This is a genomic window from Devosia sp. MC1541 (assembly GCF_012847305.1).
Classification (GTDB): Bacteria; Pseudomonadota; Alphaproteobacteria; order Rhizobiales; family Devosiaceae; genus Devosia.
On the sequence record NZ_JABBDZ010000001.1, the window covers coordinates 287,092 to 402,434 of the forward strand.

The following is a 115,343-nucleotide window of genomic DNA, read 5'->3' on the forward strand; positions in this document are numbered from 1 at the left end:
TGTATGGGACCAGCTGGGGACATGCTGAGCCCGTGAACTTGGCCGCGTCTGCGTTCAGCATGCCGGGCACCACTCTGGACCTTCCTGGTTGTGGCCTAAGTATTCTGACCGAGGCGACAGCAAAGGTTGAGCCGCAGGTTTTGGGGCCGGACAAGTCGCGCTATTTGGTTGAGTGGCTTGTCACCAATTCTGAATGGTCGCAAGCCTTTCCCAATAGTCTTTATGGGCTCGTCCAATTCCGGATCACCTGCACGCGGATGACGCGCTGGCTTGACGATGCCGCGACCTATAACCGGATTCAGGCAAATGCTGCCCATGATCGGGCGCTGGCTGCCGAAGGCAGTGGCATGCATGAGGGCGAAGATCATTTCACCGCCGCCGAGGCCATGCCTTATGGTGCGCTGAGCCATGCCCATCAAATCGCTTGGGAGCACACCTCGCCCTCCCATTACGGCACGAGCCGACATCATCACGTCGATGTCTATGGGAGTCACGGCAAGATGCGCATCCATGTTTTGGCGCACTTTGTTGGATTCGACCTCTCCGACAATCCCGAATTGGCGGCGGCAGGAACAAAGCTTACCGCAGCGGATGGGTCAGAAGTGATTGCCGGTTCCCCCGTACTCCCTCTCAAAAACGGGGGGCACGTGGTTTCCAGTACCGCAGAGCAGAACATGGCCTATCTCAAATACGTGCTCGGCTCCACGCGGGCACTAAAGGTCCAAACAGAAAGCGGCCTACCCAGTTAAGGACAGGCCGCTCGCAAAGGTCAGCTTGGCTTAGGCCTAGTCGGACGTCTGGCGGATAAAGCCGAACGCGACCAAGGTGATCACCGCTGCGATGATCATGTAGTAACCAACCGTGTGCAGGCCATAGGTATTGGCCAGGTGCGTCGCGATGTAAGGCGCGAAGGACGCACCAAAGATGCCACCAAGGTTGAAGGTCAGCGATGCGCCGGTGTAGCGAACCGAAGTTGGGAACGGTGCTGCCAGTGCGGTGCCGAGCGGACCGTAGGTCATGCCCATAAGCGCAAAGCCTACGCAGAGGAATGCAAGTACGCCCCAGACATTGCCCGAGCCGAACATTGGCGCGAGAACCAGACCGAAGACTGCAATACCAATTGCAACGCCGATCATCACCTTGCGCATGCCGAACTTGTCAGCAAGCACGGCCGAAACCGGAATGAACAGGCCAAAGAACACCACGCCGACCATCTGCAGGAGCAGGAAGTCTTCGCGGGCATAGCCGAGGTTCGCAGTACCGTAGCTCAGCGAGAACACGGTCATGATGTAGAACAGCACGAAGGTCGCCAGCGCTGCCATAGTGCCGAGCACAAGGCTCATCTTATGCTTCTTGAAGACGTCGAAGAACGGCACTTCAACGCGTTCAGCCTTTTCGATCGCCTTCGCGAATTCTGGCGTTTCGGTGATCTTGAGACGGATCATCAGACCAACGATAACGAGAACCGACGAGAGCAGGAACGGCACGCGCCAGCCCCAGTCCATGAAGGCGTCGTTGCCCAGAACCTTATCGAGAACGATGAAGATCATCGTCGCGAGGAAGAAGCCAACCGGCGCGCCCAACTGTGGGAACATGCCGTACCAGGCCTTCTTGTCTTCCGGAGCGTTTTCGGTGGCGAGCAGAACAGCGCCGCCCCATTCACCGCCAAGACCCAGACCCTGACCCAGACGGCACAGAGCAAGGAACAGCGCGGCCCATACACCCACCTGATCATAGGTCGGCAGCAGGCCGATAACGACAGTGGAAATGCCCATCAGCAGCAGCGCCGCAACCAGCGTTGCCTTACGGCCGATACGGTCACCATAGTGGCCGAAGAACGCAGCGCCCACAGGACGCGCAATGAACGCAATCGCGAAGGTCGCCAGCGAGCTCAGAAGCGCAGTGGTGTCGTCCCCTGCTGGGAAGAACAGATGCGGGAAAACGATAACCGCAGCTGTTGCGTAGATGTAGAAGTCGAAAAATTCGATCGTGGTGCCGATCATGCTGGCTGCAAGAACGCGCGTGGGCGAGTTCTTCTGCGGCGCTGCATTCGGCGAGGCACTAACGGAGGTCATCTGAAATCCAGATTGCTATCGAAACGGAACGAGGTCGAAAGCACCTTCCCCCGATAAGCGCGCCCGAACCCTCGGTTACGGCCGGAGTACCGCAGAGTACGCCCCAGAGCAACTGCGACAGTTTTACACTTTTAGTTCAACGATTTAGCAAAGTTCATTCGTCACGTTTGTGCGCGTCTATCTGTCTGTCAGATAGCAATTTCTTTGCCTCTTCCAACTCGCGCTCGGCCTTGGTGCGCCCAAATTTTAAGCGGTTCGCCTCGGCGGTCGTCTCTTTTTCGACTTTCGCCTTAGCCTTGCGCGCCTTTGAGAGCGATAGAATCTCAGCCATGGAAAGTCTCCAAAATACATTAGGGAGCGAAACAGGGTGGACCAAAACTATGCCACAACCCGCCGCACTTTGCAGCCTCCACGCGCTGTCCGCACCGTGGAGGCGCCGCATTGAGTTTTAAAGCGAGGCGGTATCGAGCCGATACCCCTGCCCCACAGCCCGCCCAAACGCGGCTTTGGCAATATCGGTTAGCCTAAATCCCTGATCCCAACGGTCGCCTAGCTCACGGAGCGTTCCATCGGCGCCCAAATTGGGGAACGCATACTCGATGTGCAGCGGTCCGTCCGGCGTGTCGACCGTTTCGGGCAGGATTTCAGGCGCAAACGGAATAGCGGCACCCGCCGCCTCTGTTTCCAAGAATCCCGCAAAGCAATACTGCCACATCCAGCCAAAGCGGGTGACATGCGGCTCGTCGCGCAGCCCCACACCAATCGGCACTTGGATGCAGCCACTTGATCCGATCCGCCCATGCACAAAGCGCACGCGCCGAAAGATTGGCTTCATGATCTCGAGCTTTTCCGGGATCGAGCCATATTGCATCTCAAGCCCAGTGTAATAATGCGAGAGATCCGCGTTGATCGTCATTTCGGGGAATTTTTCGACCCATCCAAGGGTGCGGAAAATATCCTGTGTAATCGTCGCGCGATGGGTTTCAATGTGCGCAGCGTGCTTGAGCTTCTGGCTGGCGCTCAGAATATCCTCGATCAGCGCATAGGCTTGTTCATTCGTTTCAAAGCCAGTACCGACATGCAACGTCGTCTGCTCGTGCCCAGCATCCACTTGGCGCTGCAGCACCTCCAACGCCTCGCCAGGCGCTGCCACACGGCTCGATCCATAGGTAATCAATCCAGCTTTGCCATAGGCAGGATCATCGCTCCCCTGCACGCCTGTGTACCCCGCCCCCAGCAGCACTTGCGCGATCTCGGCGGCACTCCCCTTCGGCCCCGCAGACCAGTCTGGAAGCTTGGTAATGGTGCCGAGGTTGAGAGCCTGAATAAAGCGCGGGTGGGTCATGACGCGTCCAATAAGAATTGCACGACGAGTTTAGGCCTCGAAACGTTGCGAGAAAAGCCACAAGTCACTGGATCAAAACAAAAACGCCGGACTTCGTGAGAAGCCCGACGTTTAAAATTTGGAGTGTGCGTTTCGTCTTAAACGAGACGGCTCTGGTCCATTGCCGCAGCGATAAAGCTGGTGAACAGCGGATGCGGCTCAAATGGCTTGGACTTGAGTTCTGGGTGGAACTGCACGCCGATGAACCACGGGTGATCCGTGCGCTCAACGATTTCCGGTAGCGTGCCATCTGGCGATACGCCGGAGAACAGCAGGCCGTTCTTTTCCAGAAGCTTGCGGTAGTCCATGTTCACTTCGTAGCGGTGACGATGGCGCTCGGTAATGCGAGTGGTGCCATAAATGTCCGCAACGCGCGAGCCACGAACCAACTGAGCTGGGTAAGCGCCGAGACGCAGTGTGCCGCCGAGATCGCCATTTTCCTCGCGGGTGGCTTTCTCATTGCCCTGGACCCATTCCGTCATCATGCCGACGACAGGTTCCTTGGTCGGACCGAATTCGGTCGACGAAGCGTTCTTGATGCCAGCGGTGTTCCGCGCAGCTTCAACGCAAGCCATTTGCATCCCAAAGCAGATACCGAAGTACGGAACATCCTTGGTGCGCGCAAAGCGTGCAGCTTCAATCTTGCCAGCCGCGCCACGTTCGCCGAAACCGCCCGGCACCATAATGCCGTGAACATGCTCGAGATATGGCGATGGATCATCACGCTCGAAGACTTCCGAGTCGATCCACTGCAGGTTGACCTTCACCTTGTTGGCGATACCGCCATGGATCAGGGCTTCCGAGAGCGACTTATAGGCATCCTTGAGGCCGGTGTACTTGCCAACGATGGCAATGTTCACTTCACCTTCTGGATTGTGGAAGCGCTTGGAGACTTCGTTCCAGGCCGTTAGATCAGGTTCTGGCGCATCGGAGATGCCCAGAGCGGCCAGCACTTCGCGGTCGAGACCTTCGTTGTGATAGGCCATTGGAACGTCGTAGATCGAGGCGACATCGAGGCCCTGAATAACGGCGCTTTCACGCACGTTACAGAACAGCGACAGCTTCTTCTTTTCGCCTTCTGGGATCGGACGATCGCAACGGACCAGCAGAACGTCTGGCGCAATACCAATCGAGCGCAGTTCCTTGACGGAGTGCTGCGTCGGCTTGGTCTTGAGTTCACCTGCGGACGGAATGTACGGCATCAGGGTCAGATGCAGATAGCAGGTGTGACCGCGCGGCAAATCATTGCCGAGCTGACGGATCGCTTCAAAGAAGGGCAAGCCTTCAATGTCACCGACAGTGCCACCGATTTCGACCAGAACGAAGTCGAAGTCTTCGTTGCCTTCGAGAACGAAATTCTTGATCGAGTCCGTAACGTGCGGGATCACCTGAACAGTCGCGCCCAGGAACTCGCCCCGGCGTTCTTTGCTCAGCAGGTCCGAATAAATTCGACCTGACGTGATGTTGTCACGCTTATTGGCCGCGCGGCCAGTGAAGCGTTCGTAGTGACCGAGATCGAGATCGGTCTCCGCGCCGTCGTCGGTGACAAACACTTCGCCGTGTTGTGTCGGCGACATCGTGCCGGGATCAATGTTGAGATAGGGGTCAAGCTTACGCAAGCGGACCTTATATCCGCGTGCTTGCAGAACAGCACCGAGTGCTGCTGAAGCGAGACCTTTGCCAAGGGAGGAAACCACGCCTCCGGTGATAAAAACGTACCGAGCCATGGGCGATCACCATAAGCATAATATTGACGATTCGCAGAGCACGTTTTCGTGCACTACACAAAAGAAACAAGGGGATGTTTCCATCCCCTTGTTCAAACTAGCCTTTCGGCAGATCAGTTACCTGTTGCAGGTGCTGCCGGAGCTTCAGCCGGAGCCACTGGGACCGGTAGGTCTGTGGCCGACTGCGCCGGAGCCGCAGGAACAGGAAGATCACCTTGCAGAGCATTCAATGCGTCAAGAACGGTCGAAGGCTGGGAGCCATCGGAGTTGGTGACAGCATTATCGAGAATGCTTGAGGTGCCGCGATCCAGCTCTGCCAGAATGGTCAGGCCGATTGCAGAAACAAAAAACAGGGTTGCCAGAATAGCGGTCGTGCGGGTCAGCAGGTTTGCCGATCCGCGCGCGGATACGAGACCCCCACCGGAGTTGCTACCGCCAATACCAAGGGCACCGCCCTCTGAGCGCTGGATCAAGATAACGACGATCAGCGCCAGCACGATCAGCAGATAGGCGACTAGCAGGACGTTGGCCATTGAACTTCTGTCTTCGCGTCATTCTGAGCATGCCAAGGCACTGCTCAGGTTGAAAAGGATGTCGGGCTCTTACACCCGTCGAACGGCAAATGCCAGCCGGTCCGTGAATTTTCAACGGAACCGAGTGGCGCTTCGCCTGATCTATACCGCCGAGATAATAGTATAGAAGTCTTTTGCCAAGAGGCTTGCGCCCCCGACGAGCCCACCATTGACATTTTCAATGGCCAAAATCTCGCGAGCGTTCTGCGGTTTCAGCGATCCACCGTAAAGAATCTGGATCGTCGCGCCGGTCTCACCAAAGCGATCAACCAGCTGCGCACGGATAGCGTCGTGAATTTCTGCGATGTCAGCCGAGTTCGGAGTGCGACCCGTTCCAATCGCCCAGATTGGCTCATAAGCCACCACAACACTGTGCTGCCCGGCCGCATCCGGCAGTGACGCTGCCAACTGTGCAGCGACAACGCTCACGGCTTGCCCAGCATCGCGCTGTGCTTCGCTTTCACCAACACATACGATCGGCTTCAAACCTGCACCAATTGCAGCTTCTGCCTTGGCGCGGACCATGTCATCGCTTTCGCCGTGGTCGGCACGGCGCTCAGAATGGCCCACGATCACATATTGGGCACCAGCGTCAGCCAACATCGAAACTGAAATATCGCCCGTGTGCGCGCCAGCATTTGCCGTGTGACAATCCTGTCCACCGGCCAAAATGCCACTAGAAGCGCCCTGCTCCGCCACTGCATGCAACAAAGTTGCGGGCGGGCAAATGCATACCAAAGCGCGTGGAGCCTCGCCTGTTGTCAATAATTGTGCGAGTTCACTAATCTCTGAGAGGGACTGCTTGAGCCCGTTCATCTTCCAATTTCCCGCGATCAACGGTGTAATGGTGGTCAATTGAAGTGCTCCTACCTCTTGCGCCGACGAGGGGTTTGCCATAACCCCGCAAGTCGGATTGTCTCTACTCATCTGCCCTTACACGTTTGGTAAGGGACTGGGCAAGGAACTGGAACGTACGAAATGCTCGATGGTTTGCGCGGTTTTGCAAAATCTTGGCCTGGTAAGATCATGGGCGCGTTTTTGCTCGTGGGCGTCGCAGGTTTCGGGATCAACAATGTTATCCTCGATCTTGGTAGCAATACCGTAGGCCGAGTGGGCGATGAAGAGATCAGCGGCAAAGACTTTTTCCGCACTTATCAGCAGCAGCTGAACCAGCTGACACCGACCATGGGCACTATGCCGACGACCAGTCAGGCAAGCGCAATGGGCGTACCTTCTTCGGTGCTGATGCGTCTGGCAAACGAAGCTGCGATTGATTCTCTTTCTAACAGCTTTGGTCTGGGCGTCACTGAAGCCAAGCTCGCGCAGCTTCTGCGTGAAGATCCATCCTTCTTCGGCACCTTGGGCAATTTTGATCCGCAGGTTTTCCGCGCCGTGTTGCAAAACTCTGGCATGACGGAAGCCGAATATTTTGACTCCGCGACGAGCATGGCGCAGCGCGAGCAACTAACCCAGGCTATGTTTGTCCACACCAAACTGCCGAGTGTGGCCGCTGACCTCATCAACAGCTACGCCAACACCACCCGCGCTATCGACTACTTTGCGCTCACCGATGCAAATATCGAAACGCCAGCTGAGCCGACCGAGGAAGAGCTGAAGGCTTATCTCGCCGAGCATCAGAACGAATACCGCACCATCGAAACCCGTAAGGTTCGTTTGTTCGACCTGTCGATTCCGGCGCTCGCCGCGACGATCGACGTGCCGGAAGCTGACATTGCGGCCGAGTACGAAGCGACCAGCGCGAACCTGACGACCCCAGAGCAGCGGACTATTCAGCAGCTGGTTCTCAACACTCCTGAACTGCAGACCGCCTTTGCAGAGGGCCTTGCCAGCGGCGCGACGTTTGAAGACCTCGTTGCCCAGGCGGGTGTAACCCCAACCACTCTCGGCACCCTGCCACGCAGCGCCATCAACGACGCTCGCCTTGGCGACGCGGCTTTCGCTCTCAACGCGGGTGAGTTTGCGATCATCCCAGGCATTGGTGGCGAACGCGCCGTCTTCGCATCAGAAATCATTGCTGAAGCCCGCCCAACGCTGGAAGAAGCAAGCGAGCAGATCAAGACCCGCCTGGCTCAGGCCAAGGCCCGTACCGAAGTCAACGAAATCCTCGATCAGGTTGAAGAACTGCGTGCAGCCTTCCAGCCACTCGACCAAATTGCCGAACGCTTCAACCTGCCGGTTTATGAAGTTGATCTCACCGCATCGGGTGCTGAGCTCTCCGTCTTGCCGAACCTTGCAAACGACGACCGCAACCGCGTTTCGCAGGCGATCTTTGCCGCTCAGATGGACAAGCTGACCCCAGCTATCCCGGTCACTGGCAACGCCCACGTTTGGTTCGACCTGCTCAACATCGCACCGGTCCGCGACGAAACGTTTGAGGAAGTGCGCGAAGAAATCACTGCAGCCATCACGCAGGAACGCGTTGAAGCGGCAATGACTGCGCTTGGCGAAGACATCGTCGCGCGTCTCGACGCCGGCGAAACACTCTCCGACATCGCGATGAGCCTTTCGACCTTCCCGCAGATCAGCTCCCCCTTCACGCGCTTTGGCTCGGAAGATGGCACGATTGATCAGGTCACAGCCGCTGCCGTCTTCGCTGGCGGCGCTGAGCACCGCGGTACGGTCATCAATCAGAACGGCGAATTCATCGTCTTCGAAGTGATGGACAGGTCCACACCAGCAGAACCTCTGCAGGCGGAAATCGTTGATAATCTCAACGCTGAAGTCCAGAACGATCTCTTCGGTGACTTTATCAGCGCCGTACGTGATGACGCTGGCGTTCGTGTGAACGAACAGGCGATGACCAACATCATCACCCAGAACTTCGGCCAGTAACGGTTCCTTTCAACTCTCGGAAACTACAAAATGACGCCCGACTTTGATCAGACATTCAGCGCCCAATACGACGCAGGAAAGTCTGGCATCGTCTGGCGTCGCATCGTGGCAGACCTTGAGACGCCGATCGGCACCTATCTGAAGCTGGCAGCCGACCGCACCCACACCTTCCTTTTGGAAAGTGTTCAGGACGGCACCAAGCGTGGTCGGTATTCGATCATCGGTCTTCAGCCAGATCTGCTGCTCAAGGTCGAAAACGGCACCGCCTCGATCAATCGCTCCGCCCAAACCGATCCCGACGCCTTCGTGCCTGTCGACGCGCTTCCGCTCGATGCTCTGCGTGATCTCGTGGCCGAAAGCGCCATCGACATGCCGAGCCAGTTGCCGCCCCAATCGGCAGGCGTCTTCGGCTATTTGGGCTATGAAATGGTGCGCTATATGGAGCGCCTGCCCAATAGCAATCCCGATGAGCTCGGCACCCCTGAAGCCGTGCTGATGCGCCCATCCCTGCTGGCGATTTTCGACACGCTCAAGGATGAACTTTACCTCACCGCACCCGTCTATGTGAAAGACGGCGTCTCGGCGGCGCAGGCGCTTGCAGCGGCCGAAGATCGTATCGATGATGCAATAGCGCGCCTGTCACGCGCTCTCCCCGCCACGCCCGCCGTCGCTGACCTTGAGTCGATTGAGGTCACCAGCAACACCACCGAGGAAGAATTCTTCGGCATGGTCGCCAAGGCCAAGGACTACATCACGGCTGGCGATATTTTCCAGGTCGTCCTCAGCCAGCGATTCTCGGCTGAGTTCACCCTGCCCCCGACCGCGCTCTATCGGGCGCTGCGCCGAACCAATCCAAGCCCCTATATGTATTTCCTCGATTTCGGTGGTTTTGCAGTCGCTGGCTCCAGCCCCGAAATTCTGGTGCGCGTGCAGGATGGCGAAGTCACCATTCGTCCAATCGCAGGCACGCGTAAGCGTGGCGCGACGCCGATCCGCGATCAGGAATTGGCGGAAGAACTGCTCTCCGATCCAAAGGAATTGTCCGAGCACCTCATGCTGCTCGATCTGGGCCGCAACGACGTTGGTCGTGTCGCCAAGCCGGGCACGGTAAAAGTCACGGACAAGTTCTTCCTCGAATATTATTCCCACGTCATGCACATCGTTTCCAACGTTGTGGGTGAACTCGACCCCGTCAACGACTTCGTTGATGCGCTCTCTGCTGGCTTCCCGGCTGGCACGGTATCTGGCGCGCCAAAGGTCCGTGCGATGGAAATCATCGACGAGCTGGAACAGTCCCGTCGTGGCATTTACGGCGGTTGCGTCGGCTACTTCGGCGCCGATGGCACAATGGACACCTGTATCGTCCTGCGCACCGGCATCGTGAAGGACGGCAAGCTTTACGTTCAGTCTGGCGCGGGCATTGTTGCCGACAGCAAGCCCGAACTTGAACAACTAGAATGCCAGAATAAGGCAAGAGCCCTTTTCAGCGCTGCTGAAGAAGCGCTACGATATGCAGGCGAACCGAGAGTGGGCCAATAATGCTGGCTCATTCCGTGGTTGTAGACGCAAGAGATAGGTCTGACATGGATTTTCGATGGCGAGGCTGGTGCTGAAACAGGGCGTTTCGCTTTGGCGAGAGAGCCCGGTGTTTTCGTTTTCAGACACCCTCAGGACTTGAGTGCAATGACCAAGACCCTCGTTATCGATAACTACGACAGCTTCACCTACAACCTCGTCCACTATCTCGCCGAGCTCGGCGCTGACATCACCGTCAAGCGCAACGACAAGATCACGCTCGATGAGATCGCCGAAATGACCCCCGAGGCCATCGTGCTCTCGCCCGGCCCCTGCACACCCACCGAAGCCGGCGTCTGCCTCGACGTTATCGAGCGCTTCAAGGGTGAAATCCCCATGCTCGGCGTCTGCCTCGGCCATCAGGCCATTGGCCAGGCTCTCGGCGGCGATGTTGTCCGCGCCCCAACCCTGTTCCATGGCAAGACTAGCAAGATCAATCACACCGGCAAGGGGCTTTTCCGTGGCCTCAATGCTGGGTTTGACGCCACGCGCTATCACTCGCTCATCGTCAAGGCCGACACGCTGCCTGATGAGCTTGAAGTCACCGCCACCACCGATGATGGCCTGATCATGGGCATGCAGCACAAGTCACTGCCCATTCACGGCGTGCAGTTCCACCCGGAAAGCATCGCCAGCGAAAATGGCCACGCCATGCTGCAAAACTTCCTGAACCTTGCCCGTGATTTCAACGCCCGAAAGGCTGCGTGATGGATATCAAGCAAGCTCTCGGCAAAATCGCTTCCGGTAAGGATCTCACCGGCGAAGAAATGCGCTCAGTGATGCGCATCATCATGTCCGGCGAAGCGACAGCCGCCCAGACTGGCGCATTCCTCATGGGCATGCGCATCAAGGGCGAGACCTCTGGCGAAATCGCCGCTGCGGTCTCGATCCTTCGCGAAAAGATGATCCCAGTCGAAGCCCCTGAAGACGCCGTCGACATTGTCGGCACAGGCGGCGATGGTCACGGCACCCTCAATATCTCGACAGCTTCCGCCATCGTCACTGCTGCGCTCGGCGTTCCTGTCGCCAAGCATGGCAATCGCGCGTTGTCGTCCAAATCCGGCTCCTCGCAAGCGCTTGAAGCCCTCGGAATCAAGCTCGATCTGGCACCTGCCGAAATTACCCGCTGCATCACCGAAGCCGGGATCGGCTTCATGTTTGCGCCCAATCACCATCAATCGATGAAACACGTTGGCCCGGCCCGCACTGAACTCGGTGTTCGCACCATGTTCAACCTTTTGGGCCCACAGTCGAACCCAGCCAATGTGCGCCGTTACGTTCTCGGCGTCTTCGCTGAAGAATGGGTCGAGCCGGTCGCGCAAGCCCTTCTCGCCAATCGCGCCACCAAGGCATGGGTCGTTTATGGCTCGGATGGGCTGGACGAACTCACCATCACCGGCAAGAGTTTTGTAGGCCAAATTGCCAATGGCGACCTGCGCAGCTTTGAGGTCTATCCTGAGCAAGCGGGGCTCAAGCAGTATCCGCTGGAGGAGATTCTGGGAGGAACTCCTGAAGAGAACGCTCAGGCCATCCACGCTTTGCTGGACGGTGCACCCGGCGCATATCGTGACATCGTCCTCCTCAACGTCGCTGCGGCGATGATTGTGGCCGACAAGGCCGAAGACCTAGAACAAGGCGCTGCAATGGCCGCACATGCCATCGACAGCGGGAACGCAAAACAAACCCTCGCCCGCCTCGTGGCGGTATCGAACGGACGAGCGTGATGACTGATATTCTCAAGCAGATCGAGCATTATAAGCGCCAGGAAATTGAAGCCGCCAAAGCGGCTCGTCCTTGGAACGAGGTCGTGGCCCAAGCGCACGATCAGCCCAAGCCTCGCGGCTTCCTCAATGCGCTCAAAGCCAAGCGTCGCGCCGGCGAATACGGCCTGATCGCAGAAGTCAAAAAGGCGAGCCCCTCCAAGGGCCTCATTCGCCCCGACTTCAACCCAGCGCAACACGCCCGGGATTACGAAGCCGCTGGCGCGGCCTGTTTGTCCGTCCTCACCGACGGCCCGAGCTTTCAAGGCAAGCCAGAGTTTTTGATTGAAGCGCGCGGCGCTACAAATCTGCCGGCCCTGCGCAAAGACTTCCTCTTTGAAACCTATCAGGTCGCCGAAGCCCGCGCTTGGGGCGCGGACTGCATTCTCATCATTCTCGCGGCGGTTGGCGACGACACGGCGCGCTATCTTCTCGATAGCGCCAATGAGTGGGGCATGGACGCGCTGATCGAAGTGCATGACCAGCTCGAACTCGACCGCGCTCTGGCGCTGGACGGCAAGTTCATCGGCGTCAACAACCGCAATCTGCGCACTTTCGAGACGACCCTCGATACCACCGTCAAACTCGCCACCGGCGTCCCCGATGATGTGCTCCTCGTCAGCGAGAGCGGCATCGTCAATCACGAGCACATCAAAATGCTCGACCAGACTTGTGGCGTTACCACCTTCCTCGTGGGCGAGAGCCTTATGCGTCAGTCCGACGTCGTCGCTGCAACCCGCACCCTTCTTACCGGCAGCGCAGCTTGATGACCAAGGGCCTTACCCACCTGAATGCCAAGGGCGAGGCCCACATCGTCGACATTGGTGACAAAGCGGTTACACGCCGCCGTGCCGTCGCACAGGCGCGGCTCAATGGCGAAGCCAGCACCATCACGACCATACTCGGTGGCGGCCTTAAAAAGGGCGACGCCCTCGCCGTTGCGCGCGTGGCTGGCATCATGGCCGCGAAAAAGACCGCCGACGTCATCCCTCTCTGTCACCCGATCCCGCTAACCAAGGTTAGCGTCGAGATCGAGGGCGATAGCGACACCTCTATTCTCATCCGCGTCACCGCCGAGACCACGGGCCAGACCGGCGTCGAAATGGAAGCTTTGGTCGCCGCGTCGACCACAGCATTGACCCTTTACGACATGGCAAAGGGTATCGACCGCGCTATGGTCATCTCAGACCTCTGCTTGGTGGAAAAATCCGGCGGCAAATCCGGCGATTATCAGCGCACACCATGAGCCTTCTCCCTGTCGACGACGCCCTAACCGCTATTTTGGCCCGCGTTCCTGCGGTCCAATCGGAAACAGTCGCCTTACAGGACGCTCTTGGTCGTGTGCTCGCGGGCCCAGTTATGGCCCTGCATGACCAGCCTCCTTTTGACGCCAGCGCCATGGACGGCTACGCCATGCGTGCTGCGGATGTTACCGAAACCGCCTTGTTGCGCGTCATCGGCATGTCGCAAGCGGGCGCGGGGTTTTCGGGTACAGTTGGCGCGGGCGAAGCCGTGCGCATTTTCACCGGCGCGCCCGTTCCACCCGGCGCCGATACAGTCATCATGCAGGAAGAAGCAGTGCGCGAAGGGGATTTCGTCCGCTTCACCGCCCCTGCCCGCTTTGGCCACAGCGTTCGCCCCAAGGGGAACGATTTTCACACCGGACAAGTGTTGCTGGAAGCCGGAACCCAGCTGACGCCCATGCAGATCGCAGTCGCGGCCGCCGCCAATTGCGCCACGCTCACCCTCGCCCAACGACCCAAGATCGCTCTGGTCGCCACCGGCGACGAACTCGTTCTTCCCGGCAATCCACTCGGCCCTGATCAGATCGTCGCGTCGAACTCGTTTGGCCTGAGCGCTCTGCTCACGCCTTACGCCTCGAGCGTCGACGATTTCGGCATCATCCCGGATGATGACGATGTGTTGCGTAACCGTCTTGCTGTTGTTTTTGCCAGTGAACCCGACATTGTCATCACCACCGGTGGTGCCTCGGTCGGCGAACACGACCTCGTTCAAGGCGCGCTCAAAGACCTCGGTGTCGAACTGGATTTCTGGCGCATCAACATGCGTCCCGGCAAGCCGCTGATGTTCGGTACACGCGGCAGAACACTCGTCTTCGGCCTTCCGGGCAATCCGGTTTCGGCCATGGTCACCGCGCTCGTGTTCATCGTGCCAGCGCTTCGTCATTGGCTTGGACAGGCTCAGGCCGAAGCCAGGACGTTACCATTGGCGGCACCAACGCCACCGAACACAGCCCGCCGCCATTTTATGCGCGCCAAGCTCATCCACACCGCTATGGGTCCGAAATTGTTACCAATTTCCCAGACCGACAGCGGCCATACATCGGCGCTCTCTCAAGCCGATATGCTGATCATTCAGCCCGAGCACGACCCTGGCCAAGCGGAAGGCGCGCTGGTCCGCGCCCTGCCGATTTAAGAGATACGCTGGCTCGCCGCTGCGGGCTTTTTCCGTCCCGTGTGCCAACGAATTTTGATCCCCTTGGAGAGCAACTTTAGCGCCTCCACATAGATCCCACCCGTAACTTTGAGCGTCATCAATGGGTGCGAAAAGAATAGCGACTTCAGAACTTTATCGGAGAAATCCTGCCGTGTTCCGGTGAAAGCCGCGTAAAGCAGTGGTTCCCGATTTTGCGTCTCGTTGATGGCCACCATCACCCGCTCGCCCGGCAAAACCAGACGGAAATTATAGACGCAATCCATATCGATGAAGGGCGAAACGTAAAAACCCTTCTCGGCGCTCTGTTCGATATCGTTAGCGCCCAACACATAGGTGTGCCGCTCTTTAAATGTATTATGGACCTCATAAATGGTGGCTATCGGCGCGCCATTTTCATCGTCGCAATACCAGACGGTCAGCGGATTAAACACGTAACCCAAAATGCGCGGATAGCATAGAACGCGAATCCGGCTCGGCTTGGCAAACCCTGCCTCCGTCAGCCGCCCTTCTGCCCAGTCCCGAAGACTGCCACCATCTCCATGGTCCGCATCGAGAAACGAGAACAGAGCCCGCCGATTATGCCCAAAGTGCTTGAGCGTATTGAGCAATGGCAGCTCGTCGAGATCGATGAGCAGAGAGAAAACACGGTATTTCAGCGCGTGTTTCTTGGGGCGATGGCGCTGATGCACCACCTCCCCAACATAGATCGCCGAATTGACGATTTGCGTCATGCCACCAGAGCTTCCGCCGGTGCCAGCGTAATCCGGCCAGACTGGTTCTTGACCGACCAAGGCCGTGGCAGCGACCCCATGGCTTCCGCCGCCGCAAGGCCCGACTGTAAACCATCTTCATGGAAGCCACGGCCGAAATGCGCGCCTGCGTAGAACGTGTTCTGCAGGCCCTGAATGCGCCAGAGGTTTTCCTGCGCGTGAATAGCAGCGGAATCGAACAAGGGATGGGTGTAATCGAAACGGGCGATTTCCCCCTGCGCTTCGCGCGCCGGATTGAGGGTCACAAAAATATCGTCACCCTTGAAATTCTGCAGCGCGTTCATCCAATAGGTAACGCAAAGGCTTTCGGTGTGGCCGTCATTTTCGCCGACATAATTCCAGCAGCACCAGATATTACGGCGGCGCGGCATAAAGCTTTTGTCCTTATGGACGACAGCCAAATTGTGGGTGTAGCGGAACGCACCGAGCAAAGCCTGCTCACTACCATCTGGCGCATCGAGCATTGCGAGAGCCTGATCCGCATGGCTGGCGATCAAAATCTTATCGAAACGATCAGAGTGCCCAGACCCGTCAATAACGGTCACCCCACGCCCGTCACGAACCACCTTGGCGACTGGCGTATTGAGCCGGATTTCGCCAGCAAATTCACGTGCAAGAGTTTGCACGTAATTACGGCTCCCGCCTGTCACCGTGCGCCAATCGGGGCGCTGCAACAACGTCAGCAGGCCGTGGCTTTCAAAGAAACGCACGAAGGCCAGCAGCGGGTAAGAGCGTATGTCTTCAGCGCTGGAGGACCAGATCGCCGCCGCCATCGGCAACAGGTGACCGTCAACGAACGAGTCCGAATAGTTTTGGCGTCGCAGATATTCGTCCACGGTCAGTCCGCGAATTTCACTGCGCGAGAGATCGCGCGGCGCTTCGCGATAGAAACGCAGAATATCGCGGAACAATTGCCAGAAGCGCTTGCGGAACATGTTCCGGCGCTGACCCAACATGCCATTGAGCCCCTCGCCGCAATATTCAAACTCGCCATTATCCAGCGAAGCCGCAAACGACATAACCGTCCGCTCACTAGCAACGCCAAGGTGATCGAACATGGCTTCGAGATTGGGGTAATTCTTGTTGTTATAGACGATGAACCCTGTGTCCACCGGCCCGGTGCCTGGCACGTCAATGGTGTTGGAGTGCCCACCCAAACGGTCTGCCGCTTCATACAAGACGACGTCGTTGGTTTTGCTCAGGAGCCAGGCGGCCGACAATCCGGAGATACCACTCCCCACAACAGCGATCCTTTGACGGAGCGGTTGAGCGCCAGAGAACGGTGCAGGTTCGTGATACATATATAGAGGTCCCTTGAAGTGTCATCAGCACTACGCAGATACAACGCGATTGGATCATCAAAGGTGACGCAGAGCTTTCTCGCTGCCGCCATTTTTTCCTGAGCGGCGAGTGATCCAAGTTTTATGTGATGCCGTAATTGAGGCATGACACTTGCGATTTACCCCGATACGGGACCGTGCGAGAGTGCTGCTTTTCCACCTAGCCGTAACAACATGTTACGCGCTGCAAATGGGCGTGGCCGCGTGACGAGTAATATCCCGAAAACGAGCGATGCGACAGAGAACGAGCTGGTTACCAGTTGCCTGGTAGCGGTCGCCGAAAGCCGCGACGTGGCGGCCTTACGTAAGATATTCACTCTCTATTCGCCTCGCATTCGTGCCTATCTCATCAAGCATACGCGGGACGTCCAGGCGGCCGAGGATTTGGTGCAAGAGGTCATGCTCGCCATATGGCGCAAAGCCGAGCAGTTTGACCCCATGCGCGGGTCCGCTGCTGCATGGATTTTCGCCATCGCGCGCAACACCTATATCGACGCCTGGCGCCGCCAGAAGCGTCCTGAATTCGACCTGAATGACCCTGCCCTCATGGCCGACCCGGAACCGGAGCCGACGGACATCTTAGTTCAGAGGCAACGACAAGACGCAGTTCAAAAGGCCATGCAAACTCTACCACAGGAACAGATCGACCTGATCAAGCTCTCGTTTTTCGAAGAAGCGTCGCACAGCACCATTGCCAAGCAATTGAGCTTGCCGATCGGCACCGTAAAATCCCGCATTCGCCTCGCCTTCGGGCGCCTTCGCACGGCATTGGAGGACCTGAAATGAGCCTTCATCACCACACAAGCGAAGCGCTACTGCTCGATTACGCATCCGGCAATCTGGCCGAGGGTTGGTCATTGGCAATCGCCACACACTTGGCCATGTGCCCAGAGTGCCGCCAGCGCCTCGACATCATCGAAGCCACTGCTGGCGCGCTTTTGGCCGAGATCGCGCCCGTCGCCGGTCCTGCTGACGCATGGGAAAGCTTTGCCGAACGCTTGGAAGTCGAACCCGCACCACGAGCTGCCAAACCGGTACGTGACGAACAGGTTACTGTTGGCGAAATCCCGCAGCCTCTCCGCGACTATGTTGGGCGTTTCGATCAGATCAAGTGGAAGCGCGTCGGCAATGCGCATCAGGTCATTTTGCCCATCAATGATGGGGAAACCATGGTTCGCCTGCTCCGCATCCCTGCGGGCAAGCCTGTCCCTGAACACAGCCATGGCGGGCGCGAGCTTACACTCGTTCTCCAGGGCAGTTTTCACGATGAAGTGGATCGTTTCGGCCCCGGCGATCTTGAAGAAGCAGACGGCTCCCTCACGCACCAGCCCATCGCTGGCACGGACATGGACTGTATCTGCCTAGCGGTTACTGACGCACCGCTCAAATTTAGCTCGCGACTGGTTCGCTTTATGCAACCGTACCTCGGCATCTAAGGAGTGCAAAATGGCTGGTTTCTCTATCGGCACGCTGTTAGCGGCCTATTTCGGCGCGGCTGCGTTATTCTTCGCGGTTGATTTTATCTGGCTCGGCTTCCTCGCTATCGGTTTTTACCGTAGCGAGATCGGCCACCTCCTGCTCGACAAGCCGAACATGACCGCAGCAGTGGTGTTCTATCTCTTCTATGTGATCGGGATTGTCGGCTTCGCCATTTTGCCGGCCCTCAACGCCAATTCTTGGGTTTGGGCTTTGGTCGCAGGCGTTGCGCTGGGTCTGATTGCCTATGGCACATACGACTTCACCAATCTGGCGACACTGAAAGATTGGTCTTGGAAGGTAACCGTTGTCGACCTGATTTGGGGCGGCGCAATCACTGGTGGCGCCGCCGTTGCAGGTTACTTCGCCGCGCGGCTCACTGTTTGAGCCGCTTAGTCAAGGCAAACGAAATGGGTTTTGGCAGCCATGCCAGAACCCGCAAAGGCCAGATCAGCCGACGCGGGAAAGCGATCTCAAAGTGCTTACCCTTGAGCCCCTTCAAGATCCGCTGTGCCGCAGCTTCGGGCTCCAAAATAAACGGCATCTCAAAGTTATTCTGATCGGTCAGACGGGTCCGAACAAAGCCCGGCGTAATCAACCGCACATCGACATTGGGCTCCAGCTCAACGCGCAGGCTCTGCGCCAGATTGACGATCCCAGCCTTCGTCGCTGAATAGACCTGCCCATTGGGCAATCCAAAAATTGCTGCAGCCGAACCAAAGAGCGCCAACTGCCCGCCGGGCTTGAGGTTCTTCGCGCCAACACGCGCAACATTGTAGGTTCCGGTCAGATTGGCGACGATAATGTCTTCAGCTTTTTTCTGGTCGGCTGCCAGCACTGGACCAGGATCATAGATCGCCGCCGTGGTGATGATGCAGTCGAATGGGCCATGTGCCCTAGCCGCGTCTTCAAGCGATTGCGGATCAACCACATCGGCAACCGCAAAACTATGCCGCGGCCCGAGAATAGCGACCACTTTCTCTAGCGCCTCGGCATTGCGCCCACTGATGGTAACCTCGGCCCCATCGTCGGCATAGGCCTGCGCAAGCGCTGCACCGATCCCGCTACTGCCACCAATAATCCAAACTTTTTGGATGTTCGCCATCGCGTAATATCTCCTGTGTCAGAGACACTACGCAGCTGGCTCAAGGATGGATGCTTAGGCGGCCAATATTATCGGCGGTCTTAGCGCTACAACCTCACAATCGCGCCCCGTCAGTGTCAAAAGCCAATGCGGCCCCAGCCTCTATGCCAACATCTATGTGCGCACCATTGGTAATCCGTGCGTGACCCTTTTGTTGAATGGTCAGCTTCGTCTCTCCGTCACTGCCGACGGCATAAACATAGGAAACGCCGCCGAGCTGCTCGACCACCTGCGCAGTTGCCGTCAGGCGTTCGCTACTCTCCTCGACCGCGCAGAAATGCTCGGGCCGTATGCCAATTGTTACCTTTTGCCCAAGCACTGCTTTTCCTGTAAATATGCCGGTACTCGCGGAATATCTCCGATAAGCTCCCAATTTTGGGACAAGGAGGTGGTCATGAACAAGGATCAGCGCGAGATCGCGCGCAAGCTTCGCATTATTCAACATGCGGACCAGGCTGGTGATGTTTCCAAGACCTGTCGTTATTTTGGTATTGGCCGCAGCAGCTTCGAACGCTGGCAAGCAGCCTACCGAAAGCATGGTGGTTCAGGTTTGGTAAACCGCCCCCGCTTCCGAAATGGCACGCCAATCGGACGCCGATCGAGATCAAGGAGAAGGTGCTTCATCTTCGAAGCCAGTACCACCTAGGTCCCATTCGGATCGTCTGGTATCTGGCGCGCTACGATGGCATCAAAATTTCAGTCGCAACGGTCTCACGGATACTCAAGCGCAACGGCGTAAACCGCCTTCCACGAGGTACCCGTTTACGGAAGGTACACACCAAGTGGTACAACAAGCAGGTACCTGGTCACCATATCCAGATGGACGTCAAGTTCCTGACATTTAAAGGAGAAAAGGGAGAGAAATTCCGCCGCTTCCAATTTGCCGCCATCGATGACGCAACCCGCGTACGGGCGCTCAAGATCTATGAAAAGCACACCCAGGCCAACGCAATCGACTTTGCCGACCACATCATCAAGACTTTCCCATTGCGCATCCGCGAGATCAGAACCGACAATGGTCATGAAATCCAGGCGAAGTTCCACTGGCATGTCGAGGACCACGGCATTCGCCACGCCTATATCAAGCGCGGCACGCCGCAGCTGAATGGCAAAGTCGAGCGTTCGCATCGATGCGATCAGCAGGAGTTCTACCAACTGCTCGACTACAAGGGCGACGTCGACCTAGAAGCCAAACTAGATGAATGGGAGCGCTTTTATAACTTCGCCAGGCCACATGGCGCGTTCAATAGCAAGACACCTTACGAACCGCTTCGCGAAAAGCTATAATCCCACCCAGAGCTGACCCGACAGTACCTGCACCTTACAATCATGTTGAACTCAGAGGCCAAATACACTTGGCCCTTGGGCATCATGCAGTATCAGGGACAATACGGAACCGACTGGCCACGCGTTCTGGCCTATCTATCCCTCTCTATTCTGCCCGCCATCATCTTCTTCCTCGCGGCCCAACGCTACGTTATCTCAGGGCTCACAGGCGGAGCCGTTAAGGGCTAATGCAAACGAAAAGGCCGGCCTCAAAATTGAGACCGGCCTTTTCAATTCAACAAGTGCGTCCGCTTAGATCTGCGGCACAACCTTGCTCGCATCAATCTGGCTTGGACGGCCAGCGATGTTGAGCTTGGCGATACGCGGTTCGGTGCGGGAAATCACCTTACCGCCCTTGATTACAGCCAGACGCGTTGCCTTGAGGCGGATCGCTTCAATGCTGTCTGAGGCCTGCAGCAGGACCATGTCGGCCTTGCAGCCTACTTCAACGCCATAGCCTTCCAGATGCATGATCTTTGCCGGAGCGGTGGTGATCGCCTCAAAGCACTGACGCATCGCGGCGCGGCTGGTCATCTGCGCCACGTGCAGCCCCATATCCGCGACTTCGAGCATGTCTGCATGGTTGAGCGAATACCACGGGTCCATCACGCAGTCCTGGCCAAAGGCGCTGTTGATGCCGTAGCTCAGGAGTTCGGGGAACCGGGTCATGCCGCGACGCTTTGGATAGCTGTCGTGACGGCCCTGAATAACGATGTTGATGCGTGGGTTCGCCGTCGCCGAAACACCCGCTTCAGCCATCATCGGCAGCAGCTTGGACACATAGTAATTGTCCATGGAGTGCATCGAGGTCAGGTGCGAAGCATTCACACGACCGTTGAGGCCCAAACGCTGGGTTTCATAAGTCAGCGCTTCGATGTGGCGCGAGTTTGGATCGTCGGTCTCGTCGCAGTGGATGTCGACGAGAAGCCCGCGCTTTTCAGCGATTTCGCACAGCGCCTTCATGCTCTTAGCACCGTCTTCCATGGTGCGTTCGAAGTGCGGAATACCGCCCACGATCTCAACACCCATGTCGAGCGCGCGGTTCAGCAGCTCCACAGCGCCCGGATAGCGATAATAGCCGTCCTGCGGGAAGGCGACGAGCTGCAGATCAATATAGGGCGCGACAAGGCGCTTCACTTCCAACAGCGCTTCCACGCCCAAGAGGCGATCATCGCAAATATCAACGTGCGTACGGATCGCCAGCAGACCCTGCGAAACCGCAAGATCGCAATAGGCCAGCGCGCGCTCAATAACGGCTTCCTGCGTAAGAAGCGGCTTAAGCTCGCCCCAGATCTTGATCCCGTCGAGCAGCAGCCCGCTTTCGTTCATGCGCGGCAGGCCGAGCGATAGCGTCGCATCCATATGGAAGTGAACGTCGACGAATGGCGGCGCCACCAGCTGATTGCCGGCGTCGATAATTTCGCCCGCTTCACCACCGAGGTTCTTCTCAATGGCAGTGATGCGGCCGTCCTTCACGCCAATGTCCACGCCCGTGCGGCCATCAGGAAGGTTGGCATTGATAATCTTGAGATCGAACATAAGGGTACTCGCAGGAAATTAGTGACGCTGGCCTTTGAACCATGGCTGCAACAGCGCGCGCGGATAGTCCGCACGTCGCGCAACCAGAACCAAGGCTACGATGGACAGCAAATAGGGCAGCATCAGGAACACCTGCCCGGGAACAACTTGGCCGATTTCGGCCTGCAGACGGATTTGGAAGGCGTCGAAAGCACCGAACAGCAGCGCCCCGAGCAAAGCCTTGCCCGGCTGCCAGGAGGCGAACACCACGAGCGCGATACAGATCCAGCCACGGCCGTTGACCATGCCAAAGAAGAAGGCGTCGAAGGCCGACATGGTGAGGAACGCCCCACCCAGCGCCATCAGCGCCGAGCCAGCAACAACCGCACCAATGCGCAGCGCTTGCACCGAAAGCCCCTGCGCTTCAACCGAAGCCGGGTTGTCGCCCACAGCGCGGATCGCCAGCCCAAGCGGGGTGCGATAGAGCACGAAGGCCACAAGGATCACGAAGGCAATCGCCAGCATGGTCAGAGAAGTCTGCTGGAACAGCGCCGGGCCGATGAATGGCAGGTCCGAAAGCACCGGAATATCAAGCGGCTGGAACGGGGTAATACGCGGTGGCGAGGTCACATTCGGCAGCGCCGTGCGATAGGTGAAGTAGGATAGGCTGGTCGCCAAAAGCGTAATGCCAATGCCCGACACGTGCTGCGATAGGCCGAGCACAACGGTCAGCCCAGCATGCAGCAGGCCGAAGATCGCACCAACCAGCATGGCAACGATAACGCCGCCCCACAGCCCTGCTCCGAGGAACACGGCGAGCCAACCGGCCATGGCGCCAGCAACGAAAATGCCCTCAATCCCGAGATTGAGCACCCCTGCCCGCTCACAGATCAGCGCGCCCAAGACGCCAAAGATCAGCGGCGTGGCGATACGGATTGCTGCAGCCCAGAAATTGGCCGAACCGATGATTTCGAATACGACGTCCATTCTTACGCCTCCGCACCAGACTTGGCTTTGCGTTCAAAGCGAACGCGGAAGCGCAGGAAGAATGTACCGACCAGCACACAGAGCAGCGACAGCGCCACAACGAGGTCAGCGAGATAGTTCGAAATGCCGGTCGCACGGCTCATCGAGTCCGCACCCACAAAGACCGAGGCCACGAACAGCGCCGCAAACACGGTGCCAATCGGCGAAAGCCCCGCAAGCATGGCCACGACAATCCCCGAATAGCCAAAGCCCGGCGAGAGATCAGCCGAGAGATAGCCCTTTACGCCTGCAACCTCGGACACACCGGCAAGACCGGCGAGACCACCCGAAATTAGCGCCACTTTCAGCATGGTCGCATTGACCGGGATGCCTGCGAACTTAGCCGCATCGCGGTTCTCGCCCACGGCCTTGATCTCGAAGCCGAGCACGGTCTTGCGCACGAGAATCCAAAGAACAATGGCCGCGCCAATACCGACGATCAGCCCCCAGTGCATCCGCAGACGGGGAATGAGCTTGGAGAATTTTGCTTCCGCGTCGAGCGGGATGGATTGCGGCCAGCCCATCGCCAGAGGGTCTTTCAACGGCCCTTCGATCAGCATCTGCACAAAGAGAATAACGACGAAGTTCAGCAGTAGCGTAATTACCACCTCATCAGCGCCAAAGCGCTGCTTGAGCATGGTTGGCACCACCATCATCATGCCGCCGCAGATAAAGCCCGCGATCATCACCGTTGGGATCATCAACGCTGGCGGCATCTGCAGCAAGCCGCTCCCAACGAGCACCGCCGCGAGCGCGCCTATATAGAGCTGGCCTTCCGCGCCGATATTCCAAAGCTTCGCCCGGAACGCGACTGCGCAGGCGAGCCCGGTCAGGATAAGCGGCGTCGCCCGGTTCAGCGTTTCGGAAAACGCGAACATCGAGCCAAACGCGCCCTGCACCATCAGGCCATAGGCCGTAATCGGGTTTTGCCCCGCAGCCAGAACAGGAATAGCCACCAGCAAGAGCGCGGCAATGCCGGAGCCAAGCGAAACCAGCAGTTTGAGCGCGACAGAAGCGTCAGCGCGGTTTTCAAGACGCAAACTCATGCTGCCTGCCCTGCCATCAACAAACCAATCGTACCGCGGTCGAGCTTTTCGCTAGGGCCAGCGTCGCTGACCTCCCCGGCGTGAACCACAAGGAAGCGATCCGCCAGCGCGAACAATTCGTCCAGGTCTTCCGAAATCACCATCACGGCGGCGCCACGGTCACGCGCTGCAATAATGCGGCGATGGACTTCCGATTGCGCGCCAACGTCGAGGCCGCGTGTGGGCTGGTTCGCCAGAATAACGCGCGGCAAACGCTCCAAAACGCGCGCCAAAATCAGCTTCTGCACATTGCCGCCAGAGAGCAGCCGCGCTTCGGCGTCCGGCCCCGGGCAACGCACGTCATAGGCCGCAATCGCTTCCGTCGCGTGCTCCTGCATGGCTTTACGATTGAGCAGGCCATAGCGCGAGTACGGCGCGCTGCGCACTTCCTCAATGGCAATATTGTCGGCAACACTCATCGTGCCAACAACGCCGTCATGCTGGCGGTCTTCCGGCATACGCGCCACACCAGCCTGAACCAGCGCACGCGGGTCCGCCTTGGTCAGCGCTTCGCCGTAAAGACGCACTTCGCCAGCATCCGGAACAGCAAGCCCCGAGATCAGTGCCGCAATGCCCGATTGGCCATTGCCCGACACACCGGCCAGACCGATGATTTCGCCAGCCTTGAGTTCAAAGCTGACATTGCGCAGCGATTGACGGGTCGAGCCCTGCTTGAGCGACACATTGGCAAAGCTCATCAGCGGCTCGCGCGGCGTTGCGGGCGTGCGCTTCACTTCAGCCACAGCCTTGCCCACCATCAAATCGGCAATATCGCGCCGATCAGAATTTGCAGTGACGAGCTCACCCGCCTTGCGGCCGCCCCGCAGAACCAGAATACGGCTCGATACGGAGAGCACTTCTCCCAGCTTGTGAGAGATAAAAATAACGCCCAGCCCATTCGCAGCCAAGCGGCGCAGAACGGTGAAGAGCCCTTCGGACTCTTGTGGGGTCAGAACCGCGGTGGGTTCATCCAGAATAAGCACGCGGACATTGCGATAGAGCGCCTTCAAGATTTCAACGCGCTGCTTTTCGCCTACGGTGAGGCTGGCGACAGGACGGTCGAGGTCCACATCAAGCCCACTCTCCGCAATAATGGCTTCCACCTTCTTGCGCGCCGTAGATTTGCCGCCAAGCGCAAACATGCCCTCGGTGCCAAGACGAATATTGTCGAGCCCGCCGAGGTTTTCCGCCAGCGTAAAATGCTGGTGGACCATGCCAATACCGGCTTTCAACGCCGCGCCAGGCGAACCGGCAGGCAAAATTTGAAGGCCAGCCTCGCTCGCAACACGAACCACACCCTCATCCTGCACATAGTGCCCGAAGAGAATGTTCATCAATGTCGTCTTGCCGGCGCCATTTTCCCCCAGAAGGGCTAGGATTTCGCCCCGCTTGAGACTGAGATTAATCCCGTCATTCGCGGTGAGTTTGCCAAAGCGCTTGGTGATACCCTCAAGTGAGAGCACCACATCCCCCTGTTGGTCGGTCATTGCCGCCCCCAAAAAATAGAATAGGCCGGGCGTGGGAAAACCCACACCCGGCCAGAAAAAGGATTACATGCTGGAGCTTGGTTCAGCGTCGTTGATGTCGACCTTGAAAGTACCAGCAAGGATTTCAGCTTCCTTGGCCTTAGCGGCAGCTACTGCTTCCGCACCAGCAAGCGCTTCATCATAAACTGCGCTCGAACCACCGTGCTCGAGGAAGGCATAAATGCCGTAATCCGAAGCGGTGAAACTGCCAGCCTTAATGTCGGCAATTGCTTTGTTGATCATTGGCTCGCCGTGCCACAGCGCCGACGCCAGAATGGTGCCTGGGTAATCCGCTGCGGTGTCGATCACGTTGCCGATGGCCAGAACGCCGCGTTCCTTGGCAGCGTCAGACACGCCAAAACGCTCTGCGTAAAGAATGTCAGCGCCCGCATCGATCATAGCGAATGCCGATTCCTTGGCCTTCGGAGGATCGTACCAGGAGTTGATGAAGCTCACCGAGAACTTCACCTCTGGGTTGACCGAGAGTGCGCCCTGCATGAAGGCATTCATCAGACGGTTCACTTCTGGAATAGCGTAACCACCGATCATGCCGATCTTATTGGTTTCGGTCTTCATGCCCGCAACCATGCCGGTCAAATAGCTTGGTTCTTGGATGAAGTTGTCGAAGGTGGCGAAGTTTGGCTCAACTGGCTGGAGCGAGGACCCCATCAGGTACATCACTTCTGGGTATTCTTCCGCAACGGCACGCGCTGGCTGTTCAACGCCGAAGGCTTCACCGATCACCAGCTTAGCGCCCTGCTCCGAATATTCGCGCATGACGCGTTCATAGTCGGTGTTCGACACGTTTTCCGAATACACATATTCGATCTCGCCGCGTTCCTGCGCTGCGATCAGCGCGAGATGGAGGCGCGATGCCCACTGCTGCTCAACCGGAACGGTCCACACAGCTGCAATCTTGGTCACATCCTGCGCCAATACCGACCCGGTCAGCGACAGAGCTGCGACGCCGAGTGCGGCCGCCGAAAGAAAGGCGCGTCGACCGAATTTCGTTAGAGCGGTCATTTTAACCCCCAATGAGTGTGCAAAAAACGAACAAAAATCTCTCCTGCCTATCTAGCGAGCGAACACGCTTGGTTGGCAAGTTGAAAATTAAGGTTTTTTAAATCTGTTCCGTCTTGCTGACGAGTCGCATTTGCTCCTCAACGCCGCACTGTGCCTGTGACGCGTTTACGCATGTTTGGGGCTCGGGCTTGGATCGGCCAAAATCACACATCTATGCATGCGCATATTACAGCCGTTTGGCAGTTCTGACAGGAACATGGCAACACTTGCAGAACATTTGAGGAACACATATAGTCGTTCCGTCTATGTTCCGATTCTGGGTCTGGGGCCGATGCTGACGAAAAAACAACACGAATTGCTGATGTTCATCCATGAGCGGATGAAGGAGAGCGGTATTCCTCCGTCATTCGACGAGATGAAGGATGCGCTTGATCTGGCGTCCAAATCCGGCATTCATCGTCTCATCACTGCCCTCGAAGAGCGCGGCTTTATCCGCCGCCTTCCCAATCGCGCCCGTGCGCTCGAAGTGGTGAAGCTACCGGATTCGATGAACCCGACCTTGGGCGGCCGCAAGGCAAAGTTCGAGCCCAGCGTCATTGAAGGCACTCTCGGCAAGGTCGCCGCGCCCCCAGCGCGTGCACTTCCATCCGCCGCTGACGATTATGCGCGCCCCATCTCCATTCCGGTTATGGGCCGCATTGCAGCAGGCACGCCCATTGAGGCAATCCAGACCCACTCGCACACCATCGCTGTACCGCCAGAAATGCTCGGCTCAGGCGAACACTACGCATTGGAAGTGCGCGGGGATTCGATGATCGACGCAGGCATTTTTGATGGCGACACGGTCCTCATCAAAAAGCAGGATACGGCTTCAAACGGCGAAATCATCGTGGCCCTTGTCGACGATGAGGAAGCAACCCTGAAGCGTCTGCGCCGCAAGGGCGATACGGTCGCTCTGGAAGCGGCAAACCCGGCCTATGAAACCCGTATCTTCCCGCCCGATCGGGTCCGGGTTCAAGGCCGTCTGGTCGGCCTGATGCGGAAGTACTGAATTGGCGGAGGGGCAAGTTGAAAAACTCTGCCCCTTTGTTCTGCGCAGCGTTGGTTCTTGTAACACGCCTCCACGATACTCCCCGCGCCCCGGAGTGGCGTATATTCTTCCAACGCCCGCTCGCCGACCTTCGACATCACAGGCGCTGAGCCAGTACACGCGCAAAGCCGAGCATTGCGCTCACGGCTAAGCCCGAGCGCCGCCTCCATTTTCATATATCCCCGCTCTAAAGAACGCGCCCCTTCGCGCCCTAAAAGGCCATGTCCGCGCCAAAGCTGACGCCCATAAGTGCCAGCCAAAAGCCACAGATAGGCCAATCGCGGCCACGCTGGCTGGACGCATAAAAAGGCCCGCTTTCGCGGGCCCTTTCTCACGCATATCGCGCTTAGTGATTGTCGCGTGGCAGACCTTCGGTCTGGGCAATGCGCTGGTACTTGTCGGCACCACGCAGAATGGCGCCGTCGCCCAATTGGCCGACCAGGCCGCGTTGGATTTCCTGCCAAGGGGTCTGATGCTTGGGGAATTTATATCCGCCCTCTGCATTCAGATCCAAACGGCGAGCAGCGATTTCCTCGTCCGAGATGAGGATGTCAGCTTCCCCCTTATTGAGGTCGATCCGCACCCGGTCGCCCGTCCGCAGGATCGCGAGGTTGCCACCAGCCGCCGCTTCAGGCGACGCGTTGAGGATCGAAGGCGAACCCGACGTGCCCGACTGACGACCATCACCGATACAAGCAAGGGACGAAATGCCCTTCTTAATCAGATAGCTAGGCGGACGCATGTTCACGACTTCCGCAGCGCCTGGATAGCCGATTGGCCCCGCACCGCGCATGAACAGCAGCGTGTGTTCATCGATAGCGAGCGAGGGATCGTCGATCCGGTGGTGATAGTCTTCAGGACCATCAAACACCACCGCCTTGCCCTCAAACATGCCCGGATGCTGCGGATCCGAGAGATAGCGCTCGCGGAACTCGGGGCTGATCACCGAAGTCTTCATAATGGCGTTGTCGAAGAGGTTCCCGCGCAACACGAGGAAGCCCGCTTCCGCCTTCATCGGATTGTCGAAATGACGGATGACCTTGTCGTCTTCAATCGGACGATTTCGGCAGTTTTCGCCAATCGATTTGCCGTTCACGGTTGGGGCGTTCTCGTGGATAAGCTTTTGTTTCATCAGCTCATTCACCACCGCAGGCACACCGCCCGCGTGGTAATAGTCCTCACCGAGATATTCACCCGCTGGCTGCAAGTTCACCAAGAGCGGCACCTTGTGCCCATGCTCCTGCCACTCGTCGATATTGAGGTCGACACCAATATGCTTGGCAATCGCATTGATATGGATTGGCGCATTGGTCGAGCCGCCGATGGCCGAATTGACCACGATAGCGTTGAGGAAGTTTTCCTTGGTCAGAATGTCCGATGGCTTGAGGTCTTCACGAACCATCTCTACCGCACGCTTGCCAGTGCGATAGGCCATTTCCTGACGGTCACGATAAGGCGCTGGAATCGCTGCTGAACCCGGCAACTGCATTCCGAGAGCTTCAGCCAGCGAGTTCATCGTTGTCGCTGTTCCCATGGTGTTGCAATAGCCAGTCGACGGGGCCGAAGACGCAACCAGTTCAATGAACTTTGGATAGTCGATCTCGCCAGCGGCGAGCAGCTGGCGGGCCTTCCAGACGATGGTGCCAGAACCCGTGCGTTCGCCCTTATGCCAGCCGTTCAACATCGGGCCAACCGAGAGAGCAATCGCCGGAATATTGACCGTCGCCGCGCCCATCAGCATGGCGGGTGTGGTCTTGTCGCAACCAATGGTCAGCACCACGCCGTCCAGCGGATAGCCGTAGAGAACTTCCACGAGGCCCAAATAGGCCAGGTTACGGTCAAGACCTGCCGTCGGGCGCTTACCGGTTTCCTGAATCGGGTGAACCGGAAACTCAATGGCGATACCGCCTGCTTCGCGAATACCTTCGCGCAGACGTTCAGCCAGAACGATATGGTGACGGTTACAAGGGCTTAGGTCGGAGCCGGTCTGCGCGATGCCGATGATCGGCTTGTCGGACTGCAGCTCTTCGCGCGACACACCATAGTTCATGTAGCGCTCAAGATAGAGCGCGGTCATGTCTGGATTGTCGGGATTATCGAACCACGCACGCGAGCGCAGCTTCCGGCCGCCATTGCCGCTGTTATCTACCGTCATAGATCAATTCCTTGGTTCTCCGCCCTGCGGAGCACTGGGGTCTGTTTGCTCCTGTTCTAGCACGGCAATTCTGGAATGGAACGGGGCCGTAGCTTAAAATCATACAAATGACTCTAAACACCGTGAGAATCTGATTTTCGGCGCATTCCACCTTACTCAGCGCGCGGTGCAATCGGGCAGTTGCGGTTAAGCCATACAAGAACGGGCTAGTCAGTGTCGGTCTCCGGCTTTACGTTCGCGCCGCAGACTTGGAGGGACTACGAAGTGATGCAATCAGGAGCATGGGTCGCTGTTGACTGGGGCACCTCAAATTTAAGGGCTTGGGCGCTGGACGGCGATGGTTCCGTAATCGGAACAGCAAGCTCGGACAAAGGCATGGGCAAGTTGACCCCCGATGCTTTCCCTAGCGCACTAACAGAAACAATCGGCCAGTTAGGCTTGGCGACATCGCCAGACGAAGTGTTGATCTGTGGCATGGCAGGCGCCCGCCAGGGCTGGCTCGAAGCGCCTTACCTTGAAGCCCCTACCGACCTTAAAGACTTAGCCGCGGGTGCGGTCCATCCCGAAATGGCTGGCGGCTTGCGCGTCTCCATTTTGCCCGGCGTATGCCAGCGCCACGGTAGCGATGACGTCATGCGCGGCGAGGAGACTCAGCTCCTTGGGCTCGCGGCAATCTCTCCCGACTATTCCGGTCTCGTCTGCATGCCCGGCACCCACTCCAAGTGGGCCAAGCTCTCCGGCACCAAGATCGAGAGCTTCTCGACGGCCATGACCGGCGAGATGTTTGATCTACTCAAGACCCATTCCGTGCTTCGCCATTCCCTACAGGGCGACCTCACCACTGCGGATCGCGATGACGGGTTTGTCTATGGCGCCAGCAAGGGCCTCGAACACCCCGAGAATTTGATCGGGCAGCTGTTCGCCGCTCGCGCCAGCGCTCTTCTCTCCGGTCGGAGCTCGGCATGGTGCGCAGGCTATCTCTCGGGCCTCCTCATTGGCTCTGAGATCGCCGCCAACCGTTCCAAGATCGGTTACGACCCCGTCCCCCTCATCGGCTCACACACTCTGTGCGCGCTTTATGCCCGCGTGCTGGGCATGACCGGCGCTTCGAGCCGTATCGTAAATGTTACAGACGTCATGCTCGCAGGCCTTAAGGCCGCGCGCACCGGCATCGCAGGAGTATAAGTATGAACCACCGTCACATCATCGCCATCCTGCGTGGCCTCAAGAACGACGAAGCTGTTGCCGTCTGCACCGCGCTCGTGGATGCTGGCATTACCCTGATTGAAGTTCCGCTCAATTCGCCCAACGCACTCGAAAGCATTCGCCGTGCGGCAGAGGCGCTTTCAGACCGTGCGGACATTGGCGCAGGCACGGTGCTTTCCGTTGAAGACGTCCGTAACGTCAAGGCTGCCGGTGGCGTCTTCATCGTCTCGCCTGACACCAATCCGGAGGTGATCAAGGAAACCCTAGCCCAAGGCATGGCCTCCTATCCCGGCGTCTTCTCACCCACCGATGCGTTCACCGCCATTCGCAATGGTGCGACAGGCCTAAAATTCTTCCCGGCAGAAGTTCTGGGCTCCAAAGGCATCAAGGCTGTTAAGGCCGTCCTGCCGCCTGCCGTTCCAACCTATGCTGTGGGCGGCGCCAACCCGGATAACTTCCACGAGTTCTTCGCTGTCGGTTGCACTGGCTTTGGCCTTGGCACCTACATCTTTAAGCCCGGCATGAGTGTCGCCGAGGTTTCGGAACGCGCCAAACTAGCCGTGGCCTCCTATGACAAAGGAGCTAAGGCGTGAGCGATACCGCACAGTTACTGTTAGATAGCCAATGCGCCCTTGGTGAAGGGCCATTCTGGCACCCACACCGCGAAAAACTCTTCTGGTTTGATATCAATAATCAAACCCTCTTTGCCGTCGACGAAAATGGCAAGGATCAGGAAAGCTGGGCATTTGACGAGATCGTCACCGCCGCTGCAATCATCTCGGCGGATGAACTCGCCTTGGCGACGGAAACGGGGCTAAAGCGTTTCAATCTCGTCACCGGTGAGAGCCGCCTCATCGTCGCTATTGAAGCCGATAAGCCGGGTAACCGCTCCAATGACTGTCGCCTCCATCCATCAGGCGGCTATTGGATCGGCACCATGGTCAAGGATGAAGGCCCAGCCGAAGGCGCGCTCTATCACTTCCGTAAGGGGAAGCTGACGCAAATCCGTTCTGCGGCCGCCATTCCCAATGCTGCTTGCTTCACCGCCGACGGAAAGCGCGCCTACTGGACCGACACACCAACCCAGAAAATCCTCACCGTCGCGACAGACCCGGAAACAGGCCTGCCTGTCGGCGAATGGGAAGCTTTCGCTGACGTCTCGAACGACCGCGGCTATCCCGATGGCGCTGTTGTCGACAGCGAAGGATATCTCTGGAACGCCCGCTGGGGCGGCAACTGTGTCATCCGTTATGCCCCAGACGGCACAATAGACCGCATTATTGAAGTGCCCGTCAGTCAGGTCACCTGCCCCGCATTTGGCGGCAAGGACTTGAAGCGCCTCTTCATCACGACCGCCAATAAGACGTTGTCGGAAGACCAACTGGCCGCAGAAAAAGTTGCCGGTGGCCTCTTCTACATCGACCTCGACGTGGCGGGACTACCGGAACCAACTATAGAGCTCTGAGGACGAGATGTACCCTGCATTGGGCGTTTGCTACTATCCCGAACATTGGCCAGAAGATTGGTGGGACGCAGACGCCCGCCGCATGGCCGAAGTCGGGATCAAAATCGTGCGGATCGGCGAATTCGCCTGGTCACGCCTTGAGCCTACGCCCGGCAATTTACAGTTCGATTGGCTTATTCGGTCGATGGACGTACTGCACAAACATGGCCTTAAGGTCATTGTCGGCACACCCACGGCGACCCCGCCGCGCTGGATGGCGGACAAACACCCAGATATGTTCGCAGTGGATGCGCAGGGACGGCGGCGTGGCTTCGGCTCCCGCCGCCATTACGATTTCTCTCACCTTGGCTATCGTGAAGAGGCTGCACGGATCACAAGGATCGTCGCTGAACGCGTTGGCGATCACCCTGCCCTCATTGGCTGGCAGACCGACAATGAATATGGCTGCCACGGCACGACCTATTCCTATTCACCTGCTGCTGAAGCTGGTTTCCGCCTCTGGCTTGAAAAGAAATACGGCACGATCGACGCGCTTAATCAGGCGTGGGGCAATGTCTTCTGGTCGATGGAATACAATCGCTTCGATCAGATCGAGCTGCCTAATCTTTTGGTCTGCGAAGCCACACCGGGCCATGAGCTAGATTTCCGCCGCTATGCCTCCGATCAGGTCGCGGCTTTCAATGCTGTCCAATTCGACATTCTCAAGGCCCAGCGCCCAGACCTGCCGGTCATCCATAATTTCATGAGCCGTTATGCCGAGTTCGACCACTATGATGTGGCCGAAACACTCGATATCGCCTCGTGGGACAGCTATCCCATCGGTCACCTTGCGATGTCCGATGAGAGTGCGGAAACCAAGCGCCAGTACCTGCGCCAAGGCGATCCGGACAATGCTGCCTTCCACCATGATCTCTACCGCACGGTCGGGCATGGCCGCTGGTGGATCATGGAGCAGCAACCTGGCCCGGTGAACTGGGCTTTTGCTAATCCCGACCCTTTGCCTGGCATGGCACGTCTTTGGGCGTGGGAAGCCTTTGCACACGGCGCAGAAGTGGTTTCTTACTTCCGTTGGCGGCAGGCCCCCATGGCCCAAGAGCAGATGCACGCGGGCCTGCTCCGTCCCGATAGCGAACCAGCCCCGGCCTATCACGAGGCGACACAGGTCGCTCAAGAGTTACGCGACATCGGCTTGGATGGCCTCGCCAATAAGGGCCGCGTCGCGCTGGTCTATGATTACCAGAGCGAATGGGCATGGGAGATCATGCCGCAAGCGCAAGGGTTTAAGCACGGCAATCACGTGCGCGAACTCTATTCGGCTTTCCGCAAACACGGCCTCGACGTTGATGTCCTTTCACCCAAAACCACGAGTTTTGAGGGTTATGACATCGTCGCTCTGCCAGCCCTGTTCGCTTGGACCGACGCGCTACGCACCGCTGTAGAAAGCTTTGAGGGGCATCTCCTCATCGGGCCACGCACGGGCTCTAAGGATCAGAACTACATCACGCCCAAGCGTCTCGGGCCCGACTTGCCGCAAAACCTTCTCGACGTGAAAGTTGCGCGGGTCGACAGCCTGCCGCGTGGCGTCTCGGTTACCGTTCGCGGTGGCGGCGAGACACAGCTTTGGCGGGAAAAAACCGAAGGCGGTGCCGAGGTCATTATCGAGGACGTTGAAGGCGTTCCGGTTCTCCTCTCGCAGGGCAAGATCTTCTACCAGACCGCGAGCGGCGACCGCGCTTTGGTCCAGCGCATTGCCGATTACCTGATCGCCGAGGCCGATGTGCCGGTGCTGAATATTCCTGCGGGCGTGCGCTGCCGAACCCGTGGAAAGTTCCGCATCTACGTCAACTACGGCACCACGACCCAAACACTTATCCCCGCACCAGATGAGAGCGGTTATGCTTTGGGCGGACCAGAAATCGAAAGCGCTGGTGTTACCGTTGCAAGGCTCTCCACGGGCGGTTGAGATTTGTGAGCGCAGGCCGAAGATCAAAACGGCCTGCCTCATCATTCCAAACCAAACTGTGTACGCCACCTCGGGCTAACTGATCCGCGTCGATGATCTGGCCTGCGCTAGTGCAGAATACGGGCGCTCTAAGGCGGGTTATGACGAGATCATGCCGCCCGCAGTCTTCGGCAAAGGCGGCGGCGTTCTTTATTGTCGCGACGCTATAGCCGTTCTGATCGGAAACACACGCAAGGTCGTCGCATCTTGTGGTGCTGTGCTGCGCGCTGATTTCCGTCTGAAAATGCTGCTCCCAGACTTCCACGGCAAAACTCCCAGCGCGTCCCGTAACGAGCCCATATCCGTCACCATCCCGGATTGCGACGGCCTGGGTGGTGTCGGCGATTAGAATATCCGGCCGTGGTACCCAGCCATAAAAAAGCACCAGAGGCACGAGGACAATAGGGCCCAAAAATCGCCATCGCGTTTGCAGAAAAGCAAACCACGCCAATGCGATAACACTAGCGACCAAGGTCCATTCTGCAAGCAATGGGTTACCAGTAAACCCTTCACTCCAGCCAGCGACCAGTTCTGCCACATCGACCATCCGGTCGATGCCCCAGCCCATAATTTGAAAAGGCGCAGCATCAAGGCCGAGCGGAATGGCCAAGGCCGACACCACGCCAAACGGCATAATGATCAGGCTAACAAACGGCAAAGCCAAGACATTGCCCACCACGCCCAATGGAGCTGTTTGCTGAAAATGATAGGCCGAGAAAAGCATCGTCGCGCCCCCGGCGATGAAGCTCGTCCAAGCGGTCGCCGAGACAAGGCTCACTACCCGGCTGAACCGCCCACTGGACTTGGGGATTTTGCCAAGCGGCATTTCATAAACGCCGATCAATGCCACGACAGCGGCGAATGACAGCTGAAAGCTCGGGCGGAAAATGCTCGCTGGATCAATGACTAAAATGGCAAGAGCGGCAATCGCAACGTTACGCATCGTCAAGGCCTGTCGCCCCGCCAACACCGCCCCAAAGACCAGCGCCAGCATCAATGTGGAGCGAAATGCCGGGACATTTTCGATGCCACCCGCGAGCGCCAGATAAGCAAAGGCGGACAGCAAGCCGACAACCGCCGCAATCTTTTTTACCGGCAAGCCGACCGCGAGGGGAATAGACGCAAGAAGCAGGCGCACAAGGAAATAGATCCCTCCCGCGACGATGGAGAGATGGAGGCCCGAAATCGAATAGATATGGGCAAGCCCCGATGCAGCCATAACCTCCCGTGTTTCATCATCAATATCGCTCTGGTCCCCCACGACCATGGCCTTGCCAATCGCTGCGGTTGCGTCATCAAGGTGCATGTCTATCCGATCCGCAATGGCTGTGCGGAGCGCCAGTACGCGCCGATCCAGCGCGAAACCGTCGCCGCTCCATACCAGCTGAAACTGGCTCGTTACATTTCCATATGCACCTACGCCGTTGAAATACGAATGGAATTGACCATCGAATGCCCCCGGCAACACGGGGCCCGGAATAGGCGCAAAGCGCATTGCGGCGCGAATGATGTCGCCGGGCTCCACCTGCACATCCACCGGCAAGATCAACCGCGCCCGGCGGATCGGCACCGCCCGCGCCTCTGCATCCGGGGTGATGGCTGAAATGATGACCCGCGCCCGCCCGCCGTCACTACCGAGCACCTCATCAACGCGCGCCTCATAGGTCCCGTAGAAAGGCGTGCGCAGCATATCTGTACCAAAGAGGGCTCCATGCAGCGGCAGGAGGCAAAACCCGGCCCACAGGGCTGATAGCTGCACCATAAGCCGGATACCCTCAATGGGCGCGCGCCAGCTTGCCCAGACGAGACCGAGAGCGCAAACAACCGCTCCGGTCGCCAGAACCAGCCAATGCGGTTCCCCCAACAGCAGGGTATAGGCAATCATCCCCGCGATGAGCGAAAATGGCAGCAGCACGAAACCGCGCCTTTGCTCAAAGGCCGCGCCAAATTCCGCGACAAGTCTCTGATACGCAGTCGCTAAAGGGTGAGCGATCATTTGGCGCAGGAAAACCTGACCGAAAACACCGGAAAGTCCGGCATTTATCGGCCTAAACCGAGACCAAATCGGTACTCGTTCGCTCCCCACGCGCGCCCTCGCCCTTGCGCTGCCCCAAGGCTATGGTACACACGCCGCACACTTCCTCAAAATTCCTTGGAACCATGTCTCAGGTCGTAACCCGTTTCGCCCCATCCCCCACCGGTTACCTGCACATTGGTGGTGCTCGTACCGCCCTGTTTAGCTGGGCTTTCGCAAAGCACTCCGGCGGCAAGATGCTGCTGCGTATCGAGGACACCGACCGCGAGCGTTCCACCGAAGCTGCAGTTGTCGCGCTCATCGATGGCCTGACTTGGCTGGGCCTCGACTGGGAAGGTGAACCGATCAGCCAGTTTGAACGCGCACCGCGCCACGCGGAAGTCGCTCACGAGCTGGTCAAGATGGGCCACGCTTACTATTGCTACTGCTCGCCAGAAGAACTCGACAAGATGCGCGAAGACGCGCGCGCTGCCGGTAAGCCTCCGCGCTACAATGGCTATTGGCGCGACCGCGATGTGAGCGAAGCGCCGGAAGGCGTAAAGCCAGTCGTGCGCATCAAGGCTCCGCTGTCTGGCGAAATCGTCGTCAAGGACCATGTCCAGGGCGATGTCGTCTTCAAGACCGAAAACCTCGACGATTTCATCATCCTGCGTTCGGACGGCACCCCGACCTATATGCATGCCGTGGTTGTCGACGACCATGACATGGGCGTCACCCACATTATCCGTGGCGACGACCACCTCACCAATGCCGCCCGCCAAATCATCATTTACAACGCCATGGGTTGGACTGTGCCGGAAATGGCGCATATTCCGCTGATCCACGGTCCTGACGGCGCTAAGCTCTCCAAGCGTCACGGTGCACTCGGCGCTGAACAATACCGCCAGATGGGCTACCTGCCCGCAGCCATGCGCAACTATCTCTCGCGCCTAGGCTGGAGCCACGGCGACGAAGAAATCTTCTCGACCGAGCAGATGGTTGAGTGGTTCAGCCTAGAAGCCCTCAACAAGGGCGCGGCACGGTTTGACTTCGATAAGCTGGCGAACATCAACGGCATCTATATTCGTGCTGCTGAGCCTGCGTATCTCTACGAGGTCATGGTCGCGACCGCGCTTGAAACCGGCCGCACCGAAGACCACGCCGGTCTGGTTGCCAACCACAATTCGGTGCTCGCCGCGCTGCCAGAACTGCAGCCACGTGCGAAAACTGTCCTCGAGCTCATCGACCTGGCGCAGTTCATTTACGCGACCCGCCCGATCACGCCTGACTCGGCCGCTGCAGCATTGCTGACCCCTGAAAATCGCGAGATGCTCAAAAGCGTTGCTGATACGTTAGGGGGCCTTGCCGATTGGTCAGTGCCAGAGATCGATGCGGTCATGCGCAAACTGGCCGAAGAGAAGGGTCTCAAGCTCGGCAAGCTTGCTCAGCCACTGCGTGCTGCACTCACCGGACGCACCGTTTCTCCGGGGATTTTCGAGGTAATGGTGCTGATCGGCCGCGAAGAAAGCATGGCTCGACTCGGCGACGTAACCGTCAACTAAAACCTTTAAATATCGGCGCGGTTCACCCGCGCCGATACCGCACCAGCGCATACCTATCGGTTGCCTCTCAGGCCTAGAACCTGATACCTCTACCCTCGAAAACGGCGCGGTCAGGCGCCGGTGCCGGCACGATGCACCAGCTTTGCTTTTGTGCCTGCGATGAATCGAGGAGTGCTCTATGACCGACAAAGTCGCCAAACTCGTCATCGGAGATGAAACCCATGAGTTCCCGATCCTGAGCGGGTCGGTCGGACCAGATGTGGTTGATATCCGTTCACTCTATGCCAAGACCGGTCTGTTCACATACGACCCCGGTTTCACCTCGACAGCCGCCTGCGATAGCGCCATCACCTATATCGATGGTGACAAAGGCGAGCTTCTCTATCGCGGTTACCCAATCGAACAACTGGCCGAGCACTCCAGCTTTCTCGAAGTTTCCTACCTCCTCCTCTATGGCGAACTGCCAACCGCAGCTCAGCTGAAAGACTTCGACGAGGTCGTTACCCGCCACACAATGGTGCATGAGCAGATGCACTATTTCTATCGCGGCTTCCGTCGCGACGCTCATCCTATGGCCATCATGACCGGTGTCGTGGGCGCTATGGCGGCGTTCTACCACGACTCCACCGACATCAATGACCCACAGCAGCGCGAGATCGCCTCGATCCGTATGATCGCGAAGATCCCAACGCTCGCAGCTATGGCGTATAAATATTCGGTCGGTCAGCCCTTCGTCTATCCACGTAACGACTTGGATTACGCAGCGAATTTCCTGCACATGTGCTTCTCGGTTCCTGCCGAACAGTACAAGGTCGATCCGAAAATCGCCCGTGCGATGGACCTGATCTTTACCCTGCACGCAGACCACGAACAGAACGCATCGACCTCGACCGTGCGCCTGTCCGGCTCGTCGGACGCGAACCCATTCGCCTGTATCGCTGCCGGTGTTGCTTGCCTCTGGGGACCTGCTCACGGCGGCGCCAACGAAGCATGCCTGAACATGCTCCGCGAAATCGGCACTGTTGATCGCATTCCCGAGTTCATCGCTCGTGCGAAAGACAAGAACGATCCGTTCCGCCTGATGGGCTTTGGTCACCGCGTCTACAAAAACTTCGACCCTCGTGCGAAGGTCATGCAGCAGACAGCGAAGGAAGTTCTGGCCATCCTTGGCGTTGAGAACAATCCAACCCTGCAGGTTGCTCAGGAACTCGAGCGCATTGCGCTGGAAGATCAGTACTTCATCGATCGCAAGCTCTATCCAAATGTCGATTTCTATTCGGGCGTGATCCTCGATGCGATCGGCTTCCCAACCTCGATGTTCACCGTTCTGTTCGCGGTGGCTCGTACCGTTGGCTGGATCAGCCAGTGGAAGGAAATGATCGGCGATCCTCAGAAGAAGATCGGCCGTCCGCGCCAGCTCTACCAAGGCGCGACCGCACGCGATTACGCTCCGATCGAAACCCGGTAATCACAGGTCAGATCATCATAAAATTAGGCCCCGCATTGCGGGGCCTTTTTTCATTCCGGATTATAGTAGCGAAGGATGCGTTCAACGGGATCAACCCGTGCCTCACCCTCTTCTCCATGTTCCATAAGAGTGCGAATGCGTGCAAAGCCAACCAACTGCGCTTGGCTGCTTGCCGGTTCGTCGAGAAGCTGAGTGATCTTCGCGACCAGTGCTGCAGGATCGGCTTCGAGTTGCAGAACCTCGGGCACCAGCGGCTGATCGAGGATCGCGTTGGGGAGTGACGCGTACTTCACCTTATACTTCACCCAACGCTTGGCCTGCCCCTTATCGGCAACATAGGTCGTGACCATGGGAACACCAGAAAGCGCCAGCTCAAGCGTGACGGTACCAGTCACCGCGACAGCCGCCACGGCGCTATCCAGTGCAGCAGCCCGGCGCTCATCTCCTGTGATCACCTCAACGGCAACCGGCCACTGGCTGGTTTCACGCTCTACGCGCGCTTTAAGACGGCTCGGTGTCGGAAGCACAAAACCAGTTACACGCGGATGGTCGGCCAATTGCTTGGCGACCTCGGCCATCAGTGGCAGATGGCGACGCAACTCGCCCTCGCGGCTGCCTGGTAAGAGCATCAGCGGCCCGCTCTGGGGCACTTCTGAACGCTGTTTGAATACGCTTGTCGCCGGGTGACCGATATAATTCGTTTCAGGTCCGCCAGCCGCGCGCATAAACGCTGGTTCGAAAGGCAAGACGGATAGTATCTCGCGAAATTTCGGGCTCAGGGACTTGGCCCGCTCAGGCTTCCAAGCCCAAACGGCGGGAGCCACACAAAGCACCACTGGTATTTCGGGAGCCAGCTTGTGGACCTGCTTGGCAACAATGGCGTTGAAAACTTGAGAGTCGACCAACACCGCAACATCGGGCCGAGCCTTAACAATGGCCCGTGCGACCTGCCGCGACCGCCAGAGTAGTTTGGGCAAGCGTGGTAACACGTCAGCCCAGCCCATGACCGATAGCTCATTCATATCAAAGAATGATTTGAGGCCTAGGGAAGAGAGTGCTTCACCCCCTACCCCGGCAAATTCAAGTGGCACACGCGCCTGCAATCGCGAAACGAGATCTGCAGCAATGCGGTCGCCAGATGGCTCGCCCGCAAGGATAAAGAGACGAAGCGGGCTCGTCATGTTCTCTACTCTTACTCTTCGTCTAGATCACGCGGCTGAATAAGGGGGCGATCTTCAGCGGTAATGAAGTTCACCACATCCTGCACCAGCGGCTTGTCTTTAAACATCTCAGCGGCGTCTTCGACGCGCTCACGAAGCGTCCCCTCTTGCGAGAAGATCATGCGATAGGCAGCTCGCAATGAATGAATTGCATCACGATCAAAGCCGCGACGCTTCAAACCAACGAGGTTCAACCCACCCAGTCGCGCACGATTACCGACAGCCAAGCCATAAGGAATGACGTCAGCATCAATCATGCTCTGCGCGCCGATGAAGGCATGATGCCCAATACGCACGAACTGGCGTACCGCACATATGCCGCCAAAGCCGACGTGATCGCCGACAATCGAATGGCCGGCCAGACCAACGTAATTGGCCAGCACCACATTATTGCCAACCTGGCAATCGTGAGCCACATGCGAACAGGCCATCAGCAAACAGTCATTGCCAATCCGCGTATATAGACCGCCACCTTCCGTTCCCGGGTTGATGGTGACGGACTCACGGATGGTGTTGCGCTCACCGATCTCGAGATAGGACTCTTCGCCGTGGAACTTCAAATCCTGAGGTTGATGCCCAATCGAAGCGAAGGGGAAGATCTTTGTACCGGCACCGATTGTGGTGCGGCCGTCGATGGAGACATGGGACACCAGTTCCACATTGTCGCCCAGTTTGACGTTAGGTCCGACAATGCAATACGGCCCAATACGGACGCCCGCACCGAGCTGAGCGTTTTTATCAACGATTGCTGTCGGATGGATAGTCAAACTGCTCACTCGTCGGCACCAACAATCATGGCAGTGATTTCCGCTTCGGCAATCACCACACCATTGACCTTGGCTTGCGCGCCATAGCGCCCGACGTTGCGACGACGCTGGATCTTAGCGATATGAAACTCAATCGTGTCGCCCGGACCTGCTGGCTTGCGGAACTTGGCCTTATCAACGCCAAGCATCAGAACGACGTTTTTCTTGCCGCCATTGGAATCGTGCTTAATCACGATAGCACCGGCCGTCTGGGCCATGCCTTCGATGATGAGCACACCAGGAAAAATCGGATTACCGGGGAAGTGGCCGGTAAAAATAGGCTCGTTGTAGGTGACGTTCTTCACACCAACAGCACTCTCGTCACCGTCAATTTCGATGATCTTGTCGATCATCAAGAACGGGTAACGGTGTGGGAGGGCTTCCAGAATTTCACCAATGCTCATCGCATCGAGTTCGGTCACGGCGGTAGTTTCAGTCATCCCCGCTTCTCACCCTTTGTTAGTTTGCGCATGATGGCGAGTTCTCGCCAGAAATCTCTAATATCCTGAGCTGGCGCACCAGCTAGCTTCGAATCTGCTGGCCAATCCTTAGTCACCGCAGCGCGGCCATGAACCACGGAGCGAGTACCAATTCTCAGGTGCCCTGAGCTCCCGACCCCACCACCAAGAAGCACGCTGTCTTCAACGATAGTAGACCCAGAGAGCCCGGACATCGCCGCAATCAGACAATTGCGACCAATTTTGCAGTTGTGACCGATCTGCACGAGGTTGTCGACCTTTGTGCCCTCGCCGATCACGGTATCCCCAAGCGCGCCACGATCAATTGTCGAATTCGCACCAATTTCAACGCGATCTTGAATAATGGCGCGACCGAGCTGCGGGATCTTCCGGTTCGTCCGGCCATGATCCAACCAGCCAAAGCCTTCCGTGCCGATCCGCACACCGGGGTGCAGCACAACGCCATTGCCCAGATGCGCGCATTCCAAAGTGACATTGGCGCCAATAACGCAATTGCGCCCGATGGTGACCCCTGCCCCAATGACGGCATTGGCGCCGATAACCGTTCCGCGACCGATTTCAACGCCTTGCCCAACAGCGACATTAGCGCCGAGATAGACGTCAGCCTCAATCAGCGGCTCTGCGAGATCGTCACGCAGACCAGCAATGATCGACCGTGTGTTGGATGGGTAAAGCGCGTCCAGAATGTCTGCAAAAACGTTATGGGTACCCGTGGTCGCAACGACAATCGCTCCCTTAGGAGCGTCATCAACCAGATTTGGGGAAACCAACACAATGCCAGCAGACGACTGGCGTAACTCACTCGCGTAGCTCGGATGAGCCGCAAATGCGATCTCGCCTGGCCCTGCAAGTTCTAGTTCTGAAACGCCCGTTACAAGGTAGTCCGGCCGGCTAAGGTCTGGAACAAGATCCTCACGACCGATGCTAGTAAGCAGCGCGCCCAACTGGACAGGCCCGGCAAAACGGTGGAAACGCGTATCAACCATACTGTCACTCAAAATAAACGAGCCGCGGGCGACCGCGCCGCGGCTCGAAAATATCTGTCACGTTGCTCTGATTAGAGCAAGCTGGAGATCGTAAACTGGAACACCTGAGTACGATCGTCTGTGGCCTTGTTCAACACGTGAGCAACGTCACCACGGAGCGGGCCGAATGGTGAATCCCAGATCAGGGACGCGCCAACCGAAGCCTTCCAAGGCTCATCAACGCTGCCAGCAGCAAGTGCGCCGCCGCCGAGACCTGGAAGATGTTCGCTACCGACATATGCCGCATCAGCGAACACTGCGCCGCTCAGACCGTAGCTCTCTGGCAGACCAGGGATTGGGAACTGAACTTCAGCCGAAATACCAGCATAGTAGGTCATGCCGAGGTATTCGCCATTGTCGAGGCGCGGACCGACACCACGACCCTGGAAACCACGAACAAGCGACGAACCAGCCGAGAAGGCCTCAACCGCATGAACGGCACCACCGTCCATGGAATTGATGATACCGGCCTGAGCGCGCACACTACCGACCACACCAGCATCTGGGATCAGAGGCATGAAGTAGCGACCGCGTGCTTCGGTCTTGAGCAGGTTATGATCCCAGCCAATGTACTGCTGTGTGAAGGTTGCAAGCAGACCTTCACTTGGCTTCTTCTGATCGTTCAGAGAATTCCAAGTCAGCGAGTAGCCAACAAATGCCTTGTTGAAGACCTGACCATCATCCACGAGAGCCGAGTACGGATCCTTCGCGTCAGCGATAACCTTATGCTCACCACCGAAGAATACCGAGCTCGACAGAGCACTGGTAATCGGAACACCGAAGCGAACCTGCCCGCCGGTTGCCTGCGTACCGTAGAAGCTATTCGAGTTTTCGTCGCTAATGCGGTGATACGCATCAATACCAGCCGAAACCCGGGTACCCATGAAACGCGGCTCGGTGAAGGAGAAGTCGAACGTACGGCCCGACTCCGATGCACCGATTGCAGCACGAAGGTACTGACCACGACCAAGGAAGTTGCGCTCGGTCAGCGACAGCTCACCAAGGATACCATCCGAAGTGGAGTAACCTGCGGTTGCGCCATATTCACCAGTCGGACCTTCTTCAACATTAATGTTGAGGATGATCTTATCGGCAGAGGAACCCTGCGCGGTCGAGATATCGACCTTAGTGAAATAGCCAAGATTTTCGAGATTCTGACGACCGCGAACGACCATCGAGCGATTGAACGCATCGCCTTCTGCGAAGTCAAATTCACGGCGAATAACAAAGTCACGCGACTTCACGTTGCCACTGATGTTGATGCGCTCAACATAAATGCGCGCACCCTCATCAACCAGGTAAGTTACGTTAAACGTGCCGGTCGCAACGTCACGATCAAGGCGAGCACGAACGTCAGCAAAGGAATAACCCTGCGCCGTCGCTTCATACGCCATCGTCTCGATGGACTTCTGCAGCGCATCAGCCGAATAGGTCGAACCCTTGCCTGTACGAACCGCACCGCGCAGCGCGTCAGTATTCAGACCACTGATGCTGGTTTCGATACCAACATTACCAATCTTGTAACGCTGACCTTCATTAACAGTGACGTTGATGAAGTACGCATTGCGCGCAGCGTCAAATTCAACAACCGAGTTCACCTGAGCATCTGGGTAACCACGGTTTGCGTAGTAGAGACGAAGGCGTTCACGATCCACGGCAAGCTTACGCTCATCGTAGGAGTCATCACGAACCAACCAGCTCAGCAGACCAGTTTCCTTGGTCAGCATGGCACCCTTAAGGTTGCCAGAACCAATCGCGTTATTACCGGTGAAATTAATCCCAGCAATGCCAGAGCGATTGCCTTCATTAATCTGGAAGATAACACGAACACGACTATCAGCAGTCGCTTCAGTGCGCGCCGTCACGGTAACACCGCGATAGCCCTGCGCATCATAAGCGCGACGGATACTCTCAACGTCGGCAGCAAGACGTGCTTGCGAGAAAATACCAGAACTCGACAGGTCAACCATGTCGACCAGCTTGCTGTCCTGAATTGCACGGTTGCCTTCAAATAGAACCGAGGCAACCAGCTGTTCCTGAGCGTAGGCAGCGACAGCGCCGACAACAGGAACACCAGCAGCGAGGGACGAAGCCCCGAGTATGGCGATCGCGGAAACCGCGCCACGCATCAGCTTGGTGGGGTAGATCATATTGTTTTTGCCTTCTGCGACCGCCCGGGGAATCGCCATGCACAGCGCCTCCCCAAGCAAACTCCATTGAAGTGTTTTACTGTTTTTTGAATTTGGAACAACCCCGTACCACGCAGAACGCAAGTTATTCGTCTCAACCCTTGTATTCACGCAACACACTGCCAGTTAAGGTTAACCCGCAGTTAGCGCAGAATTCCGAAATATGCGAAAAGTGTATCATTAAAGAGCGTAAAGACCATAAGGCCGACAACCAAAGCAAATCCAAAGCGATAGCCGATCTCCTGCACCCTCATACTCAGAGGTTTACCCCTGACCGCTTCAACGGCGTAATAGAGCAAGTGCCCCCCATCAAGCATGGGAACTGGCAGGAGATTGAATATGCCAATGTTGAGGGACAGCAGCGCCATCAGATTGATCAGCGCGACGAATCCCAAGGTCGCTACTTCCCCGGAAACCTTCGCAACTTTGACAGGACCGCCAAGCTGCTCCACGTCTCCGCGGCCAACAAAGAAGTCACCCAGGAACGCCGCAGTGCGCTGAATAATAAAGCGGATTTCCTCAAAGGTCATGCCGATGGCTTCGACTGGACCCGGCTTGTACAGCGCAACTTCCTCTTGAGTAACGTCACGCGTTACCCCGATCCGGCCGATACGCTGATTGTTGCCGAAACGATCTTCAACCGAAACAGCCTCTGGTGTTAGTGCAATAGCACGTTCGCCACCGTTCCGCTCCAAGACAACGCTGACTTCGCGCTCAGGGCTGGTCGCGATGAATCGCTGGAAGTCGTCAAACCCGCGAACTTTGTAACCGTCCACAGAGATGATCATATCGCCCGGCTCAAAACCTGCTTCAGCCGCGACAGAGGCTGGCAACACGTCGCCGATCGTGGGCGGAATAATGTAGCGCCCATAGCTCATGAGCAGCACATAGAGGATGACGAATGTCAGGATGATGTTTGCGACGGGACCAGCGAGAACGATGGAGATCCGCTGCCAAACATTCTTATTCATGAACAAGCGCGGCGCCAGAGCCGGGTCAATATTCTTCATGACCTCAGGATCGGGCGCGCTGGCCTCATTCATGTCACCAAGGAAGCGAACATAACCACCGAGCGGGATCGCTGAAATCTTCCAACGAGTGCCGTGCTTATCATTCCACCCGATAATCTCAGGACCAAAACCGACAGAAAATGCCTGGATAGCCACGCCATTCCAACGCGCGACAAGATAATGCCCCATCTCGTGGATGAAGACGATCGCAGCGATGATCCAAATGGCATTGAGCCATAAAAAGGCGTCGAACATGGTATTCCTTATAGTGGCACTGGCAAACTACCAGTGCAGCAGGCCTTCAGCGACCGAGCCGAAGCCCTGATGGGTGGCACCGATAATCACCACCAAGAACAAGCCGAATGTGAGGCTATCAAGGCGGTCCATCAGACCACCGTGGCCAGGAATGATGTCGCCTGTGTCTTTAATGCGGAACCAGCGCTTTATGCTGCTTTCGGTGAGGTCACCCACCTGCCCCAGTACACTGATAGAAGCAGCGACAATCAAACCAATCCACCACGGCGATGGCGTAAGAACCATCCAGACCGCAAGGCCCGCAATCGTCCCTAGAGCCAAGCCACCCAAAGCACCTGACCAAGTCTTAGACGGCGAAATGGCTGGTGCCAATTTCTCGCCACCGATCTGGCGACCTGTAAAAAACGCCGCTGAGTCCGTCATCCAGACGCAGGTACCCAGAAACACGCCAGCAACGATACCCAGATCGCCGACACCGCGCATTAACAGCGCCGAGATGATGAGCGCGCTGAACAGCACAATGCCGACTATACGCCACAGGATCTCCCCACGCCCCATGGTCAACGCCACACAGCATGCAATCGCCACAGCAGCGAGAGACCAGACAAAGCCGAAGAATGGAAACACCACCCCCGACAGAGCAACAAGCGCCACAATGGCAATGCCCCTAGGGGTGATCGGCTGGCGAGAAACCATAGTCTCCCACTCGCGATAGCAACCGGCGAAGACTGCGCTGACCACCAGCGCAAACCAGATTCCACCCAAATAGAGAGACACAACGGTCAAGGCGATAAGGACCAACGCAGAAACAAGGCGCGGTCCCACATCTGCCCAAGAGCGACGAACAGGCGTGTTTTGGCTCGACGCGGGGCCTTTTGATTTACTCAACTGGCCACAGCTCCAATACCGCCAAAGCGTCGATCTCGCTTGGTATAAATCTCTAGTACTCGGGTAAAACTCTGCTCGTCGAAATCAGGCCAATGTTCGTCCACAAAAACGAACTCAGCATATGCCGACTGCCACAGCAGAAAGTTTGAAAGACGTTGCTCGCCGCTTGTGCGAATGATGACGTCAGGATCCGGAATACCCGCAGTGTAGAGAGCATTGGAGACGTGTTGCTCTGTGATGTCCTCGGGCTTCAACCGGCCGGCAGCGACTTCTGCCGCGAGATGACGTGTCGCCTCAACCAATTCAGCTTTACTGCCATAGTTGAAAGCTACGACAAGTGTCAGCCCGGTATTGGCAGACGTTTTTGCCTCAACATCTTCGATCAAGCGAACCATCGACGCGTCCAGCTGATGGCGCGACCCAATGATCCGGACACGGACGTTGTTCCGGATAAGCTTCTGCAAATCCGACGCAACAAAGCGGCGTAGAAGATTGAATATAAAGGACACTTCTTCGGGAGGGCGCGTCCAGTTCTCCGATGAGAAACTGAAAACGGTGAGGTAATCCACGCCGTGCGTAATGCAGAGCTCGACGCAGTTACGCAGGGACTTCACGCCTTCGACGTGTCCTTCCGTTCGCATCTTTCCGCGCTGCTTAGCCCAGCGTCCGTTGCCGTCCATAATAACGCCAATATGGGCCGGAATTTTCCATCCCGACCCTGAAACAGCGTTGATCTTTGCGGCGGGTTCCCCAGCCATAAGCCCCTCCAGGCTCGGAACCTACAAGCCTTAAACCTGTAGAATTTCCTGTTCTTTTGCTGCTACGACCGTATCGATTTCTGCAACAGCATCGTCAGTGGCCTTCTGAACAAGTTCAGACTGCTTCTTCGAGTCATCTTGGCTCATGTCGCCGTCTTTTTCAGCCTTTTTAAGGGCATCCATACCGTCACGTCGAATATGACGCACAGCAACGCGCGCAGCTTCTGCATAGTTGTGAGCGACCTTAGCGAGTTCCTTACGGCGCTGTTCGTTCAGCTCCGGAAGAGGAACGCGGATCACCTGACCTTCACCCATTGGGTTCAGACCGAGACCGCTATCGCGAATGGCCTTTTCAACGGCGTTAGCCATTGAACGGTCCCACACCTGCACCGAAAGCATACGCGGCTCAGGGACAGTCACGGTCGCCACCTGGGTGAGCGGCATGCGCGAGCCATAGGCTTCAACAACAACTGGCTCCAAGAGGCTGGCGCTTGCGCGACCCGTACGAAGACCGCTCAATTCGTCCTTGAGCGACGCGATCGACTTCTGCATGCGCGTCTTGAGATCGCTGAGGTTATAGGCAGATGCCATGGTCGGTTATCCTTCCAGTCCTATTCTCGAGTGCGCAAATCATAGCGCACATCGACAGATTCTGCTGCTGGCTTATGCAGACTTACCAACGATCGTGGAACGGCCCTTACCTTCCAAGATGCCGGTAAGACCTGCGGCGTCATCCAGCGCATATACGATGATCGGCATGGCGTTGTCACGCGCAAGAGCGAATGCAGACGTGTCCATTACCTTAAGATTCTGAGCAATCACCTCTTCAAAGCTGATTGCGTCGTAACGCGTCGCTGTAGGGTCCTTCATCGGATCAGCGGAATACACGCCATCGACCTTGGTCCCCTTGAGAACAACATCGCATTCCAGCTCGATCGCGCGAAGCGTCGAGGCCGTATCAGTTGTGAAGAAGGGATTACCCGTACCGCCACCCAGCACCACGACAAATCCCTCTTCAAGGGCCTGCTTGGCATCACGGGCGGTGTATGTATCTGCAACCGACGGCATGGTCGCCGCGCTGAATGGCTTAGCCTTGAGGCCCTGCCGCGAGATCGCGTTAGACAGTGCCAGAGCGTTGATCATGGTCCCCAACATGCCCATAGCATCGGCAGTGACGCGGTCAGTGCCATCAGCAGCACCAGACATTCCGCGGAAAATGTTACCGCCACCAACGACGATGGCCACCTGAACACCATCGCGCGCAACCTGCGCGATCTGCTCAGCAACACCATGGAGAAACTTTGGCTCTATGCCGAATGAGTTATCACCCGCTAGCGCCTCGCCCGAAACCTTGAGCAGTATGCGCTTGTAAGCAGAAGACATCGGCGAACCCTTTTTCAAAATTGTAAAACCGGTGTCTGCGAAACACCAGACAGACCCTATGGCAAATCGCCCTCAAAAAGGAAGGCAAAGTTTGCGCAAGGTATTTAACGAGACAATAGACTGGCTCAATCCGACGCTTAGCCGCAGCCGGAGAGCAGCGGGCGGGCCCGAAGGTCCACCCGCCGTAACTATGGCTTACTTTACGCCTGCAGTTGCAGCGACTTCAGCAGCAAAGTCAGTTTCAACCTTTTCAATGCCTTCGCCGAGAGCGAAACGCACGAACTTGGTCAGCTTGATCGGGGCGCCAGCGTCCTTCTCAGCGTTCTTGATTGCGTCTGCAACCTTGGTTTCGCCGTCGATGACGAAAGTCTGGCTCAGCAGCGTGACTTCTTCGAAGTACTTACGCATGCGGCCTTCGACCATCTTTTCAGCGATCTCAGCGGACTTGCCCGATTCCTTGACCTGTTCAAGAATGATCGCGCGCTCACGAGCGACAACTTCCTGATCCAGTTCTTCCGGAGCAATTGCCTGTGGCTGGGCTGCTGCGATGTGCATCGCAAGCTGCTTGCCGAGTGCAGACAGGACTGCCTTGTCACCGGTCGATTCGAGAGCAACCAGAATACCGATCTTGCCAATGCCTGGCTTGACCGCATTGTGGATGTAGCTTTCGACCACGCCATCCGAGACCGAAACGGTCTGGGTGCGGCGCAGGTTCATGTTTTCACCGATCTTAGCGATCGCTTCGGTCAGTTCAGCAGAAACCGAGTGGCCAGCGCCTGGGAATGGCATTTCGCCGAGCTTAGCAACGTCGCCATCGGCGTCGAGTGCAAGCTTAGCAATTGCAGTCACGATGTTCTGGAACTGATCGTTGCGAGCAACGAAGTCGGTTTCAGAGTTCACTTCAACGACAGCAGCCTTCGCGCCAGCAGTCGCAACACCGACGAGACCTTCCGCAGCAACGCGGTCAGCCTTCTTTGCAGCCTTCGCGAGGCCACGGGTGCGCAGCCAATCGATTGCAGCTTCCATGTCGCCGTTGGTTTCAGCGAGTGCCTTCTTGCAGTCCATCATCCCGACGCCAGTCGAGTCGCGGAGCTGCTTGACCATTGCAGCAGTGATTTCCATGGGGTTCACCTCTTGGCGGCCCCTCGCGGAACCGCAATGTGTATCTGGAAGACCCTAAAGGGTCAGCGTGCCTCCCGAAGGAGGCACGCCTTGTGACGATTAGTTAGCAGCTTATTCCGACAGGTCTTCTGCCGGAGCTTCGCTCGAAGCGCCCAGGTCTGCACCCAGTGCGCTGGACGAACGGGCGATGCCGTCGAGAGCTGCACGGGAGATCAGCGAAACATAAAGTTCCAGAGCGCGGCTTGCGTCGTCGTTACCCGGAATAGCGTAATCAACGATATCCGGATCGCAGTTGGTGTCGACGATTGCGACAACCGGAATGCCCAGACGACGAGCTTCCTTAATCGCGTTCTCTTCCTTGTTCGTGTCAATCACGAACAGGAGGTTCGGCAGGTTGCCCATGTCCTTGATGCCGCCCAGGTCGCGCTCAAGACGCTCCTGTTCACGGGACATCATCAGACGTTCCTTCTTGGTGCGGAGCGCCTTGTCAGCATCAGACATCGATTCCAGTTCGCGCAGGCGCGAGATGGAGTTCGAGATCGTCTGCCAGTTGGTCAGAGTACCACCGAGCCAACGCGAGTTGACGAAGTACTGAGCCGACTGCTTTGCAGCGTCTGCAACGAGCGGAGCTGCCTGGCGTTTGGTACCAACGAACAGAACGCGACCGCCATCAGCAACGGTGTCAGACACCAGCTGAAGAGCGCGCTGCAGAGCCGGAACGGTCTGCGACAGGTCGAGAATGTGAATGTCGTTACGTACGCCAAAGATGAAGCGTTCCATCTTCGGGTTCCAGCGATGCTTCTGGTGACCGAAGTGCACGCCAGCTTCGAGCAGCTGACGCATGGAGAATTCTGGGAGTGCCATTGGGCTATCCTTTTACCGGTTGATTCCTCCACAAGACAATTGCGACCGTCTGTTAGGACTGTCACCGGTTGGCTTCCCCCGAAAGAAAAGCCCTGCCTTGTGTGTGTGATCACGCTCGACCTTGGGCCGAACGCGTGCGCCATATAGGCTAGAAGCTGTATTTTGGCAAGCGTCTCACGTCTTGCTTACGACGTGCCGAGACAAGTTTATCTCAATTTCACCCGACTGATTAGGGGAACAGAACATCAGCCGTGGCATTGTTCAAACATAGACCCGTGCGAGATCACGGGGACAAGGGTGAAAACCCCTAAGTGGGGGAGGAGGGGCTATCGGCTCACCTCCCCCGCGTTGTTTTATGCGAAGCGCACATCCGTAATACCAGGCAGAGACTTGATCCCGCCGGCCACTTCAGCCGTCACTTGGTATTTCCCAGGCAGTTCGATCTCGTACTCACGCGCTCCACCATCCCTGATGACAACGAAATTCACAGCGCCGTTCCCGCCCCGCTTCAACTGTGCGGCTGTCGGCCCAAGGGCCTCGCGATCTTCAACAAAGATGGTCAACTGGCGCTCGATACGCTCCGCCATGCCTTCGATAGGCTGCGCAGACACGAGACGAAGACTGACGTTGCCATCGCGCTCATCAGCTCCAACCTGCAGGACCACGGACCTTCCGGGCTGCAAAAGCTCACCGAAGTCCTTGATCTGTTCTGAGAATGCAATGCATTCAAAGGTCCCCGTCTGGTCGGACAGCGACAAAATCATCATCGGCGTACCTTTTTTGGTCCGCCGATCCTGTCGAGACGCCACTGTACCTGCCAAGCGCCCGGCCCCTGCGCCATCTTTTACCGCGCGCTCAAAATCCGCCCACTTCTGTACCCGGAGCTTTTCGAACATGTCTGTGTAGGCATCGAGCGGGTGTGCTGAAAGGTGGAAACCGATGGCAGCACGCTCTTTGTCGGCACGCTCTGTTGAGTTCCAAATTGGAACATTGGTCGGCAGGCGGAACTGCTGATCTTCGGCGCTGTCGAACATCGAAACCTGGCCGCTGTTACGATCGGCATTGAGAGCCTGTGCCGTACCAATGATGGTTTCGACTGCTGCAAAGGCGATCTCGCGGCTTGGCGATATGCCATCAAAGGCACCCGCGCTCACCAGAGTTTCCAACGTGCGCTTATTCAACGCTTTCGGATCTATTCTGCGAGCAAAATCACCTAAGTCTTTGAAAGGCTTATCACCACGAACTTCAACAATATGCTCTGCCATGGCACGACCAACACCCTTCACGGCCGAAAGGCCGTAATGGATGCGATCATTCTTCACCGAAAACAGCACCTCAGATTGGTTCACGCACGGAGAAACGACCTCAATCTTTTTCTTGCCTGCCTCACGGCGGAAGTCAGAAAGCTTATCGGTCTGCGCCATATCGAGGGTCATGGACGCCGCGTAGAACTCGTGCGGAAAGTGTTCTTTCAAATAGGCTGTCTGGTAGGAAACCCAAGCGTAAGCGGCCGCGTGGCTCTTGTTAAAACCATAGTTCGCAAACTTGGCCAGAAGATCGAAGATTTCATCGGCAAGCTTTGCGCTTACGCCTTGCGGACCAGAACCATCCCGGAAGCGGATACGCTGGTTATCCATTTCCGCTTTGATCTTCTTACCCATCGCGCGGCGCAGCATGTCTGCTTCACCCAGAGAGTAGCCGGACAGAAGCTGGGCGATCTGCATCACCTGCTCCTGATAGACGATAATCCCATAGGTTTCGTCGAGCACTTCACTCAATGCCGGATGGGGATACTTCACCTCTTCCTTGCCGTGCTTACGATCAATGAAGCTCGGGATATTATCCATCGGACCCGGACGATAGAGCGCGTTCATAGCGATCAAGTCCTCAATACGGTCGGGCTTGAGGTCCATCAACGCGCGACGCATGCCGGGACTTTCAAACTGGAAAATGCCGTAGGTGTCGCCACGAGAGTAGAGATTGTAGGTTGCAGCGTCATCGATCGGTATCGTGTCGATATCGATGTTAATGCCGCGATTTTTGACCATGTTGACGGCGTAACGGATGGTCGTCAGCGTTTTGAGGCCGAGGAAGTCGAACTTAACTAGGCCCGCGGGCTCCACCCACTTCAAATTATACTGGGTGACCGGCATGACCGAGCGCGGGTCTCGGTAGAGCGGGAGCAACTCTTGGAGTGGACGGTCACCAATCACGATACCGGCCGCGTGGGTCGATGCGTGACGGAACAGGCCCTCGAGTGACTGCGCAATCTCAACCAGTTGGGCGACGGTCTCATCCTCGTCGACCATCTGCTTAAACTGCGGGATTTCCTTGAGCGTGCGCTCCACAGACCAAGGGTCAGCAGGGTTCGCCGGTACGAGCTTACAGATACGGTCAACTTGCCCGTAAGGCATCTGCAATACGCGTCCGACGTCGCGCAACACAGCGCGAGCCTGCAGCGTACCGAAGGTAATGATCTGCGCCACCTGTTCGGCGCCGTATTTGTCTTGAACGTAGTGGATCACCTCTTCACGGCGATCCTGACAGAAGTCAATATCAAAGTCGGGCATCGACACGCGTTCCGGATTAAGGAAGCGCTCGAACAGCAAATTGTAACGCAGGGGATCAAGGTCGGTAATCGTCAGCGCGAACGCGACGAGGGAGCCAGCACCTGAACCACGCCCAGGACCCACCGGGATATCCTGCGCTTTGGACCACTGGATAAAGTCGGCCACGATCAGGAAATAACCCGGAAATTTCATGCGCTCGATAATGGTGAGCTCGAAATCCAACCGGTCGCGATACTCCTGCTCGGTTTTACCTGGCGCAATCCCCGTCGTCTGGAGACGCATGTTTAGCCCTGCTTCGGCCATCTCCCGGAGGACCGCACCTTCAGCCGCTACAACCTCATCTTCAGTTTGATGCGATCCAGCAGCAAATTTAGGCAGAATGGGCCCACGTGTGCGCGGGCGATAGGCCATGCGCTGGGCGATCTCAATCGTGCTATCGAGTGCCTCTGGAAGATCCGAGAACAGCTCGATCATCTCCGCACGAGTCTTGAAATAATATTGGTCGTTCAGCTTGCGCCGTTCGGTTTGCGCGATAACGGAACTACCGGCGATTGCCAGCAGAGCGTCGTGCGCCTCGTATTCTTTGGCAGATTTGAAGAAAGGCTCATTCGTCGCGACGAGCGGAATGCCCTTACGATAGGCGTAATCGATGAGCTTCGGTTCAACAATAGCTTCGCTGGTGCGGCCGTGACGCTGAACTTCGATGTAGAAACGATCGCCAAACAGATCGGCCAGCCGATCGAGGCGGCGCGTTGCATTAGCGTCCTGGCCCATGGCGAATGGCATATCAATGGCGCCCTCTGGGCCACCAGAGAGACAGATCAGGCCAGCAAGACTGTCGGAGTTAAGCCAATCGAGCTGGGCCCGCGCCAGACCAATTTCGCCGTCCATTTCCATATAGGCTTTAGACACAAGTCGAGAGAGATTGGCGAACCCCTCCTCCGATTGCGCCATCAGCACAACGCTGGATTTTCCGGACCACGCCACATGTCCGCGCTCACTTATGCGCTCTTCCGCAGCGGCGAAGTCGATTTGCATTTCCATACCGATCAGCGGCTGGATGCCCTTCTTCGTGGCCTTCTCGGAGAACTCCAAGGCACCGAAAAGATTGCTTGTGTCTGCCAGCCCCAAGGCGGGTTGCTCGTCTTCGACTGCCATCTTGAGAATGTTCTCAAGCTGGATCGCGCCTTCGAGCAGAGAGAAGGCAGAGTGTACGTGAAGGTGAATAAAGCCAGGGCCGCGCATGAGGTTCTCCTGAGTCTGACCTTCAGACAGTCAGCCTCTTTGGTCAAACCACGGTTTACCGACTTCCACAACCGATCACGCGAAATGGGTGAGAATGTCGACCCAAGTCAGGGACGCGACGGTGAAAGCGCCAAGGGTGACAAAGGCAGCGAGGTCTTTAACGAAATCGAGCATTTTTGAACTCCGTGTTTCACTGTTTGTTCTTATATGTTCCATTTATGTTCTAGTCCAGATGGGAACACTGGTGAAACCGGGAACACCGCGAAACTGGTTAGGAAATCGTTAGGAACCGCGTACGGCCGTTAAGATTCGGCGACACGGATTGGCAAAAGAAAAGCCCCGGCAGGAAACCATGCCGGGGCGAGTTTTGCGCAAATGAGTGTCGGGGTTAGACCGTGTGCGGGACGACCAATCCGTTCCGGATGGTGACGATACGATCGGCACGTCGCGCGAGATCATAATTATGCGTTGCGATCAGCGCGGCTGCACCTTCGTTGCGTATGAGGCTTTTGAGGGCTTCAAACACCAGATCGCTGGTCTCAGGGTCTAGGTTGCCGGTCGGCTCATCGGCAAGGATAACGCGAGGACGGTTCGCTGCGGCGCGGGCGATGGCGACACGTTGCTGTTCCCCCCCGGAAAGCTCTGCCGGACGGTGCGACGCACGATGGCCGACATTGAGCAGGCTGAGCAGTTCCATAGCCCGAGTTTCGGCCGCCTTCTGATCCACTCCAGCGATCAACTGTGGCAGAGTTACATTCTCCAAGGCGGTGAATTCTGGCAACAGATGATGGAACTGATAGACATAGCCAACAGTGGTACGGCGCAACTGCGTGCGGGCGCGGTCCCCCATTTGGCTGGTCTTCTCCCCAATGATTTCGACTTCCCCTTCTTGCGGGGATTCGAGAAGACCACAGAGATGCAGCAGGGTCGACTTGCCGGCACCAGAAGGGGCGACCAAGGCGACGAGCTCGCCGCTTTCGACCGTGAGATCGGCAGCGTCGAGTACGCGAACCAAACGCTCCCCTTCGCCGTAGTGACGGTGAACAGCAGAGAGTTTTAGGTGAGGCTTATTCATAGCGCAAAGCCTCCACTGGGTCATACTGGGCCGCACGCCAAGCTGGATAGAGCGTCGCGAGGAAACTCAGGCTCAGCGCCATAACCACGATTACCGTGACTTCTGTGTAATCAACGCGGCTTGGCAGGCTCGAGAGGAAAAACACGTCTGGTGGGAAGAGCGTCACACCGAATGTGTTGGAGATAAACAAGCGAATATTCTCGGCATTCGACGCAATGACCAAGCCCAGCAAAAAGCCAGTGATGGTGCCAATAAAACCAATGGCTGTGCCGGTAATGCAGAAGATGCGCATGATCGAACCCCGTGTTGCGCCCATTGTGCGCAGCACGGCGATATCGGCACCCTTGTCCTTCACCAGCATGATGAGGCTGGAGATGATGTTGAAAGCGGCAACGAGGATGATCATCGAGAGAATGGTGAACATCACCACACGTTCGACCTGCAAGGCAGAGAAGAACGTCTCGTTGCGCTGACGCCAATCAGTGAGGATTAACGGGCGCAGTCCATCGACGGCGGCGATACGGTCGCGCATCACGGCAATGTTGTCGGGGTCGTCGATGAAAATTTCCATAGCTGACACGCGACCAATACGCTCATAGGCAGCGTCGATTTCTTCGTCGCTGGCCAGCGGGTCGAGTGGCTCCTGCCCGGGCTTGAGCACCTCGTCGACCATTTTGAAATAGTCCTGAGCGGGCTCGAGCGGCATGTACATGTAGAGGCTGTCAAACTCGACCATGCCGACATTGTAGACGACATTGACCGTGTAAGAGCGGATCTGCGGCGTGGAGCCAAAGGGCGTCATTGATCCATCGGGATTAATGATCTGCACTTCGTCACCAAGCCCGACGCCCAGCTGTTGGGCCAGGCGATAGCCGATAGCGACTCCGCGGCTATCATCCCATTGGTCAAAACCGCCCTGCTCTGCCGAGTTGTACAGCAGATTGAGCTTTTTGAGGTTGGCTTCGTCCATGCCACGGACCACGACGCCTGAAGAGGCGCCGCGACCACTGGCCAAAACCTGACCCTCTACGAAAGTCACTGCATAGGAAACCCCGTTGACAGCTTCAATCTTGCTCACCGTCTCCTGATAGTCGGTGAACTGGCTTTCGATAGGATGGGCGGTGAAATGCCCATTAAGGCCGAGGATTTTGTCGAGAAGCTCCCCACGAAACCCGTTCATGACGGACATGACGACAATCAATGTCGCCACGCCTATCGCCACCCCCACCATGGTGAGGGAGGCAATAACGGAGATGAAAGCTTCCTTGCGGCGGGCGCGCAAATAGCGCCCAGCAATCATCCATTCGAAACGCGCAAACGGGCGTGTGTGCCGGCTTGTCGCTGCGTCCTCGGCTCTCGTGGTCAAATGTCGGTCATCCGCTGCGGTACAATAAGGCTAACGAGGCGCTCAACAGCTCCTGCGATTGGCAGCGTCTCACGTTCGCCCGACTTACGATGCTTGATCTCAACTTCGCCGGTTTTAAGGCCACGCGGTCCAAGAATGATCTGGTACGGAATGCCGACTAAGTCGGCAGTCGCGAACTTCGAGCCGGCTGGCTGATCGCGATCATCATAGAGCATATCGAGGCCAGCAGCGTTAAGCTCTTCATAAAGCTTGTCGCAAGCGGCGTCGGTGTCAGCGTCACCCTTTTTGAGGTTGATGAGCACAGCTTCAAATGGGGCGACAGAAACCGGCCAGATGATGCCGTTCTCGTCGTGGTTAGCTTCGATTATCGCCGGAACGACGCGGGTCAGGCCGATGCCGTACGAGCCCATGTGCACAGTAACGTCCTTGCCGTCCGGGCCGGTGACATTTGCCTTCATCGGGGCCGAGTATTTTGTGCCGAAATAGAAGATGTGACCAACTTCGATACCACGGGCAGAGACACGCTTGTCTTCCGGCACAGTGGCTTCGTATTCGGCGTGATCAACCATTTCTTCGGTCGCGGCGTAGAGCGAAGTCCAATCGTTGAAGATTGGCTTGAGGTCGCCACGGAAATCCACGTCCTTGCCCGGAATTGGCTTCTGCAGAAGGTCGGCGTGGCAGAAGACCTGGCTTTCGCCAGTTTCTGCCAAAATGATCCATTCGTGCGAGAGATCGCCACCAATTGGGCCGGTGTCGGCGCGCATCGGGATGGCGGTCAGCCCCATGCGAGCATAGGTGCGCAGGTAAGCCACGAACATGCGTTCGTAAGCGGCAACCGCTGCGTCCTTGTCGAGATCGAAGGAATAGGCGTCCTTCATCAGGAACTCGCGGCTACGCATGGTGCCGAAACGCGGGCGCACTTCGTCGCGGAACTTCCACTGGATGTGGTAGAGGTTCAGCGGCAGATCCTTGTATGACTTCACATAGGTACGGAAAATGTCCGTGACCATCTCCTCATTGGTCGGCCCATAGAGGAATTCACGCTCGTGACGGTCTTCGATGCGCAGCATTTCTTTGCCATACGCATCGTAACGACCAGACTCACGCCAGAGGTCGGCCGACTGAATGGTCGGCATCAGCAACTCAACAGCACCCGAGCGGTTCTGTTCTTCTTCGATGATGCGCTGGACCTTCATCAGGACCTTGTAGCCTGCGGGCAGCCAGGAATAGAGTCCAGAAGCCTGCTGACGGATCATGCCTGCACGTAGCATCAAGCGATGCGATACAATTTCGGCTTCCTTCGGCACATCGCGCAGCACCGGAAGGAAATAACGGGAAAGGCGCATAGCTACTCCGAATACGCTGTTCGACTCGTGGTTCTGTTGATGCCCACTCAAACCCCGTTCGTCCATTCGATGCAAGCATGCAAGCTATGCAGATTTTACTTGGCAGGACGAAATTCTATTGTTAGGCTCTGTAACAATAATATTACGGCGGAATAAAACCGCTGGACGTCGACAGCGTCAAGGGAGGAGCGTTGGCCGCCGCTTTTTAGCGTGCCTAAGACCAACGTATTGTCGATTAAACTCTTTCCAACAGGGCCTTTGGCCCTGTTTTTTTGTTTGCAGAACAGTAGGATATCACGCTTAGTTAATGTGACACATCAGTTCGCGGTGTGCTGCTACACCTCATCCAAAGCGTTCTCTCATGATCGACAGCATATATGCTAGGGGACGTTAGCGCGGCGAGCGGCCACGCACCGAAATTCCCTAACAAAAGCTAAATCAGCCAATACCCTATCGCATGGCGAAGTCAGCAGGCGGGATCAATTCCGATGGCAGAGATAAAGAAAATAGCGCGCACCGGAAGCTCCAGTTACGCGCTACAATTTTCTGCTCTGTAATTACGATAACTTTGCGTGGCTCATTCCGGACGTAGTGTGCGAAATCCCCAAGCAGTACACGATTGTGATGCCGAGTGACGAAGTGACGCCTTCAGCGGTTCCAATAGTCGGCAACAATGGTCTGGGTCATCAAGTAGATCAGGCCTGCGGTCACGAAAGCCGCGATTACGGTGGTGAGCAAGCCCTTCTTAATCAGCTGTAGTTTCACCGGCGACCCTGGCTCATGCCCAGGCTCAACCTTGGCGCCCACCTCGTGAAGGCTAGTGGAGCCCATCGGCACGACCGCCACGAAAATGATCCACCATGCCACGAAGTAAATTGCGAGTAAGGAGCCGATTTGCATGGCGAGATATCCGTGTCCGAGAGCAGAAGAAAGGCTTAGTGGGAGATATCATACCCCAAAAGCAGATCGCTGCCCCAGAGCCGGGGCAGCGACATAAAGTTACACGCGGTGTACGAAGATCGAAACGTTTGGCTTACGGCCCCAGAACGCGTTCACTTCCCCGCGTATACCCTTGAACAAGGCCGAGTTCAAAATCTCTGTATCCCGGCGACGCTTTGGAGGCATTGAATTGATAACGCCGTGAACGGTGTCGTGCACGAGTTCGCCAATGGACTCTTCGTCAGTTTCCGGCAGGCCTTCGATGACAATGTCGGGTCCGGAGACAACCTGACCGTTGTTGTTCACGGCCATGCTGACGATGATCATACCACCGAAGGACAAGCGGCGGCGCCCTTTGACACCCGACTCGTCAGGGGTACAGAGCACTAGACCATCGAGGTACAGTTCGCCGACGCGCACTTCTGCAGGCATAGTAAGTGGGTCAGGGAAGAGCCGCACCATATCGCCATTGCGCGCTTCGCAAACATTGGGAATGCCTTCGGCGCGACCCAACTTAGCATGCGCAGCCAAGTGCATAGCTTCACCGTGAACTGGAACGAGCACTTCCGGCTTGACCCAAGAATAGAGCTTCTTGAGTTCGCCACGGCGCGGGTGGCCTGTAACGTGAACAAGCGCGTCATTGGCGGTGATCAGTTCCACGCCCTTATCGATAAGCAGGTTCTGAATGTCGATGACTTCGCGCTCATTGCCCGGAATGGCCCAAGACGAGAAGATCATCCGGTCGCCAGCGTTGAGGTCGATAACCGGGTGATCGCCACGCGCAATGCGAGCAATAGCGGCGCGCGCCTCGCCCTGTGAACCCGTGCAGATGAGAACGCATTTGTCGCGCGGGATCGAGCGATACATGTCCTGATCGTGCAACGTCGGAATGCCTTCCAGCATTCCCAGTTCACGGGCAATACCCATGATGCGGTGGAGCGAACGACCCGAGAGGACAACTTCACGGCCTGCCTTATGGGCCGCGCGCACGATCGAAACCACACGCCCAACGTTTGACGCGAAAGTGGTGACGCACACACGATGGGGAGCGTCGAGAATGAGCTTTTCGAGGTTCTCGCCGATTTCCTGCTCGGAGGGGCTTTCGCCTTCCTTCATCGCATTGGTCGAGTCACAGACGAGCGCCAGCGGCAGTTCGCTGTCGTTGCGGAGTGACTGCAGGCGATCAAAATCGGTCGGTGCAGAGAGCACTGGGGTTGGATCAAGCTTCCAGTCACCAGTATGCAGGGCACGACCAACTGGGGTGGTGATCAGTAGTGCGTTCGACTCTGGAATTGAGTGCGCTACGTTGATCGGCTCAATGGTGAAAGGGCCAACTTGGAACGCTTTGCCCGGGCGCATGATGGAGATGTCGACGTTTTCGACAATGCCATCCCCTGCCCGCTTGGCGGCCAGCATGGCCGCTGTGAATGGTGTTGCATAAACCGGCTTGTCAAAGACGGGCCACAGATCAAGCACCGCGCCGTAGTGATCTTCGTGGCTATGGGTGAGGATTAGAGCCAGAACGTCGTCGGCGTTCTCTTCCAGAAATTCCGGGTTGGCCATAATCAGCTCAATGCCCGGCAACTCCGGACCACCGAAGCTTACGCCACAGTCCACGACGATCCACTTCCGGGAGCGCTCAGGGCCGAAGCCATAAGCAGCCATATTCATACCAATCTCGCCAACGCCACCGAGCGGCACAAATACGAGTTCATCCCGTTGGTTCTTCGCCATGGGTTCTTATTCCTTTATTGAGCGCTGTGACGCCGAACGAACTCTGGCCGTCGGTCGCTTCGCACCTCGTTATGGTCAGCTTCGGGCGCTGGCCGTTGCCCCAAAATGCACATCGCCCGCAGTGATGGTGATCCGCGCGCCGTCGTCGTCGCGCATGATCAATCGACCTGTGGAGTCGATGGTCTCAAATATTCCACGTCGCACTGCGCCGTCTTGTTGGACAGTGATTGGGCCGCCGATTCCAGCAGCAGATTGACGCCATTTTTCCAGAACCGCCGCCGTACCGCGACCATCATCCCAGATTGCAAAGGCCCCTACCCAAGCATCGGATAGAGCCGCAAGCACGTCTTCGGCGCTACGGACATATCCCAAGCCTGCAAGAGACGCTGTAGCGTATGGCACACCTTGGGGTGCCGCGACAACATTTACTCCGCAACCAATGACAACAGCGGTCTGACCGGACGGCGTTTTACACGCCTCCAGAAGAATACCGCAGAGTTTGGAGCCGCCAGCCAACACATCATTTGGCCATTTCAGCGCGACTTGCTCCCCAAAATTTTCGCTATGGCTCTCGGTTTTCACAACACCCTGAGGCAAAATTCCATCCAATGCGCTGGCGATAGCCACGCCGGCGACAAAGCCGAGTGTGGCGATCTGATCTGGTTCAGCATCAGGAATAATGAGCAGGCTAGCGGCAAGGTTGCCGGAGGGATTGAACCATTCTCGCCCACGACGCCCGCGCCCTGCGGATTGATGTAGTGAAGCGAACCAGTGTCCACCAAAATCGCCCGCAGCTGCCGCTGCGAGCGCTTCCGAATTTGTGGACCCGATAGTGTCAAAGCCCGTTAGCCGATAGCCGGCTGAACGGGCCTTTTCGCCCAGATAGAACTGAGCCACCTAGAACAGGCTGCCCGCGGCCGTCTGCGCAGCAGAGGTGAGCGGATTGCCAAGGATGAAGTAGTACGTCACCAGCAGGAAGGCGCTGACACCGAGAATGATGTTGAGTTCATTAGGCACGGCAGCGAACTGGTGCTTGGGCTCATCAAAATACATCGTCTTGACCACACGAAGATAATAGTAGGCGCTGACGGCCGAAGCCAGAACACCGACCACGGCCAAGACGAAGAACCCTGCTTCAACAGCAGCAAGGAAGACATGCCACTTGGCAAAGAACCCTGCGAGCGGCGGGAGGCCGATCAGAGAGAACATGATAATCAGCATTACAGCCGCCACATAGGGACGCGTCTGTGCTGCACCAGCGAGATCTTCGATGCTTTCGACATAGCCCTTATCTGTACGCAGTGACAGAATGCAGGCAAAAAGACCCACAGACATCAACACATAGATCGCCATGTAAATTGCCACACCCTCAACGCCGACCTGCGAACCCGACGAAAGGCCAACCAGGGCAAAGCCAACGTGGCCAATCGAAGAATATGCAATAAGGCGCTTAAGAGACTTCTGGCCGATCGCTGCAAAAGCCGCGAGGACCATCGAGGCGATCGAGAGGAAGATAACGATCTGCTGCCAGTCGGCAGTGATGGGCGAGAATGCGTCGACGACGAGGCGGATCATGAGCGACATTGCTGCCACCTTTGGCGCCATCGCCATGAAGGCGGTAACTGGTGTCGGTGCACCTTCGTAGACGTCGGGGGTCCACATGTGGAATGGCACGGCCGAAATTTTGAAGGCAATGCCTGCCAGCACAAAGACAACGCCAAAGATAAGACCGATGGAACGGCCTTCGATGGCTATGGCGCGGACGATTTCCTGCAGATTGGTATGGCCGGTAAAGCCGTAAATCAGCGACGCGCCGTAGAGCAGCATCCCCGAAGACAGAGCGCCCAAAACGAAATATTTCAGGCCCGCTTCGGACGCACGTGGATCGTCGCGCTTGATCGCTGCCATCACGTAGATGGAAAGTGCCTGCAGCTCGAGACCAATGTAGAGCGACATCAGATCATTGGTTGAAACCATGATCATCATGCCCAGCGTCGCAAGAACCGCCAGAATAGAATATTCGTATTTATGGACACCGTTCTCTTCGGCGTTAGACACGGCCAACACCAGCGCCAAAGCGGACGAGCCAAGCACCAGAACCTTCATGAACCGACCAAAACTGTCGGCCATGAAGAGGCCATTGAAGACGATACCATCGGCGTTCTGGAACGCTGTTAAGAGCGCAGTCCCGGCGAGCAAAGCAATTGCCAGCCAAGAGACCAGTGCGGACCGCTCCTTGTTGACGAACACGCCCAAGAGCAACAGCACCAGCACGCCGACCGAGATGATCATCTCTGGGTAGGCAGGAGCAAGGCTCGCGAAATCGGTAATGTCTGAGTTCACGTCAGTCTCCTAGTGCGATGCTGAGGCGGCCGGAGCCGGTTCAGCGGCACCATCTGCGGGTGCTACATAGTCCAGGGTGACACGCGCATCGGCCTGATCCACGGCCACATCACGGCCAACGGCGGTCGAATACTGCGCCACAAGTTTGTCCACGGCCGCTGCGGTCGTGTCGAGGATTGGTGCAGGATAGAAACCGAACACCAGCGTGAGCACGATCATGGGGTAAAGCATGATCTTTTCGCGCAGGTTGAGGTCCAAGATTCCCTTGAGACTATCCTTCGTCAACGCGCCGAAAATTACCCGGCGATAGAGCCACAGGCCATAGGCGGCCGAGAAGATGACGCCAGTTGCAGCACCGAAAGCAACCCAAGTGTTGACCTGGAACACGCCGACCATGGTGAGGAATTCACCGACGAAACCAGAAGTACCCGGGAGGCCAACATTGGCCATGGTGAAGACCATGAAAGCAAAGGCGTAACGCGGCATGCGTTCGACGAGACCACCATAAGCTGAGATCTCCCGGGTGTGCATGCGATCATAAATGACGCCTACGCAGAGGAAGAGCGCGCCGGAAACAAAGCCGTGCGAAATCATCTGGAACATGGCGCCTTGGATACCCAGAGCGTTGCCAGCAAAGATGCCCATGGTGACAAAGCCCATGTGCGCCACGGAAGAGTAAGCGATCAGTTTCTTAATGTCGGTCTGAACCAATGCGACCAGTGAGGTCAGGATGATTGCAGCAACCGAGAGAATGAAGACAAAATTCGCGAACTGAGCCGAAGCCTCGGGGAACATTGGGAGGGAGAAACGGAGGAAGCCGTAACCGCCAAGTTTCAGAAGGATTGCCGCCAGAATGACAGAACCGGCTGTTGGTGCCTGCACGTGCGCTTCCGGCAACCAACGGTGGAACGGCCACATTGGCATTTTCACAGCCAGGGATGCGAAGAAGGCAATCCAGAGCCAAGGCTGCATTTCCGACGGGAAGCCGTGGTTCAGAAGAACCATGATGTCGGTGGTGCCTGCGTCCCAATACATGGCCATCATAGCCACAAGCATGAAGACCGAGCCTACGAAGGTGTAGAAGAAGAACTTATACGCCGCCTGAATGCGAGCCGAACCGCCCCAGATGCCGATGATCAGGAACATCGGCAGCAGCGTGCCTTCGAAGAAGACGTAGAACATGGCCAGATCGAGGGTCGTGAAGACCCCGATCATCAGCGTTTCCAGCACAAGGAAGACAAGCATGTATTCCTTGACGCGGGTATCTACTTCCCAACTCGCGAGAATGGCGAATGGCATAAGCAGTGCGGTTAGCACGACGAACAGCACCGAGATGCCGTCAACGCCGACGCGATAGCCAATGCTGTCTCCGATCCACGGGGTGTTGACCACGAATTGGAAACCAGCGTTTGACGTATCAAAGCTCTGCCAGAGCGCGAGCGCCCCGACGAGAACCAGAAGAGTTACGGTCAAGGCGATCCAACGGATCGCACTGACCGAGGTCTTTGGCGTGAGCAGGAGCAGGGCTGCGCCAAGTGCCGGCAGCCAAGTCAGTATCGTGAGAATAGAATTGGCAAAGGTCATCAGAGTAGCCCCCCGGCCGTAATGGCCCAGGTCAGCAGCAAGGCAACACCAATCAGCATCGCGAATGCATAGTGATAAAGATAGCCGGACTGGAGCTTAACGACCCAGCTGGTGACATTCTGCACGCGACGACCCAGGCCTTCGGTGAGTTTGCTGTCGATCAGCCAATCGTCAAAGCCCTTCCAGACCGCGTTACCGATCCAAACCGCCGGTCGTACGAAAATGAAGTTGTAGAGCTCGTCGAAGTACCACTTGTTCAAGAGGAACTTGTAAAGCCCTGGGTTGGTCGCAGCCACACGACCCGGCATGTCTGGGCGCTTGATGTACATGTACCAAGCGGCGACGAAGCCGGTGATCATTGCAATGGTTGCGCTCCACTTGACCCAAGTCGGAACATGGTGGGCATCGTCAATAATCTGCTCATCGACATAGATCGAGCCAGCGAAGAAGTGCTGGATATGCTCCACGTCGTGGAAGAACATTCCGTAGAACACAAAGCCAGCCAATACCGCGCCCACGGCAAGAACGTAAAGCGGAACAAGCATAACAGTTGGCGCTTCATGGGCGTTGTCGTAGGCGGAACCATGGTGGCCGTGGTGATCATCATGCGCATGATCGTCGTGGTGCGCATGTGGATTTTCACGCGGCGACCCATGGAAGGTCAGGTGAACGAGGCGCCACGAGTAGAAGCTCGTGAACAGCGCCGCGATGACGAGCATCCAGAAGGCAAAGGACCCGACGTTGCCGCCGAAGGCGTATGCGCTTTCGATGATGGCGTCCTTCGAGAAGAACCCTGCAAAGCCGAAGTTTGTGCCGGGAATGCCGACACCGGTAAGCGCAAGAGTACCAATCATCATCATCCAATAGGTGATGGGGATCTTCTTCCGCAGTCCACCCATGTAGCGCATGTCCTGCTCGTGGTGCATGGCATGAATGACCGCACCAGCCCCTAAGAACAGCAGAGCCTTGAAGAAGGCGTGGGTGAAGAGGTGATAAACACCGGCCGAGTAGGCCCCTACCCCAAGCGCCACAAACATGTAACCGAGCTGCGAACAGGTCGAGTAAGCGATGACGCGCTTGATGTCGTTCTGAACGAGACCAACCGTGGCCGCAAAGAAAGCAGTAATGGCACCGACGACGATGATCACTGTGAGCGCAGTCGGCGAGGTCTCAAACATCGGCGACAAACGCGCGACCATGAACACGCCAGCCGTCACCATGGTTGCCGCGTGGATAAGCGCCGACACAGGAGTCGGACCTTCCATCGCATCAGGCAACCAGGTGTGAAGCAGGAACTGCGCCGACTTGCCCATCGCGCCAACGAAGAGCAACAGGCAGATCACGGTCATGGCGTCGACTTGCCACGACAAGAAGTTGAAAACTGGCAGTCCGGTAGTTCCGAACTCACCGACCGCGTTGAAGGCACCATCAAAATCGATGTGACCGAGCACGAAGAACGAACCGAAAATGCCGAGCGCGAAGCCGAAGTCACCCACACGGTTGACCACGAATGCCTTCATTGCGGCCGCATTTGCGCTTGGCTTAGTGTACCAGAAACCAATGAGCAAATAGGACGCAAGACCAACGCCTTCCCAGCCAAAAAACATCTGCAGGAAGTTGTCGGCTGTCACCAGCATCAACATGGCGAAGGTGAACAATGAGAGATAGGCGAAGAAGCGCGAACGATGCGGATCTTCGTGCATGTAACCAATCGAGTACAGGTGCACGAGGGCCGAAACGGTGTTCACGACGACCAGCATAATGGCCGTGAGCGTGTCGACACGCAGGATCCAACGCAGATCCATGTCACCGACCTGGATCCAACGCATGACCTCAACCTTGACCACAGATGAGTGGCCATCGCTCACAGCGCCTACCAAACCGTCGCCAAAGGCGACCGGAATGAAGACGATCCAACTCAATACGGCCGCGATCAGCAGCAGTGCAGTCGTTAGATATTCACTGACCCTGTGGCCTATCTGTCGACCGAGTAGTCCGGCGATCAGCGCCCCAATGAGGGGAAGAAAAACAATCGCTTGAATGATCATAGCGGGTGCTCTTAGCCCTTCATCAAGTTAGCGTCTTCGACGGCAACGGTGCCGCGATTACGGTAGAAGATGACGATGATTGCCAGACCGATCGCAGACTCGGCTGCGGCAACGGTGAGGATCATCAGCGCAAAAATCTGACCCTGCAGGTCATGCAGATGCGCGCTGAATGCCACCAAATTCAGGTTCACGGCCAAAAGGATCAATTCGACCGACATCAGGATGGTGATGATATTCCGGCGGTTCAGGAAAATCCCGAAAACGCCGAGTGTGAAGAGAATGGCTGCAACGGTCAGGAAATGACCGAGCCCGATACCCAAGCCCATGTTAACCCCCTACAGTCCCTGACCAGTTTTAACTTTGTTGACCTTGAGCGTGTTGCTCGGGTCACGCGCCAGCTGCGCCGCAGTGCTCTGACGCTTGATGCCCGGACGATGGCGCAGTGTCAGTACAATCGCGCCGATCATGGCAACCAACAGCACAGCCGCTGCTCCCATGAACAGGAAGACATAGCGCGTGTAGAGCACCTGCCCGATGGCACGAGTGTTATCGATAGCGTCGTTAATTGGCAGCGCAGAGGTCGTCCCAACAGCAGGAGCGATAAATGCGCTGCCCGCCACTAGGAGAAGCTCGAGCAGCAGAACCACTCCAACAACCACGCCAATAGGCGCGTATTGAAGCATGCCCTGGCGCATCTGCGCGAAATCGACGTCGATCATCATCACAACGAAGAGGAAGAGAACCGCGACAGCGCCCACATAGACAACGATGAGGATCAGCGCGAGGAATTCAGCCCCCGCCAGCATGAACAGCCCTGCGGCGTTCACGAAAGCAAGAATGAGGAACAGCACGGCGTGAACCGGATTGCGGGCAGAAATCACCATGAATGCGGAGGCGATGGTCACCGCCGCAAACAGGTAAAAGAAGAACAATGGAAGTGTCATGCTCTTCCCTCTCAGCGATACGGCGCGTCAGCAGAGATGTTGGCGGCGATTTCGCGCTCCCAACGATCTCCATTGGCCAAGAGCTTCGCTTTGTCAAAGTAGAGCTCTTCACGCGTTTCAGTTGCAAATTCGAAGTTCGGGCCTTCCACGATTGCGTCCACCGGGCAGGCTTCCTGACAGAAGCCGCAGTAGATGCACTTCACCATGTCGATGTCATAGCGAACGGTACGGCGAGTACCGTCGTTCTGGCGTGGACCGGCTTCGATGGTAATTGCCTGTGCCGGGCAAATGGCTTCGCACAGCTTGCAGGCGATGCAGCGTTCTTCCCCATTGGGATAACGGCGCAACGCATGCTCACCGCGGAAACGAGGCGACACAGCACCCTTCTCGAAGGGGTAGTTGATGGTTGGCTTCGGCGAGAAGAAGTAGCGCATGGCCAAGAAGAAGGCCGAGACGAACTCTCTCAGAAGAAGCGTGTTGAGGATCTGCGAGGCGCGCATTAGACGGCTCCCCCGTGCCAGCCCCAGCCGGTGAGCTGAAGTACAAAAGCTACGATAACAACCATGATCAGTGACAGCGGAAGGAACAGTTTCCAACCGATCCGCATCAGCTGGTCATAGCGATAGCGGGGCACAATCGACTTGGCCATGGCGAAGAAGAAGAAGACAAAGGACACTTTGAGGAAGAACCACACCACACCCGGAATCCAGGTGAACGGTGGCAAATCGATCGGTGATGCCCAGCCACCCATGAAGAGGATGGTGGTCATGGCGCACATCAGAAGGATCGAAATGTATTCGCCCAACATGAACAGCAGGTACGGGGTGGAGGAATACTCGGTCATAAAACCGGCAACGAGTTCGGATTCACCTTCGGCCATATCGAATGGCGGCCGGTTGGTTTCTGCTAGAGCCGAGATGTAGAACACTACGAACATCGGGAAGAGCGGGATCCAGAACCAATTCAGGAACGAGAGCCACGGCACGCCTAGAGCATGGGCGATCCCCATCTCGGATTGCGCCTGGACGATGTCGTTGAGGTTGAGCGAGCCCACGCACAGCAGAACGGTGATGATAACGAGGCCGATGGAGACTTCGTAGGACACCATCTGCGCTGCAGAACGAAGTGCACCGAGGAATGGATATTTGGAGTTGGACGCCCAACCACCAATGATCACGCCATAAACACCAAGGGAGGAAATACCGAGTAGGTACAGGATCCCGATGTTGATGTCGGCCATGGCCCACCCGTCAGCGACGGGGACAACGGCCCAACCCGCAAGAGCCAGAGTGGCGGTGATCAGGGGCGCGGCGATGAACAGTACCTTGTCTGCGCCCGCCGGAATAATGGCTTCCTTGAACGCAAACTTGAGCAAGTCCGCAAAGGATTGGAAGAGACCGAAGGGACCAACAACATTGGGACCACGGCGCAGCTGAACGGCAGCCCAGACCTTACGGTCGCCCAAGAGGATAAAGGCCGTGAAGAGCAGCAGACCAACGAGAAGCAGAAGTGCCTTGTAGACGAAACCGATGTGCACACCCCATCCGAGGACAGGGATGCCAAGCAGGTAATCGAGGGCCGAAAGAATAAAGTCCATTGTGCTCCCCTACTCCGCTGCCTGACGCAGGCCAGCAGCCATCGCCGCGCATTCGCCCATGACGGCGGAGGACCGCGCGATCGGATTGCTGAGGTAGAAGTCGGTCTTGATGCTCGAAAGCGGTGCCGACTTGGTCTTAGTGGCCTTGGCGAGCTTGGCGACATCTTTCACCGAGCCCGGAGTGATCTGGTCAATCTTGGCCAGATGCGGGAATTCAGCATAGATCGCCGCGCGCAGCTGGGTCAGCGAATTATACGGCAGAGCCTGCCCGATGGCGCCCGAGAGCGCACGGATAATGGCCCAATCTTCCTTCGCATCGCCGGGCGGGAACACTGCACGGGTGGTGACCTGCACGCGCCCTTCGGTATTCACATAAGTACCAGACTTTTCGGTATAGGTCGCACCCGGCAGAATGACGTCGGCGCGATGGGCCCCCTTGTCACCATGCGAGCCGATGTAGACCACGAATGCCTTACCCATGGCGGAAGTGTCGTATTCGTCTGCACCCAGCAGGAAGAGCACATCGAGTTCGCCCTTGCCTGCCAGAGCGATCTGGTCAGCTGAGCAAACGCCGCCGTCATGCGGCACGAAGCCGATGTCGAGACCACCAACGCGGCTTGCCGCATTGTGCAGAAGCGCAAAGCCATTCCAGCCTTCGGCGACGTTCGCGCCAGTCGCCAACTTGGCGGCTAGTGCGATGACATCGCGACCGATTTGTTTGCCACCTTCAGCGTTCGACACTGCACCTTCGCCAACAATAATAAGCGGACGCTGGGCAGAAGCCAGGGTATTGGCAAACGCACCGTTACCGGATGCGAGGTCGGCCAAGGTCTCAAAACCAGCACCGAGATAGGTGTAATCATAGTTCAGGTCTGGCTGATCACCGATGACGGCGATTGGAAGACCCTTGGCGCGCCAAGTCTTACGAATACGCGAATTCAGAACAGCTGCTTCATGGCGCGGGTTGGCGCCGATGATCAGAATAGCATCGGCCTCTTCGATCCCGGCGATGGTCGGGTTGAAGATATAGGCCGAGCGCGGCATGGACGGATCAATGCCGGACATGGCCGGACGAACGTCGGTCATGCCAGAGCCGATGGAAGCTAGCAGGCCCTTGAGGGCATACATTTCTTCGACCGCTGCGAGATCCCCCGCAATCGCACCGACCTTGTTACCGGCCTTTTTGATCTTGCCAGCAACTGCCGACAGCGCTTCGTCCCAGCTTGTGGGCTGGAGCTTGCCGTTCTTGCGGACATAAGGACGATCAAGCCGTTGGCTCTTGAGGCCATCCCAGATGAAACGGGTCTTGTCCGAAATCCATTCCTCGTTGATCGCTTCGTTGATGCGCGGAAGAATGCGCATCACTTCGCGACCACGAGAGTCGACGCGAATGGCCGAACCGACAGCGTCCATCACGTCGATGGACTCGGTCTTGTTCAGTTCCCAAGGACGCGCATGGAAAGCGTAGGGCTTGGAGGTGAGCGCACCAACAGGACAAAGGTCGATGACATTGCCCTGCATTTCGCTGGTTAGTGCACGTTCCAGATACGGAGTGATTTCTGCGTCTTCGCCACGACCGATGAGGCCGAGTTCAGAAATGCCCGCCACTTCTGTGGTGAAGCGAACGCAGCGCGTGCAGTGAATGCAGCGGTTCATCACTGTGTTGATCAGCGGGCCCATGTACTTGTCTTCGACTGCGCGCTTGTTCTCAAAGAAGCGCGAACCAGAGACACCATAGGCCATGGCCTGATCCTGCAGATCGCACTCGCCGCCCTGATCGCAAATCGGGCAATCTAGCGGGTGGTTGATCAGAAGGAATTCCATCACGCCTTCGCGGGCCTTTTTGACCATCGGCGTGTTGGTGAACATTTCTGGCGGTTCACCATTGGGGCCTGGACGCAAGTCCTTGACCGCCATGGCGCAAGAGGCCTGTGGCTTTGGCGGCCCACCCTTAACTTCGACCAGACACATGCGGCAGTTGCCGGCCACAGACAAACGTTCGTGGAAGCAGAATCGTGGAATTTCCGCGCCTGCTGCCTCAGCGGCTTGCATGAGTGTGAAGTAGTCAGGGACTTCGACGAGAGTACCGTCGACTTTGATCTGAGCCATCGGCTTACTCCGCGGCAATCGACGGCACAGCGCCGTCGCTGGTCGAAGACCAGGTATATTGATCGATGCGCGCTTCGATGACGTCACGGAAATTACGGATCAAGCCCTGAACAGGCCAGGCCGCAGCGTCGCCGAGCGCACAGATTGTGTGCCCTTCGATTTGCTTGGTGACTTCAAACAGCATGTCGATTTCGCGCTTTTGTGCACGGCCTTCAACCATTCGGCCAAGAACGCGCATCATCCAGCCTGTGCCTTCTCGGCATGGCGTGCACTGGCCGCAGCTTTCGTGCTTGAAGAAAGCCGAAATGCGCCAGATGGCTTTCACTACATCGGTCGACTTATCCATGATGATCATGCCGCCGGTTCCGAAGCTCGACTTCTTCTCACGAAGACCGTCGAAGTCCATGATGGTGTCCATCATGTTTTCGGCCCGCACGATCGGACACGAGGCACCGCCCGGGATCACTGCAAGGAAATTATCCCAACCGCCGCGGATGCCGCCGCAGTGCTTTTCGATGATGTCCTTGAAGTTCTCACCCAAGGCTTCTTCAAAGGTACAGGGATTGTTGACGTGCCCCGAAACCATGAAGAGCTTGGTGCCCGTGTTATTGGCGCGGCCGATATTGGCGAACCAAGCGCCGGAACGACGGAGAATTTCCGGCACTACGGCGATGGATTCCACGTTATTGACAGTAGTTGGGTTGCCATAAACGCCCATACCCGCTGGGAATGGCGGCTTGAGGCGTGGCTGCCCCTTCTTGCCCTCTAGGCTTTCCATCAACGCCGTTTCTTCGCCGCAGATGTAAGCACCTGCGCCGTGGTGGACGATGATATCCAAGTCCCAACCGTGGATATTATCCTTGCCGATCAGCTTGGCGTCATAGGCCTCCTGCACAGCATGTTCGAGGTTTTGACGCTCACGGATGAACTCGCCGCGCACATAGATAAACGCGAGGTGCGCATCCATGGCGCGCGCCGCCAACAAACACCCTTCAATCAGGTGGTGCGGATCGTGGCGCAGGATTTCGCGGTCCTTACATGTGCCCGGTTCGGATTCGTCGGCGTTCACCAGAAGATAGTGTGGCCGGCCGTCATTGACCTTTGGCATGAAGGTCCATTTGAGTGCCGTCGGGAAGCCTGCACCACCACGACCGCGTAGGCCAGAGGCCTTCACTTCATTGGTGATCCAGTCACGCCCGGACTCGATAAATTCCTTAGTGCCAACCCAAGCGCCACGTTTCCGCGCGCCTTCCAGACGCCAGTCGTGGCGGCCGTAGAGGTTGGTGAAAATGCGATCCTTGTCAGCGAGCATGATGATCAGCTTTCCGCTTCACTACATAAAACCACCAGGCGGTCATACCGATGACCGCCCCAATCACCGCAGCAACCAGCCCATCGAGCTGAATGCCTGCGACGATCCCGAGACCTGAGACTATAGCTGTCCCCATAATCGCGAATGCCACCAGAAGGAGGATTTCGACCATGGTCAGCTTGCTTAGGTCAACTTTGCCATCAGCCATCAACGGGGATCCTTCCCGAAGACACGCCGATATTCTTCAATCCCGCCCTTGGCCAAAGCCTCAGCCTGACCTTTCCAATTGTCGCGCTGGGCACGGCCGGGGAAGGACAGTGCAGCTTCAACCTTGGCAAAATCCTCGTCGCTGAAAGCGGCAACCTGATCATAACGGGTCACGCCAAGCGCGTTGAGCTTGCTTTCGATGACGGGGCCGACACCGGAGATAAGCTTGAGATCATCCGCAGCGCCCGAGGGAGCCACAAAGAGTGGCATCACGCCGCCCTTCTCAGCATTCGGAGTGACTTCTTTGGGGTTAGCGGAGGCTGCAACCACAGCAGGCTCGTTGTCGCTTCCAACGCCTTTGCCGCCGTCGACCTTGCCTGCTGACGATTCAGCGCCGGTGGCGCCTTCACGCATTGCTGTGTTCGGCTTGCCGTCTGCCCCTGCTGAGACAGCAGCGTCTTTACGGTCCTTTTCGGCCTGAGCGGTCGAAACTTTGGCCTCAACAGGCGCACCCTTGAGCGCAGGTGCCGCCTCAGGCGCGATGTTCTTGGGCTGCGCGGCCGTAGTCGGCGCTTGCGGCGCGGCACCAGCGGCGGGCACGGCTGCTGGAGCGTCTGGAGCCGGAGGCGGTACGAACTTTTCGCGCTTGGCAGTTGGCTCCTCAGTGAGAACAACCAAGCCTGAAGCAGGCGCAGCGTTCAGACGATCGATCTGGGTGCCTGGCTTGATCGTGTCAGCACGACCAGCATGGAAAGCGTCGATGATTTCTTCGAGGCGTTCCGGCGTCAAATCCTCGTAGGTGTCTTGGAAGATCGCAACCATTGGTGCGTTCACACACGCGCCAGCGCATTCCACTTCTTCCCAAGACAGCGTGCCGTCTTCGTTGAGGTGGTGCGGTTCGTGGTGGATCTTGTTCTTACAAACTTCGATCAGTCCTTCTGCGCCGCGCAGCATGCAAGGCGTGGTGCCACAGACCTGAATATGAGCACGTGTGCCCACAGGCTGCAGCTGGAACTGAGTATAGAAGGTGGCGACTTCGAGCACCCGGATATAGGGCATGCCAAGCATTTCAGCGATCTTTTCGATCGTGGCGCGAGTGACCCAGCCATCCTGCTCTTGGGCACGCATCAACAGAGGGATCACAGCTGATTGCTGGCGTCCCGCGGGATAGAGGCCAATGCGCTTTTCAGCCCAGACCTGATTTTCTGCAGTAAAGGCGAAACTTGCCGGCTGTACCGACTCTTCCGCAAGGCGACGCACCGACATCAGCGATCAACCTCTCCGAACACAACGTCGATCGATCCGAGAATTGCCGTAACGTCAGCCAGCATGTGGTGACGGCACAGGTAATCCATGGCGCTTAGATGGGCAAAGCCCGGCGCACGAATGTGACAACGATAGGGTTTGTTGGTGCCATCAGACACCAGATAAACGCCGAACTCGCCCTTTGGCGCTTCGACGGCGGCATAGATTTCACCGGCAGGTACCTTGAACCCTTCGGTGTAGAGCTTGAAGTGATGGATGAGCGCTTCCATCGATTGCTTCATCTCACCGCGCTTAGGCGGAACGACCTTACCATCAGTAGAGGCCACTGGCCCCTTCCCGTCCGGAGCGTTCAGCTTATCAACGCACTGCGCCATAATGCGGGTCGACTGACGCATCTCTTCCATACGGACGAGATAGCGGTCGTAGCAGTCCCCATTCTGGCCAGTTGGGATGTCGAAATCCATTTCGGCATAGGCGTCGTAAGGCTGTGCCTTGCGCAAATCCCAAGCAGCGCCCGAACCACGAACCATGACCCCCGAGAACCCACGCCCCCAAGCTTCTTCGAGCGGGACAACACCGATATCGACGTTACGCTGCTTAAAGATGCGGTTGTTGGTGAGAAGGCGGTCAATGTCTTCGAGTGGCTGAATGAAATCCTTGCAGAATTGGCCGATATCATCGACCAACGCCTGCGGCAGATCCTGATGCACACCACCAGGACGGAAGTAGGCGGCATGCATACGAGCGCCCGATGCGCGCTCATAAAAAATCATCAGCTTTTCGCGCTGTTCAAACCCCCAAACAGGGGGCGTGAGCGCACCAATGTCCATGGCCTGCGTGGTCACGTTCATCAAATGGGCGAGCAAGCGGCCGATTTCGGCAAACAGGACACGAATAAGCTGGCCACGGCGAGGCACTTCGATGCCGAGCATGCGTTCAACTGCCAGCACATAGGCGTGCTCCTGGTTCATCGGCGCCACATAGTCCAGGCGATCGAAATACGGCAGTCCCTGCAGATAGGTCTTGTGCTCGATTAGCTTTTCAGTTCCGCGGTGCAGCAGGCCGATATGGGGATCAACGCGCTCAACGATTTCACCGTCGAGCTCCAAGATCATACGCAGCACACCGTGCGCCGAAGGGTGCACAGGGCCGAAGTTTAGCGTGAAGTTGCGAACGTCTACTTCGCTCATCAGTTCTTCGCCTTTTCGTCGCCGGGCAGCACATAGTCCGTGCCTTCCCATGGTGACAGGTAATCAAACGCACGAAATTCCTGCGCGAGCTTAACCGGCTCATAGACAACGCGACGACGCTCTTCGTCGTAGCGAACTTCTACAAAGCCGGTGAGCGGGAAGTCCTTGCGCAGCGGATTGCCGTCAAAACCGTAGTCGGTGAGGATGCGACGCAAATCGGGGTGATCTGAGAACAAAACGCCGTAGAGGTCATAGACCTCGCGCTCGAACCAGTTTGCCCCGGCGAACACGTCGCAAATCGACGGCACAAGGCTATTCTCGTCCGTCTGCAGCTTGAACCGGATACGCTGATTAAGGTGCGGACTCAGCAAGTGGTAAACCACGTCAAACCGCTGTTCGCGTTCTGGATAGTCCGCGCCGCAGACATCCACAAAAGAGATGAAGCGACATTTTGCGTCATCGCGCAGAAACCGCGCGACATCTACAACGGCATCCTTCGCTATGGAAACCGTCAGATCCCCGAAAGCGACGTCAAAGCCAATCACTGCGTCTCCCAGAGATGCGGCGATATATTCCCCCAGTGCGACTTGCGGGTCCACAACGACGGCAGTGTCCAAAATTTCAGTTTCGTCCATGACCCTGCCCTTATCTTTCGATCGTGCCGTCTCTGCGGATCTTCTTTTGCAAAAGAAGAATGCCGTAGAGCAGCGCTTCAGCAGTGGGCGGGCAGCCTGGAACGTAGACGTCTACGGGCAGAATGCGATCGCAACCGCGAACGACCGAATAGGAATAGTGGTAGTAGCCGCCGCCATTGGCGCAACTGCCCATGGAAATGACGTAGCGCGGCTCGGGCATCTGGTCATAGACCTTGCGCAGAGCGGGCGCCATTTTGTTCGTCAGCGTACCGGCGACGATCAGAACGTCCGACTGGCGCGGCGACGCACGGGGCGCCGTACCGAAGCGCTCCACGTCATAGCGCGGCATGGACATCTGCATCATCTCGACAGCGCAACAAGCCAGACCTGTCTGCATCCACATCAGCGAACCAGTGCGCGCCCAAGTGATCAATTGAGAGACCGTGGTCACAAGGAAGCCCTTGTCGGCCAGCTCGTTGTTCACGCCGACAAAGAACGGATCGTCAGCACCAACTGCCCTGCCCGTCGCCGGGTCCAGAGCACCTGTCGGACGGGGCGTAACCAGCGTGGTATCTGCGTGGCTCAATCCCATTCGAGAGCTCCCTTACTCCATTCGTAAATAAACCCGATGGTCAGCACCGCGAGGAAAACCATCATCGACCAAAAACCGAACCAACCGACATCCCGGAAGGCTACAGCCCAAGGAAAGAGGAAGGCGACTTCGAGGTCAAAAATGATGAACAGAATCGCGACCAGATAAAAACGCACATCAACCTTCATGCGCGCGTCGCTGAACGCCTCGAAGCCAGCTTCGAAAGCCGACACCTTTTCAGGGTCGGGACGTTTAACGGCGATCAAGAATGGCGCAATCAGCAATGCCGCGCCGATAAGGCCCGACAAGGCGATGAAGATAACAATGGGCAAATAATCGCTGAGCAAATCAGTCATGCGAGCAGCCTAAAAACTGTGTTCCGGCCAGGGCGGCCGTTTGGCATGCGGGTAGCATCGCAATTGGGGCGAGTGTACCGACACGCCGGTGATGCGAAACCGATTAGACCTTCCCCCATCCTGTTTCAAGGGAAAGAAAACATGACCACCACAATCATGTAATCGGACTACTGTCGAATACTGGAAATTAGTGCAGTTTCTCTGGCATTAGCCAGTGCAATTTGTCGCATTGACCGGCAAATCTCTCCCAGCCGACTGCATTATATTGCACTAGCCGAGCACCATTCAGCCCCTAAACGGGCAACGACAGGCCGAAATCTCAAGCCGAAGAGAATCGATCACATGTACCAATTTTCTCGCGAGCGTTTTACGCACCGCTCGTTAGTGTAGGGCACCCTAAAAAACAAAACGGCGAACCGCGCGAGCGGTCCGCCGAATTGGGTGCAAGTAAAGCATCGGAGCGCGCGAAGCGCCCCGATACGTTATCTTGGCTTAGAAGTGGTAGAAGGCACCAACGGTTGCCTTGGTCGCACGGAAGAAGTCGTCCGAGCCATTCTTGTCGAATGCGCCCTGACCAACGATTTCACCGCGAACGGTTACTGCGTCGGTTACAGCGAATTCAACGCCAGCGCCGAGCTGGTAGATACCAGCATTGTCAACGCCTTCACGAGCCTGGAAGCCAACGCCACCGATTGCGTATACGAGTGCGTTGTCGGTTACGACAGCACCAACGCGGAGGTTAGCGAAGAATTCACCGGACGAGTACGAGTCGTTCCAGAGCCAGTCACCGGTCACTTCAAGACCAACCAGAACTGGGTCCATTGGAATGAAGTTCACGCCAGCTGCAACGCCGAGAACACCATTGGTGGTGTCGATACGACCTGCGTTACCGTACTGCTGAGTACCAACCCACTGGCCGCCAACGCGAGCACCAGCATAGATACCTTCCCAATCAAAACCCGAAGAGGTTTCGATGATTGGCTGTGGGGTGGTTGGGATGATGAGGTCAGCTGCCTGAGCGCCACCAACCATAAGAGCTGCGGCCGAAACGCCGATAGCCAGAGAACGTACAAACATATCTTGCACTCCCAATAGAGTTAACCGTAGTCGCCCTGTAAATGACTCAGACAGAGGGAAGATACAAGTGCGTCAAAGCGCATTTTAGCCAGTGAGGCTAAGAATCCATGACCAATTGGCCCATGGTGTTGCAAAGAAACTACGGATTCGCTCCAATTTGAGACAAATCCTAGCTTTTGCGTCCATCCACACCCCTTGCAGCCAGATGGCGCAGCACAATAGGGCGGCAGATCACACTAGTGACACATTTCCGCCCTGTTTGCAACATTCGAACGCACGCCGCCGCGCGCATTCATTTAAGATTCGTTATCACTTTGATCAAAAATGCCAATTAGCGCCAAAAGTGATCAGATTCGTGGGCTCCCCACCGGAGATCGGGACACCACGGAGATATTGCGCACCCAAGGAAACCGAGTCCGAAATCGGAATTTCGAGCCCGCCGCCTAATAGGACTTGTTGGTTTGGCTGAGGTCCCAAATCCAGCCCGTACCCGGCTGCTGTGTACACGAGTAGGCTATCAGTCGCGATAACCCCTGCCCTGCCAAGGATCTCACCATAGGCCATAGCGTCATGACCTGTGGTGCCAGGAAGCCCACGGACGGCAACTTCCGCTCCAACTAAGTAAAAGTCGAACTGGGTTTGAATGCCAAGCTGCGCACCCAGCGCTAACGCTCCACCGTCATTATCGAGCACAGGGCCAGCACTGATCCCGGCGTAGAGTCCAGACCAATCAAAGTCGGCTTCATCGTAGATAGGCAAAGAAGCAGAGGTGGATATGGGCACCGCAATAGGCTCAGCAGCACCAGCCAAGCCAGTGTTCGACACCGCGCTCAGTATCAGAATGAGAATTCGAATTTGCGATTTCATCTGGCACCCCCTGCGGTGCGGCCCTTGCTATACCTCTAACTCAGCAGCGATGGCGGAGTTCCAAATCGTCTCCATGCCCTCAAGACAAAAAAAAGTCCCCGGCCTTGTGTGCATGAACCGGGGACTACTGGAGGTCGCAGGGAGGGAGGTGCCTGCAGTCGAAAAACGAAGTGGCGCGCGTTCGGTTCCAATTACTTAGAACGCAATCGGTATCCTCAATCAACGGCGCAAGATTTACACAAGAGCATAATTCCTTATATTTAACATCACTTTAGTAGAATTCAACACTGTGGATAGAGCGATAAAGATACAATTTTAGTCACTGCGTTAGCTTCTCGTTCGCCGACTCGGCCCAAATCAGTCGTCCATGAAAAACGACCGGCGCGACCAAGAACGAGATAGAGTGCGATTGCCAGCGACGCTCGTCTGGGGTGACGGGCTTCTGCGCGCAGCCGGGACGATTATTGAGCAATCATCCGGTGGTGCTCGAGTTCGCCTGGATGAAGAAACTAAGGTCGCCGCTGACTGCTATCTACTCTTCTCGCATCGACTTGAACCGTGTCGCGTGATTTGGCAGGCGCAAGGATCGATTGGCTTGAGCTTCGTGCTGCCTGAATAGCCTCTGCGCTCTCGCCCTCGTTGGAACCGACAACGGCCCCGCCCATTTTTCCATTCAATGGAGGCGAACAATGGCGACTGTCGTACGACTAACTGAGAAACAAATTCAAAGCTTGCTTGAGGATGCTCACGAGATCGAGCAGGAATTCAAAGCGATCTACGTTCAGCTCGAAAACGCGCAAGTGAGCGAAGGCATACTGGTCAGCTACCGAAAGCTGCACAATCGCTATTCCACAGCCATCAAATTCATTCACCGCCAACGTGAACTCGCAGGCAAAACGTAAAACGCTGCCTGTGAACGGAAAACGGTATGCTATTTCCGCACCTGAGCAAGGAATGGTACCCTTGGTAAATGACGGACCGTTTCACGCTCATCAACACTGCAACATTTCGGCAGGACATTAAGAAGAGTTGCTTCATCGCCCTGGCTGCTCCCATTGCATCAGAGGCGGACGCGAAGCAATTTCTAACGGAGAGTGCCGCAACTGATGCGGGGCATAATTGTTGGGCATGGCGCCTCGGCCAAGCCTATCGCTTTAGTGATGACGGCGAACCGAGTGGCACAGCAGGAAAGCCGATACTGCAGGCCATTGACGGTCAGAATTTAGATGGCGTCGTCGTCAACGTGTCGCGATGGTTTGGGGGCGTACTCCTCGGCAGCGGCGGACTAATCAGAGCTTATGGCGGAACCGCCGCCCAATGCTTGCGAAACGCCGAGAAAGCTCAGTTGATCGCAATGAGCACCGTCAAGATTACGGTGCCATTCGAGGACGTAGCACCCCTTCAAGCGCGCATCCCTACGTTTCCCTATGCCAGCATTTCGGCACAAGACTTCACCGCGACAGGTGCGAACCTGACAATTGCTGTGGCTCGTGACGCCGCCGAGGAACTGCGGGCTTACGCCATCAACAGTACCCGCGGCCGCGCCTTAGTCTTTGCGCAGGACGAAAGCTGACCCTTAGAGCAATCCGCTCACGACTTGTCTTGGCAATGCATCAATGCTCCGAGCAGCCCACTGTCGTGCCCTAGTGCAGCAGCACAAATCTCGGTGCGGAACAGCTCCGGCTCAGCGGCAACCTGACTTTTCACCCGATCGAGAAATCCTGGTGCCAAGCCGATGCTTCCGCCGATGGCAACGCGGTCCAACCCCAAAATTGAAGTGAGATCCGTTATCAGTGTGCCGACGCTAGCAGCGGCGAGCGCGATAACGCCTTCATGCTCGCCACTTTCAAAAACCGCTTTCGCATCTGCAAGCCCAGCCGCCGCGGCTAAAGCCTTACCACCGGCAATGCTCTCAACAGTTCCTACACGCCCGGAACCGCAACGCGCTGAGCCATACGGCGATGAGACGAAACCAACGTGGCCGGCAAGGCCGTTAGAGCTTTCGACAAGCTTCCCACCGAGGACAAGGCCGCCGCCAACGCCAGTAGACACTGTGATATAAGCAAAATTGTACGCCCCCTGCCCAGCCCCCAACTTCGCTTCAGCAACTGCCGCCGCCGCCGCATCATTTATTGCGCAGCTTTTGTGGCCAAAGCGCTCGCCGAGCAAGGCGCCCAACGGCGCCGCCGTAATTGCACTGAGAGTTTTGGTATTAACCGCGTGCCAATTGCCTTGGTGATCAACGCGCCCTGCGACAGCGACACCAACAGGCTGACCTTCTGAATGACCGATGCCTCTCAACAGGTCCGCCATCTTATCTATTTGCGCGTGCAGACCCGCAGCGGGATCTGTCATATCCTGCACTTTTACGGCCACGCGACCGTCTTCAATGCGCGCTGCTGCGATCTTAGTGCCGCCCAGATCAACCGCGAACCCGCTTAGGCTCATTTTGCGCTCCGAATGGCGTCAGCGAACCAAGAGGTAACATGTTCGAGACGCGTCAAGGCACTACCAACGGTAACCGCGTCTGCACCAGATTGCATGGCTGCTGCGGCCAAGTCAGGTGAATTAAGGCGGCCTTCAGCCATAACAAATGCACCTAAGGCTTTGAAGTCGCGGATAAGCCGGAAATCCGGTCCATCGTTATTCCCGGCTGTTGCCTCGGTGTAGCCGGACATGGTCGTGCCCAAAATCTGCGCACCACCAGCGAGCGCTAGCTTGCCATCAGCAAGAGTCGAACTGTCTGCCATCGCAATTTTCCCGGCTCCGAGAATAGCAGCCAGCACTGCTTCCTTGCTGTCAGGACGCGCGCGGTCAGTCGCGTCATAGGCTATTATGTCGGCACCGGCTTCTGCCAAAGCGATAGCTTCCGAAACACGCACGGTAATGCGAACAGGGCTGTCTTCGAGATCAGATTTTACAATGGCAATGATCGGGACATTGACCAGCGGGCGGGTCGCCTTGAGATTGTCGACACCTTCAATGCGAAGAGCAACAGCGCCACCGGCGACACAGGCCTGCGCCATGGCCGCAACAATCTCTGGGCGATCCATCGGACCGTCATCTACTGGCTGACACGAGGCCACCAGGCCCCCACGGATGCGGCTCAAAATGTCCACGATCTAGTCCTTTAAACGAGAGTACCGGCGGCAACGGGCGAACGTGTCGCCGCCGGAAACGGTATTCAGATTAACTGATCACGCCGAGATCGCGGGCGATCTTTTCAATCTTGGCAGTAGTTTCCGCATCCAAACCCTTCAGAGGCGCGGTCATCGTTGCCGACGAAATAATGCCGCGTGCGGCCATAACGACCTTGAACGCGCCAACACCGGTAGCGTCACCCGAGCGACCAGCCGGTACAAAAACGACTTCGAAAAGATCGTTGATGAACTTCTGTTCCTTGACGGCAGTGGCGTAGTCGCCAGCCTTAGCAGCGTCCCACAAACGGACGTACGCCGCTGCTTCGTAGTTCGCAGCGCCAGGAACGGCACCATCGGCACCGATAAGAGCCATGGCATCAACAACCATTTCGTGACCGGTGAACAGTACCAATGGCTTACCGGCAGCTTCGTTGTAGGCAAGGAGGCGACGGAACGACACGTCGTCGCCCGAAGAGTCCTTCACGCCAGCAATGACGCCTTCCTTACCGAGCTGAACGAGCAGCTTAGGCGACAGCTTTTTGTGAACGCGCACCGGAATGTCGTAGGCGAACAGTGGAACCGAAATACCCGCCTTGATGATGCGGAAGTGGTCAGCCACTTCAGCTTCATCGTTGATGGTGTACATTGGCGCGGTGGTCACGATGGAGTCTGCGCCGGCTTCAATCATCTTATTGGCGGTGCGAATGACGGTCTGCGGGGAGACTTCCATCGCGCCAGCGATAATCGGAACGCGACCAGCGTTGACCTTGGCGATGTGGCGAACGATCGCGACGCGATCTTCCTCAGACAAATAGCAGACCTGGCCGGTCGAGCCGAGGGCGAATAGGCCGTGCACGCCGGAGGCAATCAGGTACTCGACGAGGTTGGTGAGATCGTCAAAATTGACGGTGCCGTCCGCATTGAGCGGTGTGACGACTGGAGGAACGATGCCGTGATAAACGTGCTTAGACATGAGAGGACCAAGGGTCAGGAGGTTAAGGAGGATCCGACTAAACGTGCAGCAGGCTTGGCGCTGCCGCGAGCAGAGTACGGGTGTAGTTTTGGGACGGAGAGCCGAGCACCTGAGCGCCCGGTCCATATTCGATGACCTTGCCGCGGTTCATCACGGCGATATCGTCCGAGATGTGGCGTACGGTCTGAATGTCGTGGGAAATGAAAACCATCCCCAAATTAAGCTCGCGCTTGAGGTCCTGGAGAAGATTGAGAATCTGCGCCCGAACCGAAACGTCGAGTGCCGACGTCGGCTCATCGGCAACAATCACCTGAGGCTCTAGTGCGAGAGCGCGAGCAATCGCAACACGCTGGCGTTGCCCGCCTGAGAGTTGAGCTGGAATTGCGTCAAGCACGGATTGCGGCAGACCGACCAAAGAAACCAACTCAGAGACGCGACGCTGACGCGAGCTGTCGTCGCCAATGCCGTGGACCTGCAATGGATCAACCAGCGCATCCCTGACAAGCATTCGCGAATTGAGTGCGGTAGCCGGATCTTGGAACACAACCGACACCACCCGACCAATACGCTTGCGCGTCTTCGCGTCGAACTTCTTGACCTCTTCGCCGCCAAAGAAAATCTGACCCGAACTCGGTGCCAGAAGACCAATCAACACTTTCGCAGCGGTCGATTTTCCTGAACCAGATTCGCCCACTACACCCAAGGTGCGGCCGCGATGAACCGCAAGGGAAATAGTATCGAGTGCACGAAGCGAAACCGGCTTCAGAATGGACGACCGGATACGGAAGTCGACGCAGACGTTGCGCAGTTCAATAAGGGCCTCGCCCTTTTCGGATGCATCCGTGCTCATGCGTTTTGCTCCAAAGGTTGAACCAAGGCGTCATCGGGATGAGCTGCATAAAAATGCTGCATGTTTGGTATTTGGCGGAAGACCCGACGCACACCCGCATTGCGCTCAGGGTCAGATGACCGTGGTGCGAAACGATCGCCTTCCGGGAATTCACGCGGAGAAGGTACTGTGCCCTTCACCTGGTGAAGTCGGGAAGCACCCGCTTCGATGCTGAGAACAGCACCAAGCAAGCCACGGGTGTATTCGTGCACCGGCTGAGTCAGAACCTCACGGGTTTTACCCTGCTCAACCATCTGGCCAGCATACATCACCGAAATGCGGTGGGAGATTTCAGCAACCAAGGCCAGATCGTGAGACACGAAGAGCATTGCAAAGCCGAGTTCTTCGCGCAGACGATTGAGCAGTTCAACCACTTGCTTCTGTACGGTCACGTCGCGTGCCGTAGTCGGTTCGTCGGCGATGACCAGACGCGGATTGCGGGTAAGCGCCATGGCGATAAGTACGCGTTGCCGCTGTCCACCCGAAAGCTCATGCGGATACGAATTGAGGATACGCTGTGGCTCAAGTCCAACCATGGTGAGCAGGTCTTCAGCCGTGCGGGTCCCACCACGCGAGGTGAGCTGGGCCATCTGGCTGCGGATCAACATAGCCGGGTTCAGCGACGACAGCGCGTCCTGATAAATCATGGCGATGCCCTTACCGCGCAGAGCATTGCGCTCCTTCTCGGTCATGGTGAGAAGGTTCTTACCTTCAAACAGAATCTCGCCCGTGATTTTCGCCCTCGGATCAAGAAGACCCATAACCGCAAGCGACGTGATGGACTTGCCGCAACCACTTTCGCCAACGAGCGCAACGGTCTCTCCCGGACGAACCGAGAAGGAGATCTCGTCCACGACGTTGACATTGCCGTGTCTTGGGAAGGCTATCGAAAGGTTCTTAACTTCGAGAAGTGGAGCCTTGCTGTCGTCACCCACGAGGCGATCCGTTCGGGCCAACTCAATGCGTCGGAGTTCGGCAAGACGATCCTCGAGTGGGACGACCGCGTCACCCGCTACCGCCTCATTACCCTGGGCCTTTGGCGCAGTGAGCTGATCGATCGCGGCTGCAACTTGGCTCTGGTTGATCGCTGCGCGAGCACGAGGTGCCGCCATGGCGTCCGTCATGCCTTCGGCAAGAATATTGAGCGCCAAAACTGTAATCGTAATCATCATGCCGGGGAAGAAAGTCGACCACCAGCTGCCGGACATGACGAGCTGACGACCGGCGGCCATCACATTACCCCAACTTGGCTCCGGGTCGGGAACACCAGCCTGAATAAAGGAGAGCGAAGCTTCAAACACAATCGCATCGGCAACAAGGATGGTTGCGAAAACCAACACTGGTGCCAAGCAATTTCGAGCGACGTGTTTGATCAGAATGTGCGGTGTGGAGGCGCCCATAACGCGCACCGCAGCAACATAGTCATCGCTATATTGGCCAATGATATTTGCACGAATGACACGGGTCATCTGCGGCACATAGAGGAAGGCAATGGTGAAGACCAAGACTGGCAGGTTCTGGCCAAACACGGTGACGAATACAACTGCCAGAGCAATGCCCGGGAACGACATGACCATGTCGAGGACTCGCATAAGCGTCTCGGAAACGAGCTTACTAGCGGTTGCAGCAATTGCGCCCAAGACAGAGGCGGCAATGAGCGCAACGAAGGTCGCAGCTATACCGATAATCAGAGAATAGCGGGCGCCATAGGCAAGACGAGAGAAGATATCGCGTCCCTGTCGGTCAGTGCCGAACCAGTGCGTTGCGTCCGGCCCGGCTGGGCCACGTGTTAGCCCGGTGGCGAGCGGATCAAACGGCGAGACAAGCGGCGCAAAAACAGCGCCGAAACCAACGAGCGCCAGCACAAAGAGCGCGATCTTGGACGTCAACGGAAGGTTCTTCAGGCCTACCAGGCTTAAACCCGGAACAGAAAGCTTTTTGGTGGTTTCAGTACGGATCACGTCAGATATCCCGGATGCGCGGATTGACCAGCACGTAAAGCAGATCGACCACGACATTGATCACGATGAAGGCGACCGCCACGGTCAGGGTCACGCCCTGCACCAAGTTTGGTTCATTGTTGCTGACACCATTGAGGATCAGCATGCCCATGCCGTTGATGTTAAAGATGATCTCGATGATGACGGCACCGCCCATAAGATAGCCGATGCGGAGCCCCAAAACGGTGATCGGTGTAATAAGCGCGTTGCGCAGAACATTACGACCGACAACGACATGTCGCGGAATGCCAGCCCCGAGAGCTGTGCGGACGTAGTCCTTGTCGAGCTCTTCAACAACGGCAGTGCGGACAACACGTGACAACTGGCCGACAACAGGCACAGCAAGCGCCACAGAAGGCAGCAACATGCGGAGGAACCAACCGCCGAAATTGTCAAACATGTCTGGCAATCGGCCAGATGTCGGAAGGAGCGAAATCAAACCGACTTTGTGCCCAAGCGCTTGGATAAGAAGAACAGCAAGCCAGAAGCTGGGGGTGGACAGCGACGCAATCGAGAAGACACGGATAAGCTGGTCAGGCCAACGATCGCGATAAATCGCAGCGATCACACCGAGCAATAGCGAGAAGAAGACTGCAATTATCAACCCAAGGAAGGTCAGCTGCAGCGTGATTGGAAAGGCGCGAGCAACTTCGTCAATCACTGGCAACTGGCGCGCAGAGTACGTGCCCAGATCACCCTGGATCATGCCGAAAAGGAAATCGATGTAGCGGGACAATAACGGCTCATCGAGCCCATGCTGCAACCGATAGGCAGCGCGCGCCTCCATCGATGCGCCCTCGCCCAGCGCGGTGATCGCTGGATCTACGCCCGAAAAGGACATGACGAAAAAGACGAGGAAGGTGATCCCTAGGATCATGATCGGCAATTGCAGTAAGCGGCGACCGATCAGATTGAGCACGTTTAGCATTCCGCCTTGGCTCTCTTCTGGGTAAGCGTGACGGGGAAGTAGACCCCGGGATAACCCGAGGTCCGTATTTGCGAATGGCGCAATGTGCGCGACTGGCTATTACTTCTTCACGCCAACATCGAGGAAGGACAGACCAGTGGTTGGAACTGGTGCAAAGCCCTCGAGTTCGTCTGGGTTCCAAGCCGTCGGCAGCTGGCGGTGCAGCAGCGGATAGAGCACGACTTCTTCAGAAAGAAGATCCATGGCTTCGTTCCACTTTGCAGTCTGCTCTTCACCGGACAGCTTCTGTGCGTCGGCAAGCAGCTGAGTCAGCTCGGCGTAGCCTTCGCTTTCAGCCCAACGGTAGCGCGTGGTTGGCCAGATGTTGTCGCCAAACCACCACTGCATCAGAATGTCTGGGTCATTGCCGAACACAGATGGATCACCAGGGGCGATCATGACCTGCATTTCGCCAGCATCGACCTTAACGTACTGACCGCCGGACTGACCGATGTCGAGCGTGGTGTTGATACCAACAGCATCAAGGCTTTCCTTGATGATTGGCGCAACATCCTTCACCCAACCATGATCAGTGCTCATCAGCGTGATATCAAGCGAAGGAACACCCGCTTCAGCGAGAAGCGACTTGGCCTTTTCTTGGTTCAGCGAATAGACCGTCGAAGCTTCGTGGAAGTTCGGGTGCGTTTCTGGAAGGAAGCCCTTAGCAGCGGATGCGTTGTCGAGCATGCCAGTGCCAATGACCTTATCCATGTCGATCGCATACATAAACGCCTGACGAACACGAACATCGTTGAACGGCGCCTTCGTGGTGTCAAACATCGCGAAGAGCAGACCGAACGACTGGGCCTTTTCAAGCTCAGCAGTCGCAGCTACCGCGTCAACGTCGATGTAAGGAACGTCTTCCATCGCCTGAATTGTGCCAGACGACAGAGCATTCACACGCGCAGTAGGATCGGCGATGAGGTTCCAAACCATATCGGCTGCAAGCGCAGGACGATTGCCGGTGTAAGCCTCATTACGTTCAAACACAATTTCCGCTTCCGGCACTGCCGAAATCAGCTTGTAAGGACCCGTACCAGTCGGGAGCTTACCGAACGCTTCCGGATCTGCCTCAACCAGTGCCTTCGGAACGATCTTGATCGAACCGATACGCTCGTTGAAAAGCGAGAATGGGTACTTGTTGGTGAACTTTACAGTCGTTGCATCAACGACTTCCACCTTATCGATGAACGCTACGAATGAGCGGAACAGCGAGTTCGAGTTTGGATCCAGCACACGCTGAGCCGAGAAGACAACGTCTTCTGCAGTGACTGGGGTGCCGTCATGAAAAACAGCGCCCTCACGCAGCTTAACGATGTACTCGAGACCATCAGCACTGGTCGGCATTTCTGCAGCCAGGGCAGCGTAAGGCTGACGGGTGACCGGGTCGAGATCAACCAAGCCTTCCATGGTGTGCCAATTGGCAGCCACAGTGACCGCACCCGACGCATTGAGCGGATCGAAAGTGCCAGAGAGACCGTAAGCGATACCGGCCTGAATGGTGGCATCGAGGTCGATATTATCAGTATTTACCTGCGCAAAGCTGGCCGATGCGCCAAACAGCGACATTGAGGCGAAAGCACCTGCAGCAAGGCAGAGAGCGCGGCGAGAAATCCCTTGAGAACGCGAAGTCACTTATTCCCTCCAGTTGACATCAGACGTCTGACGTCTTCTATCCTAATGTATGGCTGCACGCAAGCCTTGTATCCAAGCGAAATACGCGGAATATCGCGGCACGCTACGGCGAAAATACACGCATGGTAGGAAAATGAGCGAACCGACTGACAGCACCAATAGCCCATTGCGGATGCGCCGCTCGACCACTGCCGAACAGATCAAGCACCTGATTATGCAAAGGGGTTTGCGGCCAGGGGATGCCATCCCGACCGAGGCGGAGCTCTGTAACGATCTTGGGGTTTCCCGCTCATCGGTGCGCGAGGCGATTCGCACTTTGGCCACACTCGACATCGTGGAAGTCAGGCATGGTCATGGCACAGTCGTGGGGAATATGAGCCTGACCCCACTTGTCGAGACACTTGTGTTTCGCGGCGCGCTAACACCCGGCGATGATCTTGAGGCGCTGCGTGAAGTGATCGAACTTCGTCGAGTGCTGGACTTGGCATTCACCGACGCTGTGGTGGACGCTCACAAAGGCAAGGCGAACCCGATCATCGAACGGCTCGTCACGAACATGGTTGAGCGCTCCAATAACAATGAACCCTTTTTGAGTGACGACAGGCTCTTCCACTCTGAAATGCTGTCACCGGTTGGCAATCCGTTGGCCGTTCAACTCGTCGCAGCTTTCTGGGACATCCATACGGCCGTCTTGCCGAAACTTGATCTGGCCCTTCCAGACGACATGCGCCAAACAGCGCAAGCGCATAGCGACCTCTATTGGTCGGCACAACGCGGAGACCATGAAGGCTACCGCCATGCCGTGATCGCTCACTATGATCCACTGGTGCGCATGCTGCAGAAGCAGGCGAAGTCGTAGTACCCTGCCCCAGCTGCGCAAGTGAATGCGTCGCTATCCCGAAGAATAGCGACGCCAAGAGATTTCATACTGCCCGGCATCGAAGGCCAAACGAGCTAGCCGAACGCCAGGCAATCAGATTTTAGGACGCCGCACGCAGGCTTCCCGTACCGCCAGACGCTTGGACTGAACGCGTACCCGCCAGTATCGCCGCCTCGAGGCATACCTCCTTCGGCTGGCCATTCAGCCAAGCGTCGATAAACCCGGCATTAAAGGCATCGCCAGCGCCGGTCGTATCGACCACCTCAACCTTTGCACTGCTGCGGGCGATCACCTCACCTTCGCAGGCCAGCATAGCCCCGTCGCCCCCTAGCTTGAGTGCAACAACGGGGAAATGCGATGCCAGCTTAGCCAGTGCCGCGGCCGGATCTGTATCCCCGGTCAGGGCCTGCGCTTCTTCCAGATTTGGCAAAAACAGATCCACATCTTTTGCACGTTCAAAGAACAATGGATCCTTGATAAGCGTGTCATCCCAACTCGGGTCGAGAGACACGGTCAGTCCCTGCGCCTTCGCCAGAGCGACAGCATCCTGCATTTCGTAAAGCGTTGCATATTCGGCAATATGCAAATGCGCTGCCTGATCCCAGGCGATTGCGGTCTCAAAGGTTTCCGGGCGTGCATAGCCCGCACGACGCGAGAGAAAGGCGCGATCACCGCTATTGACGATAACCACAGTCAACTGCGGACCAGCAGTTTCGTGCCGATCAAGGAACTGCAATTCCAGCCCAAGCGTCTCGATCTCACCACCCAAGGTGCGCGAAAGCGGATCCGTGCCAAAGCGTGCCACGACTGCTGAGGGCCGACCATGCGCTGCAACATGAGCAGCCGTGATCAGCGCACCACCACCTGGGGTTAAAGCGAAATCATCAGCGAAGATTTCGCGCCCCAGTTGCGGCATGCCGTCGAGGCCGCGAAACACCATGTCGCAATATATACGGCCGAGGCTGAGAACAGCCCCGGCTTTGTTCGAAGTCGATGTCATGCGCGGCCAATAGCCTTTTCGGTCACGGCATCAAAGAGATAAAGCGAACCGGGCTCAGCCCGTACTGTCACCGACGCCCCCACAGCAGGCACAACGCGGCCTGGTGCCGTACCGATGACGGTTTTGCCATTCAGGCCAATGTGCACCAGAGTTTCCGAACCAAGCGGCTCAACAGCCTCCACCAGGCCGCTGGCGACAAAACCATTGCCGTCGCTTTCACCGACCACAAGATCATGCGGACGGATGCCAACCAGCACCTTGGCGTCATGGCCGGGAAGGGTAAGCCCGGAAATGGCGGCACCGGCGACGCTGAGGTCCGACGCTGTCAGTTGGCCATCGATCATGTTCATTGAAGGGCTACCGATAAAGCGCGCGGTGAACACATCCTGAGGATTCTCATAAAGCTCGGTCGGCGACCCCACCTGCAGAATATGACCATCACGCATAACCACGATCTTGTCGGCCATGGTCATGGCTTCCACCTGATCGTGCGTTACGTAAACAATGGTGGTGCCAAGGCGCTGATGTAGCGCTTTGATTTCCATGCGCATCTGCGAACGCAGCTGCGCGTCAAGGTTCGAGAGCGGCTCGTCGAAAAGGAACGCAACGGGGTCGCGTACCATCGCGCGACCGATAGCGACGCGCTGACGCTGACCGCCAGAGAGAGCTGCAGGACGGCGATCGAGCAGATGGGACAGGCCCAAGAGTTTGCCAGTTTCTTCGATGCGCTGCTGCTTCTCAGCCTTCGAGAGCTTTGAGGTATAAAGCCCAAAACCGATGTTCTGGCCCACCGTCATATGCGGGTAAATCGCATAGTTCTGGAACACCATAGCGATGTTACGCTGCTTTGGTTCGCGCTGGTTCACGACCTCATTACCGATCAGCAGCTTGCCGCCGGAAATGTCTTCCAAGCCTGCGATCATGCGCAGTGTCGTTGATTTGCCGCACCCCGATGGACCGACAAAGACAACGAACTCGCCGTCTTCGATCTTAAGGTCAATACCGTGAACGGCTTGGGTTTTGCCGTAAGCCTTGATCAAGCCCTGAAGTTCGATACTGGCCATCAGACTGCTCCCTTTAATGCGTTGAATCGCTCATTGAGCGTGCGCGCGGCGTCAGCCTGTCGGCGCAAGAATGTTTCGTGTTTTGCAGCAAGTTCTGCTGCTTTGGTTTTGTAGCCAGCAATGGCCGCGTTCAGCGGCTCAGGTGCCGGACCGCCGTAGCGTGTCCGCACAGCGACGAAATATTCAGGCGAGACGATTTCAGCGAAGCTGGCTTCGTTCAGTGCCGTTTCGCGCTGGGTTGCGTACAAGAAGGCCTCCCGGAATGAAGCGTAGCCGTCCTTGGCCAAATCGCCCTTTTGGGCGACAACCGACTTGGCCACTGCCGCCGCAATCTCGTGTCCCTCGCGGAACGACAAGCCCTCGCGCCGAACTAGGCTGTCCGCCAGTTCGGTGATGGTGATGCAGGAGCGCGAGATGTTTTCGCGCACACGATCAGGGTTGATGCGGATTTGTGCAACCAGAGCGGCCAACAGGTCGAGCACGCGATAGGCACTGGCGAAAGCGCCATAGCCCATCGACTGCGTTTCCCCTTCGCTGTCGTTCATATCGGTGAACGGGGTGTTGTGCACCACGGTCAGCATGGCATGAGCGCGACCAACGGTCTGGCTCGAAAGATGACGCAAGTGCTCAATCGGCACCGGATTGCGCTTCTGCGGCATGATCGAGGAGATTTGCACGAGGCTATTTGGCACATAGATCTGCCCGACCTCAAAGCTCGTCCACACTTGGAAGTCTTGAATGACACGACCAAGATGGAGGAACATCAGTTCAATGGCTGAGTAGGTCGAGGTGATGTAATCCACGCCCGCAATGCAGGAATAAGAATTCTGCAAAGGCTCTGAAAAGCCCAAAAGGTCGGCAACGCGGTGACGATCAATCGGGAACCCCGAGGTCGTGATCGCAGCCGCACCCATCGGCGAGTAATCGAGAATGCGGTATGCTTCGAACAGCCGCTCGATGTCACGACCAACAAACTCTACGACTGCAGAAAGGTAGTGACCAAAGGTGGTTGGCTGCGCTGGCTGGCCATGAGTATAGGCGACTATCAGCGTCGCCCTTTCCCGTTCAGCCGCATCAATGAGCGCTGCATGCAGCGCCAGTGCCTTCTCGAGCAACACGTTCAACCGCTCGCGGATACCCAGCTTGAACAAAGTATGATCGATATCGTTGCGCGAACGGGAGGTGTGCAAACGCCCACCAAGGTCCGGGCCAACGCGCTTTTTCAATTCGCGTTCGATCAGGAAGAAGAAGTCTTCTACCTCACCGGTGTAAACAAGGGACGATGGCTCAATTTCGGCATCAATGCTCTCGAGCGCTTTAGCAATGTCGCTTCCCTGCTCTTCGGTGAGAATGCCGGTTTCAACCAGCATCACCAAATGCGCACGGTCGATGGCGCGAAAACCTTCGACGTGGTGATCCTTCGCCCCATCAAAGAGGGGGCGAAGAACGGTTTCTATGTAAACTGGGTCCGGAAAGACCGAGGTGTCGGTGAGACGTGGATCGGTCATGGCCTTAGCCCTTCAGACCGGCCAGCATAACACCGCGAACGATGTAGCGCTGGAGAGCAAGGAAGACGAGCAGCGTCGGAATTGTGCCGATCGCCGCGCCAGTCATAATCAACTCCCACTGGATCGCAGCTTCCGCCGAGAACGAAGAGATACCCACAGGCAGTGTGTAGAGCTCCTTGGAGGTCGTCACGATCAGCGGCCAGAAGAAGGCAGTCCAGTTGCCGAGGAAGGAGAAGATGGCCAGAGCCGAGATGGCAGGAACCACCATCGGCATCGCGATCTTCCACCAGATGGTGAATTCGTTCAGCCCATCAACGCGCGCCGCCTCGAGGAAGTCGTTCGGCACGCCTTCAAAGAACTGCTTCATCAAGAAGGTGCCAAATGCCGTCATCAGGCCTGGGAACATGATGCCCCAATACGAGTTCAACCAACCCAGCTGGCTCGACATCAAATACCACGGGATCACCAACATTTCGGTCGGGATCATCAAGGTCGACAGGATAGCGAGGAAGATGAAGTAGCGGCCACGGAATTGGAATTTCGCCAGCGTGTAGCCGACAAGACTGTCGAAGAAGACGTTCGACGCGGTCACCACGACAGCAATGAAAGTCGAGTTGATGAACCACTGCAGGAAGCGACCATCCTGCAGAACCTTGAGATAATTCTCAAAGGTCGGTGCAGATGGGATCAGCTTCAAGTCATAGACCTGACCCGACGTCTTGAGCGAGGTCGAGAACATGAACAGCAATGGCGTGATCATGATCAGCCCACCGATGAACAGCAGCGTCCATGCAATGTAACGACCGGGACGAATATCGCGGCGGTTGGCCGCCAATTCAGAGGAAACGGTTGTAGCGGTCATTTCTTTTCCCTCAGCACATAGAGCTGGAGCAGAGAGACGATGAGCAGGATGGTGAACAGCACCACTGTCTGCGCAGCGGCATAGCCCATCTGGTAGGACGAGAACGCGGTCTGATAGATCATCAACACAAGTGGCTTAGTCGAGTTCAGCGGGCCACCCGGATCATTGGTGGTCATGTTGTAGACCTGGTCAAAGATGCGGAGGAAACCGATGGACGAAAAGACGACGAGGAACACGGTTGTCGGCTTCAGCAGCGGAATGGTGATCTTGCGCAAAATAGCGCCATCGCCCAAGCCGTCGATGCGCGCGGCCTCATAAAAGGTCGATGGAATAGCGCGCAAACCAGCCATGAAAATGATGATCTGGAAGCCCAATCCTGCCCAAATTGCTGGAATGAGAATTGAAAACAGCGCTTGATCGACCGAACGCAGGAATGGCTGCTGCGGGATCCCAACACTGCTCAGAACGGAGTTAATCACGCCGATTGGAACCGGCTGATAGAACCAACGCCATACCCAACCCATAGCCGCAGCCGTGGTTAGGAAGGGCAGGAAATAGAGCGCACGGATGAAACCATGCATGAAGCGGACGCGGTCGAGGTAGTAGGCGATCAAGAAGGAGATCACCAAACTCAGTGGCGTACCGATGATGAGATAGAGGAAGGTGTTGTTGAACACTTTCCAGAAAGCTGGATCTGCGAACATTTTTTGATAGTTCGCAAAGCCGATAAACTTGGCCGGACGCAAGAGGTCCCAATTGGTCAGCGATAGCCAAAACGCCTGAAACGTTGGATAAAATCGAATGCCTGCGTAGAAGGCGATCGGGATGATGAGAAACACCCAAGCCCAGATCACACGCTTTTGGCCGATAGTCAGTCGGTCCCAAAGCCGTACCGGTCCTGACTGTGGAAGTGCGTTCGTTGACGCCATGTTTGCTCCTTGTGGGGCACCCGGGCGCTAGAGCCACAGATCCACACCGCCTGACGAACCACCCCGATCACAAGGACCGGGATGGAACGAATTTTTGGAGATAATCGCGAGCTCTAAGCCCGGCGATTAGCGGTTGTCGTTGATGATCGCCTGCTCTGCTGCAGCAGCAGCAGCAACGGAGTCGGCTGGCGACTGACCTTCGAGCAGAATACGATTAACCGCATCGATCGCTGTCGTACGCTGACCAGCTTCGTCGTAGAAGCGAGTGGTGTGAGCGTATTCAAGGCCCTTCAAGAACGGCGCGCGGATTGGGTCAGCAAGATTGGCTTCGGTCAGTGCAGCGTCGCGACGCGCTGGCAGTTCGCCAACCGTTTCCAGCCAGACGTTCATCGCCTCTTCCGAGGAAATGTACTGCAGGAACTTCTGCGCAGCTTCGAGCTCTTCACCCTGAGCAGTCGCGCCGATGCCGTTAGCAAAGTAGGACGAGTAGTTCGAACGCATACCGTTTGCATCGGCTGGCAGCTCGACAACACCCCATTCAAATGGGTTGGCGGCGAACGCACCGAGACGGAACGTACCGTCGATGGTCATAGCAGCAAGGCCTGCACGGAATGCTGCCTGACCTTCATCCATGAACCCAACCAGGCCAACCTTCTGCTCGGTCTGGAGGTCCGTATAGAACTTCATCGCGGCTGCACCAGCTTCGTCGTTATAAGCGACGTTGCCTTCTGCATCATATGGGACGCCGCCGAACTGACGAACGAGCACTTCGCGCCACCAATGGTGATCCTGCCCTGCCATATCGAGCGTGATACCAGCGGACGTGATGTTGCCACTACCATCGACCTTTGTGGTGGCCTTAGCGGCAGCGACGAGATCTTCCAGATTGTTTGGAGGCTCGATACCAGCTTCAGCGAAGTGCGCCTTGTTGTAGAACAGTGCAAGCGAACGCACTGCCGTCGGCAGACCATAATAGTCTTCGCCACGCTTCATCGCAGAAACGATTGGGAAAAATTCTGATTCAATCTCGTCGTGCGGGAACACAGCCGGATCAAGTGGCTGAATGAGGCCACCGTTCACGAACTGATCGGTCCAACCGTAGAAGAGCTGCACAACATCCGGACCCTGCCCTGCAACCTTAGCAGCGACAACGCGCGTCTGGTAATCGGCATAAGGGAAGGTTGTCTGCTTGACGGTAATGCCTGGGTTAGCCGCCTCGAAATTCTCGATCAGCTTGTCCATAGCCTGAACACGGCTATCGAACACATACTGCCAGTATTCGATTTCAACGGCCTGGGCGGAGCCGAGTGCCAACATGCTGATGCCAGCGGCGAGGCCGGCCATTTTTGCTTTGAGAAGCATTGGTATATATCCTCCATACGACCGTCGGCCTAAGCGACAGCTCTCCATGTGACCTGAAAGTCCCCTTCCAAGCTTGCCTTCAACGTCCCCCAGAATCCAAGCGATTGTCAATAACATAATCTACTTGAGTTATTGTTTTGACATTCGACTTTTGGTGCTATGAGTTGAGCGCATCCTTCGGAGATCACTCGTGACTAGCCGCAGCAAAAAACCCGTACCGCCTATGGTCGCTATCGGCTCCAACCCAGAACGTAACCGCGCGCACAATCGCCGCGTCGTCCTTGAAGTGATCAGATTACACGGTCATTTGGGCCGCACTGAAATTGCCCGCCACGCCAAAATCACCGCCCAAGCGGTGACCAATATCGTTGAAGAGCTGCTCGCCGAGGGGATGCTGATAGAATTGGGACGGCTTCGCTCTGGGCGTGGTCAGCCCCCGATCCAATTTGCAGTCAATCCCGACGGCCCACTCACCGCAGGCGTCGAAATCGCCGCCGACCATATGGTGTGCGTTCTTCTCGATCTCTCTGGTCGCGTGCGTGCGCAGTCGATCAGTCGACTTGAGGATACCGGCCCGGCGGTCGTGCCAAAACTTGTCGCAGATGAAGTGGCCCGTCTTCAAACCGAACTCTCCGTAACACCGCCCCCCAAACTTTTGGGCATCGGCGTGGTAATGCCCGGACCGTTTGAAATTGAGGGTATGAGTTCTGTCGGTCCGGCGACCCTCCCAGGCTGGACTGGCCACGACCCAAGAAAACTCTTCTCCCAAGCCACTGGTCACGATGTAGTTGTCGAAAACGACGCGACCGCCGCTGTCGTAGGCGAGCGCCTCTATGGCGCCGGTCGCCAGCTTACCAATTTCTGTTACCTCTATTTCGGCGTTGGCCTTGGGCTCGGCGTCATACACGATGGCCGCCCTTTGCGTGGTGCATTTGGCAATGCTGGCGAAATCGGTCACATCGGCCTAGTGCCGCGCAATGGCGCAGGCAAGGCAGGCCCGGCTGGCGCACTCGAGCGGTTCGTATCCGTTTTCGCTCTGCGTGAGCGTTTGGCCATGGCGGGCATCTATGCCAAAACCGTGGAAGATATCGAGCGCCTGCACGAGGCGCAAAATCCAACTCTGCTCGATTGGATTGAGACCGCTGCGGACTATCTCGCGCCCACCGTGGCCCTACTCGAAAACATTTTCGACCCCGAAACCATTATCTTTGGCGGCGGTCTACCTGACGCCGTACTGGAAGCAGTTATTTCAACAATTAATCCCCTGCCCGTTACTGTGGCCACACGTGACAAACGCGTCTTGCCGCGCGTTCTAGGCGGGCAGACTGGCCAACTAACAGCCGCCCTCGGTGCTGCAGCATTGCCATTGCTCGACACCGTCTCCCCACACCTCAGCCTTTCCGATCCTGCAAACTGACCCATCTTCGACGCAAGGACTAGTCGATCATGCTTTCTTCCCGCGACCGTCTTCATAACCGAGCAAAAACGCCACGCTTCGTCGCGCTCTACCGTGCCCTCACGCGGCTCAAGTCCACTGTGACCGTTATGAACACAGGCGCCCATCCGGACGATGAGCACAACTCAATGCTCGCCTCCTTGCGACATGAACACGGCGCACGCATTGTTGTCGCCTGCTCGACACGTGGCGAAGGCGGTCAGAACACGCTCGGTCCCGAGCGTTGGGGAGCCCTGGGTGTTGTCCGCAGCCGCGAACTTGAAGAGGCCGCCCGCGTTATCGATGCCGACGTTGCTTGGCTCGGTCACGGCCCGAATGACCCCGTTCACGACTTCGGTTTTTCCAAATCCGGCCCAGATACACTCGCCCGTTGGGGCACGGAACGCACAATCGATCGACTTGTTCGCGCCTATCGCGAATTCCGCCCTGACATCGTCATTCCAACCTTCCTCGACGTTCCGGGCCAGCACGGTCACCACCGTGCCATGACTGAAGCAGCCGAAACCGCGCTCGCTCTGTCAGCCGATCCGACTTATGAGATCGCCGGCCTCACCCCATGGAAGGTCAGCAAATATTATCTCCCCGCATGGTCCGGCGGCGGCGACTATTATGACGACGAAGTTCCTCCACCTCCCGCAACCACGACGATTGTTGCGGGCGCATTCGACCCAGTCATCGGCTTGAGCTTTGCTCGTCTCGGCGAAGTCTCGCGCGCTTATCACGCCACCCAGAATATGGGCGACTGGCGCTATGACGCTTCACGTTGGGACCTCCATCTCGTTGGTGGGGCTGCCGAAATCAGTGTCTTTGACGCCCTTCCGGCAAAACTGTCTGATCTTGGGTCACAGACTGAATTGGCACGCGCTGACGCGGCTATTGCCAGCGCCATTGCGGCATTCCCAAAATCGAATGAAGTTTTAAGCGCACTGATTGAGGCCAAGCAGGCACTCAGTAGTATCGACGCAATCGCTGAACGACACGCGCACCGCATCACCCGAAAAATTGTCGAACTCGACGCAGCAATCGTACTGGCCGCTGGTCTGGACCTGACTGCGTCCGTATCCTCCCGTGAGGTCCTCCCCGGATCGAGTGTAACGATCACTGTCGAAAGTGCACATCCACTGGACGGCACTGTCACCGTGGCACCCGTCGCGCCAAAAGGTTTTGCCTCCGGCGTTCCTGTCAATTTTAGCGCCCGCACGGCCATCCTGACTGTCGAGGCCGATCCGCATGCAGACGTCGGCAATCCCTATTACCCAAATTGGTTCAGCCTAGGCGGCAACGGCGCGCTCTGGCTCGAAGTCGAAACCGAGGTCAGCGGGACCAAAGTTCGCTTTGCACTCGATACAGAAGAAGCCGTCCAAATCGCCCCAGCGAAAAGTGCCGCAATCACGCCCGAGGCACTCATTCTAGCGCTTCCCGCACAGGGCCAGCACAGCTTTACTGTGAAAAGCACCGGCGCTCCATCGTCTGTATCAGTTGAGAATATCCCGCCTGGCCTAAGCGTCAAATCTGCGGGCGATGCGCTGCAGCTCATAGCAACTCCTGACCTCACTCCCGGTAAATACCACCTGCCACTAAGCGTTGACGGACTTTCGGCTCACGTCGTCACCCCTATTGCCTACGAGCATATCGGCACATCGCGCTATGTCCGCCCGCTCACTCTCGACATATTGGCGCTCGATCTGAAAGTGCCTGACACCACGGTAGGCATCATCAACGGCGGGGCCGACAATGTCAGCTTCTGGCTTAAGCGCATGGGCGCCAATATCATGGACCTCGACGCTGAAGCACTCGCGGGCGACCTATCGGTCTATGACACTATCATCGTCGGCCTCTTTGCTTTCGGCACGCGCCCAGACTTAGAAGCGGTAACCAACAAGCTACACACTTTTGTCGAAAACGGCGGGCACTTGGTCACCCTCTACCATCGCCCGACGGACGGCTGGGATAAGCAAACTACCCCCCCTCGCCCGCTCACGATCGGCGCGCCTTCGCTTCGCTGGCGCGTCAACAATCCATCAAGCACAGTCGAAATCCTTCAGCCCAACCATGCGCTCTTTGTTGGCCCCAATACCATCACCCGCGCCGACTTTGACGGCTGGGATAAAGAGCGCGGGCTCTATTTCGTCTCTCACTGGGATAAAGCTTATGAGCCGCTACTCAGTATGAACGATGTCGGCGAAAATCCGCTCTTTGGCTCTCTCGTCTCGGGGAGGGTCGGCAAGGGGCGCCATACCCACACGAGCCTCGTGCTGCACCACCAGCTCGATAAGCTGGTTCCGGGCGCCTTCCGCATCATGGCAAACCTCTTGCAACGAGCCTAAAATGGCCCAAACGCGTGCGCTGCCCCTTGGGCTAGCGTGGCTTCTCTCCGACATGGTGCTGGTCACTGTTATGACCGTCCTCGTCAAAATGAGCGGGGCCAGTTACCCATCGGTGCAGATTGTTTTTATTCGCTCGCTCATCGGTCTCGTGAGCGTGCTGCCTCTGGCATGGAAACACCGCACTGCGCTCAAAAGCACCAAGCGACTGGGACAACACAGTTTTCGGGTATTGTGCAATACGCTTGCCCTTAACTGCAATTTCGCAGCGCTGACGGCACTGCCTTTGGCGCTCGTGAACGCCATCGGCTTTACCAGACCACTCGTCACTCTGGCGCTGGCCAGCTGGCTCCTTCAAGAACGCTCGGGGCCGTGGCGTTGGATAGGAACTGGGGTCGGTTTTTTTGGCGTGCTCATCATGATTGGCCCCAATCAAGTCGAATGGAACCTAGGCCTACTAGCCGCTCTTGGCACTGTTGTGTTCGGTTCGCTATCCACGGTGCAAACCCGTGCGCTGGCAGGAGAGAACACAACCACATTGATGGTCTTTTATACCGTTGGGCTGACTGTATTCACATCCGCCCCAGCGATCATCATGTGGGAGCCGGTGCGCCTTGGCGATTGGCCAGTCCTGATAGCTATCGGCGCACTCGCGCAAGTTGGACAATATTGCTTTCTCCGCGCCTATCAGAGCTCCCCAGCCAATCAACTGGCGCCCTTCCACTATCTTTCCATTATAGCCGCAACCGCCGCAGGGTTCCTTGCCTTTGGTGAGTTACCATCCGCGTCAACCGCTATTGGCATCGCCATTATCCTATCGGCGCTTTACATCACCAATCATCTCGACAAACGACAATCGGCACGCCGCACCGCGCCCTAAGCTCGCGCTCGACCCTCGAGGCCCGCCCTTTCCGAGGATGGACCCTGATAATAGAAATACCGAGCTTGAGGTGTCTTAAACAAAGCTCAGAGCCCTGGAGACTGAGGTCCGCGAGATCGTGTCGAGACGGCCCGCTCGCGCCCGAGCAAAATACTAACGTGCCAGCAAATCCCGACAAGGCTCGAACTAGTCAACGCAACAATTTCAATGAAAGAAAAAGTGGCGCGAGAGACGGGGCTCGAACCCGCGACCTCCGGCGTGACAGGCCGGCGCTCTAACCAACTGAGCTACTCCCGCAGCGCTTGCGAACTCTCGTTCGGCGCAACGTGAAACTCATCTACTGCACTATTCGAACAATGGAAAGGTGCATGCTAAAATATATTGAAATCACTGTGCCTTAGACGTGGAAAACTCTGTCAAAGGCCTGCCCCTGATATCCAGCTGGATGAGCGCAGTACTAGCTCGGAGCAACCTCCAAGCGCGCGAGCAGAGAAGCGGCGTGATTGAGGCTTGCCCCGCTCGATACCAGCATGGTGGGCAGTGTGAGCCATTCCAGAGCCCACGCAACGCCTGAACGTTCATTCTCATGGATCATCGCAAGATTGAGTGTGCCCGAATGCCCCGCAACCTGCTTGGCTAAGGTCACCAAAGCTTCGGCAGTTACGGGATTGGATTTGTGGGCCATCGCAGACGACGATCCGCCGCCAGTTAGGCGGACAGCGCCGATTTCATTTTGCGCAAGGAGGGCCACATCCATGCCGATCTTCCCTAAAATGCCCGTTATTTGAACGAGGATATTGCCGAGGCCAACGATCTGATCGCGCTGACTGTGCCACGGCTCTGCGAGACCGAGGTCCAGCATTGCCGCCATGTGCCGAGCAATAGTATAGCCATGCCCTTCAAAACTGGCTCGATCACCCACTGGGCCACCCAATTGGATCACCAAAAGCGACTGTCGCAACGGCCGCAGGCCTTTCAAAATGCGCGCGAGCGGTTCACTCCAAGTGGCGAGTTTGGCGCTCCATGTGGACGCTAGGGCAATTTGCATACGCGTATGCGCCAGGTAAGGCCTGTTTCCGAATTCAGCCTTCATCTCGCCTAGTCTGGTCAGAAGCAGAGAGATCCGCTCCTCATAAATGGCAATCACCTTCGCCAATTGCAACATAAGTGCGGTGTCGACAGCATCTTGGCTCGTCGCGCCCTTGTGCAGATACACAGCGGCAGACGGCGAAAGCCGAGGCTTGAGCTGCCTAATCAGTGCGGGAATGGGTACGCCATCGCGGGCCATGCCGAGTTTGAGGTCGTTCCAATCCACCGAGAACTGTGCGAGCGCTGTTTCAATTTCTTGCGCTGCGGCTTCAGGAATGAAGCCGGAAATGGCGCTAGCTTTCGCCAATGCGACTTCAAACGCCAAATAACCGCTGACGAGCGCTTCGTTACTGAGCAGCGCCTCGATTACCGGGTCACTGGCAAAGGCCGACAGCAGGTTATTCATAGCCAGTGACCCAAAAATCAGATGTCAAAGAACACGGTTTCACCTTCGCCTTGCAGGCGAATGTCAAAATGATACGCGAGCGTGCCATCTGCGTCATCTCGCTTTGCAACAAGAGTTGCCCGACGGCGTAGGTCCATAATTTTCTTTAGGACATAGTCTGCAGCATTGGCTTCTGCCTCGTCGTCAAAATAGACACGGGTCTGCAGACCAATATTGACGCCACGCGCCACGATCCACACGCTGATATGCGGAGCCATGAGAGTGCCATCCGGCGCCTTTACGCGACCGGGCTTAACCGTGTCGAAAAGAAACGATCCGTCCTCCTGGGTAGGCTGTCTACCCCATCCGGTAAACAACGGTGGGGAGTCTCCTTGCTGGGGAAAGTTGCCTTCGGCATCAGCTTGCCAAATTTCGAGCACAGCATCGGACACTGGCGCTCCGGATCCATCGATAACCCGACCGCGTAAAGCAATGCGCGGGCCGTTATAGCCCTCACCCAACATAGTCTTGCCGGTGTCTTCGGCGATAACGCCGGTAATGCCACAGAAGTTGGGCGTCATGCCGATGTGGACATATGGGCCGGCGGTCTGCGAGGGGGATTCTTTCAAAACAGGGATTGGGTGCAGCATCAGTTCCCCTCCAACTTGTTTTCGAACATGGTGGAGCGGCGGCCTCTCAAGACAATATCGAAACGATAGGCCAAGGCGTCCATCGGCGTCGTATTCATTCTGTCCAATCGGGCGATCAACTGATCAATCGCGCTCTTGTCAGGAATCGTGCCCACAATCGGGCACTGCCAGATCATCGGATCGCCCTCAAAATACATCTGAGTGATGAGCCGCTGCGCGAAGGCATGGCCAAACACCGAGAAGTGGATATGTGCCGGGCGCCAGTCATTGCCGGTATTGGGCCAAGGGTATGCACCGGGCTTGATTGTGCGGAAACTATAGAAGCCATTCTGGTCCGTAATAGCGCGGCCAAACCCGCCAAAATTGGGATCAAGAGCGGCGAGATAGCCTTCCTTCTTGTGACGATAGCGCCCGCCGGCATTGGCCTGCCAGAACTCAACCAGAGTGTTCGGAACCGCGCGCGCGTTCTCGTCCAACACCTGACCATAGACGATCATGCGCTGACCAATGGCTTCATTCCCATCCTTAGTAAAGTTGCGGATGAGGTCATTATCCAGCGCACCGATTGGCTCATGACCGAAAGTCGGACCAGTCATCTCCGACTTGGTTGGCCCCAAAGCGATGAGGCTGTGCTGAGGGGAGCGAAAGGTGGAACTCTTGTACCCCGGTGTCGCCGCTGGCGGATGCCAGTCGCGATCTCGCTGAAACAATACCCCGTCATCTCCGGGTAAGATTATACCGCTCATCTGTCCTCCCCCTGGACCTTTTTGAGTTCTTCTTTAGCCAAGCGAAACGCTGCGTTCGCCGCCGGAACTCCTGAGTAGATTGCAACATGCATCAGAACTTGCGCCAAGTCCTCTTGCGTGGCGCCTGTATTGGCTGTTGCGCGTACATGCATGGCGAATTCTTCTTCGCGGCCCAATGCCGCGAGGATTGCCAAGGTGATCAAAGAGCGTTCACGTGGCGTCAAATCAGGGTTGGACCAAACCGTGCCCCACGCGGTTTCGGTGATAAAAGTCTGAAAATCCCGATCCAGATCGGAAATTCGAGCTGTTGCCGCATCCACATGCTTGTCGCCCAAAATGGCGCGACGCGTTTTCATACCTTGCTCGAATGGTGCTGAGTTAGGCATGACCATGCCCTTCCAAAAAAGATTGAATATGACGAGACAGTTGGCCCGGCGTCTCTAGGCTCGGAAGATGCCCCACGTGTTCAAGCAGAATATAGCTGGCGTCCGCGATGCGATCGGCACTTGCTTTTACCAGCACAGGCGGGGTTGCCTGATCGTCAGAACCCGCGAAAACAAGTGTCGGCACTGAGATATGATCAAGGGCCGATGTCAGATCAGCGTCCCTTAATGTTGCGCAGGTTGCAGCATAACCTTGCGCGCTGTTCTGCAAGAACTGCCGACGCCAAACACTCCAAGCTGCAGTATTATCTCGCTCAAATCGAGGGCTGAACCAGCGCGTCATGATTGCATCAGCGATTGGCTCCACCCCATAAGCCAATACGGTCTCCATCCGCTCATTCCAGAAGGCATCGGTGCCGATCTTTGCCGCGGTGTTGCAGAGGATGAGCGCATCAACCCTTTGAGCGCAGCGCTGCACCACGCCTTGCGAGATAAGCCCACCAATCGACACGCCGCACAGAGCAAAGCGGTCGAAACCAACATGGTCAACCAGCGCCAGCAAATCGTCGACCTGATCGTTAAGAGTATATGGTCCGCGCGGCACCGCGCTCAAACCATGACCTCTGAGATCATAACTCAAAACACGATAGCGCTGAGCAAGATGGGAGATCACATCATCCCAAATTCGGCAATCGGTGCCGAGCGAGTTGACCAAGACCAGCGCTGGACCGAGCTTTGGACCACAGAGGCGATAGTACAGCGCGCCTGAATATCGTTCTAAGAAAGCCATACCGTCCCCCGACCCTGAGATTAGAGAGAAACACGCGCGAAGGTAAAATGATAACTTCAGCCCTAAATATAACCCTCAAATTATTTGACGAGCGAGCGAAACGCAGCGATCCTCAATAAACACCCGCCTTTTATAACTAGGAGGACAGTTTGAGCGGCCGCTTGGTAGACCCACGGATAAAAATTCGCCACCTAGTCTGCTTCCTCGAAGTGGTCCGCCTTCGCTCGATTGTCGGGGCTGCTGAGGCTCTGAACATAAGTCAGCCGGCGGTTACGAAAACCGTTCAGGACCTCGAAGAGATTTTGGGCGAAGCACTCTTTGATCGCAGTAAACGTCGGCTTGCGCTGACAGGATTAGGTGAAGTCTTCTATCGCTACACCTCGACCAGCATGTCAGCGCTCCGGCAAGGGATCGACGCCACGCGCCGCTCATCCCAGGCGACGACTTTGCGGGTGGGCGCCCTACCCTCAGTATCCGCGCGCATTTTGCCCAAAGCCGTTCAGCAATTCGCCCAAGCCGTGCCCGATGTCGTGACCCGCATCATTACCGGTCCGAATGGACACTTGCTCTCGCTTCTGCGTACCGGCGATGTGGATTTTGTCATCGGCCGCATGGCGGATCCGGCTGATATGCTCGGCCTCTCCTTCGAGCATCTCTACTCTGAGTGCGCCGTCGCGGTCGTGCGCAAAGATCACGAGCTGCTCGCCCGTGACCACCTCGATTTGTCTGCCGTGGCGGACTACGAAGTCCTATTGCCGCCGCCAGACGCTTTGATCTATCCGTTGGTGTCGCGGCTGTTTTTGGCACACAATGTCATCGATCATAAGCGCCGGGTCGAAACCGTATCAGATGCATTTGCGCGCGCCTATGTGCGCAGCACTGACGCAATCTGGTTTATATCCGAAGGTGTCGTTGCCAACGATCTGGCTGAACATCAACTCGTCAAACTCCCCTTCGATTTGAGTGAAACAGTCGGGCCCTTAGGGTTCACCACCCGCACCGATGTCGATCCGACGATCGATGTCACGACGCTGATGAACATGGTGCGCGAGCGCGCTGAGGAGATTCGAATGCCTCCTAACGCCGAATGATGTTTTGCCGATCCGCCCGCACTTGCAGTGGAGACTTCCCCAAATGTCGCGTCACGAACCGCGCGAAATAGGCCGGATCATCAAACCCGAGTTCGGACGCCACAAGTTTGACGGACAGATCTGAAAACATGAGATAGCGCCGTGCCTCCGTCGCCAGTCGTCGATTGATCACTGATTGCGCGGAACCGCCAAGCATGGCGTGGCAGACCCTGTTGAGGTGGGTATGACTGACCCCCAGCTGTTGGGCCAAAACCGAGACACTGCGTGAGCTGCGATAGGTTTGCTCGACCATTCCTCGAAATCGATCGAAGAGAAGCTGATTGCGTTGCAATGGGTTATCGGACTGGATGGACGCTGCTGAAGCACGCTCAATCGCAGCGAATAGCAGCGTTAGAAGCGCGTTTTGTACGAGTTCATGCTTCGCACCCGGACTGCGCAGTTCACTAAGCACCTGATCGACCAATGAGCGCGCGTCAACCACCCCGTGAATGACCAAAGCCTGGTCAAAAGCGAAGCCTAAGGCGCGAATATCAGTTTCGAAAAGCGTGAGGACAAGTCCGTCCACATCCTCCGAAAACCAATATTCGTGCACGACCATTGTCGGGATCAGCACCAGATCACCAGAGTGCAACGAGACTTGAACGCCGTCCAACACCGCCGTCGCCGTGCCACCATCGATCACCAAGACCTGCAGCAATTGCTCATGGCGATGCTTATCGATGTGGAAGCCATGTAGCCGGCTGCGGGCTTGGATAGTCTCCCAATGCAGCAACTCGTGCGGGTCGGTCAGCTCACCATAAAGCGTGTAAGTCGGAATATGCGACATGTTCAGATCGTCCAGCTTTTTGTCGCTCTGATCCATTCACCTGACCATATTTGGAGCGCATCCTGCAAGCGAGGGGGATCGTTCTATGCGTACGCAGGTCGTTATTATCGGCGCCGGCCCAGCTGGCCTCATGCTCGGGCGCCTTTTAGACATAGTGGGCATTGCCAATATTATTCTGGAGCGCAAGACCGCTGATTATGTTTTGGGGAGAATCCGGGCTGGCGTGCTGGAGCAGAGTTCTGTCGATCTGCTCAAGACAGTCGGGGCGGCCGACCGCCTACAAAGAGAGGGCATAGTCCATCACGGCACCACGCTCAGCTACGGCGAAACCCACCATCGCATCGACTTCACCGCGCTCGTCGGACGACATGTGACTGTTTACGGTCAGACCGAAATCACACGCGATCTCATGGCACTACGTCCGCGAGAAACGACAATCTATGAAGCGGAAGACGTTGAACTTCACGATCTAGATGACACCCCAAGTGTCTCGTGGACAGAACACGGCGTGCGCAAGACAGTGGAGTGCGACTTCATCGCGGGCTGCGATGGCTATCACGGCGTAAGCCGAGCAAGTGTGCCGCCGAAAGCGCTCAACGTTTATGAGAAGGTCTACCCCTTTGGCTGGCTGGGCCTACTCTCTGATACGCCCCCTGTCGCGCATGAATTGATCTACGCGCACCACCACCAAGGCTTTGCCCTGTGCTCACAGCGCTCGCCAACCCGGAGTCGCTATTATGTCCAAGTCGACGCCTCGGAAGATGTATCGAATTGGAGCGACGATCGCTTCTGGGATGAACTGCGTTCGCGCCTCTCTCCAGAAATCGCCGAACAGGTGGTCACTGGCGCCTCACTGGAGAAGTCGATCGCGCAGCTGCGCAGTTTTGTTGTAGAGCCGCTGCGTTTCGGCAAGCTGTTTTTGGCCGGCGACGCAGCCCATATCGTGCCACCCACAGGGGCGAAGGGCCTCAACCTCGCCATGTCCGATGTGGCTCTGTTGGCGGAAGCTCTGACGGAGGCACTTATCGGAAAATCCACGGCAGGCCTCGACCACTATTCACCCCGCGCACTCGCCCATATCTGGAAGGCAGAACGTTTTAGTTGGTGGATGACAAACCTGCTCCATGTCTTCCCACAGCACACCGCGTTTGAGCAGAACATGCAGCGGGCGGAGTTCGACTATCTCATTAGCTCCACTCATGCTCAACGCTCGCTCGCTGAGAACTATACAGGCTTAAGATCTTAGAGTTTCTCATAGAAAAGCCCCGCCAACACGGGCGGGGCTTCATAGTTCATTGCGGCAGATTATTTGCCTTCAGCAGCGATATACGCGCGGGCCTTTTCCACCAGCGCGGGGCCATCAACGCCGATGGCCTCCATTTCCTTGTACCAATCCGCGTAGGTTGGCTCAGCTGCGGCCACCCACTGGGCGGTTTGCTCAGCATCGATCTGAACGATATTGTTGCCAGCCTTGACCGCAAGAGAAAGACCGGTGGCATCGCCATTGTCCATCACACGACCGAACTGGCGGGACAGTTCAAGACCGCTGTGCTCATCGATGATCGCCTTCAAATCATCGGGGAGGTTGTTGTAGCTGTCATGGTTCATGAACATGCCAAATGTCTGGCTGTAGAGACCATAGTCACTGGTAAAACCGGTGTGGTTTTTGACCAGCTCGGCGATGCGCAGCGATGGCGTCACTTCCCACGGAACCGTGGTCGCTTCGATCACGCCTTTGGAAAGAGCTTCTGGAGTCTGCGTTACCGGCATGCCGACCGGCTCCGCCCCCAAGAGACGCAACATGTTGGAGATAATACGCGATCCGCCGCGGACCTTCATACCCTTCAAATCTTCCAACGAAGTGATCGGATCGTTGGAGTGGAACAGGCCAGGACCATGGGTGTGCAGCGCCAGAACATGGGTATCGGCGATTTCGTCGGCAGCATTCTCCATCACGTATTTATAGAACGCAGCAGAAGACGCTTCACCTGACGTCAGCATGAACGGCAGCTCGAAGACTTCGGCTTTGGGGAAACGGCCTGGTGTGTAGCCCAGAATAGTCCAGATGATGTCGACGACGCCGTCCTTAGCCTGATCGTACAAGTCGGCAGGAACGCCACCCAACTGCATGGCAGGATAGAGTTCAAAAGCGATACGGCCGCCCGAGGCCTCGCTCACAATCTTGGTCCAAGGTTCGATTGCTTGCGCAGGGATCGTTGCCTGCGCCGGGAGCATCTGGTGAATGCGCAGTGTCACTTCCTGAGCAAAGCTCGTGGATGACATGGCCAGCGCCGCAAGTGCGCCCAGAAGCAGAGTGGTCTTTTTCATAATCTTCCTCCCTTTAAAAGGCCGAGAAATGTCCCGGCTTAAATGCCTGCGTGCCCTTTCCTCCAAGTCCACGCAGGCAAATCGCTAATACACCCACCAAACCAAGCATAAGGTTATGGCAGGGAACGCCACCAGGATTATGGTTCGAACTATGTCGCTGATGACAAAAGGAATAACCCCAGCATAGGTATCTGAGAGCTTGGTCTCTGGGGACATTGAGTTGATGATGAACAGGTTCATGCCCACCGGCGGTGTGATCAGGCCAACCTCTACCGCGATCAAAACAATGATGCCGAACCAGATACCGAACTCATCTGGTGTCATACCGAAATCGAGAACCATCATCATTGGGTAGAGGATCGGAATGGTCAGCAGGATCATGGACAGGGAGTCCATGACGCAGCCCAGGATGAGATAGAACACGAGGACAATCGCCAGCACGACCCAAGGGTTGAACGCCTGTTCGCCAATCCAGTTAGCAGACATCTGTGGCAGCTGTGACAACGCCAGGAAGCTGTTCAGGACCGCCGCGCCAAAAACAATCAAGAAGATCATCGCTGTAGAGGCTGCGGTCGAGAGCAGTGCATCGCGCACATTGGCCCACGTCAGGCTCCGGTTTGCCAGAGCAATCAACCCTGTGCCCGCCGCGCCAATAGCGGCCGCCTCAGTCGGCGTGAAGAGGCCTGTATAAATGCCGCCGATAACCAGCGTGAAGACGGCAAGCACGGGCCAAATCTCGAACAGCGCCTTAAAGCGCTCACCATAGGGCTTGCGCTCTAGAGTGGTGCCAGCGCCCGGCCTAACGCGAACATAGATCGCAATAACAATAATATAGCCGATCGCAGCAAGGATCCCTGGGATAAAGGCGGCCATGAAGAGCTTGGCGATATTTTGCTCGGTCAACACTGCGAAGATGACCAAGATCACCGAGGGCGGGATCAAAATCCCAAGTGTCCCTCCCGCAGCAACCGTGCCGGTGGCAAGGCTGTTGGAATAGCCATGCTTTTTTAGCTCTGGCAACGCAACGCGCCCCATCGTGGCTGCCGTCGCCAAGGATGAGCCAACAATTGAGCCAAAGCCCGCGCTGGCACCGATGGCAGCCATCGCGACCCCGCCCTTGCGATGGCCGAGCCAAGCTGTTGCAGCCGTGAAGATTTTACTCGACAGCCCACTCAGCGTTGCAAACTGCCCCATCAACAAAAACAGCGGCACAACCGAGAGGCTATGGGACGCAAAAGTGCTGTAGCTGAGCGACTTGAACTGCGACATCACCGGATTGAAGGTCTTGGTCACCATCCAGGAGCCAAAGATACCGACGATCATCATCGCCAAGCCGATGGGGACACGCAGAAAGACGAGAATGAGAACAACGGGGATGCCAAGCAGCCCCAACATGACGTTAAAGCTCAATGTTCGCTCCCCGCGTGCTTTGGCGCAGCACGTCCCGCAATCGCATCGCCAATCGATCGGCCCAGTACGTATGCTGAAACGATCACCATAACGACGGCCCCGATGACGGCTGCCGCATAGGCCCAGCCCATTGAAAGGCCGAGCAGAATGGTCGTTTCGCGATAGTTGAATTTATCCAGCATGCCGAGCCACAGGCGCCAGGCTATGAATGCCGATGCAAGCAGCATCAGAAGATCTGTCACCACCAGGATCCACATATTCGCGCGGTCACCGAAATTGTCGGTGACGAGCGAAACAAGTGCGTGACCACGAGTTAGATGCGCCCAAGGCAAAAACGCGAAAACGGCAAAGCCCATCCCCACCGATATGAGCTCGTAATCGCCAAGAATGGGCTTCATTCCGGCCCAGATAAAGGCACGACCGATAACACTAAAAACAACGATACCGATCATCGCCAGCAGCACGAAGCCACCGAGCAAAGCGGTCCATCGCGCCAGCCCATGCGCGGACCTGCCGAGTAGTGAAGTATCTTGGAACACGGCTCCCCCCTCTTCCAACGATAGCGATTAAACGCCTCAGGCGCGGTAGTGTAAAATGATATAAGATCCCCACATTATAACCACAGAGTTATTACTTTACCGCCCCGCATGTAATTTACATCGATACAACACCAACATCGGCGCGATATATATAACTATTTCAACCAGATTGATAAGCGAGTTGCAGGTCTATAAAAGGCTAAGCTTGACGGACCAGATGTCAACAATGTTATCAAGCATAACAAATGACCGACTTCGCCACAAGCACAGCCCGCATCTTCGGAGCCAGCAATGAACGAGCATGAGGCTCTAACCAACACATCCGACGAAAACCTCCGCACAGAGGCGACGCTGGGTATGATTGGTTACCGTCTGCGCCGGGCACAGCTCAGCGTATTCCAGCAATTCTTGAGCTTCTTCGAGACGCTAAACCTCCGGCCGGCCGAGTATTCTGTTCTTGTGCTCATGGAAGAGAACCCTGGGCGCAAACAAAGTGAGATTGCAGCGGCACTCTCTATCAAGCGCGCCAATTTTGTGGCCCTTGTCGACGGGCTCGAAAAACGCGGATTGATCAGCCGCGAAGTCGTGGCCAATGATCGCCGCGCCAATGCTCTGTATCTGACTGAACAGGGCACCAGATTTTTGGCAGACGCTCGCGACGTCCACGCCAAGCTTGAGGATGACCTCGTCGCCAGGCTTGGCGGGACGGAACAACGTGACACCTTGCTGAGCCTGCTCAAGAAGATCACCTGACAAATACCGGCTGACGCTTTTCGAGGAAGGCGCGCAGCCCCTCCTCCGCATCTGGGCCTGTCTGACTTAGTGCTGCCACAAGGCTTTCGGCATAGAGACCCGCTTCAGGCGGCATGGCTGCGATTTGAGCGATGGCTTGAATGATAAATTGATTGATCGTCGGTGAGTTCTTTACGATCCTCTCCGCCAATTCGAAGGCCTTGGTCAACGCCTGCCCCTCGGGCACACAATGATGGGCCAGCCCCAGCCTTTCCCCCTCAACGCCTGTGTAGCTCCGCCCTGTCAGCATCATCTCCGTCATGCGGTCGGCCCCAATTAGACCAGAGATGCGCACCGAACCGCCGCCGCCAACGAAAATCCCACGCAGGCCTTCAGGCATTTGAAAACGGACCGACTCCTCCGCCACGCGAACGTGGCAGGTCGCGGCAAACTCCAGCCCGCCCCCCATGACGGCTCCAGACATTGCGGCAATCACGGGACGCGGAGATTGCGCAACCAGAGCCATGACCCGATGCCAATTGCGCGAATGCGCCATCACTTCAAGCGACGCCCGAGCGACGTGTTGCGACAGATCTAGTCCAGATGAAAAATGTCCGTCTTCGCCAGAAACGATCACCGCGCGCGTTTCATCCCCAAGACTAGAGAAGAATGCGTCGAGCGCTGCAATCAAATCGTCGTTTAGGGCATTCCGCTTTTCGGGCCGGTTCAACGCAATATGCGCTATTGCCCCGTGATTTTGTATTTTTAAAACGTCAGACTGGGTCATAGACCAACCTTTCACTGTGGCAGTGAACTGCGCGTGACGCGCAAACAAATCAGGAAGATAGTCGCTCGCGCACGTCATCGGGCAAGGCCGCAGAGCGGATCGCGCTGGTCTCATCGCGCTGCACCCACACGCGTTTCTCACGAGCTTCAATCGCAAGAGCGTCGTCACGATAGACGTGGTGCAGCACACCAAAGCTCGAGCGTCCGAGCTCAGAAATCGACGTCCGGATCTCGATCTCGTCGCCATATTGCGAAGGAATGAGAAAACGCGAACTGGTGTCGACCGTTGGGATGCCAGCGATACCGTAGTGCGCGACCCATTGGCGCTTGTTCATGCCGAACGCCGCAGACAGGAGCGCAGCGGTCGCATTGTCGAACATGCGAAAGTAGTTCGGGTAATAGACAATCCCGGCGGGATCACAGTCCCCGAACTGGATAAAGACGCGGGTTGAGTTGGAAAACATAGTTCGCCCCTACTTAGCCTGCATGCGCAACGACCCATCAAGGCGAATGACTTCGCCGTTGAGGTAGTCATTTGCGACAATGGCAGCAGCGAGATCGGCAAACTCCTTGGGCGCTCCCAGGCGTTGCGGGTTGGGGATGGCGGCGGCAAGACCCTCCTGCACCTCTTGAGGCAATTCTGCCAGAAGCGGCGTCAAAAACAGGCCGGGGGCGATGACCATGACCCGAACTCCGAAGCGGGCCAATTCGCGCGCGGCAGGCAGGGTCATGGAAACAATGCCACCCTTGGAGGCCGCATAGGCCGCCTGCCCGATTTGACCATCAAAGGCCGCGACTGAGGCGGTCGAGATGATCACGCCGCGCTGACCGTTTTCATCAGCTTCCGCAGTCGACATCGCATGGGCGCAAAGGCGCATCATGTTGAATGAGCCGACGAGATTGACCGAGATGACGCGCTGGAAGGCGGCAAGGTCTGCAGGACCTTCACGCCCCACAATGCGTGCTGCAGTGCCAATACCGGCGCAATTGATCAAAACGCTTGGTGCGCCAAGCTTTGCAACTGCAGCATTGACGGCCGCTTCCGCGCTGGCGGCATCAGCAACATCGAGCGCGAAAAACGCCCCGTCAATTGCCTTGGCGACGGCCAGACCCTTTTCCGCATCACGATCCAAGACCGCGACACGGGCCCCAAGAGACGCAAAGTGGCGCGCTGTTGCCTCGCCCAAGCCAGAGGCGGCGCCAGTGACAAAAAACGTCTTTCCGTGAACCTGCACCCCTAAGACTCCATATTCTCAATCAGCAGCGCCATGCCCTGCCCGCCTCCGATACAAGCGGAGGCAATGCCATAGCGTTTGCCACTGCGCTTGAGTTCATTGGCTAGTGTAAGCGCAAGTCGGATACCGGTGACACCTAAGGGGTGACCAAGCGCAATTGAGCCGCCGTTGACGTTGAGCTTTTCGATGTCGAGACCGAGTTCTATCGCACAAGCAATGACTTGCGCACCGAAGGCCTCGTTGATCTCGACGAGATCAATTTGTTCGAGCGTTAAGCCCGCCTTGTCCAAAACGGCGCGAATGGCTGGCGCTGGGCCAATGCCCATGTATTGCGGGTGCACGCCAACAGCAGCACTCGCCAGGATACGGGCAAGTGGCTTATGGCCGTTGGCGTTTGCATAGGCCGAATTGGCAACCAGAACGGCTGCGCCGCCGTCGACGATCGCCGAAGAATTGCCTCCAGTTTGAACGCCGCCAAAGGCAG

Annotated in this window: 107 protein-coding genes, 1 tRNA gene and 2 pseudogenes (1 of these 110 running past the window's edge); 30 read left to right on the plus strand and 80 right to left on the minus strand. The window is 56.8% G+C overall.

Translation table 11 applies throughout. The features are described 5' to 3' along the window. Positions 1–32 precede the first annotated feature (32 nt). Positions 33–749, plus strand: a complete 717-nt coding sequence (locus HKD40_RS01315) for a hypothetical protein (RefSeq protein ID WP_169193914.1) — start codon at positions 33–35, stop codon at positions 747–749. 36 nt (positions 750–785) lie between these two features. Here the strand turns inward: HKD40_RS01315 and HKD40_RS01320 are convergent, their stop codons facing one another. The 6 genes from HKD40_RS01320 to tpiA form a co-directional block, all read right to left on the minus strand. Then, a complete protein-coding gene (locus HKD40_RS01320) occupies positions 786–2,075 on the minus strand; it encodes an MFS transporter (protein ID WP_182395687.1) in 1,290 nt (429 codons plus the stop codon). A gap of 154 nt (positions 2,076–2,229) precedes the next feature. Then, complete coding sequence (locus tag HKD40_RS01325; protein ID WP_169193915.1) at positions 2,230–2,406, minus strand: DUF4169 family protein; 177 nt, start codon at positions 2,404–2,406, stop codon at positions 2,230–2,232. 117 nt (positions 2,407–2,523) lie between these two features. After that, positions 2,524–3,420 carry a hypothetical protein gene (locus tag HKD40_RS01330; RefSeq protein ID WP_169193916.1) on the minus strand — a complete coding sequence of 299 codons (897 nt, stop codon included), beginning with the start codon at positions 3,418–3,420 and terminating at the stop codon, positions 2,524–2,526. Positions 3,421–3,557: 137 nt separating this feature from the next. Beyond that, positions 3,558–5,186, minus strand: a complete 1,629-nt coding sequence (locus HKD40_RS01335; RefSeq protein WP_169193917.1) for a CTP synthase — start codon at positions 5,184–5,186, stop codon at positions 3,558–3,560. Between the two features lie 113 nt (positions 5,187–5,299). Continuing rightward, positions 5,300–5,719: a preprotein translocase subunit SecG gene (gene secG / locus HKD40_RS01340; RefSeq protein ID WP_169193918.1), complete on the minus strand. Its 420-nt coding sequence runs from the start codon at positions 5,717–5,719 to the stop codon at positions 5,300–5,302. Positions 5,720–5,860: 141 nt separating this feature from the next. Next, positions 5,861–6,613, minus strand: coding sequence for a triose-phosphate isomerase (tpiA, locus tag HKD40_RS01345; RefSeq protein WP_169193919.1), 753 nt, complete (start codon positions 6,611–6,613; stop codon positions 5,861–5,863). 123 nt (positions 6,614–6,736) lie between these two features. Here tpiA and HKD40_RS01350 point away from each other — a divergent pair, with 123 nt between their 5' ends. The 7 genes from HKD40_RS01350 to glp all read left to right on the plus strand — a co-directional run bounded on the left by HKD40_RS01350 (position 6,737) and on the right by glp (position 14,382). Beyond that, positions 6,737–8,611, plus strand: a complete 1,875-nt coding sequence (locus tag HKD40_RS01350) for a peptidylprolyl isomerase (protein WP_169193920.1) — start codon at positions 6,737–6,739, stop codon at positions 8,609–8,611. Between the two features lie 30 nt (positions 8,612–8,641). Continuing rightward, positions 8,642–10,150 (plus strand): anthranilate synthase component I, encoded by a 1,509-nt coding sequence (trpE, locus tag HKD40_RS01355; RefSeq protein WP_169193921.1) that lies wholly within the window; start codon positions 8,642–8,644, stop codon positions 10,148–10,150. Between the two features lie 144 nt (positions 10,151–10,294). Continuing rightward, positions 10,295–10,894: an aminodeoxychorismate/anthranilate synthase component II gene (locus HKD40_RS01360; protein WP_169193922.1), complete on the plus strand. Its 600-nt coding sequence runs from the start codon at positions 10,295–10,297 to the stop codon at positions 10,892–10,894. Beyond that, complete coding sequence (gene trpD / locus HKD40_RS01365) at positions 10,894–11,910, plus strand: anthranilate phosphoribosyltransferase (RefSeq protein ID WP_182395684.1); 1,017 nt, start codon at positions 10,894–10,896, stop codon at positions 11,908–11,910. The genes HKD40_RS01360 and trpD overlap by 1 nt, the downstream gene beginning before the upstream one ends. Continuing rightward, positions 11,910–12,713 carry an indole-3-glycerol phosphate synthase TrpC gene (gene trpC, locus HKD40_RS01370; RefSeq protein WP_169193924.1) on the plus strand — a complete coding sequence of 268 codons (804 nt, stop codon included), beginning with the start codon at positions 11,910–11,912 and terminating at the stop codon, positions 12,711–12,713. Before trpD ends, trpC begins: the two co-directional genes overlap by 1 nt. Beyond that, positions 12,713–13,192 (plus strand): cyclic pyranopterin monophosphate synthase MoaC, encoded by a 480-nt coding sequence (moaC, locus tag HKD40_RS01375; protein ID WP_169193925.1) that lies wholly within the window; start codon positions 12,713–12,715, stop codon positions 13,190–13,192. Before trpC ends, moaC begins: the two co-directional genes overlap by 1 nt. Continuing rightward, on the plus strand, positions 13,189–14,382 hold the full coding sequence (glp, locus tag HKD40_RS01380) for a gephyrin-like molybdotransferase Glp (protein WP_169193926.1): 1,194 nt from the start codon (positions 13,189–13,191) through the stop codon (positions 14,380–14,382). The genes moaC and glp overlap by 4 nt, the downstream gene beginning before the upstream one ends. On the opposite strand, the gene HKD40_RS01385 is transcribed toward glp, so the two are convergent. Together HKD40_RS01385 and HKD40_RS01390 are read right to left on the minus strand one after the other, a co-directional pair. After that, complete coding sequence (locus tag HKD40_RS01385; protein WP_169193927.1) at positions 14,379–15,134, minus strand: DUF1365 domain-containing protein; 756 nt, start codon at positions 15,132–15,134, stop codon at positions 14,379–14,381. The genes glp and HKD40_RS01385 overlap by 4 nt on opposite strands. Continuing rightward, complete coding sequence (locus HKD40_RS01390) at positions 15,131–16,474, minus strand: FAD-dependent oxidoreductase (protein ID WP_169193928.1); 1,344 nt, start codon at positions 16,472–16,474, stop codon at positions 15,131–15,133. The genes HKD40_RS01385 and HKD40_RS01390 overlap by 4 nt, the downstream gene beginning before the upstream one ends. 243 nt (positions 16,475–16,717) lie before the next feature. Between HKD40_RS01390 and HKD40_RS01395 the strand changes: the two genes are divergently transcribed. Genes HKD40_RS01395 through HKD40_RS01405 form a run of 3 tightly spaced genes read left to right on the plus strand, consistent with a single transcriptional unit; the run spans position 16,718 to position 18,376 of the window. Beyond that, positions 16,718–17,299, plus strand: coding sequence for a sigma-70 family RNA polymerase sigma factor (locus tag HKD40_RS01395; RefSeq protein ID WP_349236778.1), 582 nt, complete (start codon positions 16,718–16,720; stop codon positions 17,297–17,299). Continuing rightward, entirely contained in the window at positions 17,296–17,949 is a 654-nt protein-coding gene (locus HKD40_RS01400) for a ChrR family anti-sigma-E factor (RefSeq protein WP_169193930.1), read from the plus strand. The genes HKD40_RS01395 and HKD40_RS01400 overlap by 4 nt, the downstream gene beginning before the upstream one ends. A gap of 10 nt (positions 17,950–17,959) precedes the next feature. Next, entirely contained in the window at positions 17,960–18,376 is a 417-nt protein-coding gene (locus HKD40_RS01405; RefSeq protein WP_169193931.1) for a DUF2177 family protein, read from the plus strand. Here HKD40_RS01405 and HKD40_RS01410 read toward each other — a convergent pair. After that, the gene (locus HKD40_RS01410) at positions 18,366–19,094 is read right to left on the minus strand and encodes an SDR family NAD(P)-dependent oxidoreductase (RefSeq protein ID WP_169193932.1); all 729 of its coding nucleotides are present in this window, start codon (positions 19,092–19,094) and stop codon (positions 18,366–18,368) included. The genes HKD40_RS01405 and HKD40_RS01410 overlap by 11 nt on opposite strands. A 94-nt stretch (positions 19,095–19,188) precedes the next feature. Further along, positions 19,189–19,671 carry a TOBE domain-containing protein gene (locus HKD40_RS01415; RefSeq protein WP_349236491.1) on the minus strand — a complete coding sequence of 161 codons (483 nt, stop codon included), beginning with the start codon at positions 19,669–19,671 and terminating at the stop codon, positions 19,189–19,191. On the opposite strand from HKD40_RS01415, the gene HKD40_RS17650 reads away from it, so the two are divergent. From HKD40_RS17650 to HKD40_RS01425, 3 genes and pseudogenes are all read left to right on the plus strand, one after another. After that, on the plus strand, positions 19,570–19,779 hold the full coding sequence (locus tag HKD40_RS17650; protein ID WP_349236502.1) for a helix-turn-helix domain-containing protein: 210 nt from the start codon (positions 19,570–19,572) through the stop codon (positions 19,777–19,779). The genes HKD40_RS01415 and HKD40_RS17650 overlap by 102 nt on opposite strands. Further along, a pseudogene (locus tag HKD40_RS01420) lies at positions 19,718–20,420 on the plus strand (integrase core domain-containing protein); the annotation flags it as partial. The gene HKD40_RS17650 and the pseudogene HKD40_RS01420, both read left to right, overlap by 62 nt. A gap of 39 nt (positions 20,421–20,459) precedes the next feature. Further along, a pseudogene (locus tag HKD40_RS01425) lies at positions 20,460–20,648 on the plus strand (carbohydrate ABC transporter permease); the annotation flags it as partial. A 63-nt stretch (positions 20,649–20,711) separates the two neighbouring features. Here HKD40_RS01425 and HKD40_RS01430 read toward each other — a convergent pair. The 5 genes from HKD40_RS01430 to HKD40_RS01450 form a co-directional block, all read right to left on the minus strand. After that, positions 20,712–21,998, minus strand: a complete 1,287-nt coding sequence (locus tag HKD40_RS01430; protein ID WP_169193935.1) for an amidohydrolase family protein — start codon at positions 21,996–21,998, stop codon at positions 20,712–20,714. Between the two features lie 18 nt (positions 21,999–22,016). Then, positions 22,017–22,964, minus strand: a complete 948-nt coding sequence (locus tag HKD40_RS01435) for an ABC transporter permease (RefSeq protein WP_169193936.1) — start codon at positions 22,962–22,964, stop codon at positions 22,017–22,019. A gap of 2 nt (positions 22,965–22,966) precedes the next feature. Continuing rightward, positions 22,967–24,049, minus strand: a complete 1,083-nt coding sequence (locus HKD40_RS01440; RefSeq protein ID WP_169193937.1) for an ABC transporter permease — start codon at positions 24,047–24,049, stop codon at positions 22,967–22,969. After that, complete coding sequence (locus HKD40_RS01445; RefSeq protein ID WP_169193938.1) at positions 24,046–25,575, minus strand: ABC transporter ATP-binding protein; 1,530 nt, start codon at positions 25,573–25,575, stop codon at positions 24,046–24,048. The genes HKD40_RS01440 and HKD40_RS01445 overlap by 4 nt, the downstream gene beginning before the upstream one ends. Positions 25,576–25,638: 63 nt before the next feature. Continuing rightward, a complete protein-coding gene (locus HKD40_RS01450) occupies positions 25,639–26,637 on the minus strand; it encodes a BMP family protein (RefSeq protein ID WP_169193939.1) in 999 nt (332 codons plus the stop codon). A 331-nt stretch (positions 26,638–26,968) separates the two neighbouring features. On the opposite strand from HKD40_RS01450, the gene lexA reads away from it, so the two are divergent. Beyond that, on the plus strand, positions 26,969–27,688 hold the full coding sequence (gene lexA, locus HKD40_RS01455; protein WP_169193940.1) for a transcriptional repressor LexA: 720 nt from the start codon (positions 26,969–26,971) through the stop codon (positions 27,686–27,688). 385 nt (positions 27,689–28,073) lie between these two features. On the opposite strand, the gene HKD40_RS01460 is transcribed toward lexA, so the two are convergent. Beyond that, a complete protein-coding gene (locus HKD40_RS01460) occupies positions 28,074–29,882 on the minus strand; it encodes an IlvD/Edd family dehydratase (protein ID WP_169193941.1) in 1,809 nt (602 codons plus the stop codon). Positions 29,883–30,149: 267 nt separating this feature from the next. Here HKD40_RS01460 and HKD40_RS01465 point away from each other — a divergent pair, with 267 nt between their 5' ends. Genes HKD40_RS01465 through HKD40_RS01480 form a run of 4 tightly spaced genes read left to right on the plus strand, consistent with a single transcriptional unit; the run spans position 30,150 to position 34,516 of the window. Continuing rightward, positions 30,150–31,067: a 2-dehydro-3-deoxygalactonokinase gene (locus HKD40_RS01465; protein WP_169193942.1), complete on the plus strand. Its 918-nt coding sequence runs from the start codon at positions 30,150–30,152 to the stop codon at positions 31,065–31,067. Between the two features lie 2 nt (positions 31,068–31,069). Continuing rightward, positions 31,070–31,681 carry a 2-dehydro-3-deoxy-6-phosphogalactonate aldolase gene (locus HKD40_RS01470; RefSeq protein WP_169193943.1) on the plus strand — a complete coding sequence of 204 codons (612 nt, stop codon included), beginning with the start codon at positions 31,070–31,072 and terminating at the stop codon, positions 31,679–31,681. Further along, entirely contained in the window at positions 31,678–32,553 is an 876-nt protein-coding gene (locus HKD40_RS01475; RefSeq protein ID WP_169193944.1) for an SMP-30/gluconolactonase/LRE family protein, read from the plus strand. The genes HKD40_RS01470 and HKD40_RS01475 overlap by 4 nt, the downstream gene beginning before the upstream one ends. A gap of 7 nt (positions 32,554–32,560) precedes the next feature. Then, positions 32,561–34,516, plus strand: a complete 1,956-nt coding sequence (locus HKD40_RS01480) for a beta-galactosidase (RefSeq protein WP_169193945.1) — start codon at positions 32,561–32,563, stop codon at positions 34,514–34,516. On the opposite strand, the gene HKD40_RS01485 is transcribed toward HKD40_RS01480, so the two are convergent. Beyond that, complete coding sequence (locus tag HKD40_RS01485; RefSeq protein ID WP_169193946.1) at positions 34,485–36,470, minus strand: ComEC/Rec2 family competence protein; 1,986 nt, start codon at positions 36,468–36,470, stop codon at positions 34,485–34,487. The two genes, HKD40_RS01480 and HKD40_RS01485, sit on opposite strands and share 32 nt — an antisense overlap. 245 nt (positions 36,471–36,715) lie before the next feature. Here HKD40_RS01485 and gltX point away from each other — a divergent pair, with 245 nt between their 5' ends. Then, positions 36,716–38,131, plus strand: coding sequence for a glutamate--tRNA ligase (gltX, locus tag HKD40_RS01490; protein ID WP_169193947.1), 1,416 nt, complete (start codon positions 36,716–36,718; stop codon positions 38,129–38,131). A 178-nt stretch (positions 38,132–38,309) separates the two neighbouring features. Further along, complete coding sequence (gene gltA / locus HKD40_RS01495; RefSeq protein ID WP_169193948.1) at positions 38,310–39,599, plus strand: citrate synthase; 1,290 nt, start codon at positions 38,310–38,312, stop codon at positions 39,597–39,599. 50 nt (positions 39,600–39,649) lie between these two features. On the opposite strand, the gene HKD40_RS01500 is transcribed toward gltA, so the two are convergent. The 36 genes from HKD40_RS01500 to HKD40_RS01675 all read right to left on the minus strand — a co-directional run bounded on the left by HKD40_RS01500 (position 39,650) and on the right by HKD40_RS01675 (position 80,000). Next, a complete protein-coding gene (locus tag HKD40_RS01500) occupies positions 39,650–40,780 on the minus strand; it encodes a lipid-A-disaccharide synthase (RefSeq protein WP_169193949.1) in 1,131 nt (376 codons plus the stop codon). A gap of 11 nt (positions 40,781–40,791) precedes the next feature. Continuing rightward, on the minus strand, positions 40,792–41,595 hold the full coding sequence (gene lpxA, locus HKD40_RS01505; RefSeq protein WP_169193950.1) for an acyl-ACP--UDP-N-acetylglucosamine O-acyltransferase: 804 nt from the start codon (positions 41,593–41,595) through the stop codon (positions 40,792–40,794). Further along, a complete protein-coding gene (gene fabZ / locus HKD40_RS01510; protein ID WP_169193951.1) occupies positions 41,592–42,065 on the minus strand; it encodes a 3-hydroxyacyl-ACP dehydratase FabZ in 474 nt (157 codons plus the stop codon). The genes lpxA and fabZ overlap by 4 nt, the downstream gene beginning before the upstream one ends. Then, positions 42,062–43,090, minus strand: a complete 1,029-nt coding sequence (gene lpxD / locus HKD40_RS01515) for a UDP-3-O-(3-hydroxymyristoyl)glucosamine N-acyltransferase (protein WP_169193952.1) — start codon at positions 43,088–43,090, stop codon at positions 42,062–42,064. The genes fabZ and lpxD overlap by 4 nt, the downstream gene beginning before the upstream one ends. Positions 43,091–43,161: 71 nt before the next feature. Continuing rightward, complete coding sequence (gene bamA / locus HKD40_RS01520; RefSeq protein WP_169193953.1) at positions 43,162–45,318, minus strand: outer membrane protein assembly factor BamA; 2,157 nt, start codon at positions 45,316–45,318, stop codon at positions 43,162–43,164. Between the two features lie 143 nt (positions 45,319–45,461). After that, on the minus strand, positions 45,462–46,583 hold the full coding sequence (gene rseP / locus HKD40_RS01525) for an RIP metalloprotease RseP (protein WP_169193954.1): 1,122 nt from the start codon (positions 46,581–46,583) through the stop codon (positions 45,462–45,464). A gap of 27 nt (positions 46,584–46,610) precedes the next feature. Then, positions 46,611–47,471 (minus strand): phosphatidate cytidylyltransferase, encoded by an 861-nt coding sequence (locus tag HKD40_RS01530; RefSeq protein WP_169193955.1) that lies wholly within the window; start codon positions 47,469–47,471, stop codon positions 46,611–46,613. Next, the gene (locus HKD40_RS01535) at positions 47,468–48,229 is read right to left on the minus strand and encodes an isoprenyl transferase (RefSeq protein ID WP_169193956.1); all 762 of its coding nucleotides are present in this window, start codon (positions 48,227–48,229) and stop codon (positions 47,468–47,470) included. Before HKD40_RS01535 ends, HKD40_RS01530 begins: the two co-directional genes overlap by 4 nt. 30 nt (positions 48,230–48,259) lie before the next feature. After that, positions 48,260–48,820: a ribosome recycling factor gene (frr, locus tag HKD40_RS01540; RefSeq protein WP_169193957.1), complete on the minus strand. Its 561-nt coding sequence runs from the start codon at positions 48,818–48,820 to the stop codon at positions 48,260–48,262. Between the two features lie 72 nt (positions 48,821–48,892). After that, complete coding sequence (gene pyrH / locus HKD40_RS01545) at positions 48,893–49,612, minus strand: UMP kinase (RefSeq protein ID WP_169193958.1); 720 nt, start codon at positions 49,610–49,612, stop codon at positions 48,893–48,895. 195 nt (positions 49,613–49,807) lie between these two features. Beyond that, positions 49,808–50,734, minus strand: a complete 927-nt coding sequence (gene tsf, locus HKD40_RS01550) for a translation elongation factor Ts (protein WP_169193959.1) — start codon at positions 50,732–50,734, stop codon at positions 49,808–49,810. 111 nt (positions 50,735–50,845) lie between these two features. Next, a complete protein-coding gene (gene rpsB, locus HKD40_RS01555; protein ID WP_169193960.1) occupies positions 50,846–51,598 on the minus strand; it encodes a 30S ribosomal protein S2 in 753 nt (250 codons plus the stop codon). Between the two features lie 353 nt (positions 51,599–51,951). After that, positions 51,952–55,413, minus strand: a complete 3,462-nt coding sequence (gene dnaE / locus HKD40_RS01560; RefSeq protein WP_169193961.1) for a DNA polymerase III subunit alpha — start codon at positions 55,411–55,413, stop codon at positions 51,952–51,954. Between the two features lie 388 nt (positions 55,414–55,801). Next, on the minus strand, positions 55,802–56,488 hold the full coding sequence (locus HKD40_RS01565) for an ABC transporter ATP-binding protein (RefSeq protein ID WP_169193962.1): 687 nt from the start codon (positions 56,486–56,488) through the stop codon (positions 55,802–55,804). Next, positions 56,481–57,788, minus strand: a complete 1,308-nt coding sequence (locus HKD40_RS01570) for an ABC transporter permease (RefSeq protein ID WP_169194178.1) — start codon at positions 57,786–57,788, stop codon at positions 56,481–56,483. The genes HKD40_RS01565 and HKD40_RS01570 overlap by 8 nt, the downstream gene beginning before the upstream one ends. Before the next feature lie 62 nt (positions 57,789–57,850). Continuing rightward, complete coding sequence (proS, locus tag HKD40_RS01575) at positions 57,851–59,200, minus strand: proline--tRNA ligase (RefSeq protein WP_169193963.1); 1,350 nt, start codon at positions 59,198–59,200, stop codon at positions 57,851–57,853. Between the two features lie 648 nt (positions 59,201–59,848). Next, a complete protein-coding gene (locus HKD40_RS01580) occupies positions 59,849–60,100 on the minus strand; it encodes a DUF1467 family protein (protein ID WP_169193964.1) in 252 nt (83 codons plus the stop codon). A gap of 99 nt (positions 60,101–60,199) precedes the next feature. Beyond that, entirely contained in the window at positions 60,200–61,873 is a 1,674-nt protein-coding gene (locus HKD40_RS01585) for a ribonuclease J (RefSeq protein WP_169193965.1), read from the minus strand. A gap of 75 nt (positions 61,874–61,948) precedes the next feature. Then, a complete protein-coding gene (locus HKD40_RS01590) occupies positions 61,949–62,770 on the minus strand; it encodes a biotin--[acetyl-CoA-carboxylase] ligase (protein ID WP_248306582.1) in 822 nt (273 codons plus the stop codon). Next, positions 62,771–64,216, minus strand: a complete 1,446-nt coding sequence (nuoN, locus tag HKD40_RS01595) for an NADH-quinone oxidoreductase subunit NuoN (protein ID WP_169193966.1) — start codon at positions 64,214–64,216, stop codon at positions 62,771–62,773. It abuts the gene before it with no gap. Positions 64,217–64,225: 9 nt separating this feature from the next. After that, positions 64,226–65,800, minus strand: a complete 1,575-nt coding sequence (locus HKD40_RS01600) for an NADH-quinone oxidoreductase subunit M (RefSeq protein ID WP_169193967.1) — start codon at positions 65,798–65,800, stop codon at positions 64,226–64,228. After that, positions 65,800–67,848, minus strand: coding sequence for an NADH-quinone oxidoreductase subunit L (gene nuoL / locus HKD40_RS01605; RefSeq protein WP_169193968.1), 2,049 nt, complete (start codon positions 67,846–67,848; stop codon positions 65,800–65,802). Before nuoL ends, HKD40_RS01600 begins: the two co-directional genes overlap by 1 nt. An 11-nt stretch (positions 67,849–67,859) precedes the next feature. Further along, positions 67,860–68,168, minus strand: coding sequence for an NADH-quinone oxidoreductase subunit NuoK (gene nuoK, locus HKD40_RS01610; protein ID WP_169194180.1), 309 nt, complete (start codon positions 68,166–68,168; stop codon positions 67,860–67,862). A gap of 15 nt (positions 68,169–68,183) precedes the next feature. Next, a complete protein-coding gene (locus HKD40_RS01615) occupies positions 68,184–68,792 on the minus strand; it encodes an NADH-quinone oxidoreductase subunit J (protein WP_169193969.1) in 609 nt (202 codons plus the stop codon). Between the two features lie 11 nt (positions 68,793–68,803). After that, the gene (gene nuoI / locus HKD40_RS01620) at positions 68,804–69,292 is read right to left on the minus strand and encodes an NADH-quinone oxidoreductase subunit NuoI (RefSeq protein ID WP_169193970.1); all 489 of its coding nucleotides are present in this window, start codon (positions 69,290–69,292) and stop codon (positions 68,804–68,806) included. Then, positions 69,292–70,389, minus strand: a complete 1,098-nt coding sequence (gene nuoH, locus HKD40_RS01625; protein ID WP_169193971.1) for an NADH-quinone oxidoreductase subunit NuoH — start codon at positions 70,387–70,389, stop codon at positions 69,292–69,294. Before nuoH ends, nuoI begins: the two co-directional genes overlap by 1 nt. Before the next feature lie 9 nt (positions 70,390–70,398). After that, on the minus strand, positions 70,399–72,498 hold the full coding sequence (gene nuoG, locus HKD40_RS01630; protein WP_169193972.1) for an NADH-quinone oxidoreductase subunit NuoG: 2,100 nt from the start codon (positions 72,496–72,498) through the stop codon (positions 70,399–70,401). Positions 72,499–72,502: 4 nt separating this feature from the next. Further along, positions 72,503–73,810, minus strand: coding sequence for an NADH-quinone oxidoreductase subunit NuoF (gene nuoF, locus HKD40_RS01635; RefSeq protein ID WP_169193973.1), 1,308 nt, complete (start codon positions 73,808–73,810; stop codon positions 72,503–72,505). Next, positions 73,800–74,018, minus strand: a complete 219-nt coding sequence (locus HKD40_RS01640) for a hypothetical protein (protein ID WP_169193974.1) — start codon at positions 74,016–74,018, stop codon at positions 73,800–73,802. The genes nuoF and HKD40_RS01640 overlap by 11 nt, the downstream gene beginning before the upstream one ends. Beyond that, the gene (gene nuoE, locus HKD40_RS01645; RefSeq protein WP_169193975.1) at positions 74,018–75,283 is read right to left on the minus strand and encodes an NADH-quinone oxidoreductase subunit NuoE; all 1,266 of its coding nucleotides are present in this window, start codon (positions 75,281–75,283) and stop codon (positions 74,018–74,020) included. Before nuoE ends, HKD40_RS01640 begins: the two co-directional genes overlap by 1 nt. Next, positions 75,283–76,473 carry an NADH-quinone oxidoreductase subunit D gene (locus HKD40_RS01650; protein ID WP_169193976.1) on the minus strand — a complete coding sequence of 397 codons (1,191 nt, stop codon included), beginning with the start codon at positions 76,471–76,473 and terminating at the stop codon, positions 75,283–75,285. Before HKD40_RS01650 ends, nuoE begins: the two co-directional genes overlap by 1 nt. After that, the gene (locus tag HKD40_RS01655) at positions 76,473–77,108 is read right to left on the minus strand and encodes an NADH-quinone oxidoreductase subunit C (RefSeq protein ID WP_169193977.1); all 636 of its coding nucleotides are present in this window, start codon (positions 77,106–77,108) and stop codon (positions 76,473–76,475) included. Before HKD40_RS01655 ends, HKD40_RS01650 begins: the two co-directional genes overlap by 1 nt. 10 nt (positions 77,109–77,118) lie before the next feature. Then, positions 77,119–77,700 carry an NADH-quinone oxidoreductase subunit B gene (locus HKD40_RS01660; protein ID WP_169193978.1) on the minus strand — a complete coding sequence of 194 codons (582 nt, stop codon included), beginning with the start codon at positions 77,698–77,700 and terminating at the stop codon, positions 77,119–77,121. Then, positions 77,691–78,056: an NADH-quinone oxidoreductase subunit A gene (locus HKD40_RS01665; protein WP_169193979.1), complete on the minus strand. Its 366-nt coding sequence runs from the start codon at positions 78,054–78,056 to the stop codon at positions 77,691–77,693. Before HKD40_RS01665 ends, HKD40_RS01660 begins: the two co-directional genes overlap by 10 nt. 492 nt (positions 78,057–78,548) lie before the next feature. Beyond that, the gene (locus HKD40_RS01670; protein ID WP_169193980.1) at positions 78,549–79,133 is read right to left on the minus strand and encodes an outer membrane beta-barrel protein; all 585 of its coding nucleotides are present in this window, start codon (positions 79,131–79,133) and stop codon (positions 78,549–78,551) included. A 318-nt stretch (positions 79,134–79,451) separates the two neighbouring features. Then, on the minus strand, positions 79,452–80,000 hold the full coding sequence (locus HKD40_RS01675; RefSeq protein ID WP_169193981.1) for a porin family protein: 549 nt from the start codon (positions 79,998–80,000) through the stop codon (positions 79,452–79,454). Positions 80,001–80,689: 689 nt separating this feature from the next. Between HKD40_RS01675 and HKD40_RS01680 the strand changes: the two genes are divergently transcribed. Both HKD40_RS01680 and HKD40_RS01685 read left to right on the plus strand, forming a co-directional pair. After that, positions 80,690–80,902 carry a hypothetical protein gene (locus HKD40_RS01680; protein ID WP_169193982.1) on the plus strand — a complete coding sequence of 71 codons (213 nt, stop codon included), beginning with the start codon at positions 80,690–80,692 and terminating at the stop codon, positions 80,900–80,902. A 68-nt stretch (positions 80,903–80,970) separates the two neighbouring features. Continuing rightward, positions 80,971–81,573 carry a YigZ family protein gene (locus HKD40_RS01685; protein WP_169193983.1) on the plus strand — a complete coding sequence of 201 codons (603 nt, stop codon included), beginning with the start codon at positions 80,971–80,973 and terminating at the stop codon, positions 81,571–81,573. A 17-nt stretch (positions 81,574–81,590) separates the two neighbouring features. Here HKD40_RS01685 and HKD40_RS01690 read toward each other — a convergent pair whose 3' ends face one another. From HKD40_RS01690 to HKD40_RS01720, 7 genes are all read right to left on the minus strand, one after another. Further along, positions 81,591–82,448, minus strand: coding sequence for an ROK family protein (locus HKD40_RS01690; protein WP_169193984.1), 858 nt, complete (start codon positions 82,446–82,448; stop codon positions 81,591–81,593). Continuing rightward, positions 82,445–83,119 carry a putative N-acetylmannosamine-6-phosphate 2-epimerase gene (locus tag HKD40_RS01695; RefSeq protein ID WP_169193985.1) on the minus strand — a complete coding sequence of 225 codons (675 nt, stop codon included), beginning with the start codon at positions 83,117–83,119 and terminating at the stop codon, positions 82,445–82,447. The genes HKD40_RS01690 and HKD40_RS01695 overlap by 4 nt, the downstream gene beginning before the upstream one ends. Positions 83,120–83,189: 70 nt before the next feature. Next, positions 83,190–84,113 (minus strand): dihydrodipicolinate synthase family protein, encoded by a 924-nt coding sequence (locus HKD40_RS01700; RefSeq protein ID WP_169193986.1) that lies wholly within the window; start codon positions 84,111–84,113, stop codon positions 83,190–83,192. Positions 84,114–84,150: 37 nt separating this feature from the next. After that, positions 84,151–84,963, minus strand: a complete 813-nt coding sequence (locus HKD40_RS01705; RefSeq protein ID WP_169193987.1) for a dipeptide/oligopeptide/nickel ABC transporter ATP-binding protein — start codon at positions 84,961–84,963, stop codon at positions 84,151–84,153. After that, complete coding sequence (locus HKD40_RS01710) at positions 84,960–86,963, minus strand: dipeptide/oligopeptide/nickel ABC transporter permease/ATP-binding protein (protein ID WP_210256990.1); 2,004 nt, start codon at positions 86,961–86,963, stop codon at positions 84,960–84,962. The genes HKD40_RS01705 and HKD40_RS01710 overlap by 4 nt, the downstream gene beginning before the upstream one ends. Position 86,964: 1 nt before the next feature. Then, complete coding sequence (locus HKD40_RS01715) at positions 86,965–87,930, minus strand: ABC transporter permease (protein ID WP_169193989.1); 966 nt, start codon at positions 87,928–87,930, stop codon at positions 86,965–86,967. 99 nt (positions 87,931–88,029) lie between these two features. Continuing rightward, positions 88,030–89,604, minus strand: coding sequence for an ABC transporter substrate-binding protein (locus tag HKD40_RS01720; protein WP_199368485.1), 1,575 nt, complete (start codon positions 89,602–89,604; stop codon positions 88,030–88,032). Positions 89,605–89,737: 133 nt separating this feature from the next. Between HKD40_RS01720 and HKD40_RS01725 the strand changes: the two genes are divergently transcribed. After that, positions 89,738–90,463, plus strand: a complete 726-nt coding sequence (locus HKD40_RS01725; protein ID WP_199368487.1) for a GntR family transcriptional regulator — start codon at positions 89,738–89,740, stop codon at positions 90,461–90,463. 121 nt (positions 90,464–90,584) lie between these two features. Here the strand turns inward: HKD40_RS01725 and HKD40_RS01730 are convergent, their stop codons facing one another. The 6 genes from HKD40_RS01730 to HKD40_RS01755 all read right to left on the minus strand — a co-directional run bounded on the left by HKD40_RS01730 (position 90,585) and on the right by HKD40_RS01755 (position 97,209). Continuing rightward, complete coding sequence (locus tag HKD40_RS01730; protein ID WP_169193990.1) at positions 90,585–91,484, minus strand: sugar kinase; 900 nt, start codon at positions 91,482–91,484, stop codon at positions 90,585–90,587. Continuing rightward, positions 91,481–92,548 carry a sn-glycerol-3-phosphate ABC transporter ATP-binding protein UgpC gene (ugpC, locus tag HKD40_RS01735; RefSeq protein WP_169193991.1) on the minus strand — a complete coding sequence of 356 codons (1,068 nt, stop codon included), beginning with the start codon at positions 92,546–92,548 and terminating at the stop codon, positions 91,481–91,483. Before ugpC ends, HKD40_RS01730 begins: the two co-directional genes overlap by 4 nt. Then, positions 92,548–94,056, minus strand: coding sequence for an argininosuccinate lyase (gene argH, locus HKD40_RS01740; RefSeq protein WP_169193992.1), 1,509 nt, complete (start codon positions 94,054–94,056; stop codon positions 92,548–92,550). Before argH ends, ugpC begins: the two co-directional genes overlap by 1 nt. 4 nt (positions 94,057–94,060) lie before the next feature. Next, positions 94,061–94,918 carry a carbohydrate ABC transporter permease gene (locus HKD40_RS01745; protein WP_169193993.1) on the minus strand — a complete coding sequence of 286 codons (858 nt, stop codon included), beginning with the start codon at positions 94,916–94,918 and terminating at the stop codon, positions 94,061–94,063. Further along, positions 94,915–95,847, minus strand: a complete 933-nt coding sequence (locus HKD40_RS01750) for a sugar ABC transporter permease (RefSeq protein WP_169193994.1) — start codon at positions 95,845–95,847, stop codon at positions 94,915–94,917. Before HKD40_RS01750 ends, HKD40_RS01745 begins: the two co-directional genes overlap by 4 nt. 126 nt (positions 95,848–95,973) lie before the next feature. Further along, on the minus strand, positions 95,974–97,209 hold the full coding sequence (locus HKD40_RS01755; protein WP_169193995.1) for an extracellular solute-binding protein: 1,236 nt from the start codon (positions 97,207–97,209) through the stop codon (positions 95,974–95,976). A gap of 223 nt (positions 97,210–97,432) precedes the next feature. Between HKD40_RS01755 and HKD40_RS01760 the strand changes: the two genes are divergently transcribed. From HKD40_RS01760 to HKD40_RS01770, 3 genes are read left to right on the plus strand one after another with little or no spacing between them, the layout of a single operon-like run. Then, entirely contained in the window at positions 97,433–98,626 is a 1,194-nt protein-coding gene (locus HKD40_RS01760; RefSeq protein ID WP_169194183.1) for an ROK family protein, read from the plus strand. Between the two features lie 29 nt (positions 98,627–98,655). Beyond that, positions 98,656–100,992, plus strand: coding sequence for a PIG-L family deacetylase (locus tag HKD40_RS01765; RefSeq protein ID WP_169193996.1), 2,337 nt, complete (start codon positions 98,656–98,658; stop codon positions 100,990–100,992). Between the two features lies 1 nt (position 100,993). After that, the gene (locus HKD40_RS01770; RefSeq protein WP_169193997.1) at positions 100,994–101,869 is read left to right on the plus strand and encodes a DMT family transporter; all 876 of its coding nucleotides are present in this window, start codon (positions 100,994–100,996) and stop codon (positions 101,867–101,869) included. A gap of 220 nt (positions 101,870–102,089) precedes the next feature. Here the strand turns inward: HKD40_RS01770 and HKD40_RS01775 are convergent. The 6 genes from HKD40_RS01775 to pcaD form a co-directional block, all read right to left on the minus strand. Next, positions 102,090–102,166: transfer RNA gene (locus HKD40_RS01775), tRNA-Asp, on the minus strand. A gap of 160 nt (positions 102,167–102,326) precedes the next feature. Further along, a complete protein-coding gene (locus HKD40_RS01780) occupies positions 102,327–103,364 on the minus strand; it encodes a 3-carboxy-cis,cis-muconate cycloisomerase (RefSeq protein WP_169193998.1) in 1,038 nt (345 codons plus the stop codon). Positions 103,365–103,381: 17 nt separating this feature from the next. Beyond that, entirely contained in the window at positions 103,382–103,993 is a 612-nt protein-coding gene (gene pcaG, locus HKD40_RS01785) for a protocatechuate 3,4-dioxygenase subunit alpha (protein ID WP_169193999.1), read from the minus strand. Then, entirely contained in the window at positions 103,993–104,739 is a 747-nt protein-coding gene (pcaH, locus tag HKD40_RS01790; protein ID WP_169194000.1) for a protocatechuate 3,4-dioxygenase subunit beta, read from the minus strand. The genes pcaG and pcaH overlap by 1 nt, the downstream gene beginning before the upstream one ends. Beyond that, positions 104,736–105,131 carry a 4-carboxymuconolactone decarboxylase gene (gene pcaC / locus HKD40_RS01795; RefSeq protein WP_169194001.1) on the minus strand — a complete coding sequence of 132 codons (396 nt, stop codon included), beginning with the start codon at positions 105,129–105,131 and terminating at the stop codon, positions 104,736–104,738. The genes pcaH and pcaC overlap by 4 nt, the downstream gene beginning before the upstream one ends. Further along, entirely contained in the window at positions 105,118–105,912 is a 795-nt protein-coding gene (gene pcaD, locus HKD40_RS01800; protein ID WP_169194002.1) for a 3-oxoadipate enol-lactonase, read from the minus strand. The genes pcaC and pcaD overlap by 14 nt, the downstream gene beginning before the upstream one ends. A 149-nt stretch (positions 105,913–106,061) precedes the next feature. Here pcaD and pcaQ point away from each other — a divergent pair, with 149 nt between their 5' ends. After that, positions 106,062–107,003: a pca operon transcription factor PcaQ gene (gene pcaQ / locus HKD40_RS01805; protein ID WP_169194003.1), complete on the plus strand. Its 942-nt coding sequence runs from the start codon at positions 106,062–106,064 to the stop codon at positions 107,001–107,003. Here the strand turns inward: pcaQ and HKD40_RS01810 are convergent. Beyond that, positions 106,990–107,865: a helix-turn-helix domain-containing protein gene (locus HKD40_RS01810; protein WP_169194004.1), complete on the minus strand. Its 876-nt coding sequence runs from the start codon at positions 107,863–107,865 to the stop codon at positions 106,990–106,992. The two genes, pcaQ and HKD40_RS01810, sit on opposite strands and share 14 nt — an antisense overlap. A gap of 49 nt (positions 107,866–107,914) precedes the next feature. On the opposite strand from HKD40_RS01810, the gene pobA reads away from it, so the two are divergent. Continuing rightward, on the plus strand, positions 107,915–109,075 hold the full coding sequence (gene pobA / locus HKD40_RS01815; RefSeq protein WP_169194005.1) for a 4-hydroxybenzoate 3-monooxygenase: 1,161 nt from the start codon (positions 107,915–107,917) through the stop codon (positions 109,073–109,075). Positions 109,076–109,134: 59 nt separating this feature from the next. Here the strand turns inward: pobA and HKD40_RS01820 are convergent, their stop codons facing one another. From HKD40_RS01820 to HKD40_RS01830, 3 genes are all read right to left on the minus strand, one after another. After that, positions 109,135–110,157, minus strand: a complete 1,023-nt coding sequence (locus HKD40_RS01820; RefSeq protein ID WP_169194006.1) for a TRAP transporter substrate-binding protein — start codon at positions 110,155–110,157, stop codon at positions 109,135–109,137. An 84-nt stretch (positions 110,158–110,241) separates the two neighbouring features. Beyond that, positions 110,242–111,552 carry a TRAP transporter large permease gene (locus HKD40_RS01825; RefSeq protein ID WP_169194184.1) on the minus strand — a complete coding sequence of 437 codons (1,311 nt, stop codon included), beginning with the start codon at positions 111,550–111,552 and terminating at the stop codon, positions 110,242–110,244. Between the two features lie 11 nt (positions 111,553–111,563). Beyond that, positions 111,564–112,106, minus strand: coding sequence for a TRAP transporter small permease (locus tag HKD40_RS01830; RefSeq protein WP_169194007.1), 543 nt, complete (start codon positions 112,104–112,106; stop codon positions 111,564–111,566). Between the two features lie 291 nt (positions 112,107–112,397). On the opposite strand from HKD40_RS01830, the gene HKD40_RS01835 reads away from it, so the two are divergent. After that, positions 112,398–112,859, plus strand: a complete 462-nt coding sequence (locus HKD40_RS01835; protein WP_169194008.1) for a MarR family transcriptional regulator — start codon at positions 112,398–112,400, stop codon at positions 112,857–112,859. Here HKD40_RS01835 and HKD40_RS01840 read toward each other — a convergent pair. The 4 genes in view from HKD40_RS01840 to HKD40_RS01855 are tightly spaced (at most 49 nt apart) and all read right to left on the minus strand, a layout consistent with a single transcriptional unit that may run on beyond the window. After that, positions 112,852–113,625 (minus strand): crotonase/enoyl-CoA hydratase family protein, encoded by a 774-nt coding sequence (locus HKD40_RS01840; protein ID WP_169194009.1) that lies wholly within the window; start codon positions 113,623–113,625, stop codon positions 112,852–112,854. The two genes, HKD40_RS01835 and HKD40_RS01840, sit on opposite strands and share 8 nt — an antisense overlap. A 49-nt stretch (positions 113,626–113,674) precedes the next feature. Beyond that, on the minus strand, positions 113,675–114,088 hold the full coding sequence (locus tag HKD40_RS01845; RefSeq protein ID WP_169194010.1) for a thioesterase family protein: 414 nt from the start codon (positions 114,086–114,088) through the stop codon (positions 113,675–113,677). A 9-nt stretch (positions 114,089–114,097) separates the two neighbouring features. Beyond that, entirely contained in the window at positions 114,098–114,859 is a 762-nt protein-coding gene (locus HKD40_RS01850) for an SDR family NAD(P)-dependent oxidoreductase (protein ID WP_169194011.1), read from the minus strand. Positions 114,860–114,861: 2 nt separating this feature from the next. Then, positions 114,862–115,343, minus strand: the end of a protein-coding gene (locus HKD40_RS01855; RefSeq protein ID WP_169194012.1) for a thiolase family protein. It continues 757 nt past the right edge of the window; only the last 482 of its 1,239 coding nucleotides appear in the window; the start codon falls outside the window, past its right edge — the gene reads right to left on this strand; its stop codon occupies positions 114,862–114,864.

Excerpts from the sequence above, each read along its gene's own strand:
- HKD40_RS01320 (WP_182395687.1), bottom strand. The coding sequence starts at position 2,075 with ATGACCTCCGTTAGTGCCTCGCCGAATGCAGCGCCGCAGAAGAACTCG.
- HKD40_RS01325 (WP_169193915.1), bottom strand. The coding sequence starts at position 2,406 with ATGGCTGAGATTCTATCGCTCTCAAAGGCGCGCAAGGCTAAGGCGAAA.
- HKD40_RS01330 (WP_169193916.1), bottom strand. The coding sequence starts at position 3,420 with ATGACCCACCCGCGCTTTATTCAGGCTCTCAACCTCGGCACCATTACC.
- HKD40_RS01335 (WP_169193917.1), bottom strand. The coding sequence starts at position 5,186 with ATGGCTCGGTACGTTTTTATCACCGGAGGCGTGGTTTCCTCCCTTGGC.
- secG (WP_169193918.1), bottom strand. The coding sequence starts at position 5,719 with ATGGCCAACGTCCTGCTAGTCGCCTATCTGCTGATCGTGCTGGCGCTG.
- HKD40_RS01350 (WP_169193920.1), top strand. The coding sequence starts at position 6,737 with ATGCTCGATGGTTTGCGCGGTTTTGCAAAATCTTGGCCTGGTAAGATC.
- trpE (WP_169193921.1), top strand. The coding sequence starts at position 8,642 with ATGACGCCCGACTTTGATCAGACATTCAGCGCCCAATACGACGCAGGA.
- HKD40_RS01360 (WP_169193922.1), top strand. The coding sequence starts at position 10,295 with ATGACCAAGACCCTCGTTATCGATAACTACGACAGCTTCACCTACAAC.
- trpD (WP_182395684.1), top strand. The coding sequence starts at position 10,894 with ATGGATATCAAGCAAGCTCTCGGCAAAATCGCTTCCGGTAAGGATCTC.
- trpC (WP_169193924.1), top strand. The coding sequence starts at position 11,910 with ATGACTGATATTCTCAAGCAGATCGAGCATTATAAGCGCCAGGAAATT.
- moaC (WP_169193925.1), top strand. The coding sequence starts at position 12,713 with ATGACCAAGGGCCTTACCCACCTGAATGCCAAGGGCGAGGCCCACATC.
- glp (WP_169193926.1), top strand. The coding sequence starts at position 13,189 with ATGAGCCTTCTCCCTGTCGACGACGCCCTAACCGCTATTTTGGCCCGC.
- HKD40_RS01385 (WP_169193927.1), bottom strand. The coding sequence starts at position 15,134 with ATGACGCAAATCGTCAATTCGGCGATCTATGTTGGGGAGGTGGTGCAT.
- HKD40_RS01390 (WP_169193928.1), bottom strand. The coding sequence starts at position 16,474 with ATGTATCACGAACCTGCACCGTTCTCTGGCGCTCAACCGCTCCGTCAA.
- HKD40_RS01400 (WP_169193930.1), top strand. The coding sequence starts at position 17,296 with ATGAGCCTTCATCACCACACAAGCGAAGCGCTACTGCTCGATTACGCA.
- HKD40_RS01405 (WP_169193931.1), top strand. The coding sequence starts at position 17,960 with ATGGCTGGTTTCTCTATCGGCACGCTGTTAGCGGCCTATTTCGGCGCG.
- HKD40_RS01410 (WP_169193932.1), bottom strand. The coding sequence starts at position 19,094 with ATGGCGAACATCCAAAAAGTTTGGATTATTGGTGGCAGTAGCGGGATC.
- HKD40_RS01415 (WP_349236491.1), bottom strand. The coding sequence starts at position 19,671 with ATGCTTTCGGTAGGCTGCTTGCCAGCGTTCGAAGCTGCTGCGGCCAAT.
- HKD40_RS01430 (WP_169193935.1), bottom strand. The coding sequence starts at position 21,998 with ATGTTCGATCTCAAGATTATCAATGCCAACCTTCCTGATGGCCGCACG.
- HKD40_RS01435 (WP_169193936.1), bottom strand. The coding sequence starts at position 22,964 with ATGGACGTCGTATTCGAAATCATCGGTTCGGCCAATTTCTGGGCTGCA.
- HKD40_RS01440 (WP_169193937.1), bottom strand. The coding sequence starts at position 24,049 with ATGAGTTTGCGTCTTGAAAACCGCGCTGACGCTTCTGTCGCGCTCAAA.
- HKD40_RS01445 (WP_169193938.1), bottom strand. The coding sequence starts at position 25,575 with ATGACCGACCAACAGGGGGATGTGGTGCTCTCACTTGAGGGTATCACC.
- HKD40_RS01450 (WP_169193939.1), bottom strand. The coding sequence starts at position 26,637 with ATGACCGCTCTAACGAAATTCGGTCGACGCGCCTTTCTTTCGGCGGCC.
- lexA (WP_169193940.1), top strand. The coding sequence starts at position 26,969 with ATGCTGACGAAAAAACAACACGAATTGCTGATGTTCATCCATGAGCGG.
- HKD40_RS01460 (WP_169193941.1), bottom strand. The coding sequence starts at position 29,882 with ATGACGGTAGATAACAGCGGCAATGGCGGCCGGAAGCTGCGCTCGCGT.
- HKD40_RS01465 (WP_169193942.1), top strand. The coding sequence starts at position 30,150 with ATGCAATCAGGAGCATGGGTCGCTGTTGACTGGGGCACCTCAAATTTA.
- HKD40_RS01470 (WP_169193943.1), top strand. The coding sequence starts at position 31,070 with ATGAACCACCGTCACATCATCGCCATCCTGCGTGGCCTCAAGAACGAC.
- HKD40_RS01480 (WP_169193945.1), top strand. The coding sequence starts at position 32,561 with ATGTACCCTGCATTGGGCGTTTGCTACTATCCCGAACATTGGCCAGAA.
- gltX (WP_169193947.1), top strand. The coding sequence starts at position 36,716 with ATGTCTCAGGTCGTAACCCGTTTCGCCCCATCCCCCACCGGTTACCTG.
- gltA (WP_169193948.1), top strand. The coding sequence starts at position 38,310 with ATGACCGACAAAGTCGCCAAACTCGTCATCGGAGATGAAACCCATGAG.
- HKD40_RS01500 (WP_169193949.1), bottom strand. The coding sequence starts at position 40,780 with ATGACGAGCCCGCTTCGTCTCTTTATCCTTGCGGGCGAGCCATCTGGC.
- fabZ (WP_169193951.1), bottom strand. The coding sequence starts at position 42,065 with ATGACTGAAACTACCGCCGTGACCGAACTCGATGCGATGAGCATTGGT.
- lpxD (WP_169193952.1), bottom strand. The coding sequence starts at position 43,090 with ATGGTTGATACGCGTTTCCACCGTTTTGCCGGGCCTGTCCAGTTGGGC.
- bamA (WP_169193953.1), bottom strand. The coding sequence starts at position 45,318 with ATGGCGATTCCCCGGGCGGTCGCAGAAGGCAAAAACAATATGATCTAC.
- rseP (WP_169193954.1), bottom strand. The coding sequence starts at position 46,583 with ATGTTCGACGCCTTTTTATGGCTCAATGCCATTTGGATCATCGCTGCG.
- HKD40_RS01535 (WP_169193956.1), bottom strand. The coding sequence starts at position 48,229 with ATGGCTGGGGAACCCGCCGCAAAGATCAACGCTGTTTCAGGGTCGGGA.
- frr (WP_169193957.1), bottom strand. The coding sequence starts at position 48,820 with ATGGCATCTGCCTATAACCTCAGCGATCTCAAGACGCGCATGCAGAAG.
- pyrH (WP_169193958.1), bottom strand. The coding sequence starts at position 49,612 with ATGTCTTCTGCTTACAAGCGCATACTGCTCAAGGTTTCGGGCGAGGCG.
- tsf (WP_169193959.1), bottom strand. The coding sequence starts at position 50,734 with ATGGAAATCACTGCTGCAATGGTCAAGCAGCTCCGCGACTCGACTGGC.
- rpsB (WP_169193960.1), bottom strand. The coding sequence starts at position 51,598 with ATGGCACTCCCAGAATTCTCCATGCGTCAGCTGCTCGAAGCTGGCGTG.
- dnaE (WP_169193961.1), bottom strand. The coding sequence starts at position 55,413 with ATGCGCGGCCCTGGCTTTATTCACCTTCACGTACACTCTGCCTTCTCT.
- HKD40_RS01565 (WP_169193962.1), bottom strand. The coding sequence starts at position 56,488 with ATGAATAAGCCTCACCTAAAACTCTCTGCTGTTCACCGTCACTACGGC.
- HKD40_RS01570 (WP_169194178.1), bottom strand. The coding sequence starts at position 57,788 with ATGATTGCTGGGCGCTATTTGCGCGCCCGCCGCAAGGAAGCTTTCATC.
- proS (WP_169193963.1), bottom strand. The coding sequence starts at position 59,200 with ATGCGCCTTTCCCGTTATTTCCTTCCGGTGCTGCGCGATGTGCCGAAG.
- HKD40_RS01580 (WP_169193964.1), bottom strand. The coding sequence starts at position 60,100 with ATGCAAATCGGCTCCTTACTCGCAATTTACTTCGTGGCATGGTGGATC.
- HKD40_RS01585 (WP_169193965.1), bottom strand. The coding sequence starts at position 61,873 with ATGGCGAAGAACCAACGGGATGAACTCGTATTTGTGCCGCTCGGTGGC.
- HKD40_RS01600 (WP_169193967.1), bottom strand. The coding sequence starts at position 65,800 with ATGACCTTTGCCAATTCTATTCTCACGATACTGACTTGGCTGCCGGCA.
- nuoL (WP_169193968.1), bottom strand. The coding sequence starts at position 67,848 with ATGATCATTCAAGCGATTGTTTTTCTTCCCCTCATTGGGGCGCTGATC.
- HKD40_RS01615 (WP_169193969.1), bottom strand. The coding sequence starts at position 68,792 with ATGACACTTCCATTGTTCTTCTTTTACCTGTTTGCGGCGGTGACCATC.
- nuoI (WP_169193970.1), bottom strand. The coding sequence starts at position 69,292 with ATGCGCGCCTCGCAGATCCTCAACACGCTTCTTCTGAGAGAGTTCGTC.
- nuoH (WP_169193971.1), bottom strand. The coding sequence starts at position 70,389 with ATGGACTTTATTCTTTCGGCCCTCGATTACCTGCTTGGCATCCCTGTC.
- nuoG (WP_169193972.1), bottom strand. The coding sequence starts at position 72,498 with ATGGCTCAGATCAAAGTCGACGGTACTCTCGTCGAAGTCCCTGACTAC.
- nuoF (WP_169193973.1), bottom strand. The coding sequence starts at position 73,810 with ATGCTCGCTGACAAGGATCGCATTTTCACCAACCTCTACGGCCGCCAC.
- HKD40_RS01640 (WP_169193974.1), bottom strand. The coding sequence starts at position 74,018 with ATGGCTGATGGCAAAGTTGACCTAAGCAAGCTGACCATGGTCGAAATC.
- nuoE (WP_169193975.1), bottom strand. The coding sequence starts at position 75,283 with ATGTCGGTGCGTCGCCTTGCGGAAGAGTCGGTACAGCCGGCAAGTTTC.
- HKD40_RS01650 (WP_169193976.1), bottom strand. The coding sequence starts at position 76,473 with ATGAGCGAAGTAGACGTTCGCAACTTCACGCTAAACTTCGGCCCTGTG.
- HKD40_RS01655 (WP_169193977.1), bottom strand. The coding sequence starts at position 77,108 with ATGGACGAAACTGAAATTTTGGACACTGCCGTCGTTGTGGACCCGCAA.
- HKD40_RS01660 (WP_169193978.1), bottom strand. The coding sequence starts at position 77,700 with ATGGGATTGAGCCACGCAGATACCACGCTGGTTACGCCCCGTCCGACA.
- HKD40_RS01665 (WP_169193979.1), bottom strand. The coding sequence starts at position 78,056 with ATGACTGATTTGCTCAGCGATTATTTGCCCATTGTTATCTTCATCGCC.
- HKD40_RS01670 (WP_169193980.1), bottom strand. The coding sequence starts at position 79,133 with ATGTTTGTACGTTCTCTGGCTATCGGCGTTTCGGCCGCAGCTCTTATG.
- HKD40_RS01675 (WP_169193981.1), bottom strand. The coding sequence starts at position 80,000 with ATGAAATCGCAAATTCGAATTCTCATTCTGATACTGAGCGCGGTGTCG.
- HKD40_RS01680 (WP_169193982.1), top strand. The coding sequence starts at position 80,690 with ATGGCGACTGTCGTACGACTAACTGAGAAACAAATTCAAAGCTTGCTT.
- HKD40_RS01685 (WP_169193983.1), top strand. The coding sequence starts at position 80,971 with ATGACGGACCGTTTCACGCTCATCAACACTGCAACATTTCGGCAGGAC.
- HKD40_RS01690 (WP_169193984.1), bottom strand. The coding sequence starts at position 82,448 with ATGAGCCTAAGCGGGTTCGCGGTTGATCTGGGCGGCACTAAGATCGCA.
- HKD40_RS01700 (WP_169193986.1), bottom strand. The coding sequence starts at position 84,113 with ATGTCTAAGCACGTTTATCACGGCATCGTTCCTCCAGTCGTCACACCG.
- HKD40_RS01705 (WP_169193987.1), bottom strand. The coding sequence starts at position 84,963 with ATGAGCACGGATGCATCCGAAAAGGGCGAGGCCCTTATTGAACTGCGC.
- HKD40_RS01715 (WP_169193989.1), bottom strand. The coding sequence starts at position 87,930 with ATGCTAAACGTGCTCAATCTGATCGGTCGCCGCTTACTGCAATTGCCG.
- HKD40_RS01725 (WP_199368487.1), top strand. The coding sequence starts at position 89,738 with ATGAGCGAACCGACTGACAGCACCAATAGCCCATTGCGGATGCGCCGC.
- HKD40_RS01730 (WP_169193990.1), bottom strand. The coding sequence starts at position 91,484 with ATGACATCGACTTCGAACAAAGCCGGGGCTGTTCTCAGCCTCGGCCGT.
- ugpC (WP_169193991.1), bottom strand. The coding sequence starts at position 92,548 with ATGGCCAGTATCGAACTTCAGGGCTTGATCAAGGCTTACGGCAAAACC.
- argH (WP_169193992.1), bottom strand. The coding sequence starts at position 94,056 with ATGACCGATCCACGTCTCACCGACACCTCGGTCTTTCCGGACCCAGTT.
- HKD40_RS01745 (WP_169193993.1), bottom strand. The coding sequence starts at position 94,918 with ATGACCGCTACAACCGTTTCCTCTGAATTGGCGGCCAACCGCCGCGAT.
- HKD40_RS01750 (WP_169193994.1), bottom strand. The coding sequence starts at position 95,847 with ATGGCGTCAACGAACGCACTTCCACAGTCAGGACCGGTACGGCTTTGG.
- HKD40_RS01755 (WP_169193995.1), bottom strand. The coding sequence starts at position 97,209 with ATGCTTCTCAAAGCAAAAATGGCCGGCCTCGCCGCTGGCATCAGCATG.
- HKD40_RS01760 (WP_169194183.1), top strand. The coding sequence starts at position 97,433 with ATGGTCGCTATCGGCTCCAACCCAGAACGTAACCGCGCGCACAATCGC.
- HKD40_RS01765 (WP_169193996.1), top strand. The coding sequence starts at position 98,656 with ATGCTTTCTTCCCGCGACCGTCTTCATAACCGAGCAAAAACGCCACGC.
- HKD40_RS01770 (WP_169193997.1), top strand. The coding sequence starts at position 100,994 with ATGGCCCAAACGCGTGCGCTGCCCCTTGGGCTAGCGTGGCTTCTCTCC.
- HKD40_RS01780 (WP_169193998.1), bottom strand. The coding sequence starts at position 103,364 with ATGAATAACCTGCTGTCGGCCTTTGCCAGTGACCCGGTAATCGAGGCG.
- pcaG (WP_169193999.1), bottom strand. The coding sequence starts at position 103,993 with ATGCTGCACCCAATCCCTGTTTTGAAAGAATCCCCCTCGCAGACCGCC.
- pcaH (WP_169194000.1), bottom strand. The coding sequence starts at position 104,739 with ATGAGCGGTATAATCTTACCCGGAGATGACGGGGTATTGTTTCAGCGA.
- pcaC (WP_169194001.1), bottom strand. The coding sequence starts at position 105,131 with ATGGTCATGCCTAACTCAGCACCATTCGAGCAAGGTATGAAAACGCGT.
- pcaD (WP_169194002.1), bottom strand. The coding sequence starts at position 105,912 with ATGGCTTTCTTAGAACGATATTCAGGCGCGCTGTACTATCGCCTCTGT.
- HKD40_RS01810 (WP_169194004.1), bottom strand. The coding sequence starts at position 107,865 with ATGGATCAGAGCGACAAAAAGCTGGACGATCTGAACATGTCGCATATT.
- pobA (WP_169194005.1), top strand. The coding sequence starts at position 107,915 with ATGCGTACGCAGGTCGTTATTATCGGCGCCGGCCCAGCTGGCCTCATG.
- HKD40_RS01820 (WP_169194006.1), bottom strand. The coding sequence starts at position 110,157 with ATGAAAAAGACCACTCTGCTTCTGGGCGCACTTGCGGCGCTGGCCATG.
- HKD40_RS01825 (WP_169194184.1), bottom strand. The coding sequence starts at position 111,552 with ATGTTGGGGCTGCTTGGCATCCCCGTTGTTCTCATTCTCGTCTTTCTG.
- HKD40_RS01835 (WP_169194008.1), top strand. The coding sequence starts at position 112,398 with ATGAACGAGCATGAGGCTCTAACCAACACATCCGACGAAAACCTCCGC.
- HKD40_RS01840 (WP_169194009.1), bottom strand. The coding sequence starts at position 113,625 with ATGACCCAGTCTGACGTTTTAAAAATACAAAATCACGGGGCAATAGCG.
- HKD40_RS01845 (WP_169194010.1), bottom strand. The coding sequence starts at position 114,088 with ATGTTTTCCAACTCAACCCGCGTCTTTATCCAGTTCGGGGACTGTGAT.